The following is a 105,266-nucleotide window of genomic DNA, read 5'->3' as shown; positions in this document are numbered from 1 at the left end:
ATGTGAGAGTAGGTCATCGTCAAGCACCTATACCCAAAACCCCCAGGCCTAACCGCCCGGGGGTTTTGCTTTTGCGGTAGAAAAACTACGTAACACCAAAAAGCCGTTACATGCGTAGTGGCTTTTATTACGTAAAGCGCTATGAGGCCCGTAAGGCGGGCCGAGAGGTAATAGATCCGCCTAGCAGCTTTCTGAGCGTATCGCGCGAGAAGGGAAATGCACTGATAAGCCATTTGGCTTCGACATAAGTGTGACCATTGCTGATCGTAACGGTTTGACCCTGTTTGAGCGCATAGATCGACAGGGCATGTTCATCCCCTGCTACCGCACAGCACACATGTGCCTCGCCGGTGAGCTCATCGATACCAATGGTTCGTATCCATGTCTCCTCTGAACGTTCCGTATAGCTACTGCTAGCATCCAGAGTAAACCACTCCATTCGCTTCTCTGCTGACTGCAACGTTGCCCCTCTCATGTTGACTTGATCAAAAAGATGAATGGCATCTACCTGTATCAGACCGCATAACCAGGCCTTTGTTTTAGCACCGCGGATCTGGAACTGCAATATGAAGGAGTAGCGTAAAGCCAGTACAGTCACGGCAAACAGACCTCTCGCGGCGTTATCCTCATTCATCCTGCTTACGCATTCCGGCAGATCCGGTTATCGTTGGAGGGCAAGCCGTCTGGTCTACTCAGGATAACCTTGGGGTTGAAAGCTATCCTGTCTAGTAAACAACCTATAAGAAGCGAGACGAATGTGAAGCAAAGAATAACCGCATCGCAGATTGCGCAGCTTAATGCTCAGATTGAGCAGCTAACGCTTCGCCGGCAAGAGTTGCTGGACAGTCCCGAATTTCAAAAGGAAAGGGAATTTGCCGAAAGGGTGAAAGGGCTTATGGCCGACTATGGCTATGGGCTTGATGAGCTCAATGATTTTGTTCGGGCGTTGCCGGATACCCCGGTAGCCTCAGCGCAAAAGGATGATGAGAAGCAACCGGCAGCGGCTCGCAAGCGGGGCGATACCACAACGGCTGCGGAGGCTGGGCGGAATACAAAACGTTCGACGCGCAAGGCTGCCGATCAGCCTGTGTCGTCACCCCAAAACCCTAAGGCCAGGGCTAAGGCACAGCCGGTGCGCAAGCCTCGTGCCGCCAACCCAGCAGAACAGGCCAAAGTGGCCTCTGAAGAGGGTAGGGCTGTATCTGCCAGTGAGCCCACCGATGAACAGGATATCAGCTCACCGCTGGAAGACGCGCCATCTCAAGAGAAGACTGCAGCGCAGCCTGAGGCAGTAGCTATCGCTGAATCAGCTGTAAACGAGCAGGCTGATAAGGGGTCGGTTTCCGCCGCCACGGCAGAGAGTGAGACCAATCCGCCAGCCCAACCGGTAAAGCGTACCCGAACGCGAGCCAGCAATAAAACGGGCCAGGCCGCAGATGCGAAGAAAACCAAGGCTTCCCGGGCCCTGGTCAAATACCGAAACCCGCATACCGGTGAGGAGCGAGAGGTTACAACCGCTCGTGCCCGCGAGCTCAAACCCTGGCGGGATGAGTATGGTTCAGACGTTGTTGATCTTTGGCGCGTCTAGCTAGCAACAGGTAGCAGCACAAGGCGGGCTTTGGTCATGTGCCAGTTGTGACCATGTAAGGCACCATACAGATGCCCTATCGCATGATGTCAGGATGCGATAGGGCAATGGATTTTTTCCACTGTAGAGGTGGGTAGTTCTGTGGAAAAGGCCCTACGCTCCTTATATTGAGCGGCCTGTAGCTATTGATCAAAAAACAACCAGGCCGCTTGAACAGGTTGAGCCTCGAGGTGCTTGGGTGCTCCATCCTTCTTTTTAACCAGGCTCCGGTTTATCTAAGCTTCTTACAATTTATCTTCAATGGAGCTAGGTTGCAGCCTTGAGATACAGGCAGATCAAGCCCTTGTCCCAGAAAGGGGTATAGGTCAGATGCCGCGGTAGGTGTCGTGATGGGCGTAGCGAGCGTCGGAACCTAGGATGATGCTATACCAATGGGCCGCCGTACAAGAGTTAGCTCGTACTGGATGCATGTTCTGGAACCCATGCTGTACGTCGTCTCCTATTGAAAGATAGTAGAAGGCAGGAGAACCATCCTGTCCAGGAGAAGCCTTATAAGCAAGGTAGCAGAAAGCCAGACACCAGACTGGTTCAGGAACAGGGGCCAGAGATAGATCTGCATGCAGACAGGGACCTTTGGGGGCGCTTGATAATGCCAGGGTCCGTTCGATCAACCCGGTACAAGACTAATCGAGCCGCTAAGGCAGAGGTAAAGGAAGGAAATCACATTGCGATTCATTGACGCAGTCCTGTTACTGGGACTCATAGCGGAAATCCACGGCACAGACCGGGCGGTAGCCGAGGCGGCTAAACGCTTTTCCAAACAACTACCCAGGCGTTACCGGCAGTACATGTTTGACGTCATGAACAGTCCTTCGCCGCTTCGCCATGTAAGGCTATTCATTACCACCCTGCCAGATGACCTCTTCGACCAGCCAGACCAGACCAACGGAGAGGACTAATGAATCTGGCCCGTTACAAACCTATTGGGAAACAGACTTGTACATTTTTGAATTCGGACAAGGGGGATGAGCACAAGCCAAACATGAAAAGTATGTACTTCCGAATCTGCCCAGGTCGCTCATACGCGCTTGGTAAGGGCTTTGCCTTTGTCGCCCGACAGTAGCGAATCAGTACGGAAAGGTAAGATTTTTCTTTCGCCCTTGTCTTCTATAACTAGATTCTCAAATGCTTGGTGATCTTTCATCTTAAGCGAGGCGAGCTTAACCCATCAGAACATCAGCCAGATGGATCTGTAGGTGCGTATATACGATGAATAAAAGCGAGTGCCTGATGGTGATCCCACAGTGGGTATCTCACGGTCCGCTCGCAAAAGACGCGTCGGTTGTGCGCTATTCCATCCTTAATCGAAACGACCAGCCAGTACGAAGGGTGCTTCCCAGTGAAGATGAATCACGTACAGCGCTTGACCAGGGCGTGCTCTGCTTGAGCAGCGTAAGCCGCTTGATGATGGGAGCAGCGATAGCTGAGTCGAATGGGAAAACGGCTTTTTGATAACCGGGTGGAGTATATAAACCATTTAAGTGATGGTGGTTATGCCATGCTGTTCCGGTCAGTGGCTGGTAACCAGAGCCCATCGTTCTAAACTAGCTAAGCAGGAATACCATGCGTAAGGAAACGCTTTCTGATTATACCGAGGCTGAGTTTCTTCAGCTCTTACACGATATCCATGAAGTAAACGTTTGCAGCGAAGAGGACCATTCTGCCCTGGTAAGGCATTTCGAAATTATATCTGAGCATCCAGACGGCGCTGACCTTATCTATTATCCTGCCTCGGGGCATGGATCACCAGATGAGGTCCTTGAGCAGATCAAGCAATGGCGGGCCGAAAATAAGCTTGCTGGATTCCGGCAGCCTAGATCCAACCAATCATAAGGACCCGCGCAGATAGCCTTGGAATCCATGTGCAGGGAGCAGCGATATGGTAGAACTCAAAACTAGCCTTTCAGACTATACGCAGGATGAATTTCGAGCCCTGCTGGAAGAGATCTGTGCTGCCCAGGGCAGTAATAACTATCAGGACCGGTTGCTGGAGCATTTTGTTCTGGTCACACAACACCCCCTGGGCTCGGATTTGATCTACTACCCTGAGCAGGGCGATGGCTCGCCTGCAGACGTGATCAGGCAGATCATACAATGGCGAGCAGAAAGAGGACTCAGCGCTTTCAAAAACACCTGTTAGATATGTGTATAAAGGTTCTGGGCAAGCGATTCTGTAGCGTCAGCCATTGATTTGTTTTTCCTGACGCCAAGAGAGATATCCGGTTTCAAGAAGCCCCTTGGGTGAGGCTGAGAGACCTGGAAGATCCTTGTAAGACCTCATGGGCTATGTATTCTGGCTTCGTAAGAGCAGCCTTGCCCGGGTCTAGGCTTCTTCGGATGGTGGGGGAGTAAGCATCAAGCCCGCCACCCAGGCCGAAAGCCCCACCGCCAGCACTACGCCAGATAACCAGTACGAACCCAGGCCAACCTCAGCAAGCTGTCTTGCAAACAGGGGACTGATGATACCAATGGAAATCCCGGCTACGCCCACCTTGCGCAGGTCCTGGGAGAGCGTTTTGCGTTTGCTGAGGGAAAGCTTCATTGGCGATGCACCTGTTTAGTGTGAGCGCTAGGTCTGTGATAGCGACGGGGCTGATATCAGTGTTTTTGCTGGTACAGCCGAGCCGCGGTCATTCTGAGCATAGAAAAGCAGGTGGCTGGGTCAAGCCCAACCTGTGAGGAGAGTACCCGCATCGCAAGGCAGCCCAGCTCAAAGGCCTTATCCGGCGTAATCGGCACGATGATGGAGCGCCCTGGCGCCTGCATCCTGAGCAGCAACACACCGCGCTCTGGCTGGTTCTGCAGCAGCAATGACTTGGAGCGATCCTCACCATGGTTTTTGGCCTCGAACTCGGGTACCAGTCCGGTCACAGCACACATGAAAAGCGTGGTTTCCCGAGGCGTTACCTGAAAGGTAAGTTTGCTGCCCCAGTCGTAGCCCTCACCTGACTTGTTAGCGCCATCCACACTGATGACTGGCTCGCCCGATCGATTCGTTGCAAGCTCGAATTTCAGGGCGCCTGAGGAGGCATAGACGTTGAAGCCGGGATAGTGATTAGTCATGGCGTGCAAGCGTTGGGATGATAATACTCAGGCAAATGCACTTGGGTTTTAAAGCTTTTCACTGGACTGTAACGAGCATCTGAAACTTCGGGTTGGGTAAAAACCCTTTCCTTCACTGGGACGTTTTTTTCGCATAACAGTATAGGCTGAAGCCCAGGGGGAATCTCCTGCCGGAAAGCCACGAGCCACCTTTTCAGTACCCTTCTCAGGGCCGGGAGGATTTAATGCAGGTGACTCACTATAGTAATTCTCGCTGTACCAGTCGTTGACCCACTCTGTAGCACTCCCAGCAGCCATATATATCCCTAAAGGGTTGGGCGGATAGCTGTCTACAGGCGTTGGCGTAGCGGAGTGCCCCGGTCGAGCATTCCGGTCAGGGAAGTTCTTTCCAATCTTTAGCGTACCGTCACTGGTTGGGTAAAGAATCCTTTTCCCTCTGTCACGCGCTGCAAATTCCCACTGTGCTTCAGTCGGTAAGTCGACGGGATAGCCGCTGAGCTCGCCAATCCAGTTGCAGTAGTCCTTGGCCTGTTGCCAGTCTTTGGTAGGAGCCGGATTTTTAGGGAGATAATAGGTTTTCAAATCCTCACGCTTACGCAGTGCCTCATCAAAAATACCAAGGCCATGGGACTCTCTGAAGAGATCAAAATCCTTCAACGTCGTCTTCTTGCTAGCCATGTAATAGCTGTCCAGCTTGACTGGATGGAGCGGATTGTCTCTACCAGATGTAATGGGACAGAGGTTTTCTGGTTCCTCTCCACACGGCCAGTCGCATTTCTGAGCGGGGTCAAAATCACAGATCCAGCCAAAGTCCCCCATTTCAAACTCACCGCCCTCAACATAAATCATCTCATCAATAGAGCGAACCGCTAGAGTTAGGATTTCTTGACGCTTTGAGTTAGAGAGGCTGGGATATTTCTCCTCAATGTTCCGAGCAATAGCCTGCACCTGTTCAGGTAACAGAACGCTGCTTTGGGGAAGCGATGCGGAGTCAGAGTCGCAGGCAGCCAGGAAGCCGAGGCTGATAAGTGAAACAGCCAGAGTACGCACGGTCATGTTCATCCCTGAAATGGCAATCAGGTGAAAGGGTAGCATGTACTTCGATGGTCAAACCTGTCCTGATGCAAGAGGAAGATAACCGAACCGGCAGGGCGGATCCTGATGAACGTGCCTGGCTTCAGGGAATTGACCAGGCTCTACCACCGATCACGTGCCAAACAAGGGAAAGAATTATACCACCACTGTATACACGCTATTGCATCTACACCAATCCCTTCCATTGACCCGCTCTATTGAAGGAGAGAAGAAGGAAAAGGGAATTAAGGGTAAGGAAAGCGGTAGGGGAGGGTACTGCTTCAGAGAAGGGGGTTGTTTGGTTGATTTGTACTATGTTAAGAGGTGGTATAACTTTTCATCCATGGATACGTCATGTACGAAGCCATAGTTGAAGCCTACCAGGCACTAAACCGACGGGTTATTGCCTTTAACGAGCTCTGGCCTGAGTTCGTCGTGGATGGGCATGTCTGGACGCTGCCGGTGCTGACCGAACACCGGGCCCCCGATCTCATAGCAGTCGAGCACCTGTCAGGCCGTGAGGCGATCAACATGGCCGTGCGTGCAATCAGCACCTTCAGACTTGATGCCGGTCAGGCCCCAGGTACCGTGACGCGGCTGCCCGGCTACTTTCGCCTGGACCGGTCGGTACTGGATCAGGTACTGCAGATCAATGCCTGCAAGCAGCGCATACAGGAAGCGCTTGAGGCCGAACGACTGGCTCAGGGCCTTGCCCCTATGATGCGCTCCTCGGTCCTGCGCCGCGCCCTGGGCCATGACATCAACGCCTACCAGCTCCTGCGCACCCTGCACGCCTTTGACGGCAGTCCTCGCAGGATCTCGTTCAGCTGGGCAGGGCATACCGGTGGCACCGAGCGGATCACGGTGGGGCGCATCCGTGAGGACCTTGAAGACAGAGCCCAGCGACGCGCAGACCTGCAGCAGGTTCCGCTGGAACAGACACCTGAGCTCATCGAGCTTCGCAGCATCGCGCATCTGGCCGAAAGCGCCGTCCTGGTCCACCACAAGACCGTGACACCGCATCCGCGCTGTACGCTCTGGTTCAAGCCCAGGGGCGAGCGCTGGGATGCCATGATCAAAGGCAACCTGCCGGTGTTTGTGGTATGCGCTGACAAGGCGCTGACGGTAACGCCACTCAAGGACTTCAATCGAACCGTCAGGCGCTCGCGCCGAAGCGACGGCAAGGCGCGACAGGAGGCGCTGGCGGGACGGGACCTGTATCTGCCAGGCAAGACCATACCCCAGCGCCTGGAGGAATCTGCCGCCTCGGTGCCCTCAACCTATCGCCTGGGCGGTATCACCTATCAACTGACCTAACTGCTGGCAAGATCTGCCTCTGGCCGCAGGCCCTTGCCGAGCCTTTGCCTTACCACTTCCCAGGCGTGTCGTGACTGCCCAGCGGCACCTCTACAGGGTGGTTAGGCTGATGCCCTGCACGGGCAGGACCTGAGCTGACGCAGCGGTTACTCGCGAGCCCTTGAATCCGTAGAAGATCACATACAGGTAACAGAACAGGGGCATAATAAACGAGACCTGTAGGCCTATCAGATCCGCCACGATTCCCTGGGCCATCGGCACGATTGCAGCACCAACGATGGCCATTACCAGAAGGCTTGATGCCCTGCCTGTAAGTGGCCCCAGCGTTGCGATCCCGAGGGTAAAGATGGTGGGAAACATGATGGCATTAAAAAAGCCGATACTGACCAGGCTCCACATGGCGACCAGGCCTTCACTGAACAGCGTGACGATGCAAAGCGCCGCGCAGGCGATGGCGTTAAGGCCCAGCAGACGCCCAGGCGGGATGTACCTCAATAGCATGGAACCCAACAGGCGACCCACCATGCCAAGCCCCCAGTAGAAGGAGACATAAAAGGCGGCATTGCGCTCCGATACATTACCGATGTGGCTTTGCGAGATGTAGTTGATCAGAAAGCTGGAAATCGCCACCTCAGCGCCCACGTACAAGAACATGGCAACGACCCCCAGACGCACATGCGGCCAGCGCAGCACCTCGCCTAACCGCCCACCGCTCTGCGTGTTGTCTCCAGCATCCTGAAAATCCGGCAGTTTCAGCCTGTAGACCAGAACCGACAGGGCAAACAAAAGACCTGCCAGCCCCAGATAGGGAAGCTGGACAGCCTGCGCCTGTTCCACCCGATAGGCCAACTGCTGGGCCGGGCTAAGCTTTGCCAGTTCGGCGACTCCCAGTACCGAGCCTGACAGGATCAACAGGCCGCCCAGGGCTGGCGCAACAATACCGCCCAGGGAATTAAAGGCCTGGGTGAAGTTTAGCCGGCTGGACGCCGTGGCCTCACTGCCGAGGCGACTGGCATAGGGGTTGGCGGACACCTGCAGGAGGGTGATCCCCGTAGATAGCACAAACAAGGCAAGCAGAAACAGGGGATAGGACGGCAGCCGTGCGGCCGGATAGAACAGCAGCGCTCCAGAGCCTGCGATGAAAAGACCGGTGCTGATGGTGCGTTTATAGCCAAGGTAGCCAAGCAGTTTTCCTCCAGGAAGCGACATGAGGAAATAGGCACCAAAAAAGGTGAGCTGTACAAGCATTGCCTGGGTATAACTCAGTGAGAAGACTGCCCGTAGATGAGGTATCAGCACATCGTTAAGGCTGTTGATCATGCCCCACATAAAAAAGATCGTTGTGATAACGATCAATGCGCGCCGGTTGGAAATCGCCTGATGATTCATCTGTCGCGTACCTCATGCTGGCGTATCGGGTACGCCGGTCGTTATTGGACGATGTCGAGCAAAAGAGGCAGGAATAAAAGCGGGACGGTCTGCCTTGTTGTTATATGCCGTCATATGACATCTCTAAACTAGGCTCAAGATTTCCTAGGTGTCAATAGCTCTCATCTTATTTTCTTGACAAGGCGTTAGAGAGGGCATAGCTTTGATTTAACTAATGACGTCATATGACGTTATATGAAAGGAGAAACTATGGCACCCTCACGCCCCTTAAAGGTTGATGTACAGCTCGCACTTGATGCGCTGGGTAACCGCCCTATCGATACCGTCTTCTTTGTTGCCTGTGGCGGCTCGCTGGCGGTGATGCATCCCAACAAATTCCTGTTTGATCAACACGCTTCCACGCTTCGCGCCGAGTGCTATAACGCCGACGAATTTGTTATGCGCCATCCCAGATCCCTTGGGCCACGTTCGCTGGTCGTTCTGTGCTCGCAAACCGGTACGACCCGCGAAACCGTCAAGGCCGCCGCCTTTGCCCGGGAGCACGGAGCCTTCACGATAGGCGCCACCGAGGACCGTGAGTCTGCGCTGGCCAGGGCAGTCGATCAGGTGGTCAAGTACGACGCCCACTATACGACGGGGATCCCGATCGATGCGGCCAACAGTAACTATGCGGTGCTCTATCAACTGGGCGCTGCGCTCATCGACCGGTATGAGGGGCTTGAGCTTTTGCCGTCGCTTTTGCACAGCCTGGACTCCCTTCAGGCCGTGATTGATCGAGCCCTGGATGGGTTTGCCCAGACCGCAGCCTGCTTTGCCGAGCGGTACGCCCAGGAACCGGTCATCTACACGTTGTCCAGCGGGGCGGACTATGGGGCTGCCTATTCCTTTTCGATCTGCGTGCTGATGGAAATGCAGTGGATCCACTCGCAGGCCATTCACGCCAACGAGTTCTTTCATGGACCCTTTGAAGTGGTGGATCCCAATACACCGTTCATACTGCTGCTGGGGCTGGATGATACGCGCCCACTGGAGGAACGGGCGCAACAGTTCCTGGAGCGACATGGCTCGAAAGACAAGACCCTGGTCCTTGATGCCCGGGCGTTTGACTTCACTGGAATCGATTCCCAGTGGCAAGGCAACCTTGCGCCACTTGTGTTTTTCGAGCTTCTCTGGTCGTTTGCCTACCAGCTGGCTGAAAGACGTGGACATCCAATGCTGGTCAGCCGGCGCTACATGAAGAAGATTGACTACTGACAGGTAGCCGTATGAGATTGATTGGAATAGGCGATGCGGTCGTGGACATCTACCAGGACCAGCACCGCATGTATCCAGGCGGAAGCGTTGTCAACGTAGCGGTCATGGCCCGACGCTGCGGCGCAGAGCACGCAGCCTGGCTGGGCCTGATTGGTGATGACGCTGCCGGCCAGCACCTGCAGGCCTGCCTGGTGGAGGAAGGCGTTGACATCAGCCGTCACCGCGTCGTCAGAGGGAGCACAGGCGCTGCCTACGTGACGCTCGATGCCCAGGGTGATCGGTGTTTCACAGGCACCAATCATGCGACACGGGTGCAGTCACTGGTTGCGTTGACGCTTAATCAGGACGACCTGACCTATCTGCGTCAGTTTGATGTGGTTCATTCCTGTGTAAGTCTTAACACCAGCCTTGAGCGCGAACTGTCGAAACTTCATGGCCAAACCCTGTCGTTTGATTTCTCCAGTCCTGAATACTGGACATCTGATAACCTGGAGCGCATCTGTCCGCTCCTTGGGTTTGCTTTTTTCTCTGGTAGTGACCTGTCACAGGCCGAAATCAGGACGCTGGTGCGGCGGGTGCATGACCTGGGGGTGGAAGTGGTCGGGGTAACGCGTGCGGAGGCACCTGCCTATTTCTCTTACCGGGGCACGGTAGTGGAGCAACCCGTCTATCCGGCGACAGTAGTGGATACCATGGGCGCTGGAGACTCCTTTATTGCTGCCTTTCTGACCCATTACCTCACCGAGCAGACAGGGCTTGCCCCGGCGCTGGCCTTTGCCGCCCGGTACGCAGCAGAGGTATGTGGATACCATGGGGCCTTTGGCTATGGTAAGCAGCTTGACTAGGCAGGCGCAGCCGGATCACTCGCTGATGGTGTAGGTGATCCGACTGACGGGTGTAATCATGATCGAGAAACCAAGCGGGATGCGATCCGTATCCTGCGTGAGCTTCTCGATCCGGTAGACCGGGTCTGACGCCTGGCAGCGCAGGCGCTCACACTCATCAGGGCTCGCAAACACAACATTGATGACACGTTCAGTGTGCTCAGGCCTGGCGCCGTGAAGCCGCTGTAGCGACTCATAAAACGAGCGGCCCTGTTCTACTGCTTCCCGCACGCCGGGAAATACAGACTTATTGAAATACAGGTGCTCAAGCGTCAGGGGATGACCGTCGACTGAAATCAGACGCTCGATGTGAACCACTTCCTCTGCACGGGCTGCGCCCAGGCGGACCTGCGCTGTCCTGTCGGCTGCAGGACAATGGGTGGCCAGTATCTGATAATCCGTTTTTCGGCCGAGTTGAGCCATGCTCTCGGTAAAACCGGTCAGCGAAACAAGCGTCTGGTTGACCTTTTGGTAGATAACCAGCGTACCCTTGCCTCGTACCTTCTTAAGGTAACCTTCGCGGCACAACTCTTCGACTGCACGCCTGACTGTAATCCGGCTGACATTGTGACGTTCACACAGCTGAGGCTCGGCGGGAAGATAGTGACCAACCGGATACTTACCTGCAGTAATAGCCTGTATCAACGCAAACTTTAGTTGATCGTAGAGGGGCAGAGCATTGGCAAGTGACTTCATGGTGAGCTGACCGGCATAACGTAACGGGAGGGTATCACTTTCCTGTTCATCAAGGACATGTCGTGAATATAAAGACCTGATTCGACTGCTTGTACCCCTTTCTCCTCTACGGTAGCAGCACATCACTTTAAACCTCGGCATGGCTTTGCCATTGATAACGGCTACGGGATGCATGTCGGTAAGGGCTTGAGTCTAAAGTAAGGTATTGAGGACAAAGTCTATTGATCCTAAAAAAGAGTCCGACTTTCCCTACGGAGAACTGGCGCATCATCTGACGTGGGCGGCTGATGTTTATCTTCCTCACAAGGAAAACACCTCTGGCACATGCCATATTACTGATTGCACGCAGGCGTCTCTAATGTGTGCTCCGCCAAGTCCATCAACCCGTTAGCCCATAGGGCTGAACCCACTGGCAGCGGAGCAATAGCGTTCTTTCAAGACTGAGCCGCTGCTCTGGTATCGCGCACATTGCTGCTTAAACCACTGCTTGGCGCCTTTGCGGCATTCGCGATACTCGATCAACCCTTTGCGGTAATTGGAGCATACGCTGCCATAGTCAATGTGGTTATCGCCTACGCTCCAGTCAGCCCTATAGGTTGAATGACCGTCCCAACCTGAAATGAAGTGGGTTTCACTCTCTGTTTGAGCCTCTTGCTTCTCTCGTCGTGAGGTGGCCGCTGTTGTTGCCTTGAAATGAGCCAGATACTCATCAGAAACCATGCCCCTGGCCTTATCCTGCTCTGAACTTGAGCGGGGCAATTCGCCGTAACGACAGCGCAGGACCTCCTCGTTGACCATTGTTCCGCCACGCATGCATTCGTCTAGCGGCCGGGGTAAGGCGAAGGTTTCAGGTTGTGCCGGGGCCGCTTGTAATGGCCCAGGCAGCCATTGCTCACGAGCAGAAGCGCGCGAAGGCTCATGGATTACCTGCGGGGTATTAGTGCCGTTTGGCATGACATGCTGGCGCAGCCAAGGTAAGTTCAGCCATAGCGCAGCAAGTGGCACTAGAAGCCATACAAACAAGAGCGGATTAAGCCCACGTTGGTTGCGGGACCGGGGAGAGATAGCCTCACGTTCAGCTATCAAAGCAGTACGGTAATCCTCAGCGGTTTTACCATGACGATCGCGGGGTGGCATGACGATCCCTGATCCAGATGGCGACTACAGACCGCCTATATTCCTGTGACTTAAGTCACGTTATGAGGGGGCCGGATATTTGTCAATCATCGCTTGGTTGAACTCAAGGTAAGCGACTCCCTACTCAAGCAGTGGCGCGACGTTTTAGCCTGGTGCAAGTACTACCAGAGCAGGTCAGTCTATGTGCGGTTATCTGGCTTGCTATGAGCCAGGACCTACTCCGAGTACTACGGGTTGCGCCGATGTCTGGCGTATCGTCACAATTGTTGTCTGCTACTGGGCAGATAACGGCTCGACTATTATTGAAGACCCAAAATACATGCAGAACCTTGTCAGCGACTGTATTCGTAATTCGAAGCGCTTTATCGGTAACGTGAACAATGCCATATATGATCAGCTTGGAACTGATGCTGCCGAGCTATTTCGGCAAAGTGCAGGCAAACCCATGAGCCATGGCTGCGGCAAAACCCAAACGCTGTTAACGAGTTGTTCGAAGCAATAAGCTACAAAGGCTCTTTAGCGTGCGAGTGGCCTGGAGGGCCTGTCCGCTGGCTCAAAAGAGCAGATGCCACTTTGGCCTGAGTGGCGCATTTGCGATCAAGTTGAGCCAGGGATGCCCTTTCGCTAAGGCCTGTTCCATAGACCTTTAGTGCCTGAGCTAAAACCGAATTCCTCAGCAGTGTATTCGTATCAAGCGTGTTTCAGGTTAGATACGTAGACTGCTGATAAAAGGCATCTGCTGTTGCAGACAAAAGACTTTAATTGCAGCTATGACCGGAGGGTCCGCTACCCAGTATACGGAATTGCTTAGTATGGGTTTCACCGTTTCTGTCTTGATAAGTCACCTTGGAAACACCAACCCCGCAATTATCGGTTGTACGCTCAGTTCGAACAACTTTGATGGTTTCTGCTTCATAGCCTTCGGAATTAGAAGCCAGTCTAGCCCCTGCATCTCCGGCATATATAAACTGGCTGAACGCACCAAATATCATGGCAATACTTAAGTTCTTGACGACAGTCATAATGTGATATCCATTTAAGTTTCAGATACCACATTCCACCATGTATGTTTAGATTCATGAAATTGATACTGTAAATTGTATCTATCATTTATGGTGATAGCCCTAGGATCTTGGCTGCGAATCTATATTAATGGTCTAACTGCTACAATTTAGATATGGCCGAGCCGCATGGTTGATATGTTGCCAATACCTGGAGCAAAGCAGATAAAACCCATGCGGTGGCGTGAGCACAGAGTCGTTTCTGATGATGCCACAACAGTCCAAAAACCGCGTTAATACCCCGTCCAAGATATCGGATCAATCCTGCGTCATCTTCAGCAGGAGTCCGAAGAGCTTGGTAGAAGCATTGAGCTGGCCAGGCAGCTGATCGATCAGACCCTTAGCCGTGAGAAGACTTGCTTAGTCAGCCTGCACGGGCAATATCAGAACCTCTCCCAGCAGAAACTAGGTAACGAGCCCCTCTCGCTGGCTGAGATAAGTCACTGCTACCACCGGGGTGTAGAGAAGTACCTGAACTGGCATGAGAGACAGATAACCTGTCTGGCAGGGCCAAGCGCAATCGAGGGTGGGCGAGTCGCTGCAGAGCGCCAGTGATCGCGTGCGCAACTATCAGGGGCGATATCTGGCGCAGCTTCCGTCAGTTGTAGCGGAGGAAGAACAATCCCTAGGCAGCTTTCTGACCCAATACACCAACTTTGCCGAGCGCAGAGCAAGCGATGCCGCGCAGGACATTTGCACTGGTCTAACGGCAAGGCGGCCATACAGTAAGTTCAGTACTTAGGGGACCATCTGAGAATTCATTTCCATGATGGAAAGGTCGTAATAACAACTGCAGGACATAAATAAAGTATCGTCTTCAACCGTGGTCCCTTGGCTTCCTAGTGTTTCGAGCATAGGCGACCAGGTCTTTAGGGTACACCATATGGCTGATGTGGCTGTCATCCATGTCATAGAGGTAGGCTACAGCACCGGCCTCGAAAGCCCAGTAGCCGAAGTAGATACCACCAGCTTGCCTTATATCAAGATGACTATCATGCCAAGGGCTGCTTTTGAAGGCTCTGTACCAGTTTTTACAGTACTGCCTCAGCAGATTTGCTGCTGTCTGTTTATCCTCAGCATCAATCGCATCCAGTAGAGTTCGATAGGGCTGATCATGATACCATTCTTGTAAATCCGCTCTGCCAGACTGGATCCTTCCAACGATTTCCTCATAGAGCGCGTCTTCTGACCTATAACCAGGGTCTAGAAGATCAACGATCCTTTCGAACAGATCCCATCGATTTATCAGGATTGCGATGCCTATAAGTTGAAGGCTGCGCTCATAATCTTCCAGATTTTCCAGGCCTAGCGGAGATATTAGTGAGTCATTCCGAAGCACTCCCTGCGCTTTCTGGTAGTGCTCGTAGGCTAACACTACTGACTCGAAGTCATCTGAAAGATCCGAAAGTTCTTTCCCAGCCGTGTAGCTTAATACCCAGGATACAAATTTATTTTCTGCGATAAGCATAGTCCTGAGCGAATGAGCCTGTTCAATGGAGTCGGCAGTGAGCTCAGCCTTTTCAAGCTTGATTGTGTCTGCCGCTAGGAACTCATGCAGACGGGCAGAATGAGCTTCAGTTAAAAAGCTTTGTCTGATTTTCACGGTCATGGACCATTGCTCCCTTGATCGTAGTAAATCACATCATGTGTGACCAGTACCGAAGTGCTCCTTCCCATTCCTGGCCAAGGGAAATCAGATCATGATCTCTTCTTGCTTGAAGTACCTCGGTAAATTTTTCTTGGGATGAGAAAGCCCATAGATGGGAAAACTATTTCAGATAACGCCAGGGCACTGCTGGTTTGGGTATTAGAAGGACTGCCGGCACTGCACAGAGAAGAAATCGCAGTCCGGCCAGAATGAAGGGATCAACCGTAGCGAGTCCAAGCTTGATGACCGAGAAGTTGACTCCCCAGGTGGCAGTGATCAGGACGGCAAGCGATAGGTGGCGGGCTTTCATATGGGCAGGTTTCCAGACGCAGCGGAGGAGCGTGAAGAGGGATGGCGCTAATAGCGGGGGCGCGTCAGTTGCCAGAAGAGCAGGGCGCTCAGGCTGACGGCTGCACCCAGTACACAAACGCCATTCCAGCCTGCCCAGCCATACGCTGTAGTAGATGCAAAGGCACCTGCGGCGCTTCCGATCGAGTAGAAAATCATGTAGCCCCCGACCAGTCGGCTTGAGGCGTCTGGTCGAGCGGCCAGGATCAGGCTCTGGTTGGTGACATGTACAGCTTGAACGGCAAAATCGAGAATAATAACGCCCAGGGTCAGCACAGCAATTGAAGCATGCAGGCCGGCTATTAGCGCCCACGACAGCAGAAGCAGCAGCAAAGCTATCCCTGTGGTCTGCTGTCCCTTGCCCGCATCGGCGCGCTGACCAGCACGGGCTGCGGCCAGGGCTCCTGCGACCCCGGCAAGACCAAAGAGGCCAATCTGCGTCTGAGTGAGCCCCATCTCAGGCTCACTTAGCGGCAGCACCAGCGCTGTCCAGAGAATGCTGAAGGCTGCAAAGATAAGCATGGCCAATACCGCTCGTACTCGGAGTACAGGTTCGGACATGAAAAGCCTGGGTACTGAGCAGAGAAGGCTCAGATAGCTGACTGGCCTGGCATCCCGGTTATGTCGGGGCAGCATGAGTGCAAGTGCTCCGGCCAAAACTACTGCAAGCGCTGCGGAGATCATGTAAACGGAGCGCCAGCCGGCAAGGTCAGATATGAGTCCAGAAAACAGGCGCGCTAGCAGAATGCCAAGCACAATACCGCTAGTCACTCTTCCTACGACGCTACCTCTCTCTTCCGGTCGTGCAAGCGTAGCGGCGAAGGCCACCAGCACCTGTACTACCGTGGCCATAAGGCCTACCGCAGCAAGAGATGCCAGAAGCGGAAAGAATCTGTCAGCGAGACTGGCCAGGAGAAGAGAGCAGGCGGACAAGAGGATCTGCCCCAGAATCAGCCGGCGACGATTGATGAGATCACCAAGGGGTACGAGAAAGAACAGTCCCAGGGCATAACCAATCTGCGTAGCCGTCACGACAAGACCGATATGTGCCGCCTCTACGCCAAGATCCTGCGCCATCGCATCCAGTAGGGGCTGCGCCATATAGACATTGGCGACAGAGGCGCCGGCAGTACATGACAGTAGGAGTTCCAGCACTCTGGATAGCTTTTCCTGCCGCGGCCTGGCAGCCGTGCATGTCGAGACGTTTGTATCTGTATTCATTGGTCACTCTTTGTCTGCACAGTTGATAGGGAGGCAGGAAATGCCTCGCCGCGCCTGATAAAAAGGATCAGGCAAAAGCTATGTGTCTGGCAGACCCAGCAATGGATGACCTTGAGCATACAAAACGGTCTTTCGCCGCTCTGAATGGTAGGTTTTCAGGCAATCTGTATGGTCACCTCACACCTTAAAGCCCATATAGTTAAGGAATGAACCTTTATCTCAATCTTGCAGCGCTCCTCGAACAGCGAATCCAACAGGGTTTGTATCTGCCCGGTCAGAGGTTGCCCTCGGTCAGAACCCTAAGTGTGGAGCATGGCGTAAGTCTTTCGACGGTCCAGCAGGCCTACCGGGTGCTGGAGGACCGGGGCCTGGCCGTGCCCAGACCCAAGTCAGGATATTTCGCGGCTTCAGGCAGGCGACAGATGCCATTGCCAGGCACGTGTCGTCCAGCCCAGCGTCCGGTGGAGGTGGGCCAGTGGGATCTGCTGCTCAAGCAGATGAGATCCCCTAGAGCGGATGTACTGCATTTGGGAAGGGGAACGCCCGATATCGGCGCGCCTACACTCAAGCCGCTCTTTACTGCGCTTACCCGTATATCACGTCGTCATGACATGGCCATGCTTCGTTACGACGACATCCAGGGTTTGCCTGAACTGCGCGAGCAGGTTGCACGACTCCTGGTAGATTCGGGCTGTCAGCTCCATCCCGATGAGATTGTAATTACCACAGGCTGCCATGAGGGCCTCTCGGCTGCAGTTCGCACGCTATGCAAACCGGGCGAGATCGTTGCCGTCGAGTCTCCCGGCTTTCACGGCATCATGCAGACCCTCAAGGGGGCAGGGGTGCAGGCTGTCGAGATACCGGTGGATCCGATCACGGGTATCAGTCTGGAGGCCCTGGAACTGGCTCTAGAGCAATGGCCAATCAAGGCCGTACTGGTCACACCCACCTGTAACAATCCGCTGGGCTTCAATATGCCCGAGGAGCGCAAGAAAAAGCTGCTTCGACTGGCGCAGCGGTTTGATGTGGCAGTTATCGAGGACGACATCTATGGCGACCTTGCGTATGGCTATCCAAGGCCGCGTTCGATCAAGTCCATGGACCAGGAGGGACGAGTGCTGCTCTGCAGTTCCTTTTCCAAGACCCTGGCTCCAGGTCTAAGAGTTGGGTGGATTGCTCCGGGCAGATATCTGGAGCAGGTGCTTCATATGAAATATATCGGCACAGGTGCTACTTCAACCCAGCCGCAGATGGCGGTTGCCGAGTTTATTGCAGCAGGACACTACCATCCGCATCTGCGTCGTGTACGCAGCCAGTACAAACGTAACCTTGAGCGTGTCTCAGGCTGGTTGTCAGACCACCTGCCAACGTCAGCAGGTATAAGCCAGCCTCAGGGCGGCTTCATGCTCTGGATCGAGTTGGCCGAAGAGATAGACGCGCTGCGTCTGAATGAGCGTCTGGCGTACCAGGGCTATGAGTTTGCAGTTGGAAATATCTTCTCCGCCGCAGGAAAGTATCGAAACTGTATACGGATCAACTACGCCTTGCTGCAGGGAAACGCACTGGAATCAGCCATAAAGGCGTTGGGACACGAACTGAAAGATGCACCCAAGGTATAAGCGTGTCGTTATGATGCGCCAGCCCTTGAACAGACAGAAGAGGTATTGGCATGGATGATCAGCTGATAACTGACCTGATGAGGCGTGAGCGCAAGCGGCGTGAAGCCCTGTGGCAGCTGTCTAGCCCCCTGAAACAGGAGCAGGCTATTCAGGATTTGATTGAAATCGAGAGGCTGGATATGACATTCCCCCTCGGAGAAGCCGCTGGCTGGACAGTAGAGCAGGTAGGTGATCATGTTCCTGTCGGCCCCAGAGGAGATGACCCCAAGGGGCTCGCTATTGTTGCGGAGTCTTCCATTCCTGAACCGTGGCGATCACGGATGGCGGCTGCGAGTAGGGGATCAACCTGTGTCGCTGAAGGCTATTTTGCTCAGGACTGGCAGAAGTTTCTCAGGATCTGGACAGATGAGTGCAGCCTGGTTGAGATTTTGCTGGGTCGAAATGGTGTAACTCGTAACAGGGGAAACTAAGCTGCTCAGAACACCTAATGGTAGCTGATAGAGCATACATGTCATGGCTGACGCCAAGAGCTCTATGCATGATCAGGTTAAACTTCATGCTATAGAGCTGTCCGAGCATATGCAAAGGACAGGCGAAACCATGGACCAGGCTGAGGCGCGGCTATACAGCCAGCGGTCAGGGTTGAAGACAGTGCATTAAGACGGGCAGCAATGTTTTAGCTATAAAGAACTGAAGGGCAGGCGGAAGTGATATCAATTTAACATAAGCGTGTTATGCGAAGCCTAATAATAAGCCTTCTCATGAGCGAACACTCTAAAAGCAGAGAGAAGCTTTGGCTACAGGCTTAGAGGTACTGCTTTCAAAGGCGTGCGCCTGCTAAACGTCCATCTGGCTCAAGCTCTTTTCCTTTAGCCAAGCTGACCGCCAGAAACTTACGCTCAACACTGGTAATGCCGCCAGCGAGACGACGCGCTTCAGCCTGGAGCTGAGCGGCAAGCAGAGACTTCGCTGTGTCTTTAGATTGCTTCATGAAGCATCCTCGATTACTGGCTTTAGATTTAATGTTATGCCTCGACGATGCTGATGACAAGACGCTGCTCGTCGTCCAGCTCGAAGCCTAGTTCCTTGTACCAGTCTATAGCGCCAGGGTCGGGGTCTTGTATTTCAATTTCGGACAACCCGAGCATTCGCCCGTACCGGGTTACATTGATCAGAGCCAAGCCTGCCACTTGTCCCTTGAGTGGGTGCGTTCCATCTGGCTTGCCTTCCAGCAGCACAATCTTGATCGTCAGGGTGCTTGCCCGAGGGGTAGCGTAGCAAAGACCACAAAGCTCATGGTCGTACCAAAGCGATAGGTCAAAATGCCTAGTGTCACGCTTCTTCCAGCTTGGAACATCCTCCCACGGATATAACAGGGCTTCAGAAATCCATAGATAGCTCTGATTAAGCGCCTCTTGGGTGATCGGCTCAAAACGAATACGAGCGGGATCGATTCCCTTTGCAAGTAGGTCACTAGGATTATCCAAGATGAACTCCTTGGCCATGGTCAAGGCTGTTGAGCGGTACACCTGATACTTGAGGTTGCTACTTCGAGATCCTGACATTGTTTCGTTCTTTCCGGCGCGTTGTACAATGCACGGTGCATCATTTTACGCCTAACTTAAATAACCTGCTTAAAGTCATATCCCCCATAAATATTAAAGTACAGGCGAAGCCATGGGCCGGGCTGAGGCTAGACTGTATAGCCAGCGGTCAAGTTTGAATGCAGTGCTTTAAGGACGAAAAGACATGGATGATGGTGCTGAGGTCGTATGGAAAGGACTCAAGGTTCTCATTAGAGGGATTTGTGAGTTTCCAGACACCGTTATGGATGTATTCGAATGGATAGGCCGTAAGGTTCTTCGACATGTGTTTCGCGTAAAGAAAGAGGTCGGCTACTGGATAGCGATGCCGGCAGGACTGTGCTCTATAATTCTAATCAGTATGGTTGGATTTTTGATTGCTACAGCGTGATAGCTTATAGATCTGCAAGAGATGCTTTCGATTTCTGATTTCTATTTGAAAAAGAGAAGGTTGGTTGAGCCGCATTGTAGCCTTGAGTCATCGGCAGCGCGGTTAAGCGGAAGCCACCTTCTTCAATTGAGGCGGACAACCAAGAAACATTCGCCGTACAAGCTGTATTCCCCACCAATGTTATCGATCGACTATTAATTCCCTAAAGGTTAACCTAGCTATTGTGTATGGCTTCGGGTTCACTCCCCACTCAGAGATGATTTGAGTAGTGATACATGACAGGAGCAAAGCTTTCACCAATGGACTATGGGCGTAGCTGTATGGCTGATTGTAAAACGAGTTACCCGATCAGAACTTTAGCTAGGTATTTATTGCTGAAAGGAATGGCTGACGTCCTGCCAAAAGGCCTCAGCAAATGATGGCAGCGGCGCAACTGGACGGGTCAGGTGTATTTGTAACGGGATATCCCAACTTCTATCCAGTGCTCGAACGAGGTTACCTTCGATTTGCTCTTGCTCGGTTAAGCTGTTTGGTAGCCAGGCGACCCCTTTATTCTCAAGAGCCATAGAGGTCAGGACTGCAGCCAGATGGCTACTAAAGGAAGGTCGCAGATGTAAGTATTCAGCTTTATCTTGTAAGTGATGCTCGAGTATCCGTCCCAGGCCGGACTCCTTTGTATAGGCTAGATAAGGAAGCGTTTGGAGGTCCGCTCCAAAATCTGCTTCTGCTCCCATCAAGGGTACAAGTGTGTCTTGCCCAATGGTTTGGCTAATAAATTGACCAGCGGGTAAGAGGGTAGGTACATCGGGATGACGATGGCTTAAGAGAAACTGGGCTTGCCCATGAACCAGCATGCGCTCGCACTCTGCCATGCTGTCCGAAAGTAAACGAACGGCTTCGATGGGCGCACCTCGCCCTAATTGACGAATCCATTTTGGGAAAAAGGTAAACGAAAGAGAATGAGTCGCGGAAAAACGAAGGCTTTTTGCAGCCGTGCCAGCAATTTCACGTGCCTCATCTCGAATTCGGTACAAGCGTAAGGCTGCATCCTGAACACTGTTTAGTATGTGTTCACCAGCAGGCGTCAGTGTGGCACCTTGGGCCGTTCGCTTGAACAACTCCACGCCCATCCACTCCTCCAGCGCACGTATCCGACGGCTAAACGCAGGTTGGGTCACATGACGTGCCTGAGCCGCGCGAATGAACCCGCCTTGTTCTGCAAGAGCTATGAAGTCTTCTAGCCAGACCAGTTCCATAAACTATGCCGTTTAAGCATGAATGCAAAGGATTTATAGCACGGTACTCCATTAGGAACTAGCTATTCAGTAGGACGCGCGCTAACCGAATGTAACTAGCCGATCTTTCAAGAGGTAATGCCATTTCGGCATTGCTTACTTCAATAACAGCATTAGGCAGGTGAAAAAATGAAGCTTAGTTTAAAGCTTTACAACAAGAGGGCCGCGCCATGCGCATCGTTGAAATTCGTGAAAAAACTGTTTCTATTGCATCCCCAATTGCTAACGCTTACATCGATTTCTCGAAGATGACTTGCTCTGTAGTAGCGGTCATCACTGATGTTATTCGTGACGGCAAGCCGGTTGTTGGTTACGGTTTCAACTCAAATGGGCGCTACGGCCAGGGTGCTCTGATGCGTGATCGGTTCCTGGCACGAATCGCTGAAGCGGACCCAGAATCATTGATTGACCAGGAGAACAATAACCTCGACCCGTTTGCCATCTGGAAGACCCTGATGACCAATGAGAAACCAGGGGGACACGGTGAACGCTCGGTTGCTGTGGGAACAATCGACATGGCTGTATGGGACGCCGTAGCCAAGATAGAAGGCAAGCCCCTGTATCGACTACTGGCTGATCGTTATCGTAACGGTGTAGCGGATGATAAAGTCTGGGTTTATGCCGCAGGCGGCTATTACTATCCGGGCAAGGACCAGACCAAGCTCAAAGCCGAGATGCAGGGATATCTGGATCGCGGATACGATGTTGTAAAAATGAAAATTGGGGCAGTGCCGCTGGATGAGGATATTCGTCGCATCGAAGCGGTACTGGAGGTAGTAGGCGATGGCCGCCGTCTGGCAGTAGATGCCAATGGCCGTTTCGATCTTAAAACCTCAATTGCCTATGCTGAGGCTATAAGCAAGTACAACCTGTTCTGGTACGAAGAGGCAGGTGATCCCTTGGATTACGCGCTGCAGGCAGAGCTTGCCAATCACTATGACCTGCCAATGGCGACAGGTGAAAACCTGTTTTCCCATCAGGATGCACGTAACCTACTGCGCCATGGCGGTATGCGCCCTGATCGTGACTATGTTCAATTTGACTGTGCGCTTTCCTACGGGCTGGTTGAATACATGCGTACCTTGGACGTCATGAAAGAGCTAGGCTGGTCATCTCGCCGGGTTGTTCCTCACGGCGGTCACCAGATGTCTTTGAACATTGCAGCAGGCCTGCATTTAGGCGGCAACGAATCCTATCCTGATGTGTTCCAGCCATTTGGCGGCTTTGCCGATGGCATTCGTGTCGAGAACAGCTATGTCGGTTTACCGGATATCCCAGGCGTTGGGTTTGAAGCCAAATCGGCCCTCTACGCCGTTATGCGTGAACTAGGCGAAAGCTGATCACTGTGCCTTTGCTGCCTCTATCGGGAGGCAGCAAACTCAGGCGCCGCTAAGAGGCCTGACCACACAGCCCATCATAAGAATAAAATGAGGTGCATCCTGTGGAAATCGCGAAGTCTCGCTGGTACAGCCAGCTCTATGTCCAAGTTCTAATTGGTATCATTATTGGTGGCCTGTTCGGCTATGTACAGCCCGAATATGGCGCCAAGCTTCAACCGCTTGCGGATGGTTTTATCAAGCTTATCAAGATGCTCTTGGCACCCATTATTTTTGGTACGGTTGTTGTTGGTATTGCCAAGATGGGCAGCATCAAGGAAGTTGGCCGCATTGGCGGAAAGGCCCTGATCTACTTTGAGGTCCTTTCTACGATTGCGCTGGTCATTGGTTTGGTTGTAGTCAACATCGTCAAGCCGGGTGTTGGGATGAACATCAATACAGCCACCTTGGATGGCAGTGCCATCAATAAATACAGCCAGATTGCCCATGAACAAGGTGGAACGATTGATTTCTTTATGAACATCATTCCGACCACCTTTATTGATGCCTTTGCGAAAGGATCAATGTTGCAAGTGATCCTTCTCTCCGTGTTAATGGGAGTAGCGCTTGTTCAAATGGGGGATGTGAGTAAACCCCTGATTTCAATAATCGATCTCTTTTTGCAGGGATTGTTCAAGATAGTTGCGATGGTAATGCGTCTAGCGCCCATTGGAGCGGGAGCCGGGATGGCATTTACCATTGGTAAATACGGTATTGGTACTCTCCTTTCCTTGGGGCAATTGCTTGTCGCACTCTACTTGACGACTCTGCTCTTCATATTTGTTGTGCTCGGTGCGGTAGCAAGATGGTCTGGCTTACCCTTGATGCAGTTTTTACGTTATTTCAAGGACGAAATTCTCATCACCCTGGGTACTTGTTCCACCGAAGCGGTGCTTCCAAGGATGATGGTTAAGCTTGAAAAGCTTGGGTGTGAAAAGTCTGTTGTGGGCATGGTTCTGCCAACAGGTTATACCTTTAATGCTGACGGTACATGTATCTATCTCACCATGGCTGCTGTGTTTGTTGCACAGGCGACCAACACACACCTAAGCCTGATGGATCAAGCAGTGCTCCTTGGTGTTTTGTTACTGACCTCAAAAGGCTCGGCAGGCGTCGCTGGTGCAGGATTTATTACCTTGGCTGCAACCTTGACCACAATCCACTCGATTCCGTTGGTAGGGCTCGTACTGCTTCTGGGAATTGATCGATTCCTTAACGAAGCACGGGCAGTGACAAACCTTATTGGAAATGGGATCGGAACTATCGCTATTGCCAAATGGGATAATTCATTCGACGTTTCCAAGGCAAAACAAGAGATAGCCGACACAAAGGCAGCCAGACTTGAGGCTAAGCGCTTTGCGATTCAGGAATAGACACGAGTAAGTTCTATTCATGAAAATTCCCGCTCCTAGAGAAGAGCAGGTAAGGCGCGTTGAGCAATTGAAGCGCCGTCTAGAGCGTGATGGAGCCACACCATGACCTTCAAGTCCCCACCATGATCGTACCGGCGTGGAGATTCGTCACCGCGATGATCCGCAGTTACCTGCCTGAAATCTGCCCACCGCAAACATGCTGCGTAAGACCATCTATGGCGTAAAAGACGTCTCGGTACTGGCAGAATCAAACAGGAGTTTGACGGGGACGGCGAAGTCAAGGTATTGCCGGACGGGTCGCTCGAGTTATTCGACGATCTGGGATTCGCTCTTGGTTTCCAGGTAACGGCGAGAAAAACGATCGATCTTCAGGCCGAATCCGTCAATGCCCCCGGTGACGTCCGACGGCCCGCCAGCACTACCGGAGTACCCACGGACATCAGCACCCCGCTGGCAGCAAGTCCTCGTACCCTGTCCCACGTAGTGTTTTTTGTACCGGACGCCGACAAGGCTGAAGCATTCTATACGCAACGGTTGGGCTTCAAACTAACTGACAAGTTTATCGGCATGGGTCTTTCCTGCGCCCGGCCGGTACCTTTGATCACCACACTTTATTCTTTATCCGGACGCTGCCCCATATGCAGGGTTGCGAGCACTTTACCTTCCATATGGGAGGCCCGACTGAGGTGCTGAGCGATGGGTATGCCTTCGTCCAGAAGGGCTACGAGTCATATTGGGGGTCTGGCCGCCATCGCTTTGGCTCCAACTGGTTCTGGTACTTTAACACCCCGATGGGGTGCCATATCGAGTCCGACGCGGACATGGAGCAGCACAACGACGATTGGAATCCGCGTATCGCACCAGGAGTCATGGACAACTCTCAAATCTTCCTCTTCCACTGGTGCGAACAGTAGACGCCGGGTGGCAGTCGTCCCTGAGTATGGAGACACCCGAATGGCCAGGAACCGGGTTTGCCACGTGAACGATGTTCCACCCGGTACTTCGCTGGGATTTCGTTATGCCGCTTTCGGCCATGACGATCTGTTCGTGGTGAATCATTTAGGTAGGCTTTACGGTTATCGCAATTCCTGCCCACATTGGTCTGGCTCGACGCTGCCGCTGAACCAAAGCCACGCCGCTTCCGACGTGGCCAGCCATGAACTTGCTCAGCCGCCATCAGGCGAGCAACGCGGTTCAGGCTGACGATTTCACCCTCGTCCGGCAGATCCTCGTGCATCCGTGGCGCTCCGATTTGTGCTGGTTTGTACTTTGGTAATACACCTTAGTTACACATTTAGCGTCAGGTTTGTCAGTCACTGGCTGAAACAGCACAGCGTTGCTTTCAACGTTCTGGTAGGAATTATATTTCTAGGATTGACTGGCTACATGGCATGGCAAGCGTCAGTGTAGTACTTGGTATGCCTGGTACCGCTGGGTTAGCAGAGAACCATGAAACGCAAGCCCAAGCACATCGAGCGGATGTTCGGCTGGCTGAAGGAGAATCGTAGGATCGCTACTCGCTACGACAAGCTGGCAAGAAGTTTTGCCTCCATGGTTACGCTGGCTTGCACGCTGCGATGCCTACGACAGTACTTTTCGTACAGAACCTAGGTGTTTGGTCCCAGGGAGAAAGGGTTTATGGTATAGACCTCTATCGGAGGAGGATCCATGGCTCAGGTTCTACACAAACGCGCCACGACCACGCACGCCATCCGAGCGGAGTTACAGCGATCGCAGGATTCGATCGCGACGCTAAGTAAGCGTTACAACTTAAACCCCAAGACCGTGATCAAGTGGCGTAAGCGCGACTCAGTTGAAGATCAGCCCATGGGACCTCGGGAGCCGCATTCGACCTCCCTGACTCTGGCTGAAGAGGCCGCTGCGATTGCGTTCCGGCAGAAGACGTTGCTGCCTCTGGACGATTGCCTGCATGCCTTGCAGCGCTTCATACCCAGGCTTTCGCGCTCGGGTCTGCATCGGCTCTACCAGCGACACGGCATCAGCAACCTCCCGCGCTCAGCTGAGCCGGTACGTGAGAAGAAAGCCTTCAAACGCTATCCGCTAGGCTATCTGCATATCGATATCACCGAGGTGCGTACCGCAGAGGGCCGGGCCTATCTCTTTGTGGCGATCGATCGCACGTCGAAGTTTGTGTATGCCGAGTTGCACACGCAGATGAGGCGCAAAGATGCGGTCGACTTTTTGGAGGCCACGCTTAAGATGTTACCCTATAAGGTGCATACGGTACTCACCGACAACGGCATTCAATTTGCCAGGAAGACAGGTACTGAACGCTACCGGGCCCATCCTTTCGATGTGATCTGTTATCGGCACGGTATTGAACATCGGCTAACCAAGCCCTTCCATCCCTGGACCAATGGCCAGGTCGAGCGCATGAACCGGACGATCAAGCAGGCCACCACCAAGGCCTTTCATTATGCCTCGCTTAAACAGCTGCAGGAGCATATAAAAGATTATCTGTGGGCGTATAACAGCGCTCGTCCATTGCGCGCCTTGAAAGGGCAAACACCGGTTGGCTTTATCCTCGGGCAATGGCATAAACAACCACAGCTCTTTTTAACCGACCCAAACCCCTTCTTCCCGGGACCTAACACCTAGTCTGTCTCTTTGAATAGAAATGTGAACTTCACCGACACTACTAATGCACAGTTAGTCGGGAAACAGCTCTTGCCGCTTATCACGTACGTAGTCAACAAAAGCCCTTAATGGCGCTGGCAACAGACGCCGCCCCGGGTAGTAGAGAAAGGGTCCGGAAAAGCTCACCCACCAGGGCTCCAGTACAGGTACCAGTCGTCCATCGTCAAAATACGGCTGCAGCCAATCCTCAAACAGCATGGTGAGGCCGCTTCCGGCAAGAGCCATCTCTACTGCCAAGTCGGTTGCTCCGCCGATACGGACCTCCAACGGCCCTTTAGGCTCAAACTGGATCACCTGCCCGTCACGCTCGAACTCCCATAGCGCAATCGCACCGCTGGCGAAGCGACCACGGATACAGGCATGCTCAAGAAGATCATTCGGATCGCGTGGAAGGCCATGGCGTTCAAGATAAGCTGGCGATGCTGCCACAGCAAACCGCTGTACTCTCGGTCCGATAGGAATCGCAACCATATCCTGCTCCAATCGCTCTTCATAGCGGATACCGGCATCGCAACCACTGGCTAGCACGTCGACAAAGCTATCCTCAGCAATAATCTGAACCTGAATGCGCGGATAGCTGTCGAGAAAGCCAGGCAGAATCCTGGGCAGTACCAAGCGCGCCGCAACAACCGGGACGTTTAACCTCAAGGTCCCAGCTGGATAGTCGCGAAACTGATTGACCACATCGAGTGCAGCGCTCACTTCCAGTAGTGCTGGCGATACTCGCAGGACCAATTGCTGGCCCGCGTCGGTCAATACCACGCTACGGGTGTTTCGGTTAAACAGCCGCACCTCCAGGTGCGCTTCCAGTCGGCGCACGGCATCACTCAAGCGTGACGCGCTAACCCCGCTGCGCCGAGCACCGTCTCGAAAGCCGCCAGCCTTGGCTACTATGAGAAAGGCCTGAAGATCATTAAGATCAATATTCATTGTCCGCCAGCCCGTACAACCCGTACGGACTATAGCAGATTGTCCTGCAGTCTCTGGAGACCTATTGTGATCGCTCACACGCTAAGGAGTACTTCTCATGAGCAGCAAGGTATCTGTCGCTACTTATTCACTGGGCGATCGTAAGGTTAACCGAATCGGCTTTGGTGCCATGCAACTGGCAGGACCAGGCGTATTTGGTCCGCCAAAGGACGGCAACGCCGCACGGGCTGTCTTGCGTGAGGCTATCACGCAAGGGGTTAACCACATTGATACCTCGGATTTCTATGGCCCACATGTTACGAACCAACTGATTCGAGAAGCACTACACCCCTACCCACATGACCTTACCATTGTGACCAAAATTGGTGCTCGCCGAGGGACGGCTGGTGAGTGGTTACCTGCCTTTTCGCCTGCCGAGCTTACCTCTGCCGTTCATGACAATTTGCGCAACCTCGGCGTAGAGCAACTGCATGTCGTAAACCTGCGCAGCATGCACGGTCTGCATGAGCCGGCCGAAGGTTCGCTGGAGGAGGCCATTACTACGCTGGCCGAACTTCGTGATAAGGGCCTGATCCGGCATATAGGGGTCAGTAACGTTACAGCTACACAGATTGCCGAGGCACAACGGATTGTTCCTATCGTCTGTGTACAAAACGCCTACAATATCGTGCATCGTCAGGATGATGCACTGATTGACCGTTTGGCAGCAGAAGGCATCGCGTATGTGCCCTTCTTTCCTCTCGGCGGCTTCAGCCCATTGCAATCGAGCACACTGGAGGAAGTCGCGGCAACACTAGGGGCAACCCCCATGCAAGTCGCCATCGCTTGGTTGCTGCAGCGCTCACCTAACATTCTACTCATTCCGGGAACGTCGAAAGTCGACCACTTGCGACAGAACCTTGCCGCCGCAGATGTCGTTTTATCCGCTGAGGCGGTAGCACAGTTGGATACGTTGGCTTACGGGCGATAAAGCAAAGTCAGCATCTCACGTAACGTTTGCTGCAGCGGTTCGCTAGAGTCAAGGAAAGCTTACTAGGCCATCCTTGCTTCATTCATGCGACGCCGCCGCGCAACTCATCCGCGCACGCCATTACCTTTTGAGCGTAACCCTGGGGATCGGTAACTCGATTGAAAGAATCGATAGAGCCTGGCTGCCAGTTAGGCCCACCGTTATATTTCTTCAATTGCCTCCGGGCATCACCCCCTAGGCTGCTCATAATCATGGCGGCCATTTCAACCTGATCGGATTGGCGGGAGTGGTCGTATTCATGACCTGCCTTCTGGCGGCGTTATCACCGCGTGTAGCGGCCTCAACTTGCATCACGCCGTCGCCATTAGCCATGTTCTGACCCCAGCTGCTCTCCTGCTTGGCTTGCGCAGCGAGCACAAAAGGATCGACTCCATACTTCTCGCCAGCCTTCACGCAGTCTTGCCATCAGTCCTGCGGCATGCCCCGCGGCGAGCTATCTGCATTGACCGAAGTGATGCCGTCGCCAGGCTTCACGTTTTGGCCATTCCTCGCGTCATTTGCACCTTGCGTCCCCTCTTTGCCACCAGGATTTTGTGCAGCTGACGGAACCTCCCTGGGTGGGCTCTCATTGCCGAAAGTGGCCTGGGCGTTGCCTTTCCCTGCGCCACCTTTTTCATTTCCACCGGTATTAGCGTTGGAAGCAGTATGTTGCTGTCCGCCTTGCAGGACAGCTTTCGCACAACCTTTAGAACCTGGGCAGCCGAGACCACGAACTATCCGCGCGAGGTCTGTGGGATGGCGCTGGCGCATACGCTGGGCAGTAAGGTGGAAGCGATCTATAACCAAGGGGATCTACTGGAAAAGAGGAGGGGGCTGATGCAGGAGTGGAGCAGCTTTCTGCATGCATACTGCTGCGCCCTGAGTTTATGCAGCAGTGAGTTAGCTTCTGAGCCTGCCAGCATGGGCGACCGCAACCTGCCACAGACCGTCTGAGACTCGTTTCTAGATGTGCGTGAAGCGGAAATCTACGTCAGCAGGTTGACCGGCATATTTACGACTAATCTGGACCCGTACAGAAACAGCAGCCGTGTCGACTCTGATCAATCGGATTTCTTGCTCTGAAGGTTCCAGCCTGGAAATACTAAGAGCGCCTGATCCATGTGCTGCTAAATCGGCTTCTTTGCCTAGGCATTATCCAGACATTACTCAAATACATGCTGTTCAAGGAGGCATTGCGCTTGGCAATGTTGCTTTGAGCCATATGCGCTTCTGTGATGAGCTATTTGATCTACTCTCGGATTGTGTCAAAGCGAGCTAAAGCGTTGCCTCAGTGCAACTTGATTCGACTGATCAGGTAGCTAATGACCGGCAGGTGTGAGTGCTTCTGGGTGAGGCCATTGATGTTGACCGAGCGGACAAGGGTCTATGATTTCTAACCATATTTTTGAGTATTTGTCAAAACCGCTGGAAAGAAGTATACTGGCGCCTTGATATAATCCATCTAGGAACAAAATACTTGAGATTTTTTGACGCAGCGGTCTGCCTTTCCCTTTCAGCGCAGATCCATGGCACGAACAAAGAAATACGTGAAACCGCTAAACGTTGCCTTCCAACTTTGCAGAAGGCTGACCGCATCCTTATCAACCGGATCGCGAAAAGCAACACGCCGCTCGAAGACGTTAAAACGCTCGTTAAGACGCTTCTGAACGATATCGTAAGTATTAAGCCCAGCACTCTCTCCTTAGCTTAATTCGCTGCACAGAAGGCTGCTGAAACCCTTTGGCTGCTTTCCATAGGTAGAGAACTTATCCTGCTCACTCGTTGCTTCCAACAATCATGAGCAGGACATATACCGTTCCTCCAGTGAGGATAGGTCGTAGACGATAGCAAGGGAAATTCTGCTAGAGATTCTTCGATCAAGTTTCCCATATAATGGTCAACTAATCCCGGACACTAGACTAAGTTTTTCTCGGCAATGGAAGATGGTAACCCGTCATTGAGCTGAGGCGGTCAACTTCTCGCATGCTCATCGGGATCTGCCCACACGCTGTCATGGGGCTGCTCTTGACCTACAGGGGCTTACTGTCGGTCAGTTAGACGCGGCTCTAATCAAGACCTTTCTATTTGGCTAGATCGCGAAATTACTATTTAGCCGCTACAATTGGATTTTGCATAACTATAGTTATGCAAAATTGATATCACTCCTGCCTTGTACTAAGCACTTTGTTTTATAGCTAAAACATGCCTGCCCATCTTAATGTGCTTTCATCAACACTGAACGCTGGCTATACAGTCGCGCCTCGGCTTGGTCCATGCTTTCGCCTGTCCTTTGCATGTGTTCGGACAGATCCTCGGCATCAAATCCAGCCTGATCACGCATGGCATTGTTAACGTCATCCATGACACGCTCTGCATCGAGCGACCACTCACTGGCAAGGTAACGCTTTCCATGGTCAAAAGTCCCAGCGTGAGGTCTACCATTGGCAGCAAGGTCGTTGCATCCGTTAACCTTTTTAGTCGCACCTACCGCTTAGCAGCATAATTAAATGTTTTGCATTGCATGCCGATCAAAGTCTACGTAGTAGACATACCCGAGATTTACCTTATGAACGATGCCCAGAGACAAGAAAGAGAAATCAAAAGGCAAAAAGCCATTCGCGCCGAAAACGCGCTTCTCAACTCAATCACTGCCCGAACCGTAGCCAAAAGCACTCAGCGACTGATATTAGCCAAACGCATAACCCTGGAAGAAGCCAGCCTGCAGATTGGGATTGACCGGAGCATCCTGGATGATCTCTTTGAAAAAAATCGATTAAGCGCGCCCAGCCTTAATAAAATTAAAGCCTGGGCATCCGGTAGGGCCCTTTAAGGCGTTATAGGCGCGACTCATGGTAATGTCGAGCCTAATGAGCTCTAGAACTGCTTCTTTACTCAACATCAACTGAATCTTAAAAGATCAGGGCTTGACGAGCCAAGCTGGTGATACCTATGGCCGACTACCTATGTTGGCCTCTGCGACCATTTAAAAGGTCAACAGGTATAAAGAGCACAGCAACACGCTAAGGGCGGGCTATGTTGGCTGCCCGTGAAACTGATCCTTGATGTTCCGTTTGCCGCCTGCTTTCAGGGCTGTTTCAGCAGCCAAACAGCTTCTCATGCAAAACACATGTCGAAGAATCTTACCGCCTATATGTTCGGTTTGAATCCTTTACGCTCGAATCTAGCGCCATCCTTCATTACTGATCGATGTGTCTGAAACAGTTAGTCACACGTTGGGGCAGTAAGTGGGCTGATTGAGTCTACCGTTAGACTGGCTATGATGACCAAGAAGACCAACGAGTGTTGGGAGGGTACCGCTATGAGCAGGTGGAAATCATTAGGCCTGGCTATCTTATCGTTAATAGCGGCGTCAGGAGCCTATGCACAAGACCAGATCCAGCAATCAATGCAGAACGCCAGCTCTGGTACTCTGCCGCCCTATGAGGAGGCCGGGGCTAGTCTTCAGTCTTCAGTGACTCAAAAGGGTAATCTAAATCAGGCTGTATCGATACAGATCAACAGCGTAGATTCCCGCGTCAAAATTGAGCAGGAGGGCTCGTTAAACATTGGTCTAATCCATCAGGAAAACACACAAGATGTGAATGTCCTGCTCCAGCAGACGGGCAACAACAACGATGGAAGCGTGTATATGGATACCGGCTCATCTGATTCCAATGCTGATATGTTTCAACAAGGTGAAACTAATCAGGCTAGTAGTTGGCACACCGCCTCAAATAATACCTATACCCTGCAGCTACAGAGCGGCGCGGCAAACTTAAGTCTTGCCAACCAGTTGAATTCGTCAGGCTACAGCGTAGGGTTCACCAGGCAACAAGGCGAAAACAATTCTGCTTATCTGTTTCAGTTTCAAAGCGATGGTAGCGCTACTGCACTTACCCAGATAGGAAATTCCAACCTGATTGCCTCAACTCAAACTGGCTCAGGTAACGGTCTGTCTGTTCTGCAGGATGGTGATTACAACGTGGCACTGGCCGCACCGGCTGAGCCTGGCATCCTGTCCAGCCTTCAACAGAGCGGGGAGGCCAACTCGATCGATATGGTCCAGTCCGGTAGTTTGAACGAGTTCTATTACAGGCAGATCGGGCAGTCGAATCTGTTTGAAGGGCATCAGGAAGGAGCTGGACACGTAGCGACTGCGCTGACACAGGGCAGCCAGAATTATCTGTCCATAGGGCAGGCGGGGATTAGTCAAAAAGCGGTGATCAATCAGGCTGGTAGCTCAAACAGTATCTTGTTAAATCAGATGGGCCATAACTAGGTGCTCACACCAGCGATTTGCACAATGGAAACCGTTAAAAGCTACGGCGTGCGTTTGAAAGGCGATGCACCTGTTGCTTCGAGTGCTTGTTAAAATGAATTTTTTGATGGGACGCTCAATTATAGGTGATCTATTTAAAGTGTCGGCTAATCAACGTTTGCCACTGCCACCCTCAGCGTTCTGGACGCAGGCAGCAGGCCTAGTGCTGAAGGATCTTGCTGTCCACCAGGCGACCTGACACGTCGAAATACACATGCAAGTTGTCGTAGTCCATCCCTATCCCACTGCACAGGCCCAGGACATACTGGTATTGCCGCTCAGTTGAATAGCTATCCGGTTCGCCAAGTACCTGGACGACGGCGGCCTGTGTCATTCCCTCGGATAGCACTGTGTGTCGAATGTCCTCAGCCATCTCTCCTCGATAACAGGTGCCGTCCTGTATGTTGCCGGTAGTGGCAAGCCACCGCTGCGCATCAAAAGTGGCATTGTCGAAGGGGTTTGGCCTTTCAACCAAGGTGTAAGCGATGACCGCTAAACACACGGCAACGGCTGCGCCTAGCAAACCAGGACGTTGCATGGACAGGAGAAGACTTCTGGACGTTGTCATATTTGCTCAAGCCCTTTATCACTTTGCGCGGAAAACCCCGTATTAGCTTGTCCTGGAGCGCGGCCAGTTTTTTGCGGTTAGGTTTACTTCGTGCTGATTACCCCCGACGAGGCCTTTGAGCTGGGCTGCCTTGCGATGCGGACCCTTTCATCACAGGTTGGGCTTGATCCGGCCACCGGCTTTTCAATGCTCAGGATGACCGCAGCTCGGTTGTATCAGCACAAAAGCTAATTTCTGATAGCGTCTGCTGGAACGGCGGGCGCTACCGTAAAACGTGGCTGCGCCCGAGCTACCTACTGCTGAACAATGGAGGCCGTGTTGTTCAGGCCGATTTGCGCAATCGTTGCACTGTTACCACCCAGAGTGATATCGCCATTTACCCTGCCGCCCTGGGTAATGCTGGCGATATTGCCGGACACGTTCTGAGTGATCTCGGCGCGATTAGCGCTAGCGGAAACCTGCTGCGTAATCGTGGCATCCAGGTTATCGCCGCTCTGCACGATGTCCGCGGAATTGCCTCCAATGAAATCTTCCTGCTGAATGATGGCCTGATTGGCCAGGCCGGTCTGCTCAATGGAGCCAGAGCCGTTTCGATTGACCGATTGGTTGATCGTGGCCGCGTTACTGTCGCCATTCTGCCTGATCGCTGCAGAGCCGTTCACGTTCTCAAGAGGAAACACTTCAGTTTGGACAATGGTAGCCGCATTGCCAGTGCCTGTTTGTGACACTTCCGCACTGTTGCCAACTCCACTTTGTGAAAGACTCAAAATGTTGCTATCGCCCTGCTGGCTGGCCGTCGCGTTAAGCGATGTCCCATCCTGAGTAACATTCATCACATTGCTATTACCTGTAACAGTACCCGTGAACGAGCCCATCCAAATGCTCTGGTCAACTGTACTAGCATTGCCCGTACCGTCTTGAGTAAGGACCAGAGGTGCCATGTCAGATGCTTGCGTAACCTCTGCCGTATTGCCGCTACCCAGTTGGTTAAGCGTTAGATCAATCTGACCATAGCGGCCTGAGGACTGGTATACCGTGGCAGCATGGTCGTTTCCCTCTTGATAGACCGCCATGTTGCCGCCGGCATAAGACACGTGCTGCTCCAGATCCACCGTGTTTCCGTCACCCCGCTGCTCGGCTCGAGCCGGTCCGCCGCCATTTTGCCGCACTGTAGCGGTATTACTGGTGCCTACGCTCGTTACTTCCAGCTCATTGGCATAGCTTCGCTGCAATATGCTATGGGTATTTCCATCTCCCTCCTGATACAGCCTGGCTACCGATCCGTTGCCTTCCTGCTGATCGAGCGTGACATCGTTGCTATCGCCCCGCTGCGTAACCGTGGCTTCGTGCCCGAACCCCAGATTCTGCTGTGTAATCGTAGCTGTATTTTCATTACCAGACTGTTCGAGCTGTATCACGTTGGCAGAGGAAAATTGCGCCTGTTGATTGGTCTCTGCGGCGTTATTGTTTCCGGCTTGCACAATGGCCGAGCGACTGTATTCGCCGCTCTGAAGCTGCGTAGCAGTACTACCTTCGCCTGTCTGCTCCAAGGTCGCTTCGTTGTAGTTACCGTCTTGCGTTTGGGTGGCGCTGTGGTTGGCTGCCAATACAGTAGTGCCAAAAGAAAAGAGAAGGATTAATGCCAAAGGTTTGAGCGTAAACATGAGTACTTTCCCTGATTAGTTTTTAAGGCCAAGGAGCTGAGCAAAAGGCAAAGCTGTAAAACCGTTAACTACTCATGAAGGCCGCACGAAGGCGTAGCTTGGATGATGACTCCTGTAGCAGTTGATGGGCCGGTTTGATATCCAACATCCTTGCAATGGATCATCCTCCTCAGCTGTAAGAACGAGCCTGTACAAAGTACAACCTGATCTCCCACCTGCGTGTACGAATGCGCAGACTCAAGCAATTTCGGCCTTACGAATATCCATCAAAAGATCTAATACGATAAGTGGTATACATCCGCTTGGTTCTTTCAACCCATATGGCTAAAACCAGTTGGCCGTAATGACTCTACCTAACGGCTTATGGCCAGTTATATACACCGATCATGCTCGACAAGACCCTTGAGCTAGGCTGATTTGAGATGCAAGCAGTCTCTTCACACCGTTGGCTAGACCATGGCTTCTGCTTTTCTATACTCAGAATGCAAGCGGCTCGGCTATACAGGTAAAGAGCTGATAGTAAAGCTATGCCATTGCAAAGCTTGGTTATTTCCAGAACAGGGGCACCGCTGAATGAACCTTTCCATCGCAAGACGCCAAACTCTATCGCAGGATCTGCGCAAAGTAGGCGTAGCGGGCATTTCCATTGGCATCATCAGTCCGTTGTTTGCCAGCCAGCTTGCTGAAGTCGGTCTTGGCTCGTATTGGATATCAGGTTTGGCACTGGTCTTAGGGCTGGTGGCATGGATAGCAGGGTTAGTGCTCACGCCTTCTGCGAAAGAGGTCTAAACAGGACTGTTAAAGCTTCTGGCATACGCGTCGATAACCTTAATATCCACGAGGTCTCGTGCGAATGGTCCAGATGTTTGTTTCGAGAATCTTTGCCCCTTATAGGGGCTTTTTTTGCCTGCCCGTAACGAGCTATTTGTCAGCGTCGCCGTTGGTTTGGGCCATCAGCTCCAGGACATCTTCACAAACAACTTCATATGGCGCAACGGTGAGCGGCTGTTCATGATGTCGAACATATGTTGACGGTGGCGCCGGGGTAGTACTTTCGAAAACCGCTTTGTTGCATCGGCCACCGCTTTATCTGATTTGTGGACTTCAGCGTTTAGCGCGAGCATTCGCGTCCTCGACCTTCCTTGCGTAGTAGTCCAGGAGGATGGATACAATATCGCCACGCTCGATAAAAACGAGACCTTCTTTTTCAAGGGTTGCTGGATCGAAACTGATGCTGCACTTACGACTGCAAGCAGAGGCCAGTCGTAGCTACCGGCCCGACTCCTTTATCTAGGATTTGTAATTATCATCACAGCTACTTTGGCAGAACTCATAGGTACACAGTCAAGCGCGTCGGATGTAATCGCGTGTTGGCAGCCTAAGCCAGTTGAGCGCTGCAGCGAGAAAGCTACTCTGGTTTTGAGTGCGGTGTTCAGGAGTCATGGGCGCACACACTTTGGCGTTTTGCAAACTTATCACCGTTTCGGTACGTAACCAGACCGCTCCTTACTTACGGCTCTGTTCAGACAGCTTCCTAGAGCTCTCCTTTACCCTGACGCTGACTTAGGCCTTAATCTCAAGCGGGAGGCGTCGATCAAGTACACCTATGATCGACGCCTCGCGGTCAGGTATTGTCACGATTAACCGTTACGAAACAAATAGCTATAGGCGCTAAGGGCGGGAACGCCGCCCAGGTGGGCATATAGAACTTTCGAACCCTCTGGGAATTCACCCTTGCGCACTTTGTCGATCATGCCCTGCATCGATTTTCCTTCGTACACCGGATCGGTCAGCATGCCTTCCAGCCGGGCGCATAGACGAATCGCCTCGAGCGTTCCGTCACTAGGGAGACCGTATTCCGGGTAGCCATAGCGCGTATCGAGGATTACGTCTGCTTCGGTGATGGGACGACCCAAATCAACTAACTCTGCCGTATGCCGGGCGATACGGGTGATCTGCTCGTGGGTTCGTTCCGGCTTGGCGGAAGCGTCAATGCCGATGACGCGATCGGCGCGGCCGTCAGCGGCGAAGCCCACTACCATGCCTGCCTGAGTGCTGCCAGTGACGGAACAGACAACAATGTAGTCAAAGGTGAAGCCCAGTTCAGCTTCCTGCTGGCGTACCTCTTCGGCGAAGCGAACAAATCCCAATCCACCGTAGGGATGCTCCGAGCAACCCGCAGGAATCGGAAACGGCTTGCCGCCACGCGTGCGGACGTCTTCCATGGCCTGTTCCCAGCTCGGGCGAATGCCTATGTCAAAGCCGGCAGCATCCAGGCGAACCTCCGCACCCATGATGCGGGATAGCTCGATATTGCCTACACGATCATAGACAGCATCAGCGTAGTTCACCCAGTTTTCTTGAACGAGCATGCAATCCATGCCCAGGTGAGCAGCCACGGCGGCAACCTGGCGTGTCTGGTTGGATTGTACGCCACCGATGGATACCAATGTGTCACAGCCTTGTTCTAGCGCCTCGGGGATCAGGTATTCGAGTTTGCGGGTCTTGTTGCCGCCAAATGCCAGACCGCTGTTACAGTCTTCGCGTTTGGCATAGAGCTCAACCTTGCCGCCCAGGTGTTCGCTAAGGCGTTTCAGCGGATGGATTGGTGTCGGACCGAACGTGAGGGGATACCGCTTGAACTGATCAAGTTTCATGGTGGACTCCTTGCAGCGAAAGGCAAATCCGAAAGGGTTCGGGTAGCGAAACATGCGGAACCAGTATAAAAACTCGATAGTTTTTCAGGGTTGCAAACTAAGAGGTAAAAAAGAACTTAAATATTGTATGTCTACTTTTTTAGCGTGCTAGATTTCATACCATAGCCTTTCATCGAAATAAAGTTAAGGCGCTTGATGGTGTCGCCGTGCTGCCGAGTGAGGGTTGATGCATGTATAAGCCGAATAATGATCAGAAGGAAGGAGAGGCCATCAAGATCGATCTGGATCGAACTGATAAAGCCATCTTGCGAATACTTCAGGTCGATGCGTCCATTTCTAACGTTGCCCTTGCCGAAAGGGTCAATCTCAGCCCGCCAGCCTGTCTGCGTCGAGTCGAACGACTCAAGCAGGCCGGGCTGATTCGTGGCGTAGTGGCGTTGCTCGATGCGGAGTCACTAGACGTAGGTATGGTCATCCTTATTGGTGTCGTGCTGGATCGCTCGACTCCGGAATCTTTTGCCGCTTTTGAAGATGCCGCACAAAAGGTATCGGGCTGTATGGAATGCCACGTGGTAACGGGTGAGTTCGACTATTTCATGCTGATTCGGACGCGGGATAGCAAGAGTTTCAATCGACTACATGCCGAACAGCTACTTTATCTACCCGGCGTTCGACAGATCCGCTCGTTCATGGGGCTCAGGCAGGTTCTTTCTCGTACCCAGATACCGCTGTAAGAACTACGGCAGGAGTGGTATATCTTCAAGTGTCTGGCGCAGCAGACAGGCGACTGCCGCCTGGATTTCGTCGACTTGCCGACTGCTTGACATGCAGGGCACTTCGTCTGGTGTTGCCGTTGGCAAAAACACCCGCAGGGGATGACCATACACCGACCCGATCCAGATCAGGTGTGGATCTGCACTGGCATCGAGCGTAACAAGGTGGCAGCGTCGCGGTAAACCTGCTAAAACCTGTTCGATATGGCTGGGCGATGTCTTCAGGCGCTTTGGTGTAAGGGAAAGGGAGGCTTGCCAGTCCTGTCGCCAGGTCTCGATATCTTCGAGCTTTAGAATCGCAATGTTTATCCATCCCTCCAGCCGAAGCTGCAAGGTTTCCAAAAGATCAGCGGATGGGCCGCTTGTACCAATGATCGTTACCAAGGTATTAGAGCAGGGCGCTACCAGCCATTCGAAACGCATGTTTCCATCGGACATGACCATGAGAAACTTCCTATCGTTTGGATTGATAGCGGGCCCTTCAGTCTTGCATAGGCCAGGTCGACAGCACTTGATGGTTTCCTGACGTATCGGCCAGCGCCAGGATAGTTGCTACAAGCGCCTGGGTCCGAGGCACCAGCGTATCGAGTTCCAGGTATTCCCGGTCAGTATGAACTTTCCCCCCGACCGGCCCCAATCCGCAAAGCGTCGGAATCCCGAGGCTGGCAGTAAAGCCTGAATCAGCGCAACCACCGGTGAACTCGCCTTCTACTTCAAAGCCCAGAAGCTTGGCCTGCTGCTGGTACAGGCCAAGCAAATGCATGCTATGCGGGGCTTCCATAGGTAAAAAGTTTGCGCCAGGTACGAGTCGTGCGGAGGTACCCGGCACGTCATCTTCCGCTACGATGGCCTCAACCGAGGCGAGAATGCTGTCCCAATGCGTCAGCTCCACGAAACGGATATCGAGTTGGGCCGTGGCATTCGGTGCTACGGTATTGCTCGATGTGCCCCCGGATATAAGCCCTACATTAGTGGTGATACCGCAAGAGTAATCGGTTAACGCATGCAGTTTTGTGATCTTGTGGGCAAGGGCACCGATAGCGCTCGCTCCGTCGGCATGATTTACCCCGGAATGCGCGGCTCGTCCGCTTACTTCGATGGTCAATGTAGCGCCACCCTTGCGTGCGCTGACAACATTACCGCTGGCCCGGCCCGGTTCGGTGTTGAATACTGCGCGGGCCGACTGCGCGGCGGCTTCGATATAGGGGCGCGCCGTTCCAGAGCCTATCTCCTCGTCGCCGGTGAACAGGACCTGAACCGGAAAGGGCAGCGGACCCAGACGCTGAAGTGCCTTGAGCGCAAAGCAGTTCAGTACTAAACCACCTTTCATGTCAGCAACACCTGGGCCAAATGAGAGCCGCCCGTCAGTGGTATAGCCACGTGCGCTGACTGTCCCCTTGGGAAAGACGGTGTCCCGATGCCCGAGGAGGAGCACTGGCTTACCTTCTTGCCCCTTCACCTCGGCTTGCAGTATGTCGCCGAAACCGTCGATGGCGATACGCTCTACAGCGATGCCATCCGATTCCAGGGCCTGGCTGAGCAGTTGCCCAACAGCATCGACCCCGGGCTTGTCATAACTGTTGGAGTCGGTATCGACCAGATGCTGCAGCAGTGTTTCCATGGCTTCGCGCTGAGTAGCAAGCCACTCGATAGCCTGTTGTTTGGCGGTCATTGGGAGCGCTCCCCAACCAGCGCCGGACCGGCTTCGCCCAGATCCCAGAACAGCCCGGCCATGATCTGCAGGCTTTCCCGGACGACCGAGCCCAGCAAGTGCTCGTTCGGCGCATGCTGCGAGCATGCCGGATAGGAGTGCGGCACCCAGAGTGTTGGCAGCCCGAGCACATCAGCGAAGACATCGTTTGGCAACGAGCCACCTAGGTTAGGCAATAGCGCAGGCTTCTTGTTAGTGGTGCGGGCCAGCGATTTCAGGGCCCAGCGTACCCAGGGATTGTCTGGATCGAGTCGGGTGGCATGCATGACCTCCATGCGTGTCTGGCATACATCGACGTCCTGAAAGCCATGGGCGTCCAGGTGGTTGCGAATCATCTCGATGAATGTGGTGTAGTCGCTGTCGACGGTAAAACGGATATGGCAATGCGCCTTGGCATGACCGGGAATGGCGTGGGCCGGTGCTTCTGGATTACCTGTCTTGAACGCCAGGACATCCAAGGTGTTCCAGCCAAAGACCCGTTCGGACGGGGTAAGTCCCGGCTCACCCCATTCGGGATCGATGTCCGGATCGCCCGGGCCATTGCCGACTTCGATGTCGGCTAGCGCGCGGCGAACAGGGTCCGGCAGTGTTCGCGGCTTGAGACCGGGCACCTGTATCTGTCCGTTCTGGTCGACGAGACAGGCAATGGCATTAGCCAGTACGATCCCCGGGTTGCGCAGGAGTCCGCCCCAGTTGCCAGAATGATGAGCGCCGTCACGTAGGTTCACGCTCAGCTCGAAATTGAACGCGCCGCGGGACCCAAGAAATAAAGTTGGGCGCGCCGCTGCTAGGCGCGGACCATCCGAGGCAATGAAGACATCTGCGGCCAAGGCCTGTCGCTTTTCCTGGCAAAACTCGCGCAGGCCGGCGGAGCCGTCCTCCTCACACATTTCCAGGAGGAGCTTAACGTTGTAACCGAGCTTGCCTTTCCGTGCCTGAATCACATGCTCCAGCGCAAGCAGATTGATCAGGTGCTGGCCCTTGTTGTCGGCGGTACCGCGACCATACCAGCGATCGTCTTCAACAGTGACGCGCCAGGGCGACAGGCCTTCGCGCCATTGCGCATCATAGCCCCGGATCACATCGCCATGGCCATAACTCAGTACGGTTGGCAAATCCGGATCTTCGATTCGTGTGGCGATCATCAGCGGGCCGCGTCCGTCGACTGGGTTGTCATAAATCGCAACCATGAAACCTAGTTTTTCCACCCGCGGCGTAACGTATTCACGTAAGTAGCGATATAGCTCGAGCAGCTGTCCGGGTTCCTGGCTTTCGGTGCGGTAGGTCACGCTCTCATTGAGAATTGACAAAAAAGCGCCCTGCTCAAAGGCTTGGGAAACGGAATCGATGGCTTGGGAACGGCTCATGAGGCACGCAACTCCATGGGTTGGAAACGGGAATCGTGAAGATGGCAACGGACAGAACCGCCCTGGATCGGGAGGCCCCCAGGCGCAGTGCCGGAGCATGGCTCAAAGCAGTGGGCGCAGCGCGGATGGAAGGTACAGCCGGAGGGGGGACTGATCGGGTTCGGAAAGCTACCGCGCAGGCCTATGTCCGGTATACCCAGGGTCGGATCGGGCGTTAGCACCGAGTCGAGCAGGGCTTGCGTATAGGGATGGGCGGGCTCGGCAAATACCGCCTTGCACGACCGCTGCTCGACAATGCGTCCGAGGTACATCACGGCGACCCGATCCGCCAGGTGTTCTATTACCGCGAGGTTATGGCTGATCAATAGATAGGTCAGACCAAACTCGCGTTTGAGATCAAGCAGCAGATTGAGGATTTGCGCCTGAACCGACACGTCCAGTGCGGAAGTAGGCTCGTCGCAGATCAATATATCTGGCCGCATGACCAAGGCCCGGGCAATCGCTACCCGTTGCCGCTGCCCGCCGGATAGCTGGTTCGGGTAGCTGTCAATGACCCTTTTGGGCAGGCCTACCACGTCGAGCATTTCCAGGGCCCGGCGATCTCGCTCGGCGGGAGTGCCTATGCCATGAACGATCAGAGGTAATGTCACGATCTGTCGTAGCGTTTTGCGTGGATTGAGCGATGAATAAGGATCCTGGAAAATCGGTTGGATGTGTCGCGCCATGTCCTTGCGATCGGTACTGGTCAAATACCTGCCGTTCACTAGCACATCGCCACCGGAAGGCTTCAGCAGCCCGAGCAGTATCTTGGCCAGCGTACTCTTACCCGAGCCGGACTCACCGACCAGGCCCAGTGTTTCTCCACGCATTAACCGTAGGGATACCCCGTCGACGGCCTTAAGTGTGGCCGGTGCCTTCAGCAACCCACGCCGAATAGTAAACTCCCGACGGATGTCGCAAAGCTCGAGCGCGATATCGGTGCTCATGACACTGCTCCTTCCAGGCGGGCCGGATAATGAGTATCGAGTTCGGCGAAACGGCAACGTGCCATATGTGTGCCGTGCTCATGAATCGGTGCCGATTCGACGCAGGCATCGACCGCCTGGGAACAGCGGTTGCGAAACGCGCAGCCATGCTGTACGCCGACGAGGCTTGGTACCAGACCGGGAATCGAGCCCAGCGCCTGACCGGGCCGTGTCCGGCCCGGGATCGGGATGCTGGCGAGAAGACCTCGGGTATAGGGGTGTTGCGGGTTGTTGAACAGTTCCGAGGCGGGAGCTGTTTCGACGATTTGTCCGGCATACATGACCGCAACGCGGTCCGCGATGCGTGCGACCAGCCCCAGATCATGGGTAATGAAAATGACGGCAGCGCCTGACTCACGCTGAATATCATGAATTAGCCGCAGAATCTGTGCCTGGATTGTAACGTCCAGGGCGGTGGTAGGTTCGTCGGCAATGATGAGGTCCGGTTCACACATTAAGGCCATTGCGATCACGATACGCTGGCGCAGGCCGCCAGAGAGCTGATGCGGGTATTGCCGTAGGCGTTCGGTGGCGTTGCTGATTCCAACCTTTTCCAGTATCTCGGCGGCTCGCGCCCAGGCTTGCTTGCGCGAAACTGGTCGGTGTTGCCGAAGCACTTCGCTTAACTGATCACCAATGCTGTAGGCAGGATTCAGCGATGTCATAGGCTCCTGAAAGATCATTGCCAGTCGGTTTCCGCGCAGGTCGCACATCTGGCGCTCATTGCATGCGAGCAGATCGATACCGTCCAACTGCAACCGTGCGGCGCTGCGCTGCGCCTTGCGTGGTAGAAGGTCCATCAGGGCGAGTGAGGTCAGCGATTTGCCGCAGCCGGACTCGCCAACTATGCAAAGCATTTCGCCGCGCTCGACCTGAAAGGTCAGGCCTCGGACGGCATGCAGGCAATCGTCACCCAATGGGATGTCAATACGCAGGTCTTCAACATGGAGCAGAGCCATGGTAAGCCTCCTATTAGTTGCGCCCATCGGGCAGCGTCAGATCGCGGATTCCGTCACCGACCAGATTGATGGCAAGCACCAACAGCATGAGGGCGATACCAGGAATGGCGATGACCCAAGGGGAAAAGAACATGTAGGGTTTGCCCTCGGCGATCATCAGGCCCCACGATGGAATCGGCGGCTGGACTCCCACGCCGAGAAAGGACAGCGCCGACTCGAGCAGAATGGCGTGGGCCATTTCAAGCGTCGCGATGACGATCAGTGCGCCAAGCAGATTTGGCAGGATCTCGCTAATTAGAATACGCAGGGTAGAGCAACCCAGTGCCTGGGCCGAGGCGATGTATTCGGTATTGCGGATTTGCTGTACGGCAGCACGTACCACTACAGCGAAGCGGTCCCAGAGCAGGCAGCCGAGCAGTATGATAACTACCTGTAGCGAGCCGCCGACCAGCGAGGCCGATGCCAAGGCGACCATGACCACCGGCAGCGCCAGGCGTGTGGTGATGATATAGCTGATCACGGCGTCGAGCTTGCCACCGTAGTAGCCGGCCAGAAGCCCCAGGGCGGTTCCTATCACACCGGAAACCACCGCAGCTGCCAGGCCGATGAGCAGGGATATTCGGGCGCCGTACAGCAGACGGGCAAGATAATCGCGGCCCAGCTTGTCCGTCCCGAGAACATGCTCCCAGCTGCCCTTGGCCATCCAGACCGGCGGTTTCATTCGCTGCAACACATCCTGGGTATAGGGATCATGAGGGGTGAGCAAGGGAGCAAGCAGCGCGGCCAGCACGATCAGAGCAAGCATGACTATGCCGATCGAAAAACCACGATGGCCAAGGCTCTTGCGCAGCGTACGGGTAAAGCTGTTTGCTGGCGGCAGGTAATCGTTGATAGCGAGCGTGGCACTCATGTGGATTCTCCTAGCGCACGCGAATGCGCGGATCGAGCAGCGCATTCAACAGGTCGGCGAGCAGAGTAAGCACGATGTAGATCAGGGCGATGAGCAGCACCACCGCCTGGACGACAGGAAAGTCATCCCGGGCGATGGCATCCCAGGCTAATTGTCCGACACCTTGCAATGAGAACACGGTCTCGATGACGACCGAGCCGCCGAGCATAAAGCCGAACTCCACCGCAGCTAGGGCCACAACCGGGATCAGTGCATTGCGCAAGGCATGCTTGAACAGGACCCGTCCGGGCCGCAATCCCTTGGCCCGCGCGGTGCGGATGTAATCCGAGGACAGGACGTCAAGCATGCCGGCGCGGGTCAGACGCATGATTGAAGGGGTTGCGTAGTAGCCCAGGACAATGGCTGGCATCACGAAATGCAGGAGCGTCTCGTTGCCGGAAACCGGTAGCCAATGCAGGGTGACCGAAAAGACGACAATAAGCATCAGTGCGAACCAGAAGCTCGGCATCGCCTGCCCGAGAACGGCAATAGACAAGGCCAGTCGATCAATCCAGGTATCCCGTTTCACCGCTGCCAACACGCCGAGGGGAACGGCGATACACAGGGCGATCCCCAGGGACAGGGCACCCAAGCCCAGCGTGATGGGTAACCGTTCGGCGATCAGGTTGATCACGCTCTCCTGAAAGAAGAACGAATTACCCAGGTCGAGGTGCAACAGGTCGACCAGCCATTCGAAATACTGGGTGACCAGGGGTTTGTTCAGGCCATATTCGAGCCGAATCTGTTCGATCTGCTCGCTGGTAGCCTCGGGACCGCCGATCGCAGTGGCAAGGTCGCCGGAGAGATGCAGCAGCGAAAAGCTGATTACCGAGACCGTTAGGGTTACGCATAGCGCGATGCCCAGGCGGCGAAGGAAAAATCCAAGCATGGAAAGCCCTCGGTTCTGTCTGAAAAGAAACCGGCTCGTCGATGACGCCCGAGCCGGGTGCGCGGCGTCAGTTCCAGCTGGAAAGCGTGAAGCGAGGCAACTCGTCCGGATAGGGCGTGAACTTCAGGTCATTGGAATAGGCGTAGTTCATCGAATAGTTGAACAGCGGAGCCCAATAAGCCTGTTCGCTGATGCGTTTGAGCGCCTTGGCATAGGCCTCCTTACGCACCGCCGGATCAGGAGCGTTGTTGGCGCTCTTGATCCATTCCTGGACTTGCGGATCCTTGATGTTGTCATCGGCGTTGCCACCAAACCAAGTACCCACCGAAGCGGAGGCGTCGAGGATAGAGAACGAGCCCCACGCCTGAAGTGATATCGGCACATGGCCGCCACGCTGCTGATCACGCAGCGCGGCGTATTTCAAGTAGCGCAGGTTAGCTTTGATGCCCACCGCTCGCAGATTGCCGAGAATGGCCTCGGCATAGTCTCGATCGCGATAGGCGAACAGCTCGGTTTCGAAGCCATCCGGATAGCCGGCTTCCTTGAGCAATGCCCTGGCCTTCTCAGGATCGTAGCTATACTTCGTCGCCACCGTTTCGTCGCAGCCGAACTGGCCCCGGTAGCAGGCGGCGTACAGCGGTTTGCTTTCGCCTCCCACCAGTTGTGATGACAAGCCCTCGCGGTTGATCGCGTAGTTGATCGCTTGGCGAACCTTCAGGTTGGCCAGCGGCGAATCCTGCGAGGACGTGCCGCGGGCGTCTAGAATGAGAAAGCCGATACGCATGGTGCCGCTGCTCTTGACCGTTAGGTTGGGCACGGCCTTGAGCTGTTCGGCTTGGTCGGGAGCGATCCGCCAGGCCCAATCGATACCGCCAGTCATGAGTTCGGCGAGACGGGTTTCTGGATCGGGGATGACTCGGAAGCGGATATGGCTGATATGAGGCTGACCTTGAGGGCTGTCCTTGAAATAGTTCGGGTTCCTGTCCATCGTCACACCCTGCCCAGGCGTGATCGAGACGGCCTTGTAGGGTCCGGTTCCGATCGGCTTTTTGGCGAACTCGGCTAGCCCTACCTTTTCGAAATAGGCTTTGGGAAACATTGGCACGACGCTGGACAGATATTCTAACGCGGGCGGGAAAGGCTTCTTCATGTGCAGGCGCACTGAATAGCTGCCGAGTTTTTCGGCGCTTTCGATCCAGTCCACGCTCTGCCGGGTTACGACCTTGGAATCCGGTGAGACGGCCCAGTTGAGAGTGAACACCGCGTCATCGGCCGTGAATTCGTTGCCGTCATGAAATTTCACGCCCTGGTTAAGCTCGAAATCGATCGTCTTGTTGTCGACCTGTTTCCAGCTTTTGGCCAGCATCGGCTTGTATTCGCCTGAGTCGGGATCACGATAAATAAGTGTGTCCCAAATCAGGCGACCAAGAATGACGCCTTCACGAACATCGTTGTGATAAGGGCTGATGTTTTCTGGTTCACTGTCCGAGGCATAGACTAGGGTGTCATCCGCCTTGCTGGCATGAGCGGACGTTTGCAGGAAAAACGAAAGCAGCGCGGTGCTGCAGGCGAAACCTTTGAATCCCATGCCGTCGTCTCCGTTGGCGTTATTGGTGCTATCAAAGGCAGGATCGCAATGCGAAAGAGTGAAACTATTAACGTTTCTAATTTTTGCTCAGCTAACTCTAGACGCGGTTCGTGAAATGCCACAAGAATAATATTTAGAAACTTTCATTGCCGAAATGGCATGGCAGGAGGAGATATGCAGCTCTACGGTATGCAATCCACGGCGCTGCGATATTTCCTTGAGGTAGCACGCTACGGTTCGATTAGTGAGGCGTCTTTACGGCTCAACGTGGCGGCGTCGGCTGTCAGCCGACAGATTGCCAAGCTTGAGCGCGATCTCAACTGTTTGCTTTTTGAGCGTCGTGCCCGTGGTATGGTCTTGAGCGAGGCGGGTCATAGGCTGGCAGTTCACGCACGCAAGGCGCAACTGGACGCCGAACAGGTAGTCTCGGAGATCAAGGAGCTGCATGGCCTTCAACGGGGACAAGTTCGGCTAGTGTCGTCGGAAGGATTCGCCCTAGATTTTCTGCCAGCGGCAATCGCGGCGTTTCGTAAGCGCTATCAAGGCATCCGCTTCACGCTAGAGGTTACGGCGCCAGCAAACGCCACGAGCAAGGTCCGAATCGGTGAGGCGGACTTGGCGCTCACGTTCAGCCTATCCCCCGAGCGCGAGATCAAGGTAGAGCACACCATCACAGGAGCGATTCATGCAGTCGTTTCCAACAGGCATCCGCTGGCGGCGCGTGAGGCGGTCAGCCTGGCCGAACTGCAGGCCTACCCCATTGCCTTGCCGCAGAGTGATACCACTATACGTCAGCTGTTTGATATTGCCTGTGCTGCGCAAGGGTTGTATTTCGAACCAGTGCTCACCTGCTCGGCCATCGGGCCGTTATACCGGTTCGCCATGGAGGAAGGTGGCATCAGCCTGGCAAGCCGCATGACTTTGCACCGTCGAGTATTGGACAATGAACTCAAACTGATACCGATTGTTGATGAGGGTATGCAGGCCCGACGTGTCGAACTGCAGAGTATGGCTGGGCGCCTCCTGCCCGCAGCGGTTAAGGTATTCCGGGATTTCCTGATCGAATCGCTGGTTGAAATGACGTGAATGCCCTTTGTCGGAGAACCCTAACCTGACAAGATATGATCTGTGCTCATCAGGTTCTTTTTCCCAACGATTCAGGCGGCCCGGGTTGTAAAGATGGCAATAGGGTTGCCCATCCCTGGAGGTATGTGAATTAATCGCGGTAGCGATAGAGAAGGAAAGGAGCATCAAACATATTGTAGGAATACCATTGATCCTGCACGCCAAGATATACGAATTTTGGAGTATAGTTCCAAAATATTCCTTTATATAAGTTCATTGGCCAGAGGCGATTTTTCATCTTTAGACATAACTCCTCTGCCAAAAAAGAAAATGATGTTTATAGCCCGTACAGAGTGTTATGGCGTCGATATGCTTACGAGTGCCATCTAGGAGGAAACAGTATTCCCCTCAACGCGCTCCAATAGAGGGTTTTTCCTCCCAATTCTCTGGAAAGTGATATCCCATTGGGACTGTGCGATAGCAACTTGTAGTAGAGCTTGATCCATATTGTAGGACTGAGACCAATAGCCTCAGCCGAGTAACTGCTACCCATGACTAAGATGTCTTGACCTTTAAACTCAAGGGCTTCATAGAAGTCATGGGCATGTAAAATACGGCCGCCGAAGCTCTCAAAGTCAGAGTAATAAGGTACATGTGATGTAGAAAAAAGACTACAAGCGTTAATAACGTAGTCGAACTCAGAGGAGCTAACTACATCAGTGCAATGATCATGTATAGTTACAGTAAAAGTTTCTCGCTCTCAATCATAATTACGTAAAGTGCTACTGTGTTAAAGCGAATAGAATCTAGGGACGTACGCTAGCCTTTTTAACATGACCTTTAATGTAATCCCAGAGCACAGCACGTGGCGGGTAGGAAGGAATCGGTCTGCCAATATGCTCATCAAATGTATAGTCCGCAGACTCCACGCATTCTTTAGGACCGTTTAACCACAAGTAATGATACAGACTGCTATGGACGGGTTCACCATTCTCATCCAAACCAGTCCGCCAAGTGTAGTTCCATTGACCGCCCAGTCTTGCTGCTTTCCGTAGCACACTAACTCAGGAGTTTCAGCACCTTTCATCCTGGCGGATTGAAATGCTCTTAGCTGAGCCAAACCGCACGGACCGGCTCTTATACCTTTTAAAGAGCCATGTCCAATGCTGGTTCAGCGTGCAAAATAAGCCTTGGCTATAGGCAATGCAGGCCTACCATCAAATGTAGTAATGTCGGTTAGCCAGATTTCCAGCCAATCGGGGTTTTTTCTAATCCAGTCGGTAGCCAGCGTGACTGGATCCTGTTTGTCCAAAATTCCGACCATGAGCTCACTTTCCATTTGCGTGTCAAAGCGCATATTGCTGATCAATTTCGCCGCATTTGGACACCGTTTAGCATAATCCGGCGAGGTAATGGTATAGACCTTGGCCGCTCCAAAATCAGGGCCAAAGACTTCATCTCCACCCGTAAGGTATGTCATCTTGAATTCAAGGTTCATCGGATGAGGCGCCCACCCTAGAAACACAATCGGTTGTTTGCGAGCTATCGCGCGGGCGACCTGCATGCGCATGCCTGCCTCACTGGACTCGACCAGCTTAAATCCTTTAAGACCATAGTGATTATCTGCCAACATCGTGCTGATAGTGGTATTCCCGCCGCTGCCGGCTTCTATACCATATATTTTCCCACCCAGCTGGTCCTTGAATTTTGCAATATCTTGGAATGAGCGCAAACCTTGCTCGGCCAAGTAGTCAGGTACGGCCAAGGTATATTTGGCGCCTGTCAGGTTGGGTGGTGTGTGCTTGAGGAGTTTACCTTGCTCTACCAGAGGCATCACAGTCGGATCCAACGACGGTGACCAGTAATCTAGAAACGCGTCGATTTTTCCGTTCTGTATGGATGCCAAGGCGATCGGAACGGCTACCATCATGCGTGACGGGCTATAACCGATGGATTGCGCCAACGCCATGGTAATACCGTTATTGGCGGCATTATCCGCCCAGCCCAAGTCTGCGAGGCGTATGGCTTTGCATTGTTCGTGTTCTGCGGCGAACATCGGCCGTAACGTGGAGAGCATCAGACTCGAAATGATCAACAGCAAGCTCGAAATGCGCATAGGGCGCCTCCGCGGGTTGTTTTAATAAGTAGTTAAAGGCAGAGGGCAACGCGTAAAGTAATACGGTCAAACTTTTATTCTGGGCTACGCAATAAAGGCTACTTGTCGATAAGGCACCCGGCGACTGCATCGGAGCTTATAGGGTTCATGCAAAAAACTTATACTTCCGAGTATTAGTAATTAGACGGTAGAAATGATGCGGCACATAGTATGGTTGGCGTTCGCCAAGCACGCTGGCATACCTATCCAGAGCCCATACCATCGCTCGGGCGCCTCCCGTCTCAACAAGCGACGCTCACAATCAAGCCGTCAGAGGATCGAGCCGATACTCGTTGCCTAGGATCTCCGGCTGGAATGGTTTGCGCGAAAATATCCGGCGAACCATCGGCGCGAAATGCGCCAGGTCAGACGTTGGATAGTTTGGATCAAACGACGCTTGGTCCCATCGTTCACAAAACCGGACACACAGCTCGTAGCACGGATGGTCCTTATAGCGGTCACGTTCATTAGGGTCGCCCCCAAAATGATGTGCATAATAGAAGCGCTGGAAAAGGCCGTGATGGTGAATGACCCACGTGACCTCCCCTCGAACGTAAGGTCGGATAATCGAAGCGGCGTATTGGGAGTGATTGTAAGGGGCAAGTTCGTCCCCTAAATCGTGAATCAGGGCTCCCACGATCATCTCTTCATCAGCCCCATCAACCTCAGCGCGTGTGGCAGCCTGGAGCGAATGCTCCAGGCGGTTAACACGGTAACCACTAAGTGTTGACTCAAGCCCAGCAAGGGCGCTCAAGATCCGCTCCGGTAGGGCTGTATTAAACTCGCTTTCGAGGTGTTCCAGGAAATGGTACTCAGCACAGGTACCTTCTTTCATGCTAACGAAGTTAACCTGTTTCATCACGCCACCTCTCGCGTAATCTTCAAACGCTTGAGTACCTCACTGTAGCGCTCTTGGGGGCCATCAAGATCGATGTAACAACCCTGCAGATGACGGCGGCCTTCGCTCGGGTCGTAGCCAGTGCGCCCGTGCAATATCCGGCTGTTATCAAACAGCATTAGCTCGCCTGCTGCCAAGCGAAAGCGCAACTCGTATTCGGGATGGTTAAAGAGTTCTGCGAGGCGCTGACGGGCACGATGGAACGCCACGGTGTCGTCATGGCTCAGTAACGGTAAGCTATCCAACCGAGGGCTATAGTGAACGCCCAGAGTGTTGCCTTCATGATCGGTACTGATCATAGGACGCCATGTCTTCAGCTCCACGCCCTGGTCCACGAAGCGGAATCGAACCGGGGTTTGCTTCAGCAATTCATAGCCCATAGGGTCTTCGGCCTTTAGCGTCTGGACCACGCTCACGCTGTCTACCAACGTCGACAAACCACCCGACGTCTCGTTGAGCAGGCAGTGGAGCAATTGGATACCGGGTACGGGATCTCTATATGGGTTATCGGTGTGAGGGCCAAGCGCAACGCTGCGATACGCCAGGTCGTTGGCCTCTGGCTTGGAGTAGACCTCAAAGTATCGGCCAAAGTTGGTTTCTTTGATGTAGCCAAATTTGCTGCCAACGGTCAGCACTTGCTCGCGGCTATTAGGCACATTATTCAGGATGATGAATCTATACCGAAGGTAACTGGCCAGCGCAGCACCAAAATGCTTGTCCTGGTCCATTTTCTCCCAATCATGCCGTACCTCCGCCATCTGCAGGTCGCTTTTCCAGCCCACCACCTCCCTGTTAGGTTTCGCATCGCTGGCTTGCGCCCAGATTTCATGGCTACTGTAGAGCGCTTGGTGGCCGTCGCTGAAAGTAATAAGTGCCTGGCCGTCTGCCTTGTACTGAAGACAGGCAAGTGTCACACCCGCATCGATTCGATGGGAGTCGAAGAGGCGCTGTTGAGTGCGCGGGTCTGTGGCCTTGGGATCAGGAGTATGCTCGCGCAGCCAGAGTGCAGAGAGCTCGACGTCACCATCGCTAAGGCTAACCCGGACAGAAGGCGGTGAGACAATAAAGGTCACTGGAAAAATCGACATAAGAGATAGCCCTATGTGATAAAGGTGCCCCTATTGTTTGAGGGAAACGCTGGCTCGAAAACACTCGTTTCCCTTATTGTCCACATGCAAAATACTTATAGGGCTCTAATATCATGAAGAAGGCAGGGAGATAGGTCTGATGGTCGATGATGCGTTACCCTCCATCCGGTCACTTGAGGCCTTCGAGGCAACCGTAAGACTTGGCTCCATGACTGCAGCCGCTCGAGAGCTAGGACGGACACAACCCGCAATCTCTCAGCAGATTCGCTTGCTGGAGGAGACGTTGGGTGGTCCCTTGTTCAATCGCCACACCGGGCCATTGGCCCCAACGCGCGAGGGATTGCTCTTGCACCAAGAGGTTAGCCCCTTGCTGGCATCGCTCACTGCCGCCATTCAACGTACGAGCAGTCGCTTCAATCGGCAGGTTCCTGAAATCACGATCGCAGCGAACTTTGGTTTCACTCACCTCTGGTTGCTCCCGCGGCTACCCCTGCTTCAAGAAACCTTCGCAGATATCCGTTTCTCGCTGGTGCCCGATGACAGCGGCACCCCGACCCTCAGCCGAGAGGCCGATATCGCGATCACCTTTGATCAGCAAGCTCCGTCGGCCCGTGATGAAATCCTGCTCGCAGAAGAAGTAGTCTTCCCTGTTTGCAGTCCAGCCTTCGCGCAAGCGATGGGGCTCGGTGCGCGTTTGACCAAGCAGAACCTGGAGAGCTGCACATTACTTCATATGGATGAGCAAAACCGCCGATGGCTTGATTGGACCAGCTGGGGAATCATGGCAGGATATGGTGCTGTTCACCGGTACAGCGGTTTTGCATTTAATAACTATCCGCTGCTATTAAATGCAGCCTTGGATGGGCAGGGTTTGATGCTTGGTTGGAGTGCGCTCGTCAAAGACCAAGTCGAGCAAGGCGCCTTGCTGGCGTTTGAACCTCAGGTGACCCGGGCAGGATATGGCTATTTGTTAAAAAGCCATAAATCCAAGAATACCTTGGTCAAGCCTGTTATTGATTGGTTAGTAAAGCAATTTATGCCAATGCATTAGGCCAAGAAATATCTGGAAGCTGTCCCGAGAAGTTACACACTGACAAGGCTGCTGTCGGATTCTACCCCGTTAGCATGGACACTTTCGCGTAAGCTCACACCAAGCTGAAGGAGTGTTCACGTCCAAGCGCAAGAAATACAGCCCCGAATTCAAGCGGGAAGCTATCGAGCTGGTTCGTCGTTCACGGTCGAGCTGCCGTCAGGTGGCTCTGGAGATTGGTGTTGCTCCCAACCTGCTCACCCGCTGGGTTAGGGAGGCACAACCAGGCACAGAAAAGCCTTTCCTGGGACGGGAAGCCCGCGAGATGAGGAACTTACTCGCCTCAAACGCAAGCTGGCCCGAGTAACCAAGGAACGTGATTTTTAAGAGATGCGGCAGCGTACTTTGCCAGGGAGTCATCGAGCGGTACGCGGTGATCCAGCGCTGCCGCAACGAGTACCCGGTACAGCTGATGTGCCGTTGCCTGAAGGTTTCTGCTCGCTTGGCAGGATCGATAGCCAAGCCCACGTGCTCAAGAGAATGCGCGTCTGGCGAGGCGTATTCGCAAGATTCACGAGGACAGCCATGGTGTGATCGGAGCGCCACGGATGCGCGAGGATCTGCTCGACGAGGGCGAAACCGTCAGCCTGAACCGCGTTGCTCGCCTGATGGCCGCTGAGCGAATTCAAGGCTGGCCACGCTGGAAGATGCGTGGCTTTGGAAGAGTCGCCAACGGCCGTCCAGCAGGCGTGAAAAACCTGCTGGAGCGCGATTTCACCGCGCAGGAACCGGAGCGCAAGTGGGTCACGGACATCACGGAAATAGCCACACTGGAAGGCAAGCTCTTCCTATGCGTGGTGCTCGACCTGTACAGCAAGCTGGTGATCGGTTGGTCGATGCACTACCGTCAGGATCGGCAGATGGTGATCCGCGCGGTGGAGATGGCAATCTAACAGCGCCAGGGTGACATGTCGGTGATCCTACATTCAGATCGCGGTAGCCAATTCACTAGTGCTGACTACCAGCGCTTTCTGAATCGCAACACACTGGTCTGCAGCATGAGTGCCATCGGGCATTGCAGCGACAACGCTGCCTGTGAAGGCTTCTTCGGTCAGCTCAAACGGGAGCGCGTTGTCCATTAGTCGTATCGAACTCGTGATGAAATCTCTTCGATTACATCGAACGCTTTCATAACCCACGAATGCGTCGTAGAGTTGCCCGACAAGATCTGAAGTTTTCAGCCCTTTTCAAACCGTCCGTAGAAATGGGGTTGCCCTGTTTGATTCTATAGCCGATCTTTTGCCGCGTTTGCAGATTTGACGGTCCATACGAACGAGAAGAGCGACACTACTCCAGAAGCTGCTGCTATGTATTCAGCCGGTCCCCAAGCCTTGATTCTCTCCATAAATGTGATGGAGTTAATATTTCACCCTCGAACCGGCGTAAATAGATCACTGTTATCAGTGGCACCTTGGCAAAGGAATTGGTGCCATAGAGATTTCTAACCGTTTTGGTAAGATCTGCTACCGGGTCCTTAGATCCCTTGGCCAGCATCAAGTGATTGAGGTGAGCATGTTCCGCCAACATCTCTTCCTTGGATACGACGTGAACGCTACGCACCGCCGTGGTACCCATTTTCTCGCGTGTGGTGTTCAACAAGCCTATGGTGTCGCCTCCCTTACACGGTTGAACCATACCCACTAGCCGAAAGGTGTTGAACTGCCCCTAGGGTCTGCCAGGGACTTAAAGGGGATCACAGAGCTGAGTTTGGCTATTCCTCATCAAGCATGTTGGCCCTTTACCGCAGCTGTCACAAAGCCATTCTTCATGTAGTAGGCGCCGTCCTCAAGTCGCTTCAAGAACCGCAGATTCGCGCTAATCATCATTTCCTGCAGAGGCAAAAAGAGCGGGACTATGTCCGCTCCCCTTTGTGTCCATCGGCCAACATGGTGTCGGCTGATTTGTTTAGGTAATGAATAGCTACTTTCGTGAGGTGCTGATTTCTACCAGCTTGCCATCAATGAATCGCAATGTTCGGTACATACCCCCGTCAGGCCCATACTTCCAATTTTCAACCATAACCGCATTCTTAAATGGCCGACCGTTTTGGCCTGTGGCTGGAGTAATCACTTGTTTGCTGGACGGTTGGCCGCATTTGCGCAGAACTTCAGCAGAGGAATCTCCCTCTTCTACAAGAGATGTCCCGCATCTCATTGATGCTAGGGAGCTAGTGCTACTTAAAGCTAGGGCAATTCCTAACATCCAAACATGCTTTTTAGTCAGTAGCATTTGCATTCCTTAGTCACAACTATGGGCCGATATTACGGCCCATAGTTTGTTTCTCTAAAATGTATTAACCAGCGGCCTTCATGGCTTGAAACAGAAGAGACATTCCACAAGCACCGGCTGAGTTCACACTAATGGGGCAGCGGCTTCAACGGCGCGTTGCAGATGATTTCTCGAATCTGGCGTTGCCCCTAACGGAGCACCATTAAGCTCAGCAGAGAACTTTTTAGTCGCTGCCGCTTGAATAGCAGATACTAACAGACTGATATCAGTAGCTTGAGCTGTGTTTACGCCGATTGTGCTATTAGGACCAGCTGCTTGTGCAGCTGTTAGCAGGTTGTTGCCCGTGAGCTGCGCTCCGTTGAATGTAGCGGAGAACTTCTCATTACCTACTACATTGAGAACATCGACCAAGTAGTCAATGCGCGAATGCCTGCGCTGTATAAACGCTGATAGTGGTGTTTGCGCCAGCTGCTTGAATGGCTTTTATCATTGTAACCCCAAAACTTGTTAAAGCCCTTTCCGAACCCGGAAGCTATCAGGATGGCCGGGGCCTTCAGCTTCGCATTTCTGCCCAGCTGCGCAAGAGCTGGATCTTTCGCTACATGATCAATGGCCGGCGGCATGATCTTTCGGTGGGCAGCTATCCAGCAGTCTCTCTGCGTGAGGCGCGCCTGACGGCAGACAAGTACCGTCTTGAAATCTCTCGTGGGATCAACCCGGTCCTTGGGCGCCGGAGAGCGCGTGAGGGCAAATCCTCTGAGAAGCTGGAATCCAAGACCTTTCAGACTGAGGCTGCCCGCTATATTCGTACACACTCGCCCAGCTGGAGCACCAAGCACTCGCAGCAGTGGCAGAACTCACTGGCAAAGCATGTCTTGCCCGTGATTGGCTCAATGCCTCTTGCCGAAGTCGATACCGATGATGTCCTGGAAGTGCTGGAACCTATCTGGAGCGTTATCCCGGTAACGGCCAGTCGCCTGCGCAACCGTATTGAACTGGTCCTCGATGCGGCCAAGGCCAGAAAGCTAAGGGAAGGGGAGAACCCGGCGCGCTGGCGCGGGCACCTGGACAAGCTCCTGCCCAAACAGGGCAGCAGGGTCAAGCCGTTTGGCTCGTTGTCTGCCGAGGATACCGCCCAGCTCATGCATCGGCTCGATAGTCTTGAGAGTGCTGCAGCACGCGCAACAGAGCTCATGATCCTGACCGCAACCCGTAACAGCGAAACCTGTGGCGCACGCTGGTCCGAGCTGGATCTTGAGCACAAGCTCTGGACTATTCCGGGCGAGCGCATGAAGACGGGCAAGACACATCGCATCCCGCTTACCGAGGCCATGATTGAGGTGATCAGCCAGCAGAAGGGCCAGCATCCGGAGTGGGTTTTTCCCAACAGCCGCCGCACGGGCTGCATTCCCGGCAATGCCATTGGCCGCCCATTGGATACCTTAAAGGTTCACATGGCAGTGCCGCATGGCTTTCGCGCAACATTCAGAACCTAGGCGGCGGAAACCACGAATTATCCTCGCGAGGTCTGCGAGATGGCGATGGCGCATACGCTAAGCAGCAAGGTGGAAGCAGCCTATAACCGTGGGGATTTGCTCGAAAAGAGGAGGGGATTGATACAGGAGTGGAGCGGTTTTCTTGATACCCGCCACAGCCGTGTCTACGAGTAGAATTGGGACCATCCCACGATAGAAAGGCTAACAAAATAGAATCCATAGCATACGATTTCACCGATCCGACTTCCTCCCTTGATGCCTAGGTAGGCTCTCTTGAGTGGAAAGTACGAACTCACTAGGGCAAGGATCAAACATATACCAGCAACATCCGTTGGTGTTGGCGTCATGTTGAACGAGGCGTAATCACTCCATGCGAAAAGCAAAAAACTGACGGTGTAACTCCCGTAACAGATCAGCATCACCGATGCCGAGTCCCCCTTTGACACCAAGCAGGGCCTTTTTCAGAGGAAAGTATGTGCTCAGTACTGCAAGCACAAAACATACGCTAGCTATGTTCACTACTGTTGTTTCGTTCAAGCTATGTCCTTCAGTGTCTCAACGTACCGGCAAACGAGCTAGTCATCGCAACCACAGCCAAAACACCTCGCCACCTTAACTATCTTGCCACTCCCGAACATGCCAGGACATGACAATGGCTGGACAACACAGGACTCCGATGGCGAAGTAACGCGTAATATGGTCAGGGTCGCCCGCAGCGGTTGTACCGAGGCAATTCAAATAAACAGCCTCGTAGCGAATGCCGACCCAGATAGCCAGTACCACCCAAAGCACAATAACCGACCACCCGACGAGGAGCTTGAGCAAAAGGCTGGTAGTTTTCACATGTTTGCCCTCTGGTTAGGTTTAGCAGGGCTCGCCCAACTGACGAGCAAGTCTTTCTAGAGTAGAGCCGTCCAGCCTCTTAGTTTTACCGCTGCGTCGTAGAAGCAAATGGACCAGACTTTTTGCCCCTATGTATGTCGCCAAACTATGGAAAGAAATTGATACCCCAAAGATTCACATTATCGTCTGCCTTCCACGCGTGCTAAGGCTACTCCAAGCGCTGCACAGGGGCCTATCCAGAGCGCTAAAACCACAAGCAGCAGCCATTTGACCCTGTCCCCATACCTGTCTTCAAATTCCTGATGGGTAGCAAGAATATGGTTCTGCTTCTTTACTGCTGCGGCATGGTATTTAAAAAAAAGAATCCTCTGTGAGGCTTTTGCTATACGACTGCTCGTAGTGTTCGAGGCTAGGCAACTCAGGCAGGACAGGCATGGGTCGAGTCTGCTCTGGACTCTGAAGACTTTTGCCGCTACCAGCACCGCTGTCCAGCAATCCATCAGGGACGCCCGCGTACCGATCATGATTGGCGGTGACGACAGTCTGCTGTTTCCAGTGGCCAAGGGGGGGGCATGATGCACTGCCGGGCCGCATCGGCATCATACATTTCGATGCACATCTTGATCTGATGGACGAGAGCGAAAACAGGGCCGCTACAGCCAGTCCAGCGGCATGCGTCGTTCACCTGAACTAGACCGTATCGCTGCGCAGGACTGCATCCAAGTCTGTGAGCGGCACTTCAAATTTCTGCTTCAGGCAAATTCAAGCACGATCATAATCTAATACACCTTTCCGCTCGGGAAGTGCTGCGCCTTGGTCCGCAGGCTACGGTCGAACGTATCCTAGAACGTGTTAAAGGCGCCGACCACCTTTTCTTGTCATTCGATATCGATGCCATCGACCCAGCTTATGCACCGGGAGCGGGTGCTCATGAACCAGGCGGTATCAGCTAGGACGAGGCGCTGCAGATGGTCGAATTGCTGGCGCCTCACTGCGCGGCGATGGCCATTACCGATGGTTAACCCTACTAAGGATGTAGGCGACACGAACTCAACGCTGGCGGCTTATCTTGCCGTTTCCTTTGCCGTATACGGCAGCCAGGGTAGCGCTGGTAGTTAACTGACACACTCTGCTCATGCCTCCTGCTGGCAGAGTGTTCCTCCGACAGACGTTTGTGCAATGCCTGCTTGGATGACTGTCTACATACGTTGCAGCGTTTTATGCTAAGGCTTTAGCGCTCCTGCCTACATCGAATCTACAAACGTCACCGTATCAGCAATTTGCCAGGCCATACTGAGCCGACATGTAAGAAAAGGACTTTGAATTTTATGTGCTGGGGTATACGCACATAGGGATCAATGAGATACATACCGCAGAAGGCTAGGTCTGTCTCTTCGTGGCGATCAATCGCACCTCGAAGTTTGTCTATGCCAAGTTGTACGAGTAGATGATGCGCAAGACTGCGGTCAGCTTTCTAGAAGCCACGCTTAAAGCGTTACCTTTTAAGGTGCACGCGGTGCTGTGCCGAGAATGACATCAAGTTTTCCAAAAAGAGCAGTATGGAAAGCTACAGAGCTCATTTTTTCAATATAGTCTGCTACCGCCACGGCATCGAGCGTCGGCTAGCCAAACTGTTTCATGTCTGGACCAGTGGCCAGCTTGCACGTATGAAACGCACGATCAAGCAGGGCATCATCAGGGCATTGCAATACCATATTGTTGGACAGCTGCAGGATCATACGAAGGATTATATTTGCGCCTTTAACAGTGCTTGTCCTGAGAAAGGCAAACACCTATTGGTTTTATCCTCCAGCAATAGCACAAACAGCCGTAGCTCTTTTCAACTGACCTAACCCCCTTTTTTCCGTGACCTAACAATTACTTGGGATTCACCACCCTAGTGCCATTCGCTATTTCGTTTCGGCAGGTGATTCGCGAGAGGTAATGCTATCTACCGCCCTGAATTCTAGCGACTAACCGCATCTTAAGGGGCTTCAAAAAATTTTTACTTTCCAATGAGGTAAATACGTTTTACATCAGAGCAATAAATGAGATCATCTCTCATTTGCATTTATATGGATTAGAGACACGCCTAAAATGAATCTAAACATTAAAGCGGCACAGGGATCTGTACATCTTCCGCGACCATTATGTAGCTCTGGTATGCTTATCATGGTATTGGCCCAACCGTTATATGCCGCGGAAGCTCCTAATGTGGTGGAGGCACTGGACCTAGGTAACAGCACTATTGACGCCACCGGCCCTACTACTTCTGAAAAAAGTCAAGTCAGCTATCAGGCCTCGCGCGCGTCCGTTGCCACCCGTACCGAGACTCCCTTGGTCGAAGTAGCTCAATCAGTCAATGTGGTTACCAACCGTGTCATCGAAGACCGCGCGCCGCAGAGTCTGGATGAGGCCATCAACCCGGTCAGTGGTGTCAAGCAGGGTAATACCTTGGGGGGTACCCAGGACGCGATTCAAAAGCGTGGCTTCGGCACCAATCGCGACAACTCAATCATGCGTGACGGCATGCAATCTGTACAGGCACGCAATTTCACACCTACAACTGAGCGCATTGAAGTCCTTAAAGGACCTGCGTCCATGCTTTATGGAGTGCAAGACCCTGGTGGCGTAATCAATGTGGTAACCAAGAAACCGCAACTGTACTCGGGTCACTCAATCTCTGCATGGGGCACAAGCTTTGGCGGTGGAGGCACTCAAGTCGACAGTACCGGTCCACTAGGTGATTCCGGGTTGGCCTATCGCGTGATTCTTGATGATCAGCATTATGACTACTGGCGAAATTTTGGCGACATCGATCAAACGGTAATTGCTCCATCCATCGCCTGGTACGGTGAAGACACCAATGTACTGGTGGCCTATGAGCATATGGAATATTCGGTGCCCTTCGACCGCGGTACACAGATCAATCCGCTCACAGGGAAAGTACTGGACATCCCACGTACTCGTCGTCTGGACGAGGCATTCAATGTCACCACTGGACGCTCCGACGCCTTGACTGTACGCCTCGAACGACAGCTGGATGAATATTGGAAACTCAATGTCGGTTATGGTTATAGCCGTAATTACTATAACGACTACCAATCGCGCTTCGTGTCAGCTGATTACACCACTGGAGTGGTTACCCGGCGCGGCGACGCAACCCGTGATGCCAAACAATTCGCTCATACGGCGACCATCAATGCGTTGGGTAATGTGGAGTGGGGCGGTTTCAAGCATGAAATCCTGGTCGGCGCAGACTACATGAAAAACGAACGTACACTCGGTGACCTGATTCGAAACGCTAACGATACCAGCTTCAATTACAACAATCCGGTTTATGGACAGGTACCGATTCCAAGCCGTGTAAGCGCAGCGAACAGTGATCAGACCGACAAACTGAATACCTATGCTCTCTTTGTACAGGACTCCATGCACCTGAACGACCACTGGATTCTCCAAGGTGGTCTGCGCTATGACCAGTTCGACGAGCTGACAGGAAAAGGGCGCCCCTTCGTGGTCGGCGCAGACGTGAAGGACAGCAAAGTAGTGCCGCGCCTAGGTCTGGTCTACATGATCCAGCCGGACTGGTCAGTCTACGGCAGCTATACAGAATCCTTCCGCCCTAATACGTCAGTCGCCACTCCTATTGGCGACTTGCCGCCAGAAGAAGGCAAGTCGTACGAAATCGGTACCAAGTTTCAAAATGACCGCATCACCGCAACTCTGGCGGCGTTCAATATCGTTAAGAAAAATGTTCAAACCAGCGAAGCCTGTGGTGATGAGACCTGCACACGTGTGTCTGGCAAGGTGCGCTCACGTGGGATTGAGGTGGATATCACTGGCGAGATCAATGAATACTGGAGCCTGATAGGCAGCTACGCCTTCACTGATACTGAAGTTTTGGAAGACCCGATCCTCGAAGGCCAACCTATTGATGGGGTTTCCAAGCATACCGCTTCGCTTTATCTGACCCGCGACTTTGGTCGTGTTGGTATCGGTGAATTGCGCGCAGGCGCCGGTGCTCGCTACATGAGCCGTTGGGGCGTTAACAATGGTGCCGAGGGAGCAGGCAATGTTGAATATTACCTGCCGTCCGCCAAGGTGACCGATGCCTTCGTGTCTTACAAGATGGCCTTCGATAAGGCAGATCTGACACTGCAGTTCAATCTGAAAAATATTTTTGACGAGCACTACTACGTCTCCAGTAGCGGGCTAGGTTCGCCATCCATCGTTATAGGTGAGCCACGCCAGTTAGTGGGCAAGGCTACGCTGGCTTTCTAATCGACTTAGCCTTTGCATACCACTTTATCAAGGATCTGTATGCACCATTCAATTCTACGAGGCCTCGGCCTAGTATGTGCTCTATCGTTCATGGCTACAGCACAGGCCGCTCCGCTGACCGAGCCGACCCTATCAGTATATGAGCCACATGACGTGGCTATTTCTAGCACTGCACGCTACCTAACCCCCGATGGAACAATCCGCATTGGAGGTGCCGAACATGTAAATTACATCGTTGAGCGCTTCAATAGTGAGCTGCAGAAAAGTCACCCTCACTGGCGTTTTCAGGTCGAATCCAAAGGCACCACCAGTGCGGTACCACTACTAACCCACGGCGTTACGTTGTTTGGTGCCATGGGACGCGCTATCAATCCTCTCGAAACGTCTGCCTACCGTAAGATCGTCGGCGTTGCCCCATTGGAAATACGGATAGCCTACACGAGTGACGACACCTCTCAGCATTTAGCGACGTCATTGGCAGTGTATGTCAACCGCGCCAACCCCTTGGCTAGCCTGTCGGCCGAACAAGTAGCACAGATCCTTAGCGTTGGTAATCCAGAAGGCGATTTTTCACGCTGGGGTCAACTTGGCCTGACCGGCGTCTGGCAAGAGCGGGCTATTCATCCTTACGGCACACCTGAATTCACCGGTTTTGGTACCTACATGCAGGCAACCCACCTGCACGACCGGCCACTTGCGCAAAACTACGAAGCCTACGGTAACACCGAGGAAATCCTAAAGCGGCTGGCAGACGACCCTGCTGGACTTGGAGTAGCGGCTATTGGCCTGGAAAATGAAGAGATCAAACAATTAGCTATCTTCAACCCCAACGATCACAGCTTGGCCACAGGCACCCCTGCCGAAGTTACCGCTGCCCTTTATCCCTACGGACGTTACCTTTACTTCTATCTGCGTCGTGAGCCGGGTCAAACTATCGACCCGCTGGTCAAGGAGTACATGCGCTTTGTCCTATCTCGCCAAGGTCAACAGATTATCGCTAGCCAACCGAAAGGCTATTTTCCTCTTACCGCGAAAGATGCCCAGGCTGAATTAGCTAAACTTGACGAGGTTGCTGCACCATGATTTGTGTACGTTCAATTTTTATTGTGCCTTTTTTACTTGTTGGCTCATTAACAGCCTGTGCTGCACACTTACAACCACCGACTCACGCAAGTTATCTGACGTCCGACGGGGCCATCGCCATCATTGGGAATGATGGCATGGAGGAGCTTATCAATGAACTTAACGCCTTGTTTGTTCGCTATCATCCAGGCTTTAAATTCGCCGTCACGGCTAAAGGATCATCGGTGGGCATGCCAGCCTTGACTGCTGGTGCCACGGCTATCGCCCCGATGTCGAGGGAGCCTTGGGTGGGCGAGGCTAATGGCTACAAGCAGGTCATGGGGCACGAGCCCTTAGATATCCGCATCGGTTACTCAGGCCATGGACCACGCAATAATGGCAAAACGCCCCCTGCTGTATATCTGCATCCCGATAATCCGCTGGCCTCCCTCACGGTACAGCAGCTAGCCAAAATAGTTACGTCAGGCCAACCCGGCGGTGACATCAATACCTGGGGACAACTGGGCATGGACGGTGAATGGAAGGACCGGCGCATTCATATTTATGGTCTACGCGACAATGGTGGCTTTGCTACCAATCAACGCCTCGACAAATTCGGCGGACTGCCTTTCAGCCCACGCTACGAACCGTTGCCTAGCCGTGAATCAATTTTGCGCGCTGTGGCTAATGATCCCTATAGCATCGGTCTCACTGGATGGGTAAAAGCTGCCGACACAGCGCCGCAATTAAGGACTCTACCAATTAGTGCCGTACCAGGTACCCAACCTCGTACGCCCAGCTATGAAGATGTTGCTGGGGGCGCTTATCCGTTGTCTTCATACCTACATCTTTTCGTAACGTTGGAACCAGGCCAGTCTCTTGAGCCCTTTATCAAGGAATACCTCCGACTTGCTCTATCCGAAGAAGGTCAGAAACTGGTTCGTCTGCAGACGTCTACAGTCGAAGGCTATGTTCCCTTGAGCTTAGAGGATCTAGCGCAAGAGCGTCATAAATTAGAAGAGCTATGACGGCATACACTATCTCTTTTCATATAAAATTGGTTTCGATCAACATGGCCAGCATGTTATGTGATCAACCTTGTTAGATGGGCTTTAGGTTTTGATTTGCTAGGCTGTCTTTTCTGTGTGGATACAGGGATAACAGGCCGTTACGAATTGGGTGATCAATCATGGGCGCTGATTAGCGATCTGGTTTCTCACAGGCAGCAGCGGGGACGACGCTGCAAGAATGATAGCCTAATGCCTAACGGCGTCTTTTGGGTACTGTTTTCAGGGGCGAAGTGGCATGATCTACCACGCCACTTTGGCGCCGGGCAAACGGTCTATCACCGTTTTCGTATCTGGCGAAACCGCTTGCTGTTAAGGCTCTGCTCAAACAGCTTTATTTGGATCTGAGGCAGGACGCTCGTATTGATCTGGGTACCTAGATGCTTGACACAACCTCTATCCTGCAACGCGTGCCGCACTCAGGTGCTCCTAAGACCAAACGCAGAGACGCAGTTGTGGCGGCCTGGCAGGCAAGCTTCATCTTAGCTGCGAAACCCATGGCGTACCCTTGAGCTTTGCTAGTTCGCCTGGCCATCATCTCCTACGTCAGATGCATCGCCGCCCCAGCAGGCCTGCCTATCGTAAGCGCAATGTTATCGAGCGGCTCTTTAGCTGGTTTAAGGAGCATCGCCGGATAGCCACCCGTTTCGAGAAGCTCGCCACAGCTTTGAAATCATGATTTCTCTGGCTTGCCTGTAAATTTGCTTGAGAAAGTCTTTTAGAAAGAGTCTAGTAGTTAGGTTAATTAAATCTTTCGCTGTAGGGTATGATACCCAAGCAAACGCCTCGCTTCCTTTAGGGTTTTTCCCTCTGCGATTACTGATCGTATATTTGCTTCAACCTGCTCGATTTCATGGGCACAATTAGCGACTTCCCTTGCTTTGTCTCTTGCTACGACAACCACGCCGTTGGCATCAGCAATCACTATATCTCGGTCTGATACACGTGCCTGACCAATCGAAACTGTTTGATTAACCGCCTCTACTTGAACGCGATCCTTGCCTGTACGCATGAATCTGCCCTTAGTGAAAAGAGGATATCCATCGTTCAAGGCCCTATTGACGTCTCGGCAGACACCATCTATTACCGTTGCTGCTATTTTTTTGGACGCAGCATATTGAGTCATAATATCGCCCCACACTGTACAATCTGTGCGGCCATTATTGTCGATCATTACCACATCGCCATACGCAACATCTTCAATAAAATCACCTACAGTACCAGGTGGAACATTGGCACTTTCGTAACGAACAGTGAATGCTGGACCTACGATAACTTTGGAATAGTTATCAAGGGGTACCACACCAAAACATTGACCTGGTAGGCCAAGCTTGTCCAGAGCATCCGAAACGCTGGGAGTATCAAGTCCTGCAAATAAATCTACCAGCTCTTTATCTTCTGGTCTCATCAATAATCCCCTTGTATTTATATATACATGCCGTAAATAGGTCTTTTCAGCAACAGTATATTTGAAAGTAATTGCTCATTTAATTAACTATGATTTGCGTGAGGGATTGGTTCGGCGATAGTCAGCAAAAGTATAAAACTTGTGAAAGAACCAATTGCAAGGAATATAAAAACATAACTCCAACCGTAACTATCTAACAGAATACCTGTTAGTAGTGGACTAGCCGCAGCACCTAGCTGGCCGACCATATTTACAATTGCATTTGCTATTGGGAAACTAATTTTAGAAACCAATCCCATTGGATAGGACATATACGAGGAAAAGCCCAGGCTCAAAACGATGCCAGTAAGCATCAGTAATAGTCCGTAAGGTAGCGGCTCTGCCGGGGAGTTAATCAGCAGGTACATCATCAAGGAGGTACCGAGTGCAGATGTAAGCATGCCTGGCTTGCGTCGCCCACCAAGAAGTCGGTCGGAGACGTATCCTCCTAACAAATTTCCTATGACGGCACCTACCCATGGAGCGGCAGATACTAGACCCATGTTGATAATGGAGAAGCCTTTTACTGTCATCAGATAAGTAGGAATCCAGGTAAGAAGTACACTGGAAACGCCAAGTTGAAAGCAGTAACTGGATGCGCAACCCCAGATATTCCAAGACTTGAATACCTCATGAGTTGAATTAAGTGGTGTTTCAACACGCCTTTTGATGAATACGTCAAGACGCTGTAACCAGCGCACCGAAGGCGCATTTTTGAAGTTATCGTCCTGCTGAATGAGCGGCTTCTTATCAAGGATGTAATCCAGTTCCGCCTGGTTGACGAACCGACTTTTCGATGGATGGTCTGCGACTAGAAAATACCAGACGGCCGACAGGACAATGCCTGGTATAGCGAAAAAGAAGAATATTTCTCGCCATCCCCATGTTGAGATAATGATAGCGCAGAGAGGTGGGACGATCACTGGACCAAATTTCACGGCAGATAAGAATATGCCAGACGCAATGCCTTTTTCTTTTGCTGGAAACCAGTTATTGATGGTAGACGTCATGCTGATTGGTAATGGCCCTTCGGCAAGACCTAAACCAAACCGATATATTTTAAGCGCTAGCAACGATCCGGCTGTGCCGACAAGACCGGTCAATATAGATGTTAAAATCATTGCACTGGGAAGAATCTTGCTGACACTCATGCGAGCAAATGCGAAGCCAGCCGGGATCTGAGCAAGGGCGTAGGCCAGTAGAAAGAGGCTCATAAGACCACCAGCCTCCGCATTTGTCATTTCAAATTCTTTGCGAATGAATGGCATGGCTACACCGAGGTTAGCCCTGTCTGCGGCAGCGACGGTGTAAATAACAAATATCAGTCCTGCTACTGCCCAGCGATAGCTACTAGGAGTCATCGTCTTGGCAATCTTTGAATAAGCCATCGTGCAACCCTTATTGTTGTTGGTATAAGGGCATAATCTAGTGTGGTTGAAACTCTAGAAAAAGCGACAAATACTCAAGCTTAACGATCGCTTTTGGTAATGTTTTGCTAGGATATTGAGTCAGTGCCATGCAGTTTATCAACCGTTAAACAACACTAAACGTATTACAGTTGGGCTATTCATAGGATCTGGCGTAATGATTTAATAACTATTCTTTCAGTCTGGGTTTTATCATGATTACCTTAAAACAGCTTGAAGCCATCTTTTGGATTGTTGAACTGGGTAGTTTTGAAGCCGCCTCGGTGAAGCTGAATATGTCACAGTCGGCTGTATCCAAACGCGTGCAGGAGCTTGAAGATACCTTTGACGTTCGTTTATTCGATCGCTCTAAACGCACTGCTAAGCTGACTGAAAAAGGTGAAGATCTCTTTGAGTATGCTGTAGAAATGCTGCGTCAGCGAGATTGCCTCTTGGAAAGCATCAGTTCCAAAGCAGCTTTGGTAAAGCGTTACCGCCTGGGCGTGACAGAACTCACAGCATTAACGTGGCTGCCTGCATTAGTCGAAGAAATTCGCCTGGCATACCCCAAAGTGGCTCTTGAGCCATCCATAGAACTTAGCTCGGAATTATTCAAAAAGCTGGAAAATAATCAGATAGATCTGATTATTGTACCTGACATATTTGCCGACCCTCGTTATGTAATTAAACCACTCAAAAGTGTGAAAAATGTATGGATGACCGCGCCCGGTCTATACAAGGGCGAAGAGTTTATGAGTTTGCAATCCTTGGCCTTCTATACGGTGCTGACTCAGGGGGGAAGTTCTGGCACCGGGTTAATATATGAGCGCTGGCTCGCCGAAAACCAAGTTAGATTGAATCGAACCCTTACCAGTAACTATCTGATAGCCCAGGTGGGACTGACCATTTCTGGAGTTGGTATTAGTTACTTGCCGTACGAATGTCTGAAGCCACTAATTAGCCAAGACCGTTTGAAGGTCATAGAAACTCGACCTGCGTTGCCCGAAATTCAATATACCGCTGTGCATCGTGCTGATCGTTTCCAAGGGCTGAGCCTTGCTATTTCAAGGCTTGCAGAGCAATGCTGCGACTTTAGTCGATTGATTCTGGAGCCCTAATCAAAAGTCTAGAATAAATACAAAAAGTGATGATATTTCATAAATAAATATCGCTAAACGTATTTATCTGGCTTCCCTAATATAAGCTCATCTAACTGAGTTCATCTGTTTGGAGGTTGTTATGTCTTTCCTAGGCTCTCGCATCTTTGCCTCCCCATCTCTCGCTCCTGCCGACCTTGTTGAAGCTTTTCGCACTGTCGTGACTCCTCATATCAGTGACAACTTGGGACGTCATATCGGTGCGAGAGGAATAAATCGCTATAACCGCACAGGTAAGCTTGTGGGCACTGCTTTGACCGTCAAGACACGGCCAGGTGACAACCTACTGGTTTACAAAGCGTTAACCTTGCTGCAAGCAGGCCACGTATTGGTAATTGATGCGCAAGGTGATGGTACTAATGCAGTGATTGGTGAGCTAATTAAGCTGTATGCTCAGCAACGAGGCTGTGTAGGTTTTGTTGTCGATGGCGCTATTCGCGATGTGGCAAGTTTCGAAGATACGCCTTGTTACGCGCGTAGCGTTGTTCACTGCGGTCCTTACAAAAGTGGGCCGGGTGAGATCAATGTCCCGGTGTCTATTGGTGGAATGATTGTAAGTCCTGGCGATATCATCGTAGGTGATGAAGATGGTTTGGTTTCATTCGCGCAAGCTGATGCTGAACAGATATTGATAAGGGCACATGCTCACGAAGCCCATGAGCTCAAAGTAAAGGCCGAAATAGCAACCGGTGCGATTGATCAATCCTGGCTAACTACAGTACTCAATAATGCTGGTCTGGCGAGCTAGAAAGGAATGAGTAAACATTAGATATGTAGCCAGCATGTTAGCGTATTGAATCTCCAAAGCCGGCACAATGGTTTCCCGTATCAGGCTGATATTTCCTGGTGATCCCGAGGCTTCAATTGATGCACCAAAAGGCCGCTCAGCAAGGCGCTATCATCCTTGGGATATCAGTAAAGATGCTGTTTTAAACCTAGCAAGACAGCTTAGGGCTTGTCTGAAAAGTCGCGTTTGTTAGCCTGATGTCGTTGGAGCAAGCGGAGGCAGACATGACAGGTCGTTACGAGCTTTCGAATCAGCGCTGGGCATTGATTGAAGACATCGTTTCTCCTCCCCAGACCATGGGCCGTCCTCGCCGGGATGATCGACGGATGCTCAATGGTATCTTCTGGATCCTTTGCTCCGGCGCCAAATGGCGTGATCTACCCGAACGCTACGGCCCTTGGAAAACGATCTATCAGCGTCTTCGCCAATGGCGGGACGACGGCACGTTTGAGCGCGTATTGACTCTTCTGCATCTGCGGCTTCGCCAGGATGGCTTTATCGATCTGGATACCTGGATGGTGGACTCTACCACCATTCGAGCTACCCGTGCCGCGGTAGGAGGCGGAAAAAATGGGGCCCGGACGAACCTGTAGATCATTGCCTGGGACGCAGCCGGGGTGGGTTAGGTACCAAGATTCACCTGCTTTGCGATGCCAATGGTTATCCGCTGAGCTTTACCCTCTCGCCTGGTCAGCAGGCCGATTCGCGCAACTTTATTCCGTTACTGGATCAGGTACGTCTTCCTGGCTCTCAGGGCAGACCACGCAAGCGTTGCCGGACAGTGATCGCAGACAAGGGCTACGATAGTGAAGGGTTGCGTCGCTATTTCGACCGCTTCGGTATGCAGCCGGTGATTGCCCAGCGCACGATGCACCGCAAGCCCCGGCCAGGTCTGCCTCGCCTGTTTGATAGGCCCAAGTATCAACAGCGTAACGTAATCGAACGGCTATTCGGTTGGTTAAAGGAGAAGCGTCGGCGCTGTACTCGCTTTGACAAGCTGGCTAACAGCTTCAAGGCCATGGTAACGCTGGCCTGCATCGAGCGATGCATGCATGCCGACTTTTCAGACAAACCCTAGTGTGATGAATTACAACTACCAAGCATAAGTATCGTCTGGAGAATGAGTACTCAAAACTGACTCGAGGAGGCATGCGATGAGAACAGGCCGTCCTGCTGTACAGATCACACTAACCAAGCAAGAACATGCTTAACCAGGAAGCCGAGGTTGGAGTGAAGTGGGCCTGATAGCGTGGATATGGGGATAGCCAAGCCTTTATCTGCTTGGTCTTGTGTACCGTATAGTTACCCATGATCACGGCGAGTTTCTTGTCGAAACCTTTGCGCAATATTTACTCCACGTGTCTTGAGTGGCATGGAGACGCCCGGATAATCAACGCCAAGCCAAACCGGGCTAAAACGTTGTTAAATAACTCCTATGTACTTCAGATGGCTTTCTTCTCTTGCTCTACTTTTGCTGGGCACGCTTGCAAATGCTGATACTGTCTGGCTCAAGAATGGCGACAAAATGACAGGTACTATCAGGCTACTTGATAGTAAAAAATTGCTTCTTCAAACGGAGTATGGCGGCGATGTGCCTATCGATTGGGATAAGGTCAAGACGTTACAACGCGACACGCCTGTCATGATTACGCGCAGTAAAAATAACCATACCCAAATGGTTCAGGCGCTTAAGGCAGCTGATGATGCCAAAATTACCGTTCAGACAGAGAGCGAGACCCAGACCATACCGTTAGAGAGTATTTCCCAGATCATACCTCCTAAACCCTTTCTTCATGACTTTAGCTGGAAAGGTAATATTGACGTCGGGCTGGATTATATCAATTCATCTTCATCGGATAGCGAGGACTACGATGTCGATTTTAAGACCCAAGCCCGTCATGGAATGTGGCGGCACAACGCGACAGGGAGTTATGACCGCTACGAAAGCAACGGATCTGTCTCAACCGACAACTACTCACTCGAATACGCGCTGGATCGGTTCTTTACCGAGAAGCTCTTCTGGCAAAGCCGCCTAGAGTACAAGCGTGATTGGGTTGAGGATGTAACAAAGCAGCGTGTTATTGGTACCGGTCCAGGCTACCAATTCTGGGATAACGAATTAGGTGCATTTTCGCTAATCGGATTGCTCAACCAGAACCGCTTCGACTTCATAGATGGGGGTTCTAGAGAGTTCTATTCTGCCAACCTCAAATGGAACTACACTCGAAATCTATATGGGCAAACAGTACAGGTATTCACGACAGGGGAGGTTGGCCGTCCCCTAAATGGTATAGCGGATTTTACTTTCGACGGAGAAATGGGGCTTCGCTATAAAGTTACTAATTGGGCGTCATTGAACCTAAAGGCTTCTAGATCTCTGATCAGCGGCGCGCCCGGTGACACTGATCAGACAGAATATACTGTGGGTTTTGGTATCACTTGGTAAAGGAGCGTGTCGCGCAAGTCAATGGTAACTCTGCAGCCAAGCTCAAAGTGTAAAGCCTAATTACGGCCTAATCAGTCTAAAATATCGGGTTATTATCCATAAACTTAAATCTTCCGCGCTAGATGGTAGCGCGGCTAGAGCTAACTTCACGTAGAAAGCTTCAGCTAGCCATGCAAAATGCTCAGAGCCAAGATCATGCCCACCACATAGCTGCTGAGCATTCACTTCACTCACCGACCACGACCTTAGACTCAGCGAGTTTCATGCTTCTACTTCCTGGTTGGGTGAAAGCTCACAAAATAAAGACTGCATCTACTCGGTTTATTCAAGAAGTCTTATTGGCGAATCTTATTAGTAACTCAATTAAGAAAGTCCTTGGTTGACTAAGGTCTCTGCTCTAACGAACCCTCAGGCTTAAGCCAAGAAATTGCGTTATGGTTTAACCATGTTTGAGCAACAGAGGAGCGCTTAACAGTTGCATCTAGGAAGGCCGTCGTGACGGCACGCAGAAAGGCAACCTGTCTTGGGTTAAAACGCGCCTCATCATTCTGGCCATGTCCAAAGCGCGGTGGCTCTCCCATCTCGCCACCGGGGCCCCTTCTGCCACCTCCTGGCCCACCCATGCTGCCTGAAGGGTCGCCCATGCCACCAACTGGTCGTCTTTCTCCTGGAGAGCTTTCTTTATTTTTTCGACTGGCTGTCACGGGAAATACAGAACCGCTGAATCCCGCATGCTCTGCTGTGCTAAGAATCAACTGGTAGCTGCCTGATGTCTGGATATTCTGCCAAAGTTTTAAACGTTGCCCAGCCGTGCGGACCCAATTAAAGGGATCCTCATCTAATGGCCCAGTAGCGGTCAGTACGGGTACTCGTATAGAGGTAAAGCGTATCGGATCAGTGCCATCCTTTACATACGGACTAAGTAGGATTGCAGCCACAGGCTTGAGTTGAAGGACAGGCAGTGGTTGCTCTGAGATATGTTCACCCGCTAGCGCTGCTGCGGTTTGTGCACCTATATCGTAGCCAGCCACGATAACCTGTTCCCAGTTGATGCCTGGCTGTTGCGCTTTTAATCTCTGACGAGCCTCGTTAAAAGCCTGACTGATCAAACTTACTCGGGTCACCAACTCGCTGTCGGCATAGTAACGTTGGGCAAGGCTGCGGAAGCTACCGGCCTGGGCTTCACGACTGGAATAGATCTCACGACCCAAGGTGGTTGGTTGCAGACTTATAACTGCGTAGCCAGCTTGAGCCCAGGCCTCTCGCCATAAACGGCCCGACTCGCTATTTTCGCCCAGACCAGGCAGATAGATAATAACGGGTGCGCCTTGCGCTGAAGCCGGTAACAGCCAGGAGACGTCTATGGATTGCTGATCGATAATCCAGCGCTCATGCCAACCTGATACAGGTTTCAATTCTTCCGGTGAATAGCCGGTTTTCTGTAATAGCTGTACAGACGAAGCCAGGTCTGATTTTCCCTTGGGGCCATGCTCTGATGAACAGGCAGTCAATAGGGTAGTTATGAGCGTAAGCCCAATACAGGATAATGTAAGCCCACGTAATTTTATCATGTTGTCTTTCAGGTGATACCAGTTAGGCAACCATGATGCCAAACGCCGTCCGGCATCGACGTCAGCTAAGCGTAACGTTACAGTAAAGACGGCGTTACAACCCTTAGTGCAAGATCATCCTAAATGGATGCTTGGGCGCTAGTACACTCTGAAAGTAGCTTTATGTAGGAATAGTTTTCCAACCTTTACCGTCTCGTTGGTACATCTTTACCTCCAAACAAGCATACTGGTCGCCGCTGGCAGGCTCCCTCTCTTGCCAGTACTGCTTTTAGCAATGAGCAAGTCTTCATTCCCAATAGCGTCGTCGCTAGCAACTCCAGAAATGATAGTGGCTATTGGGGATGATTTTATTTCACTGACCCATCAGCACCCGTTGTCGGTTTATCAGGTGCTACGACCACCTCTGTTACAGGCTTCCTTTCATATAGTCAGAAGCGTGTTAGCCACAGCCGATAAGACACCTTGATGTATCGTCTGAAATACCTGAGCTTATGGAACAATTGACCTATGTAGCTCGCACAATATGCTCATTGGTACTCACAATGAGGATTGATGCCGACTCAACACGCTTACAAGCCAGCCGCCACTGGTAAAGTCATAAAGGCTTGGACAATGCTTATTTATAGGCGATCCCGAGACACCACATAACTGATATGCATCACTCTACAAATCGATTGTATTAGTCACAGTTTACCGATCGTGTTTGGATCCAAGAGATGCATGACGGTAGCCATCGTTTTCAGGTCAATGCCTAGCTCGGCCGCCAAGAGTGCCAGATACCGATAAATATCATAAATATAAAGGTGACTTATGCGACTTGGCTGGTACTCCCATCTGGACAAACGGGAAAAACGAACCTATTGGGCTTGTTTCGGTGGCTTTACCCTCGACTCGATGGACTCGACTATTTATGCCCTAGTCATGCCTGTTCTACTGACAGTATTGGGCATGAGCAAATCAGACGCAGGAATTCTCAGTTCTGTTGCATTGATAGGTAGCGCATTAGGAGGCTGGTCAGCAGGTGTGTTAGCCGATCGTTATGGCCGCATTAGAGTCATGCAATGGACAGTTGTCTGGGTAGCAACCTTCACCTTTCTAGCGGCTTTTTGCTCAAGCTTTTGGGAGTTTCTCCCTGTACGTTTTCTTCAGGGGGTCGGTTATGGCGGGGAAGCCGTAGTAGGGGCAGTTCTTATAAGTGAGGCGATTAAGCCTGCCCTACGCGGGCGGGTAGCTGCCTCTATCCAAAGCGGCTATGCAATAGGGTATGCCATCTCACTTGGGGCTATGCCAGTAGTCTTTTATCTATTTCCAGAAGACGTCGCTTGGCGCGCCTTCTTTGCCATTGGGTTATTACCTGCATTACTAGTATGGTTTATCCGTCGCTTGGTGCCTGAATCGGATACCTTTAACAAAGCGCGGGCTCGAGATAAAAAAGTCGATATTCGAGTTATTTTTGGAGCTAGGCACCGTCGAGTAACATTTATCAGTACAGTCTTAGCAAGTGGCATCTTTGGCGGGGCCTATATCATGATTACATGGTTACCCACCTACATGCGTACGGTCTTGAATCTACCAATAGCTTCAACTTCTGGGTATTTAGCTGTAAATATTATTGGATCGCTTGTTGGTCCTTTTATTTATGGCCTGATTAGTGACAGAGTCGGTCGCGGCAAAACCTTTATGTTGTTCCTAATATGCCAGGCACTAGTCGTGTCCATTTATATGTTTGCAAACGTGAGCATGACAATTATTCTAGGATTAGGTCTGCTTCTCGGAGCCTTTCAAGGTGGGTTGGCTTCAGGACTCCCTCTTACATTTTCAGAATTATATCCTACGAGTATTCGGGCCAACGGCGCAGGGTTCTGTACCAGCTTCGGACGTGGTTTCGGTTCGATCATGCCTGCCGCTGTCGGTTTTGCAGCAGCGCATATAGGACTGGAAACCGCTATGGGAGCATTTGCCATTGGTTCATATACCGTTGGTTTCATCGCAGCCTTATGTCTCCCAAATGCTACCGGTGTAGATTTGGGCGCAGTTGACGCAGCTCATGAAATCGATACATTGGTAAATAAAGAAATAAACTCGCCTCAGACCAAGCATCAGGCCACTTCGTAAGGCTTAACGAATCGACAGTTGGCATGCCAACAAATGACATCTAATAGCCTGGGTTATTCTAGCCTGGGTTATTCTTGAGCTAGCAACGATCATGCGCATACCATGTTTCCGCTTTAGAGCCGCTAACAAAATCCTCTTGAACTAAGCCTGGCTATGTCCACGATAGAGGTATGAGACATCGCAAAGAGCTTACGGCTGCGCTGTGGAAGCGCATCAAGCCGTTATTACCAGAGCATAGACTCTCACCCAAAGGTGGTCGCCCTCGTCTGGATGACGAGCTCGCCCTTAATGGCATCGTATTTGTCCTGCGTACCGGCCCTCCTTGGGAAGATCTACCCCAGGAGCTTGGCTATGGCAGCGGTATGACCTGCTGGAGGCGTCTTAAGCAATGGCAAGCGTGCGGTGTCTGGCACCGCTTGCATCGTGTCTTGCTCGAAGAGCTGCGCGACGCCGATCGTTTGGATCTGAGCCGGGCCAGTGTGGATGCTGCCAGCGTATCCAGCCCCGGGGGCCTATGCACCGGCCCAAACCCGACAGATCGAGGCAAACTTGGCAGCAAGCGGCACCTGATTACCGACTGCAACGGTGTGCCGCTAGCCTTCAATGTCAGTGGAGCTAATTGACATGACTCGATTATGTTCGAGCCGCTGGTTGATGCCTTACCAACACCTGGAGACAAACCAGGTAGAGCCAGGCGTTGGCCTGAGAAGCTACACGCTGACAAAGCGTATGACATAGAGCGCTACCACAGACATCTGCGCACGCGAGGAATCGCTGATCGAATTGCCCGGAAAGGAGTAGATAGCAAGCAACGACTTGGCCAGCATCGCTGGGTGGTAGAGCGTACCCATGCCTGGTTGGCCGGTATGGGCAAGCTGCGTATCCGTTTTGAGCGCAGGCTTGACACTCACCGAGCCCTGTTATCGCTGGCGTGCAGCATCATCTGTCTGCGGTCATTGGAGAGGTCTTGTTAGGGCTCTTGATACTGTCTTGACCAAATTCCGTATTGGACAATAGGCCGCCGCGTCGATGCTGCAGACAAGCCTAACGAGTCAGCTTAGAGTGCTATCCTTGCTACAGTTGAGTTTGGTTTAAGCTTAGGGTCTATCTGAAAAACACTAGATTGTCATCATGAACATTCTGGATTACTTTTCTAACTTATTGATCTTCCGTACGGCAAGACGCTAAAAAGAATCTATAGGGCGGTAACAAGACTTTTCAGACAGACCCTAGGAGCAATCCATTAAATGTACGGCAGGGTACTCAGCTAAGCTCCAATCCCATCGATTCGTTTGTTTCGTGCCATATACAAGAAATCCAGTCCCAGAAGGAAATGGAAGCCGATGTGCCATCCAGATTGCATGAAGACTATCGAAGAAACGATGAAACGTTCAATGAGCCGGCGCGGCTTTATTGGAACAAGCCTGGCAGCCACCTGTGCCGCAGGGCTTGGCAACATTGCCACGGTTGATTCGCTTGCTGCAGCCGAAACCAATTCAAAGGTCAAAACTAGGCCGCCCGTTTCATTCACACGCGTTGTCGATTTGACGCATCTTCTGTTTGAAGGATTCCCCACCTACGATGGGGCCAAATGGTTCACCAAAGAACCTGTGTTCTCCTATGCGCAAGACAAGATGAATATCAATCGCTGGAGCGTTGTAGAGCATACTGGCACTCATATGGATGCGCCGCTACATTTCTCAGCGGACGGCCTTAGTATTGATGAAATTCCTATTAGTGACCTTGTCGTGCCGCTTGTTGTTATTGATATCTCTGAACGTGCTCAAACGGATCCGGACGCCACAGTTACTCCTGATGATATTCATTTGTGGGAGAAGCAGTATGGAGATTTGCCCATGGGTTGCTGTGTTGTTATGAATTCAGGTTGGCACCGTCTGTCGAAGTCCCCGCGATTCACAGGCAAAGACAGTGAGGGCAAATATCATACGCCAGGATTTGCCTTGGAAACTGCGCAAATGCTAATACATGAGCGGTTCGTAAAAGGGATCGGTGTTGACACGCTGTCGCTCGATACCGGTATTTCCACAGGCACTTTCCCGGTCCATAACCTCTGGTTACCCAGCGGTCGCTGGGGAATCGAAGCTCTGGCGCATCTTGATGAAGTGCCAGCATACGGTGCACATCTCGTAGTTGGAGGGCCGAAAGTGGAGGGCGCAACCGGTGGTCCTAGTAGAATAATGGCATTGGTATAGCGCCACACATGATCGCTATGTAGAGTGGTTACCGCTTTAAGTTTAGCCTATGAAGTGTCGCGCCTAGTTCATTCAGCGTAAAAGCTCGCTAGATCGCCTGCGTAGGCTGAGACTGGGTAGACCTCCTCGCAGTACTCGCTTATCACGTGTAGACATGATCGTAAGCCCGGCCTGTTTCCTCACTGACTTTGCTCCGCCCTTCTAGGCAAACTATCAATACACGTCATGGCATGCGAATAAAGCCTATCGCCCAGCCAGAAACTTGGCCATTACTTTGTAATGACGAAGCTGTCCAGCTGTCCCGATAATCTAGAGGCTTTTATCTACTCGCTCTCGTCATACAGTGTTTTGGAGGGAATTTGTCCTCTGGTCTCCCTAAAGTCTTCTAGACCAATTGTCTTGATTAGCGCAACAAAGTTTTGTTCTTGATAATAGTGACAGAATGTCGCGGGCCTAGCTCTTTTGCTATCATTTATTAACCATCTGGTTAGTTCATAAATCTTATCAGTAAGGAAGAGGTTGGGGCGTAGAGGAACGCCGAGATCTAGAACTCCCTTGAAATTATCTGACAGCCACGATGCATACCGTCCTTCTGGAGCTATGGGAAGTGCCCCTTGAGCTCTTTGTGAATCAATTAGGTTTATCAAAATGAACAGTTCTCAACCTTTGGCACCTGCCCGTAGGTGGCCCGTCTGGTTTGCCGCGTTAGGAGTGCTGATTTTTGGCCTGCCTTTTACTGTCGGCGGTGGATATTTAATTACCCTAGGTGGCAGTTGGTACTTCCTGTTAACCGGTCTAGTCCTACTAGTGTCGGCCGTCTTGCTATTCAGGCAGCGCCTCTTGGGTGCCTGGCTGTTCGGAGCAGTTGTGGTGTTGACTGCAATATGGGCGCTGGCAGATGCTGGACTTACCTTTTGGCCTCTAATGTCTCGCCTATTTGCCTTGGCAGTATTAAGTCTGGTCGTGGCGCTGGCTTATCCAACCTTGCGCCAAATCAATGGCCTGAATGGTGGTCGTAGTGGCTACGTACTGAGCGGTTTGCTTGCACTTAGTATTGTGGCTGGCTTTGGAGGAATGTTTATTCCCCATGCCTCTGTCTCGCCAACGGGAGCAGGGCCAGGTCTGACACAGGTGGATCCTGCTAAGGCTCAGAAAAACTGGGAGCATTATGGCAACGACGTAGGCGGCAGCCGCTTTGCTGCGCTTGATCAGATCAATCGTACTAACGTATCTAAGCTGGTTCCAGCCTGGACGTATCGAACCGGTGACATTGCGCTGAGCGATGGTAACGGTGCAGAAGACCAGATGACCCCGCTACAGGTCGGTAATAAGGTATTTATCTGCACGCCGCACAACAACCTTATCGCATTGGATGCTGACACAGGGAAACCACTGTGGAAAAAAGAGATCAACGCTCAGTCCAAGGTGTGGCAGCGTTGTCGTGGCCTTGCGTATTTGGATTCGACAGCAGCCATTGCTCAGCCTTCTGATGGCAGTGCGCCTGTTCAACCAGTATCGGTACCGACAGGTGCCAACTGTCAGCGTCGCCTGTTGACCAATACCATTGATGCACGATTGATTGCCGTGGACGCTGATACCGGTCAGTTCTGCCAGGGCTTTGGTAACAATGGTCAGGTTGATTTGAAGGCTGGTCTGGGCGATGTGCCCAACTCTTACTATCAACTGTCTTCAGCCCCCCTGATGGCAGGTACTACCGTGGTTGTAGGTGGCCGTGTCGCCGATAACGTTCAGGCCGACATGCCTGGTGGCGTAATCCGGGGCTTTGATGTGATCACTGGCGCCATGCGTTGGGCCTTCGACCCGGGCAATCCTCAGGATAAGCAGGCTCCAGCAGCAGGTAGCACCTATGTGCGCAGCACGCCCAACAGCTGGGCGCCAATGTCCTATGACCCTGCGATGAATACGGTGTTTCTGCCAATGGGTAGCTCATCCACTGACATTTATGGCGTAGAGCGTACCGCACTGGATCATACGTACGGCGCATCCATTCTGGCATTGAACGCTACTACGGGCGAAGAAAAGTGGGTTTACCAAACTGTTCATAATGATTTGTGGGATTTCGATGTCCCTATGCAGCCAAGTCTTATGGACTTCACCAAGCCTGACGGTAGCAAGGTTCCTGCTCTTGTCATCGGAACCAAAGCAGGCCAGATCTTTGTACTGGATCGCGCAACGGGAAAGCCTCTGACTAAAGTTGAAGAAATCCCGGTCAAGGCCTCTGATATACCTAACGAGCCATACTCACCAACCCAACCCCTGTCGGTAGGCATGCCTCAGATTGGCACCCAGCATCTGAGCGAGTCGGACATGTGGGGCGCCACTCCGTTTGATCAAATGCTGTGCAGGATTGCCTTTAAAAAGATGCGGTACGACGGCCTGTATACAGCGCCTGGGACCGATGTCTCCTTAAGCTTTCCAGGCTCTTTAGGCGGCATGAACTGGGGCAGTATTTCAACCGATCCTGTACATGGCTTTATCTTTGTCAATGACATGCGTCTTGGTTTGTGGATTCAGATGATTCCCTCTGCCAATCAGGCCCCCAAGGCTCCTGCTTCGGGTGCCACCGCAGGCGAAGCGCTTAATACAGGTATGGGCGCGGTCCCGCTCAAAGGTACACCTTATGCCGTAAACAAGAACCGATTCCTGTCGCTCGCGGGTATTCCCTGCCAAGCACCTCCTTACGGGACGCTAAGTGCTATCGACATGAACACCCAAAAGGTTGCCTGGCAAGTACCCGTGGGTACTGTCGAGGATACTGGCCCGATGGGAATCAAGATGCACCTGCCGCTTCCGATCGGCATGCCGACCTTGGGTGGAACGCTGTCAACCCAGGGTGGTCTGGTGTTTATTGCTGGGACTCAGGACTACTATCTGCGCGCCTTTAACTCTGCAAACGGTAAGGAGATCTGGAAGGCCCGACTGCCTGTTGGAAGTCAGGGTGGCCCAATGACATTTATTTCACCCAAAACTGGCAGGCAGTACGTGGTTATTACGGCTGGTGGTGCCCGCCAGTCACCCGACCGCGGTGATTACGTGATCGCCTATGCGCTTCCCGAAAAGTAATCCTACATAAGGGCCCGACAAAAGCTAAAAAGCACGGCAGTGGTTTGCCTACTGTCTTTAGAAAGTAATTGAGGCATCCTTAAGTGGCTCTACTGCCTGTAGAGCCACCCTTTAAACGGTTGTTTGCAGATAGTGTAGTGGTCTAATAAAACCGGACACCCATTTAGGCGAGAATGCTCGCCAGATAGAGGTGTCTGATGACCAAACAACGTCGTTCCTTTTCCGCCGAATTCAAACGCGAGGCCGCAGGCCTCGTGCTCGATCAAGGCTATAGCCATGTCGAAGCCAGCCGCTCGCTTGGGGCGGTCGAGTCCACGTTGTGTCGTTGGGTTAGTCAACTTTAGCAGGAGCGCAACGGCGTTACTCCGCAGAGCAAGGCACTGACTCCTGAGCAGCAGAAAACCCAGGAACTGGAAGCTCGAATCGCTCGCCTTTAACGGGAGAAATCCATTTTAAAGGTTACCGCGCTTTTCATAGTGGAAGATCACGAGCGCACGCGCTGATTGATCAGCTGAGCGTCCAAGAGCCGGTCGATTGGCTCTGCACTGTCTTTGACATTACTCGCTCGTGTTACTAGTCTCACCGCCTCAGGCGCTGAACGCCGGACATTGAGCGGCTTCGGTTGCGCAGTCGGGTCAACAAACTGTTTGCGCAAAGTCGAAGCGCCGCCCTTAGCCGCAGCATCATGTCGATGGTGCAGGAGGACGATGAGCAAATTGGGCGGTTCAAGGTGCGAGGCCTGATGCGGGAACTGGAGTTGGTTAGCAAGCAACCTGGATCACGTGCCTATAAACAAGCGACGGTTGAGCGGCCTGACGTTCCGAACATTTTGAATCGAGAGTTTGATATGCCGGCGCCGGATCAGGTCTGGTGTAGCGACATCACCTACATCTGGGTTCAAGGGAAATGGCATTACCTAGCTGTTGTTCTGGATGTTTGCACACGACGAATTGTGGGTTGGGCGCTGTCAAATAAGCCGGATGCTGATCTTGTCATCAAGGCACTGGATATGGTTTACGAACAGCGTGGCAGGCCTCAAGGACTGCTGTTTCACTCGGATCAGGGCTCGCAATATAGGAGTCGCCAGTTTCGCCAACGGCTCTGGCATTACCGCATGTGCCAAAGCATGAGCCGTCTTAGAAACTGCTGGGATAATGCGCCAATGGAGCGTGTATTTTGCAGCTTGAAAACTGAATGGATACCGACTGTGGGCTACATGACAGGTCAAGAAGCGCACCGCGACATCATTCATTACCTGATGCATCGATACAACTGGATTGAACAGCACCAGTTCAACAATGGGCTGGCCCCAGCTCAAGCCGAGAAAAAACTTAACGTCGTGTCCGGGATTAGTTGACCACTACAGGCATCACCTAAGCAGGCTTCATCCAAGAAGCGAGATAAGCAGGGACCTGTTACCAGGATATCTCCTTTATCAGGTGTGATTCCATGTCGCTCCAGCGCCATCAGGCAAAGCATGGCGGTGTATCCGGCAGTACCGATTGCCATGGCCTGGTGTTCGTCGAGCCCGGACGGTAGCGGGATCAGCCAATCACCCTGTACGCTGGCCTTTTGAGCCAGTCCACCCCAATGGCTTTCACCAACGCCCCATCCATTGAGCAGCACTCGGTCTCCGGCCTTGTACCGTGGATGGGTACTTTCCTCAACGATCCCGGCAAAGTCTATTCCAGGCACCATGGGAAATTTGCGCACTACAGGGCTATTCCCTGTCATAGCCAATCCGTCTTTGAAATTCAGCGTGCTATAGGAAACACGCACCGTCACATTCCCTTCAGGAAACTGGTCTTCGCTCATATCAGCCAGCCGAGCGTTGTAGGTTGATGCATTCTTGTCGATGAGAATTGCTTTAGACATCATGCCTCACATTTAGACCGATCGCCTATAACGAGGCAGAAGCAATTACGCTCTAATGCCATTCGAAAACCATCAATAAAAAACCTAGGGGGCTGCAGCGTCTTAGACAGTCGTGCGCCTAGCATAGCTTTTTCCCAGCAAATCCAGAAGTAAGCCGCCAAATCATCATCTCGCATCTAGGCCGCAGCTACCTCACTTTTGCTGCCTCGCAAAGACATTCACAGCCAAACGCCGCTGCCAATCAAGCAGGATCGCTTTTAGCTGAGAGCAAAAACTACTTGGCAAAACGAGCAGATCCTGGCAAAGGTTGCCGACTAGCTCTTTTGTAGGAACTTGTACTTGGCGATGCCAATTTTGGCATCCTCGACACAGTTTTTAGCTGCTTTATAAGATCAACGCTTTCATCTAATAATCAGTGGTCAAGCTTGCGTGTGAAGTAAGCCGCGTAGCTCCTGAGTACTACCTGGCCAAAGGCTTCCTAACGATGATTAGAGGTAATTACCCATGTGTTGTAAAGCTGAGCGTTGTACCAAAGCGTTACTATGGCTACAAACATTCTCTGGCGAGTATGCTCCCGCTCCGCTAATCGCAGGAGCAACTAGAAAGAGTGTTTTTTAGGCGCGGGCCGGTTTGGATGCTTTTACCTTACCAACCCGTGGCCGGAACGGAAGGGTTAGCAGGAAAAAGAGTGTCTTCCAGTCGAGTAACTTTAGTGCCGCCCGCGCTTCTTCCGGACGCAGCCGGGCAGTCATGGGCATTGCACTGAAAATCTTACCCTTGATAACTAGTTCATCACCGTCGCGCTCGATCTGACTGACTGCCATCAGTTCGCTCTTGTCGTTTCCATAAATTTTCATATCAGTTCCTCGTTACGCGATCGAAATCAATGTCTAGGTCGTCAAAAATCTTGATGGCAGTTGCTCGGCCTGCTCCAAAGACCCCACCACCGGGATGCATGAAGGGGCCAACCAGGTACAGGCCTTCTACTCCGGGTACGGAAAGGCGGCCCAGGTCGGGGGTAGGGCGATGAGCAAAGCATTGATAGAAATAAGGAGCCACTCCGTGAACATCACCCTTGACCATGGAATTTGGTGAGCTGCGCTCCAGATCCAGGGGCGAACACAGGGTCCGGGCAATAATATTGTCAGGGGTAAGGTTTTTCACAAACTTGCGATAAGCCGCCAGACTTAGATCACCAAACTCTTCCTTATACTCGTCCCAGCGTGCCGCACCACCCTCCGCCAGACTGTAAGGCGCAAACGTCATACCATGAAACATGCCTTTACCAGGTGGAACCCGAGTAGGGTCGTTGATGCTCTCATCGCCACCTGCAACCAAGCGACGCTGTGACACACGTCCACGCCGCAGTTCGTCAAAGTCGTCCAGCATTTCGCTCAACTTATCCGTACTAAGCATGGTTAGCATGGTGGCACGTCCTACATCGGGGCCTGCATAGAACTCAGCCTGACGATGCAAGTCGTAATGGCTGACAAACAGGCTGAAGGGTGCCAGCGTCGCGCGCTCAGCTCGAGCTACCACACCGGGATCCAGTCCATCCACAAAACGCTTGATTACGTGTGGGTGCAGGGCCCCTATCACAGCATCGCAGGCCTCAATACGCTCGCCATCCGCCAGCTCGACCCCTATGGCGCGCCCTCCGGACATGATCACCTTGCGCACCTCTGCCTCACAGCGAATTTCGCCTCCGTAGTGTGTGATACAGCGTGCAAGCGCTTCGGACAGCTTTCCACTTCCGCCAACGGGCTGGGAAACACCATAGGCGTGCATGATGCCGACAAAAACATAGACACCCATGCCTGTGCCTAACTCGTCAGGCATCTGTAAGTTTTCGGCAATGACCCGCAGCAGGTGAATCTTCACCTTGTCGTTTTCAAAGGCGTTATCGACGATGTCCAGGGTACTGCGTTGCATGGCGTCCAGCAGCTCACGGCCTTCCTGGCTCTGGTCGAGCATGGCGACCATGGCCCCCATGGGAAGAGGCGGAGAATAGAAGCCGGAAAGAAACATTGGGATCAACTCTATTGCCTTGGTAGCTAGCCGGCGATAAGCCTCGGCATCGCGTGGGGACACCTTGGAAATGGATTCACAGGTCTTATCGAGATCACGGTAAGTGATGATAGAGCTGCCATCATCAAAAACTGTTGCATGGGGGATATCGGAGTAGTTGTACTCCAGACCAAAGCGTGACTTCAGCCCCAGCTCGTCTTGGGTGAGCAGGGGGTTTCCCTGAATCATGATATGTACACTGGAGTGCTCGTCGTGCCAGAAGCCGGGTGTGTTGAGCTGGCGAGTAGAAACGCCACCTCCCACATAGCTCTTGCGTTCAAGAACGATGATTTTCTTGCCAGCCTTGGCTAGGTAAGCGGCTGCTACCAAGCCATTATGTCCGCCGCCAATAGCGACGATGTCGTACTGACTCATAGAGATCTTCCATTGTTGTTTTTATAAGAAAAGGTCGGCTAAGGTGCCGTTAGCCTTGCGCCGATTCTAGGCAGGCACGCACAGTTTGCGGAAGACGGTACAATTTTGTCGGCTAGTTACCTAAATGTTCGTAGGTCGGTAGGAAACGCTATGGAGAGGGTTGTGATGGAAAAACATGACGCAACCGGAACGGGCGAGGAAGAGGACCAGCGGGAAAGGCTTGATAAACTACGCCAGCGTGTACTGCGGGGGGGAAACAATCCTCATGGGCCCATTCGGGAAACCTTGGCCCGAATCGGGGATCGCTGGAGCCCCTTACTGCTGCTGGTATTGCGTACCGGCAAGCTGCGCTTTACCGAAATCCAGCGGGAAATTAATTCGATGGCTGATGGTGAATTGTCCCAGCGTATTTTGACGCTCAAGCTGCGTGGTCTCGAACGAGACGGCATGGTGACACGAACCGTCATTCCAACAATTCCGCCTCAGGTCGAATACTGCCTGACCGCCTTGGGCGTAGAGCTTGCTCAGCGGCTGGAGACACTTTTGGGATGGCTGGAAGCCCAGGCGGCAACCATCAGCGCTGCTCGGGCCATCTATGATGAAACCTGATCAGGAGCTAGCAAGAGAGCTGGCCGTGTCGATGAGTAATTGGCGAGCCCACGCCAGGCCCGGGTCCTGTTGCTGATACCTGTTCCATTGCAGCGTAATGGTGAGGGTTGGGGATTCCCAAGGTAAGAGAAGTGTTTTCAAAGGCAGGTAGTTTACCCAAAGTGCTGCCATGCGCTGGTGAACGGTGGCGACGCGTTGGGTACCGACCAAAAAGGCCGGAATGCTACTGAAGGTATGGGTTGTAACGGCGACCCGCCGCTCAAAATCAAAGCGCTTAAACAACCAGTCGTCCAGCATTGGTGCGCGATGATCATCACCCAGGCGCACCAGTACATGATCCAGCTGGCGGTAGGTTTCAAAATCCATAGTATCAAGGGGATGACCCCGGTCGAGTAAACAAACATACCGGTCCTGAAATAAGGGCTGCGAAGGGTGACTGTCCGTTATGTGCTGTTCGGGTAGCAGCAGAAAATCTACCTGGCCTCGCTCGATCTGTTGCTCGGCATGCTCGCTTGGCAGGAACTGCTCGATTCGGCAAAGCGGGGCGACCTGAGACAGGCGCTGACTGAACTCGGACATCAGGACCATACTGACATAATCTGACACCATGAATGTGAAGGTTCGTTCGGCCTCCTCAGGAATGAATCGGCCCTGGTTCTGGAGCGTGGCGCGCATCTGAATGAGCAGGTCCCGAACCGGCTGGGCCAGGCTATCGCCTACCGGGGTACGAACCATGCGGCGGCCTACAGGTATGAGCAAATCGTCGCTGAAGTAGTCACGAAGGCGCGCCAGCGCGGCGCTGGTGGCGGGTTGACTAAGAAATAGTTTTTCCCCGGCGCGCGTAATGTTCTGCTCAGCCAGCAGGGCATCCAGTACAACCAGTAAATTCAGATCGAGCCCATAAAAACGCATAGAAGCCTCCAGATTATTGTTATTGAGGCGAACGCACGCCGTTCTTTCTGCTGTGTTTATAACCTGCCATTAGTCTTGTGTGAAAGAGCTGAACCTTTTTAAGCATCCATGAGATTTATACGTCCCATCCCAACATAGAATTTCCCGAATACATAAGACGCCAGTAAGTTCAAGGCATGTTTTTGGCGGATGTCCTTCACCAGGCCTGAATAGGCCTAGTGAAGGGATAAAAATAACAACAACCGGAGACAGCCTATGTGTCTGCATGTTCTCGCTTCAACTGCACACGGCTTGGTACCTGATACCGGCGAGGTACGCCTATGAGCGCTGTGAGAAAAGTATTGATCGTCGGCGGTGGTATTGGCGGGCTATCGGCAGCTATTGCCTTGCGTCAGAGTGACGTCGAGGTGGATGTTGTGGAGATCTGTAAAGAATGGAAGATCTACCATGTTGGCATTGTAGTTCAAGCCAACTTCATTCGCGCCATGGCCGCCCTTGGTATTGCTGACGCCGCCGTGGCGGCAGGATTCCCCTATAAGGGTCTGCGTATTTGCGACACGCAGGGCAACATAAAGGCCGAACTCTCTGGCGCACCCCTCGCAGGTGAACATTACCCTACCAACCTGGGCTTGACCCGCCCGGCTTTGCATGAAGTCTTGTATGCGGCCGCAACTGAGGCGGGCGCCTGCATCCGGCTAGGTACAACGTTTAGCGAGATCGAGCAGACCGCCGATCAGGTAATCGTACGCTTCACCGATGGCAGCCAGAATACCTATGATCTGGTAGTGGGTGCGGATGGTGTGTATTCCAAGGTCCGTAGCCAGGTATTCGGTGATCAGTACAAGCCTAGGTTTACCGGGCAGGGGGTATGGCGCTATAACCTGCCACGGCCACCCGATCTCATGCATTCGCACATGTATGAAGGCAAGCCGGGCGGCAAGGCTGGTTTTACTCCCTTGACTGCAGACAGCCTTTACGTGCTTTCGGTGTTCGAGGAGCCCGGTAATCCCTTTTTTCCACCGCAGACCCTTGCAGAAGAGTTTCGTAAACGTCTGGAGGGTTATGGTGGCCTGATCCCCCACATGCGGGAGCAGATAACCGATTCCGAAAAAGTTGTTTATCGTCCCCTCGAAGCGCTGCTCATGCCGGCGCCTTGGTATCGCGGGCGAGTCCTCCTGATTGGTGATGCAGCCCATGCCACCACGCCGCACATGGGGCAGGGGGCTGCGCAGGCTGTTGAAGATGCTGTCGTACTCGGAGAGTTATGCGGTCAACCAGAGCTGACACTGACAAAAGTCCTTGAGCAATTCATGGCGCGTCGCTACGAGCGGTGCAAGTTCATCAATCAAGGATCGGTACAAATCGGCGAGTGGGAGCAACGACCTAGCCCTGAGGCCAATTTCGCGGGCTTGATAGCCAAGATGATCGAAGTTACTGCCGAACCTATTTAAGGATATCGCCATGCACCGTAACCCTTTAGAGGGCTGGCAGGTCGATCGTTCGGCGATCGGTTTTGTTGGCCATGATTTACAACGTCCCGAATGCATTATTGCCCAACCGGATGGCGTACTCTGGACAGCTGATGCCCGCGGCGGCGTCATGAGGATCGAGCCTAACGGTCATCAGTACCTGATAGCGCCCGAACAGACAGCCGCTTCGGACAGCGACTTCGAGTCGCGCTATGTGCAGTCGCAAGGTACATCCTTGCCAAATGGCCTGGCGCTGACGCCTGAGGGTGATTTCATTATCTGCAATTGGGGACTGGACCGTATCGAGCGGCTAGACCGCAGCGGAAAGGTCCAGGTCATGCACGATCATTTGGAAAGCAAACCGCTGGGCAAAACCAATTTTCCGCTGCGTGATTCGAAAGGGCGCATCTGGTTTACCGTGACCACTACCATGCAGCCCTGGACCGACTCGATCAACTCGGAGGTATTGGATGGCTATATCGGCGTCATAGATGAAAAGGGCATTCGCATCGTAGCTGAGGGTTTTGGCGGTACCAACGAGATTCGCTTCGATGATAAGGAGGAGTGGCTCTATGTGGTTGAAAGCAACGTACGCCGAATCTCCCGACTACGGCTGAACACCGATGGCAGCCTTAGCGATCGGGAAGTCTATGGGCCAAGCGAGCTAGAGGGTTTTCCTGACGGCTTCGCCTTTGACAGCTTTGGCAATCTTTGGGTGACGCTGGTCATGAGCGACAAGCTGATTGCCCTGACGCCCAAAGGAGACGTACTTACTCTGCTCGATGACGGTAACCCTAAAGCAACGGCTCAGTTGAATCTTCATTACAAGCAGAAAACCCTGACGCCTCAGATCATGCAAGCCGCCCATGGCAGTCTGGCGCCCTGGATGGCCAGTATTACCTTTGGCGGCCCGGATCTGCGCACCGTTTATTTAGGCAGCTTGCAAGGCACGCGAATTCCTTATTTCCGCTCACCCGTGGCGGGGCAGCCGCTGATTCATTGGTGTTGATCTAATACCAGGCAGGGAGCCGCGCAGCCGGTTCTCGATAAAAACGATAAGACAGGAGAGCATTCATGATTCGTCATCTCAAGCAAGGCAAGCCAGTAGCTGCCAAGGCTGAGCTTAACGCCCAGGTACGCGTAACGGTAGAAGAAATCCTGACGGCCATCGAGACGCGTGGCGAGGCCGCCTTGCGGGAATACTCCGAGAAGTTTGATAAGTGGAATCCTGAGAGCTTTCGCCTGACTGAGGAGCAGATTCAGGCCTGTATCGACAGCCTACCGTCTCAGGCCATCGAAGACATCAAATTTGCCCAAGCCCAGATCCGCCGTTTCGCCCAGGTGCAGTTGCTCTCACTGCGTGATGTCGAGGTCGAAACCCTGCCGGGCGTGATCCTGGGACACAAAAACATTCCAGTCAATTCTGTAGGATGTTACATCCCGGGAGGTAAGTATCCGCTGCTGGCCTCCGCGCATATGAGCGTACTCACCGCCAAGGTGGCTGGAGTCAAGCGGGTAATTGCCTGCGCGCCACCGTTCGATGGCAAGCCCTCACCGGAAATTGTGGCAGCAATGGCGCTGGCCGGCGCCGATGAAATCTACGTGATGGGCGGAGTGCAGGGCATCGCCGCGATGGCGTTGGGTACCGAGCACATTGCTCCTGTCGATATGCTGGTTGGGCCGGGTAATGCCTACGTGGCAGAAGCCAAACGGCAACTCTATGGGCGTGTTGGCATAGACCTGTTTGCCGGTCCCACCGAGACGATGGTGATCTGCGACGATACGGTGGATGCTGAACTAGTGGCAGTCGATTTGCTGGGCCAAGCCGAGCATGGGCCAACGTCACCCGCCATCTGTATCACTACCAGTACCCAGATTGCTGAGGAGCTGCCAGCAGCGATTGAACAGGTGCTGGCTCGACTGGACACGGCTCCAGTCGCCAGTGTGGCCTGGCGAGACTATGGTGAGATCATCCTGTGCGATACCGATGAGGAAATGCTCGCCGAATCCGAGCGTATCTGCTCGGAACATGTTCAGGTCATGACCCGTGATCCTGACTGGTTTCTTCAGCGCATGACGTGTTATGGCGGCCTGTTTCTAGGGCATCGCACCAATGTGGCCTATGGCGATAAGGTCATTGGTACCAATCATACATTACCCACACTTGGGGCCGGGCGCTATACCGGGGGACTGTGGGTCGGTAAATTCATTAAAACCCACACCTATCAGCGCGTCCTGACTGATGAAGCCAGCGTAGCTATTGGCGAGGTCTGCTCGCGGCTGTGTGCATTGGAGCATTTTTCCGGCCACAAGGAGCAGGCCGATATTCGCGTGCGTCGCTTGGGCATGACGCCCAAGGTGCAGGCATGAGCCGCCTGGAACTGGAGGGGCGGGTCGCCGTCGTGACCGGTGGTGCCGGCGGCCTTGGCACCCCAATTTGTCGCGCCTTAGCGGCAGCCGGGGCCGCTGTGGTAGTTGGGTATAACAGTTCTTGTGAGGCAGCCGAGCGCTTGGCCGCCAAACTGCCTCGGGTCGAACTGGCTCATGCAGCGCTCGCCGCGCCTGTTACAGATAGCCAGGCATTGGATGAGCTGGCGGCAGAAGTGGAGAGCCGGTATGGCCGCTGTGACGTGTTGGTTAACTGTGCGGGAACGACCCGTTTCGTTGCCCACGCCGATTTGCAAGGGCTGGATGACGAGTTGATCGACCGGATCATGGCTACCAACGTTCGTGGCCCTATTGCCTGCGTACGAGCCTTTCGTTCGCTGCTAGACAGAAATGGCAATGGGCTGGTCGTCAATATCAGCTCGATTGCAGCCCGGACTGCCATGGGCAGCAATATTGCCTACTGTGCCTCGAAGGCAGCCATGGACAACCTCACCCAGTCACTGGCCCGTGCCTTGGCGCCTCGTATCCGCGTAGTGTCGGTAGCACCTGGGCTGGCCGATACCGAATTTGTTAGCGGACTTGATCGTACCTGGCGCGACGAGCAGGCGGCGCGTACACCGCTGGGTCGTCTGGCCGAGCCCGAGGAGGTTGCTAATGCTGTCATTGCGCTGGCTACCACGCTCACCTTTACCACCGGTGCGGTCATTCCGGTGGATGGCGGTCGTCCATTGATATGAGGAGGGCGAGATAATGACTCATGCATCCCCGTTTTCCCTCAAGCCCCACCATGGAGGTATCAGCGTGCCTGATCTCAATGCCGCTATAGCGTGGTACAGCGAGATGCTTGGCTTTACGCTGGAGAATCGCCAATACATACCACAGATTCCCGCAACTGTTGCCTTCATCCGGCAAGGGGATTACCGCATCGAACTGTTCGAGCTGGAAGGAGCCGCGCCACTGCCACCGGATCGTCGTGAACCGCATCTGGACCTACTGACCCATGGGCACAAGCACCTGTGCTTTGCCGTACCGGATGTGACCCAGGCCTTTGACATATTGCGCAGCAAGGGCGCTGACATTGTATTCGAGCGCGTTATCGAAGGAACGCCGATGGGATTTCTGCGTGACAACGCAGGCAACCTGCTGGAACTCATTCAGGATCCTGATCTATGGTCGCGCAAGGAGAAAGGTTATGAAGCTAGCCACGCTTAAAGACGGCAGCCGCGATGGACGGCTGGTTGTAGTTTCCCGTGATCTGTGCAGCGCTGTGGAGCCGCGCGGGATTGCGGCAACAATGCAGTTCGCGCTTGAGCATTGGGCAGAAACCGAGCCGCTTTTACAGGCGCTCTACAAGCAACTAAACGAGGACATGGCCGGTAACGCGTTTGCATTCGAGCCACGCGAGGCCATGGCACCCTTACCACGTGCATACCAATGGGCTGACGCATCAGCCTTTCTTAATCATGGCAGCCTGATGGAGCGTGCGTACAACCTGGATATCAAGAAAGACCCGGGTATTCCCATTATCTATCAGGGCGCTGGCGACGATTTTCTGGGGGCGTGTGATGATTATCCGGTTCCAGGAGAAGAGCATCAAATTGACTTCGAGGGTGAAATAGCCGTCGTACTGGATGATGTACCCATGGGCATTCAGCCGACAGCGGCGGCACGCCACATCAAGCTATTGATGCTCTTGAACGATGTCAGTCTCCGAGCACATCTCTTCAAAGAGGTCAGCATTGGATTCGGACCACTAAGGGCTAAACCCAGTACCGTATTCGCCCCTGTAGCCGTGACGCCCGATGAGCTGGGCGAGGCGTGGGCAAATGGGCGTGTTCATCTTCCGCTGCGGGTGACATTGAACGGCAAGCGCTTTGGTGAACCCAACGGAGGCGAAATGGATTTTAGTTTTCCTGAGCTCGTGATGCATCTGGCACGTACCCGTAACCTGCGTGCCGGAACGGTGTTGGGATCAGGAACCTTTTCCAACCGCAACTACAAGCAGACCGGTTCGGCATGTCTCGCCGAACAACGCGCCATCGAGAAAATCGAGTACGGTGAGCCACATACACCCTTTCTGAGCTTTGGTGATCAGCTTCGGTTTGAAATGTTCGACTCGACAGGGCTGAGTATTTTCGGTGCCATTGATCACCGCTTCGTACCTGCGCCCATTGTCGAGGAGGTGTGACATGCACGTGATTATCACGGGAGCTGGCGGCTTTGTCGGGCAGACACTGGTTCAGCGTTTATTAAAGGATCCGAGCGCCTTACCCTGGACGCGCCTGACCTTACTGGACTTGAATCTGACGGAAGTCACCCAAGCTCCTCGGGTTCGCACTATTCGAGGCAGTATTGCTGATCCTGCTCTACTGGCAGATGCACTAGCCGAACCCGCAGATGTTGTGTTCCACCTGGCAAGTGTTCCAGGCGGCGCGGCTGAACGCGACTATACGCTAGGACGACAGGTGAATCTGGATGCCACCCTGGCACTGCTTGAGCGGCTCAAGAACCAGCCTAAGCCTGCTCGGTTGGTATTTGCCAGTACCATTGCTGTTTACGGTTCTCCCTTGCCTTCGATAGTGGATGACACAACACCCCTGCATCCGCAGCTCAGCTATGGCGCGCAAAAGCTTATTGGGGAAATTCTACTGGATGATTTTGCACGTCGCGGTTGGGTCGATGGCATTGCCTTGCGCTTGCCAGGCATTGTCGCGCGTCCGCCACAACCTTCCGGTCTGTTGTCCGCCTTTATGAGCGATGTGTTCTGGAAATTGCGCGACGGCGAGCCCTTTGTCTGCCCGGTTGGCCCAGATGCGGTTGCCTGGTGGATGTCCGTTGCGCGCTGTGTAGACAATTTGCTGCATGCGGCCCGCTTAACCTCGGAGGAGGTGGGTGAGCGACGGGCGTTCGCCTTGCCGGTATTACGACTGACCATGGCTCAATTGATAGAGGGGCTTGTCTCGCGCTTTGGAAATAATCGCCGCGAACTGGTCCGTTACGCTCCAAATGAGGCGCTGGAGGCCAGCTTTGGCCGTTATCCTCCGTTGTTGAGCCCGGCTGCCGAAGCCCTGGGTTTTCGTCACGATGGAAACCTTTATGACCTGATCGAGCGAACCTTGACTTGCTAACTGCCTTACCTAGCGTGCTTGAACAATAACAACAATGAGGAGTCATCCATGAATGCCCCACGCTTGCTATCGCCGCCCAAAGCGACCATTGCTACCTATCTTTTGTTGTTGATCAATTGCCTGTCGCCCATGGCGGCTATCGTTGTAGCACCCAGCTTGCCTCAGATGCAGGCCCACTTTGCCAACGTACCCAACGTTGAATTTCTAGTGCCTATTTCGTTAACCATCCCTGGTCTGCTTGTGGCCTTGCTCAGTCCGGGGGTTGGTATCCTGGCCGATCGCCTTGGACGCAAACGATTGTTGATCTGCGCCATGGCTGGCTACGGCATTCTGGGAGTGCTTCCTCTGTTTCTCGACTCGCTATACGCCATTATTGCCAGTCGTGTCGGGCTGGGATGCGTCGAGGCAGTAGTAGTTACCATTAGCACTACGCTAATCGGCGATTACTACAGCGGAGCCCTCCGGCAAAAGTATCTGGCCCTGCAGACCACGTTCGCCTCGTGCTCCGCAATCTTATTTTTCATGATTGGCGGTGCGCTGGGTGAGCTTGGCTGGCGCATGCCATATATCGTTTATTTGGTAAGCCTGCTATTAGTCGTACTCGGTCATTACCTGCTGTGGGAACCCCGCCGAGATAACCTGGCACGGGACGAAGAGGAGAGCAGTTCAGGGCCGCGTGTCTTTCGGCCAGGTTTGCTGGCCATGATCTGCATGATTACCTTTATCGGGGCAGTAGCGTTCATGGTATTACAAATTCAGATGGCCTATCTGCTTGACACTGTAGGTGAGAATTCACCCCAGACGGCAGGCATGATTGCTTCGGCTTGCAGTGTAATGATCGTATTAGGCACTTTAAGTGTTCACCTGTTATTCCGTTTAAAGCTGCGTATTCCTCACTGTCTGGCCCTATCTTTTGGCCTGATCGGGTTCAGCTTCTTCATGATCCCATTTGCCCACAATTGGCAGGGTATGCTGGCTGCCTCCTTGGTCAATGGTTTGGGCTGCGGTTTGATGCTGCCCACCTTGGCTATTTGGAACATGCGTGAGTTGCCTTGGCAGCGGCGTGGGATGGGTACGGGTATGTGGTATGGCAGTTACTGTCTAGGAATGTTTTTCAGTCCCATCTTGGTTGTAGCAGTATCCAAGCATACCGGTGGGGTTGTCGCTACGGTCGGTCTTGGGGGCTGGGTTCTGTTGCCCTTGGCGGCAGTTGCACTGGGGTGCGCTCTGGCCAGTCGCCGCTCCCACAAGATGCCTATTGTGACCCGCAATCTGGAGAAAGCCTAAATGAGCGCCTCTTCCGAAGGCCGTCTGGCTGGAAAGGTCGCGCTGGTTACCGGTATTGCCAGCGGCATCGGTCAGGCATGCGCGTTGATGTTCGCACGGCAGGGAGCCAAGGTGGTGGGGTGCGATTTGGATACGATAGGGGCCGAGTGCACAGTAGCCAAGGCTGAGGCTGCAGGACTCCACTTGGACAGTCTGCACCCCTGCGATATTACCGATCCCGGCCAAGCACATGAGTTCGTGGCGTTTTCCGTGGCGCTACATGGCGGATTCGATTGCCTAGTTAACGCTGCTGCCTTTGCAGCATTCGCCTGGATTGAGGATATGGACTACCAGGAGCAGTGGCGAAAGACCCTGACAGCAGAGCTGGATTCTGTCTTTCTGCTCTGTCAGGCCGCCTGGCCCGTACTCCGTGAACGAGGAGGGGGGTCCATTATCAATTTCGCCTCGGCTAATGCCTGGATGGCCTTGGAGGGCTCGCCGGCCCTGGCGCACTGCGCTGGTAAGGGGGGCGTCCTGGCGATGAGTCGTCAGCTGGCGATGGAAGGCGGACCGCATGGTATTCGCGTCAACACGCTTTCCCCTGGGCTGATCGAAACAGGTGCTACCCGTGATCACCTGGCTCGTGATCCTGCATTACGTCAGACAGCCCTGAGCAAGCAGATGTTACGTCAGCGCATCGGCCTGCCTGAAGATGTGGGATGGGCCGCGATCTACCTCGCCTCTGACGAATCGATCTGGGTAACCGGTAGTGATCTCGCTATAGACGCTGGCGCCACCGCAAGTTGATCCAGCTGTGCTCTGCACCTGCGTTAGCACGCGGGTAGGGGCTTTCTGTGCCTTTAAAAACAATAACAAAAGGGATAATGGTATGAACAAAACAGCGATTGCCGTCTGGATAGCCGTATTGTCTGTGATGGGTGTCAAAACCGCACTCGCCGCTGATACGGCGGATCACTCACGTACGGGTAGCAACCTGCCTTCCAGTACCGATCAGAGCGTTCCCAATGAGCGTGTTGGGCCACGAGTACTAATGCCTGAGCCCCGTCAGCCAGCCTCACCCGGTCGCCCCTTCGAAAAGCAGGGGCGTTGGTTGCTAGATCATGGGATCAGTGTGCATCTAGGAGCAACCCAGATCTATTTGCGCAACCCCAGCGTGGGTCTCGATACGGGCAACCATGAATCCCTGACGCTCTTCGACATAGGCGCTGATTTTGATATGCAGAAAATTGCTGGTTTAACAGGAGGCACTCTGCATTTCCAGCAGCTCTATGTACCTTGGACCTCTAATCTTACTTATGGCGGCCAGGTAGGCGATGTCATCGTAGGAAAGCCCGGCCCTTATATTCCTAAGGTTAGCCATCTGACCTTGTTTACCTATGAGCAGAAACTGCTGGAAGACAAGCTGTCCATTGAGGCAGGCAAGAGTAACGCAGGCAACTATTTTGCCTTACCGTTGTGCAACGTGCCGCTCGGTTGCGTAAATGCCATTCTGCAAGACACGGCTGGCATAAATCCGCCACCTTATGCCAATTGGGGCTTGCGCCTTGCCTATGACTTTACGCCAACGCTACGTATGCAGGCCGGGGCTTGGCGCAGTAACAATGCCTATCCGTTTACCAACGGCTGGGAACGTAGTAAAGGCGATAGCGGCGGCACGCTCAGTACGGTTTATCTCGCTAACCTGGCCTATCGCACTGACTTCACCATCGAACCCTATCCTCGCAGTTTTGAAGTGATGGGCTTCTACAACAATGGGGAGCAGACCGATCCTTATTACACCGTTAATGGTACTTCCAAACTACAGGATTCAAGTGCTGCCGCTCGCACCAGCAAAGGCGTATCCGGTGTTTACCTAGGGGCCAAGCAGACCTTTTGGCGTTCAGACGGCGGCCAGCCCGGCGTCCCTAACCCTACCGCGCTTTCAGCCTATACCAGCCTGACCCATACCTTTGACGCTGATACGGCTAACGGTGTAGGCACCCTGGGCAACGCAGGAATCATCCTGTCGGCACCCCCTGGCGGAGTCGTCCTTTAGACAGTTACTCCGTCAACTTCAGTTGGGCTCAGCTCACTCAGCGTGAACAGAACTTCCTTGAGGAAGCATACGCTCTGAGCACTGGCGGTGGAGATTATCGACCTGGGCGCAACGAATACGGAATCAGTCTGGATGCTAATTTCGTACTGACCGACAGCATTATAGTCAGTCCCTTCGTGACCCGGACCTGGGGTGCCAGTAGTTGGCTTAATCCCTATACCGGAGAAACTCCTAACGACGGCTACGCCTTTGGTCTGCTGTTTCATATCCAGATTGACCAGCTACTGGGCCTTAATGGGTTGAAATAAACGTGACGGCCTAGGGCCGTCCTCTGTTAATTATCAAGGAGAACTGATATGTCTCAATTCAAAGAGCGCAATGAGCGTCGCGTTGCCGTAATTACCGGAGCGGCCAGCGGTCTAGGTCAGGCGTTTGCCATTCGGCTGGCTGAAGTTGGCTATTCCATTGCCATTGCAGACCATCAGCCAGCCGACGAAACCGTTGCCATCATCAAAGCCAAGGGAAGTGAGGCCTGGGCTGCACCATGTGATCTCAGCGACCCTGCAGCAATTCGGGATTTTACGGCAGAGGTCAATGATGGCTTTGGCCGATGCGATGTGCTAGTCAACAACGCAGCCTACACCCCTCTATGTGGCCTTGACGATACGGACCTAGATACCTGGCGGCGTGTTATGGCGGTCAACCTGGATGCTGCCTTCTTGCTGGCTCAGGCGTTTGCGCCTGGCATGCGCCAGCGCTCTTGGGGGCGCATCATCAATCTGGCCTCAAGTAACACAGGCCGCCCTCAAAAAGGCTTCTTTGCCTATATTGCCAGCAAGAGCGGGGTAATAGGACTGACTCGCGCGCTGGCGGCTGAGCTGGGAGAAAAAGGCGTTACCGTTAATGCCATCTCTCCAGGCCTGATCAAGCATCCCGGCAGCGCTGCCGCTTTGCCGGAGACGTTATTCAGCCAAGTACGGGATAGTCAGTTGCTTAAACGCACCGGTGAGCCGAACGATTTATGCGGGGTATTGGCCTTTCTTGCCTCGGATGCCTCGGGATACATCACTGGCCAGGTGTTTAACGTCGACGGCGGATTTCTCTTTTAACTGCTCTATGTTCACGAATGCGGGAGAAGAAAGATGAAACTACCTATACGTCAGCTGCTTAAAGAATGGCTGTACCCCGCTGGAAGCTCATTGGCCCGAGGGTGTGCAGAGTTGGGCGCAGCGCTGGATGCTGCTCCGCTGAATACGTTTAGTTCCTTAGATCAGGCCTTACCAGAGCGATCCACAGCACCTAGAGAAAAGGACTAATAGTATTCATGAGATGAATAGGTGGCATGCCAACAAACGATTGGTCTGGCATGGCAAGCTCCCTTTAACCTGCACGGAACGTTATCTCGCACAATTAAAAATCTAATAAAGGACGTTTAGCAATGTTTCGTTATTTTCCTACTAATTACGTCTGGAATCTGTCGGTTGACTTGGCTATCGAATCGGGCGCTCGCATCGGTGAGATCGAAGAGATGTGCGCTCCATTGATTGAGGCCTCTAAGCAGCCCGACGCCGCCGGCACCCAGGCTTTTCGCGAGACATGGGCCAAGATGGCCGACAAGCTCTGCGCCCTGGCTAAGGAAGACGAAGCGCAAGGCCGTTTACTCTCTGCAGGCGAGAAGTACAACCGCGCCGCGACTTATCTCATTACCTGTGAACGTTTGCAGGCGCACGGCACACCGGGGCGGCTGGAACTCTACCAACGGTTTCTTAGTGTTTTTCACCGCGGTATCAGTCTTTCCCGGGAAAACTGCGAGCGCGTCGAAATACCTTATGAGGGCAGGGTGCTTTCCGGTTTATATGTACGAGCTGAAGGGGTAAGCGGGCCTGCACCAATCCTAGTCCAGATCAATGGACTGGATTCTACCAAGGAGATGAAGTACCGCGTGGGGCTGCCTGCTTGGCTGGCCAAACGCGGCGTGGCTTCGCTCATCATCGACCAGCCCGGTACCGGCGAAGCCATCCGCTTGCATGAACTCAAGGCCCGCTACGACAGTGAGCATTGGGCTAGCCGCGTTGTGGACTGGCTGGAAACCCGTGACGATATAGACCCCAAGCGCATCGGTATGGAAGGCGTCTCCCTAGGCGGTTATTACTGTCCACGCGCCGTAGCCTTTGAGCCACGCTTTGCCTGCGGAGTGGTCTGGGGCGCTAACCATGACTGGCGCGATGTGCAAAAACGCCGCTTGGAAAAAGAGGGCAGTTTTCCGGTGCCGCACTACTGGGAGCATGTGCGCTGGGTCTGGGGCGGCAAGGATATCGAAGAGTTCATGCAGATCGCTGAAAACGTCCATCTCGACGGCATCCTTGATCGTATTAAGGTGCCTTTTTTAATCACTCACGGTGAAAAGGACTCCCAGATTCCGCTCAAGTGGGCTCATCGCACCTATGAACAGCTCATCAACAGCCCTAAACGCGAGCTAAAGATTTTTACCGAGCGCGAGGGCGGAGTACAGCACTCCAGCTTTGACAACTCCATCAATGCCGGTCAGTACATCGCTGACTGGGTGGCCGAAACCCTTGGTGGGCGCCTGGCCTGATCCTGACCTCATGAGAGCAATGTGATGAATATTATCGGACCGGATTACCTTGTATTTGGTGTCGACGATCTAGAGGCGTGTACCCAGTATCTTGTGGACTATGGCTTAAAGCCGGTAGATGTGACCAGCCAGGGCGGGCGCTTCGAAGCCCTGGACGGCACTGCTGTTGTGCTGCGTCACAAGGACGACACCAGCCTGCCGCCGGCCATGGAAACGGCCACTATGCTGCGCGAAACCGTATATGGCGTGGCGGATGAAGAAACCCTGCAAGCCATCGAGACGGAGTTAGCCAAGGACCGCGCTGTGGTCTGGGGCAAGGATGGTGTGCTGCGCTGTATGGATAACATGGGGTTTGCGCTGGGCTTTCAGATCAGCCAGCGCCGACCGATTGCGCTGCCGTCCGAACGGGTTAATGCTCCAGGCGATACACCCAGGCGGCCGCCGAACCAGCTGGGGGCGAGTACCGATATGGCAGCGTTGCCACGCAGCCTGTCGCATGTGGTGTACTTTGTGCCGGACTATGCCAAGGCAGAGAGTTTTTACGAGCGCCTGGGCTTTGTTTGTACGGATCGCTTTGCCGACGTGGGACCGTTCCTGCGTCCGGCCGGTACGCTGGATCACCACACGCTGTTTCTAATCCAGACGCCACCGTTCATGAAGGGCATTGAGCATTTCACCTTTCATATGGGCGGGCCGACCGAAATGATGACCGCGGGCAGTCGTTTTGTGGAGAAAGGATATCAATCCTTCTGGGGGCCAGGGCGGCACCAGCTGGGCTCGAACTGGTTCTGGTACTTCAATAGTCCCTTGGGCTGTCATGTGGAGTATGACGCCGATATGGACTTGCACGATAACGACTGGATGCCACGCGAGGTGCCACCGGGTGCGGATACGTCACAGTATTTCCTGTTCGCCTACCGCGAGAAGTGGGCACCGGGTGGACCAGGGCCGGCCCAGCAGCATTAAGTCATGAGTGCTTCGGCCATTTTGTGCCGGTTGACGGAGCTGGCCGAGGGCCAGGCCAAAGGATGTGATCCTGAAGGGGCAGGGCATGACACGATCATTGTGGTCTGCCGAGGTGGGCAGGTTTATGTCTATCGCGATGCCTGTCCTCACCTGAACACCCATATGGCCTGGCGCAAAGATGCCTATCTCAACATGGCGCGCGACAAGATCGTCTGCTTTGCCCATGGCGCCCTGTTCGATATCGAAAGCGGGCTGTGCACGCTGGGCCCCTGTCTGGGGGACCGCCTACAGGCTCTGCCTTTTTATATTGATGAAGAAGGCTTCATACGACTGGATAATAATATGAAGGAAATTTCTTCATAACGATACTTGCACACAAAGTTCTCATTATCGAGGGGCTCTTTTGCCATCTCCGCTGCTATTCTGTTGCGCAAGTGTGTCTATTGAACGTCTATCGCACCTGGCCAACTATATTCAGCGTGCAGCGGACGTAAGATTTCAATCATATTTAGCAATCTTCAGTCAGAAGGGCCAGGCTGGGCTACCGTTAGGCATAGACTTGGTGGAATGAAAGAGGAAGCAGGGTTAGCAGGAAATTAACTAAACACAACCAATATTATGCGAAGCCTATAAAAGTGCGTCAGAGAGTGGAGCGTTTAAAATTCCAGCTATTACTCAGGTCAACAGGCTGTACAGTAGAAACATGCCGCCGACGATGACCCGAATAGCAATCGCAGTCGCTTGTGAAAGCGGAACTAAGCTATTTTTGGTTTTTCTGCATCTGCTGGATGATGCCCTGAACCTTCTGCGGATCTCTTAGGTACGGACTCTTGAAGGCTGTAATGCACTCTCCCTGCACCACGTTTCTTCTATAACACAGTGGTGACTGTTCGCTGGGAGAGGTGCAATGAAACGCATAGCGGTTGATTTGGCCAAGTCCGTTTACCAGGTTGCCGAGAGTGTTCAGGTCGGTCGGGTGGATCGGCGCAAGCGGCTCGACTCCAGGGCATTTGCGCAATATGTACAGGAGCAGCTCGAGCCTGTCGAGTGGGTGATGGAAGCCTGTGGCACCGCTCACCATTGGGGCCGGTTGATGCAGGAGAAAGGACATCGTGTCGTGCTCTTACACCCTCGTTACGTGCGTCCGTATCGGCGACGTAACAAGACAGACCGCAACGACTGTGATGCCATTCCACCTCAGCGCCTGGCTGGGCATGACGCCGAACGAATACAGCAGTGGGGAGCGTCGCAGGCTTGGACGGATCAGTTGCAAAGGCAACGTCTACGTCCGCACTTTGCTGATTCATGGTGCGCGAGCCGCATTATTGGCAGCTAAACGCTGCAAGGCGCGAACACCTGAGCGGCTGACACAACTGCAGCGTTGGGCCTTGGACACCGCTGAACGCATCGGCCATAACAAGGCCGCCGTGGCATTAGCCAACAAGTTGGTAAGGATCTGCTGGGTCGTGTGGTGCCATGAGCGACAGTTCAGCGGTAATTGACACAGCATAAAGCCCCGCCTGACGGCGGAGTTAACAATGAAGTGAGTTTTTAGTGGTTGTGGTGAGAAGCGAGACTGTCGGAACAGGCGAGTCCTGCAGCAGAGCAAGGCCGATAACAATGATGATCTTTGTGATCGCTTGAACGCTTGGCCCCTGCTGCGCGAACTACAGAATGGCCAGGGCAGTGCCCAGTAAAGGCCGGATATACGAATGCAACCGCACTGACGACAGGATCGAAAAAGCTATCCTCACTGCTTGTGGGGAGAGTCCTTAGGCGAAAATGCTAGGCATAGAGAGGTGTCGGATGACCAAACAACGTATTAAAGCGCGAGGCTGGCTAATGCTCGATCAGGGCTATAACTACGTTGAGGCAGCCCATTCCTTGGGTTGATTGAATCGGCCCTTCGATAGGTGAAAAGGAGCGAGACGGTATTCCCCCTACCAGCAAAGCCCTAACACCTCAATAGCAAAAGATTCAGGTATTAAAAGCTCTACTTAGAGCAGCATATTAATCTATTCGGCTCGGTGTTTAAGGTCCCCGATCCTGCTATAACTCGCCCTGCCACAAGCGCCGATCTCCGGACGTTTAGCAGCTGTCGCTGCATGCTTAAGAGAATAAGTTGTTCACCCCAGAGTAGTACAGCCGAACCACCATATTCATGATGCGAGAGGAAGGGAGTGAAATCGTGCGTTTCAAGGTACCCAAGCTGATGAGCGAGACAAAGTTGATAAGCAAGCCACCATGCTCACATTGCCTACAAAAAGGCAACAGTGAAGCACCCAGACCTCCCCCAATGTGCTGATTGGGAATTTACCGCTTTAACTATAGATGAAGTCTAGTGCGGCGACATCATGTAAGTCTGGGCGTAGGGTTGCCTGCATTATGTGGCTGCATTGACCGACTAGTTTGCTTGCCGTGTGTAGATTGGGCATCTTCACCAAGGCCCGGTGATCAAGGACCCCGATAGGCGTATGAGCAGCGTGGGCCTGTAAGACGTGCTTTTTCAATATTGAAACCAGAGCCGCCGCCAGCGTATGTGCCGCTACCGTTTCAAGTAGAGCATAAGCCGGCGCGAGAACTGTCATGACAACGCCCCACTGGCACGCGCGTTTCGTAACCTGAAAGCGGAATGGATACCAACGGGGCTACATGACTGTATCGTTGGCTTAACAAGATAATGAGCAGTTCCTGATGCAACGGTATAACTAGCAAAAGCTGCATTATTTCAATGAAAGGATACCGCCTGATGTCTTGGATCCTTTGACCACTACACTTCGTGCCTGCAGACCGCTGAGGCGAGTCTTTAGTAGGTGTCTCAACAACTTGGGATAGATTAGAAAAATTCGTAAGCAATACTCGCGCGCTTGATCAGCGTGTATAGATAGACACAAAAAAGAAGGGATTGTCTTATCGGGTTGCATTAGAAAAGGAAGGGGCGTTCCGCTGATACGCCTGCAGGCACCAGGTAGATCCATCATTGTGCCAGTAATCCTCAGTTGGGCTTTGCCTTATCATGCGGATACTCTCCTCACAGGTCGGACTTGATCCGACTACCTGCTTTTCCATGCTTAGGATGACAGCGGCTCGGCTGTACCAGCAGAACAGCTGAAGATATCCGCTAGGCTTAATACGACCTTTCTCCACTAGGTGCGTTGCAGATGAACCTTTCCTTCGGTAAACGCAAAAAACTGTCGCAGGATCTACGCAACGTTGGCGTAGCCGGTATCTCTATAGGTATTATCAGGCCGTTGTTTATGACCCAGCTTGCTGAAATCGGCCTTGGCTCGTATTGGATATCGGGCCTGGCGCTGGCATTAGGACTCGTAGCATGGATCGCAGGGTTAGCACTCACGCCCTCTGCTAAAGAGGCCTGAAGAGGATTGCTAAAGCCACAGGCACCTGCGCCGATCTCCTTATCCAAGAGGGTTCGTGTAAATGTCTCGTATGAGTTGTCCGAACGTGTCGTTCAAATATTATTTAGCCCCTTTGCTGGGGCTTTTTTTGCCTGATGATAAAGCGCAACATCCAATTGTCGTCTTTACTAAGCTTGCTCAGACAAAAATGTAGTAACATTTCTACATTTAATATTGGAGGATTATACTATGCCTACTACTGTATCAAGCCGACAGTTCAACCACGACACCAGTGGAGCTAAGAAGGCTGCATTGAGGGGTCCTGTCTTCATCACAGATCGTGGTAAACCTGCCCATGTTTTGTTAAGTATTGAGGAATATCAGCGCCTGACACGCACCCAAATCAGCATCATAGATATACTTGCCATGCCCAACGATGAAGATCTGGAGTTCGAGGCACCCCGGACAGTAATTCGTACGCGGAATGTGGATCTTTCCTGATGTTCTTGCTTGATACTAATGTTGTATCCGAACTTCGCAAGGCCAAGCTGGGTAAAGCAAATGCACAGGTAGTGTCCTGGGCGAAAAGCGTACAAGCCGGGGAACTCTATCTCTCATCTATATCTGTTCTGGAAATTGAACAAGGGATTTTGCAATATGAGCGCAGGGATCCCATTCAAGGAGCTGTCTTGCGGTCATGGTTGGAACAGCATGTTCTTCCCGGCTTTGCAGGACGTATCCTACCTGTAGACACAGCTGTTGCTATACAATGTGCACGACTGCATGTACCCGACCCCAGAAGCGAGCGTGACGCCCTTATTGCTGCCTCAGCGCTAGTACATGGGATGACGGTGGTGACTCGTAACGTAAAGGACTTTGAACCAACAGGCGTTCCAATTCTTGATCCATGGCAGGCTATCTAATCAAACAGCCTTTAAGTCCAGGTCATTAGCCGGCAGTGTGATAATGATCTTGAACATATGCTGACGATGGCGCCGGGGTAGTAGCTTGGCCTAGCGCTTTTCTGCGTCTGCCACCGCCTTGTCTGTCCGGTGAATTTCAGCTATTAGCGCCAGCGCCACGATCGCATCAAAAAATCGCACCTTGTTTAATCCTTTCGTTTACGCCAGCAGTTAAGGTGTTTTATAACTAAAACATCCGTCTAGGCGATAGAACTGGGCAAAGATCTCATCAGTCTTGCGCGAGATACCTCGTACTTCTAGTGCGGGGAGGGATAGCGCGGCGCGCAAAGCGTGCC

98 protein-coding genes and 11 pseudogenes are annotated in these 105,266 nt (G+C 52.8%); 65 read left to right on the top strand and 44 right to left on the bottom strand.

The genetic code is table 11. From position 1 onward, the window contains the following. Positions 1-139: 139 nt before the first annotated feature. The gene (locus tag EAW52_RS25800) at positions 140-634 is read right to left on the bottom strand and encodes a hypothetical protein (protein WP_122044672.1); all 495 of its coding nucleotides are present in this window, start codon (positions 632-634) and stop codon (positions 140-142) included. A 123-nt stretch (positions 635-757) separates the two neighbouring features. Between EAW52_RS25800 and EAW52_RS25795 the strand changes: the two genes are divergently transcribed. The 4 genes from EAW52_RS25795 to EAW52_RS25780 all read left to right on the top strand — a co-directional run bounded on the left by EAW52_RS25795 (position 758) and on the right by EAW52_RS25780 (position 3,788). Beyond that, entirely contained in the window at positions 758-1,588 is an 831-nt protein-coding gene (locus EAW52_RS25795) for a hypothetical protein (protein ID WP_122044671.1), read from the top strand. Between the two features lie 725 nt (positions 1,589-2,313). Next, the gene (locus EAW52_RS25790) at positions 2,314-2,547 is read left to right on the top strand and encodes a hypothetical protein (RefSeq protein ID WP_122044670.1); all 234 of its coding nucleotides are present in this window, start codon (positions 2,314-2,316) and stop codon (positions 2,545-2,547) included. Positions 2,548-3,211: 664 nt separating this feature from the next. Next, the gene (locus tag EAW52_RS25785) at positions 3,212-3,481 is read left to right on the top strand and encodes a bacteriocin immunity protein (RefSeq protein WP_122044669.1); all 270 of its coding nucleotides are present in this window, start codon (positions 3,212-3,214) and stop codon (positions 3,479-3,481) included. Positions 3,482-3,527: 46 nt separating this feature from the next. Next, positions 3,528-3,788, top strand: coding sequence for a bacteriocin immunity protein (locus tag EAW52_RS25780; RefSeq protein ID WP_122044668.1), 261 nt, complete (start codon positions 3,528-3,530; stop codon positions 3,786-3,788). Positions 3,789-3,971: 183 nt separating this feature from the next. Here EAW52_RS25780 and EAW52_RS25775 read toward each other — a convergent pair whose 3' ends face one another. From EAW52_RS25775 to EAW52_RS25765, 3 genes are read right to left on the bottom strand one after another with little or no spacing between them, the layout of a single operon-like run. Beyond that, a complete protein-coding gene (locus EAW52_RS25775) occupies positions 3,972-4,190 on the bottom strand; it encodes a hypothetical protein (protein WP_122044667.1) in 219 nt (72 codons plus the stop codon). Between the two features lie 56 nt (positions 4,191-4,246). Beyond that, on the bottom strand, positions 4,247-4,711 hold the full coding sequence (locus tag EAW52_RS25770) for a hypothetical protein (RefSeq protein ID WP_122044666.1): 465 nt from the start codon (positions 4,709-4,711) through the stop codon (positions 4,247-4,249). A gap of 48 nt (positions 4,712-4,759) precedes the next feature. Beyond that, positions 4,760-5,767: an SUMF1/EgtB/PvdO family nonheme iron enzyme gene (locus EAW52_RS25765; RefSeq protein ID WP_122044921.1), complete on the bottom strand. Its 1,008-nt coding sequence runs from the start codon at positions 5,765-5,767 to the stop codon at positions 4,760-4,762. Positions 5,768-6,139: 372 nt separating this feature from the next. On the opposite strand from EAW52_RS25765, the gene EAW52_RS25760 reads away from it, so the two are divergent. Continuing rightward, positions 6,140-7,102: a DNA replication terminus site-binding protein gene (locus EAW52_RS25760; RefSeq protein WP_122044665.1), complete on the top strand. Its 963-nt coding sequence runs from the start codon at positions 6,140-6,142 to the stop codon at positions 7,100-7,102. Positions 7,103-7,192: 90 nt separating this feature from the next. On the opposite strand, the gene EAW52_RS25755 is transcribed toward EAW52_RS25760, so the two are convergent. Next, positions 7,193-8,491, bottom strand: a complete 1,299-nt coding sequence (locus EAW52_RS25755) for a sugar MFS transporter (RefSeq protein WP_122044664.1) — start codon at positions 8,489-8,491, stop codon at positions 7,193-7,195. A 249-nt stretch (positions 8,492-8,740) separates the two neighbouring features. Between EAW52_RS25755 and EAW52_RS25750 the strand changes: the two genes are divergently transcribed. Both EAW52_RS25750 and EAW52_RS25745 read left to right on the top strand, forming a co-directional pair. After that, positions 8,741-9,745, top strand: a complete 1,005-nt coding sequence (locus tag EAW52_RS25750) for an SIS domain-containing protein (RefSeq protein WP_122044663.1) — start codon at positions 8,741-8,743, stop codon at positions 9,743-9,745. A gap of 11 nt (positions 9,746-9,756) precedes the next feature. Beyond that, entirely contained in the window at positions 9,757-10,590 is an 834-nt protein-coding gene (locus EAW52_RS25745) for a PfkB family carbohydrate kinase (protein ID WP_122044662.1), read from the top strand. Between the two features lie 15 nt (positions 10,591-10,605). Here the strand turns inward: EAW52_RS25745 and EAW52_RS25740 are convergent, their stop codons facing one another. The 6 genes and pseudogenes from EAW52_RS25740 to EAW52_RS25710 form a co-directional block, all read right to left on the bottom strand. After that, the gene (locus tag EAW52_RS25740) at positions 10,606-11,325 is read right to left on the bottom strand and encodes a GntR family transcriptional regulator (RefSeq protein WP_162997748.1); all 720 of its coding nucleotides are present in this window, start codon (positions 11,323-11,325) and stop codon (positions 10,606-10,608) included. 387 nt (positions 11,326-11,712) lie between these two features. After that, on the bottom strand, positions 11,713-12,462 hold the full coding sequence (locus tag EAW52_RS25735) for a hypothetical protein (protein ID WP_122044660.1): 750 nt from the start codon (positions 12,460-12,462) through the stop codon (positions 11,713-11,715). A gap of 758 nt (positions 12,463-13,220) precedes the next feature. Continuing rightward, a complete protein-coding gene (locus EAW52_RS25725) occupies positions 13,221-13,484 on the bottom strand; it encodes a DUF2790 domain-containing protein (protein ID WP_122044658.1) in 264 nt (87 codons plus the stop codon). Positions 13,485-14,340: 856 nt separating this feature from the next. Beyond that, entirely contained in the window at positions 14,341-15,132 is a 792-nt protein-coding gene (locus EAW52_RS25720; RefSeq protein WP_122044657.1) for a PoNe immunity protein domain-containing protein, read from the bottom strand. 166 nt (positions 15,133-15,298) lie between these two features. Continuing rightward, positions 15,299-15,481 (bottom strand): annotated as a pseudogene (locus EAW52_RS25715) (EamA family transporter); the annotation flags it as partial. A 47-nt stretch (positions 15,482-15,528) separates the two neighbouring features. Continuing rightward, the gene (locus EAW52_RS25710) at positions 15,529-16,740 is read right to left on the bottom strand and encodes an MFS transporter (protein ID WP_122044656.1); all 1,212 of its coding nucleotides are present in this window, start codon (positions 16,738-16,740) and stop codon (positions 15,529-15,531) included. A 206-nt stretch (positions 16,741-16,946) separates the two neighbouring features. Here EAW52_RS25710 and EAW52_RS25705 point away from each other — a divergent pair, with 206 nt between their 5' ends. Together EAW52_RS25705 and EAW52_RS25700 are read left to right on the top strand one after the other, a co-directional pair. Further along, a complete protein-coding gene (locus EAW52_RS25705) occupies positions 16,947-18,359 on the top strand; it encodes a PLP-dependent aminotransferase family protein (protein ID WP_122044655.1) in 1,413 nt (470 codons plus the stop codon). 50 nt (positions 18,360-18,409) lie between these two features. Continuing rightward, a complete protein-coding gene (locus tag EAW52_RS25700; RefSeq protein WP_122044654.1) occupies positions 18,410-18,829 on the top strand; it encodes a hypothetical protein in 420 nt (139 codons plus the stop codon). 350 nt (positions 18,830-19,179) lie between these two features. Here EAW52_RS25700 and EAW52_RS26165 read toward each other — a convergent pair whose 3' ends face one another. The 3 genes from EAW52_RS26165 to EAW52_RS25685 all read right to left on the bottom strand — a co-directional run bounded on the left by EAW52_RS26165 (position 19,180) and on the right by EAW52_RS25685 (position 21,589). Beyond that, positions 19,180-19,350 (bottom strand): hypothetical protein, encoded by a 171-nt coding sequence (locus EAW52_RS26165; protein ID WP_162997747.1) that lies wholly within the window; start codon positions 19,348-19,350, stop codon positions 19,180-19,182. Positions 19,351-19,384: 34 nt separating this feature from the next. Next, entirely contained in the window at positions 19,385-19,924 is a 540-nt protein-coding gene (locus tag EAW52_RS25695; protein WP_122044653.1) for an N-acetyltransferase, read from the bottom strand. A gap of 777 nt (positions 19,925-20,701) precedes the next feature. Then, a complete protein-coding gene (locus EAW52_RS25685) occupies positions 20,702-21,589 on the bottom strand; it encodes a LysR family transcriptional regulator (RefSeq protein ID WP_122044651.1) in 888 nt (295 codons plus the stop codon). A gap of 209 nt (positions 21,590-21,798) precedes the next feature. Here EAW52_RS25685 and EAW52_RS25680 point away from each other — a divergent pair, with 209 nt between their 5' ends. From EAW52_RS25680 to EAW52_RS26615, 4 genes are all read left to right on the top strand, one after another. Further along, a complete protein-coding gene (locus EAW52_RS25680; RefSeq protein WP_122044650.1) occupies positions 21,799-22,968 on the top strand; it encodes a mandelate racemase/muconate lactonizing enzyme family protein in 1,170 nt (389 codons plus the stop codon). Between the two features lie 101 nt (positions 22,969-23,069). After that, positions 23,070-24,377 (top strand): C4-dicarboxylate transporter DctA, encoded by a 1,308-nt coding sequence (gene dctA, locus EAW52_RS25675; protein WP_122044649.1) that lies wholly within the window; start codon positions 23,070-23,072, stop codon positions 24,375-24,377. Between the two features lie 483 nt (positions 24,378-24,860). Then, on the top strand, positions 24,861-25,070 hold the full coding sequence (locus EAW52_RS26620; RefSeq protein WP_256680870.1) for a VOC family protein: 210 nt from the start codon (positions 24,861-24,863) through the stop codon (positions 25,068-25,070). Then, positions 25,016-25,291: a hypothetical protein gene (locus EAW52_RS26615; RefSeq protein WP_256680873.1), complete on the top strand. Its 276-nt coding sequence runs from the start codon at positions 25,016-25,018 to the stop codon at positions 25,289-25,291. The genes EAW52_RS26620 and EAW52_RS26615 overlap by 55 nt, the downstream gene beginning before the upstream one ends. A gap of 215 nt (positions 25,292-25,506) precedes the next feature. On the opposite strand, the pseudogene EAW52_RS25660 reads toward EAW52_RS26615, so the two are convergent. Further along, positions 25,507-25,629, bottom strand: a pseudogene (locus EAW52_RS25660) (IS3 family transposase); the annotation flags it as partial. Positions 25,630-25,820: 191 nt separating this feature from the next. On the opposite strand from EAW52_RS25660, the pseudogene EAW52_RS25655 reads away from it, so the two are divergent. Both EAW52_RS25655 and EAW52_RS25650 read left to right on the top strand, forming a co-directional pair. Further along, positions 25,821-25,988: pseudogene (locus EAW52_RS25655) on the top strand (transposase); the annotation flags it as partial. Positions 25,989-26,045: 57 nt separating this feature from the next. After that, complete coding sequence (locus tag EAW52_RS25650; protein WP_122043986.1) at positions 26,046-26,996, top strand: IS481 family transposase; 951 nt, start codon at positions 26,046-26,048, stop codon at positions 26,994-26,996. Between the two features lie 51 nt (positions 26,997-27,047). On the opposite strand, the gene EAW52_RS25645 is transcribed toward EAW52_RS25650, so the two are convergent. Next, positions 27,048-27,965, bottom strand: a complete 918-nt coding sequence (locus EAW52_RS25645) for a LysR family transcriptional regulator (protein WP_122044648.1) — start codon at positions 27,963-27,965, stop codon at positions 27,048-27,050. Between the two features lie 97 nt (positions 27,966-28,062). Here EAW52_RS25645 and EAW52_RS25640 point away from each other — a divergent pair, with 97 nt between their 5' ends. Continuing rightward, a complete protein-coding gene (locus EAW52_RS25640) occupies positions 28,063-28,935 on the top strand; it encodes an aldo/keto reductase family oxidoreductase (protein WP_122044647.1) in 873 nt (290 codons plus the stop codon). Positions 28,936-29,184: 249 nt separating this feature from the next. Here EAW52_RS25640 and EAW52_RS25630 read toward each other — a convergent pair whose 3' ends face one another. Beyond that, positions 29,185-29,388: a transglycosylase SLT domain-containing protein gene (locus tag EAW52_RS25630; protein WP_122044645.1), complete on the bottom strand. Its 204-nt coding sequence runs from the start codon at positions 29,386-29,388 to the stop codon at positions 29,185-29,187. A 279-nt stretch (positions 29,389-29,667) separates the two neighbouring features. On the opposite strand from EAW52_RS25630, the pseudogene EAW52_RS25625 reads away from it, so the two are divergent. Next, positions 29,668-29,928 (top strand): annotated as a pseudogene (locus EAW52_RS25625) (hypothetical protein); the annotation flags it as partial. 9 nt (positions 29,929-29,937) lie between these two features. Here the strand turns inward: EAW52_RS25625 and EAW52_RS25620 are convergent. Then, positions 29,938-30,111: pseudogene (locus EAW52_RS25620) on the bottom strand (nuclear transport factor 2 family protein); the annotation flags it as partial. 1,078 nt (positions 30,112-31,189) lie between these two features. Next, positions 31,190-31,336 (bottom strand): hypothetical protein, encoded by a 147-nt coding sequence (locus EAW52_RS26160; protein ID WP_162997746.1) that lies wholly within the window; start codon positions 31,334-31,336, stop codon positions 31,190-31,192. Positions 31,337-31,540: 204 nt separating this feature from the next. On the opposite strand from EAW52_RS26160, the gene EAW52_RS25610 reads away from it, so the two are divergent. After that, positions 31,541-31,804 carry a hypothetical protein gene (locus tag EAW52_RS25610; protein ID WP_162997745.1) on the top strand — a complete coding sequence of 88 codons (264 nt, stop codon included), beginning with the start codon at positions 31,541-31,543 and terminating at the stop codon, positions 31,802-31,804. A 489-nt stretch (positions 31,805-32,293) separates the two neighbouring features. After that, on the top strand, positions 32,294-33,253 hold the full coding sequence (locus EAW52_RS25605; protein ID WP_162997744.1) for a hypothetical protein: 960 nt from the start codon (positions 32,294-32,296) through the stop codon (positions 33,251-33,253). Positions 33,254-33,452: 199 nt separating this feature from the next. Here the strand turns inward: EAW52_RS25605 and EAW52_RS25600 are convergent, their stop codons facing one another. After that, a complete protein-coding gene (locus tag EAW52_RS25600) occupies positions 33,453-33,860 on the bottom strand; it encodes a hypothetical protein (protein ID WP_122044640.1) in 408 nt (135 codons plus the stop codon). Between the two features lie 293 nt (positions 33,861-34,153). Further along, on the bottom strand, positions 34,154-35,524 hold the full coding sequence (locus EAW52_RS25595; RefSeq protein ID WP_122044639.1) for a hypothetical protein: 1,371 nt from the start codon (positions 35,522-35,524) through the stop codon (positions 34,154-34,156). A 573-nt stretch (positions 35,525-36,097) separates the two neighbouring features. Here EAW52_RS25595 and EAW52_RS25590 point away from each other — a divergent pair. After that, positions 36,098-36,313, top strand: coding sequence for a hypothetical protein (locus EAW52_RS25590; protein ID WP_122044638.1), 216 nt, complete (start codon positions 36,098-36,100; stop codon positions 36,311-36,313). 851 nt (positions 36,314-37,164) lie between these two features. Here EAW52_RS25590 and EAW52_RS25585 read toward each other — a convergent pair. After that, a complete protein-coding gene (locus tag EAW52_RS25585; protein ID WP_122044637.1) occupies positions 37,165-38,181 on the bottom strand; it encodes a 1-aminocyclopropane-1-carboxylate deaminase in 1,017 nt (338 codons plus the stop codon). A gap of 230 nt (positions 38,182-38,411) precedes the next feature. Here EAW52_RS25585 and EAW52_RS25580 point away from each other — a divergent pair, with 230 nt between their 5' ends. After that, a complete protein-coding gene (locus EAW52_RS25580; RefSeq protein WP_122044636.1) occupies positions 38,412-38,915 on the top strand; it encodes an Lrp/AsnC family transcriptional regulator in 504 nt (167 codons plus the stop codon). A 3-nt stretch (positions 38,916-38,918) separates the two neighbouring features. Here EAW52_RS25580 and EAW52_RS25575 read toward each other — a convergent pair whose 3' ends face one another. The 8 genes from EAW52_RS25575 to EAW52_RS25540 form a co-directional block, all read right to left on the bottom strand. Then, positions 38,919-39,398, bottom strand: a complete 480-nt coding sequence (locus EAW52_RS25575) for a hypothetical protein (RefSeq protein WP_122044635.1) — start codon at positions 39,396-39,398, stop codon at positions 38,919-38,921. A gap of 37 nt (positions 39,399-39,435) precedes the next feature. Then, positions 39,436-40,626 (bottom strand): M20 family metallopeptidase, encoded by a 1,191-nt coding sequence (locus EAW52_RS25570; protein ID WP_122044634.1) that lies wholly within the window; start codon positions 40,624-40,626, stop codon positions 39,436-39,438. Continuing rightward, entirely contained in the window at positions 40,623-42,032 is a 1,410-nt protein-coding gene (locus EAW52_RS25565) for a M20 family metallopeptidase (protein ID WP_122044633.1), read from the bottom strand. The genes EAW52_RS25570 and EAW52_RS25565 overlap by 4 nt, the downstream gene beginning before the upstream one ends. Beyond that, on the bottom strand, positions 42,029-43,018 hold the full coding sequence (locus EAW52_RS25560; protein ID WP_122044632.1) for an ABC transporter ATP-binding protein: 990 nt from the start codon (positions 43,016-43,018) through the stop codon (positions 42,029-42,031). Before EAW52_RS25560 ends, EAW52_RS25565 begins: the two co-directional genes overlap by 4 nt. Beyond that, positions 43,015-44,016, bottom strand: coding sequence for an ABC transporter ATP-binding protein (locus EAW52_RS25555; protein ID WP_122044631.1), 1,002 nt, complete (start codon positions 44,014-44,016; stop codon positions 43,015-43,017). The genes EAW52_RS25560 and EAW52_RS25555 overlap by 4 nt, the downstream gene beginning before the upstream one ends. Positions 44,017-44,029: 13 nt before the next feature. Continuing rightward, positions 44,030-44,926: an ABC transporter permease gene (locus EAW52_RS25550; RefSeq protein WP_122044630.1), complete on the bottom strand. Its 897-nt coding sequence runs from the start codon at positions 44,924-44,926 to the stop codon at positions 44,030-44,032. Positions 44,927-44,936: 10 nt separating this feature from the next. Continuing rightward, on the bottom strand, positions 44,937-45,854 hold the full coding sequence (locus EAW52_RS25545; protein WP_122044629.1) for an ABC transporter permease: 918 nt from the start codon (positions 45,852-45,854) through the stop codon (positions 44,937-44,939). A 67-nt stretch (positions 45,855-45,921) separates the two neighbouring features. Next, on the bottom strand, positions 45,922-47,442 hold the full coding sequence (locus EAW52_RS25540; RefSeq protein ID WP_122044628.1) for an ABC transporter substrate-binding protein: 1,521 nt from the start codon (positions 47,440-47,442) through the stop codon (positions 45,922-45,924). A 174-nt stretch (positions 47,443-47,616) separates the two neighbouring features. Here EAW52_RS25540 and EAW52_RS25535 point away from each other — a divergent pair, with 174 nt between their 5' ends. Beyond that, complete coding sequence (locus tag EAW52_RS25535) at positions 47,617-48,528, top strand: LysR substrate-binding domain-containing protein (protein ID WP_122044627.1); 912 nt, start codon at positions 47,617-47,619, stop codon at positions 48,526-48,528. Positions 48,529-48,688: 160 nt separating this feature from the next. Here EAW52_RS25535 and EAW52_RS27095 read toward each other — a convergent pair. From EAW52_RS27095 to EAW52_RS25520, 4 genes and pseudogenes are all read right to left on the bottom strand, one after another. Next, positions 48,689-49,648: pseudogene (locus tag EAW52_RS27095) on the bottom strand (NAD(P)/FAD-dependent oxidoreductase); the annotation flags it as partial. 30 nt (positions 49,649-49,678) lie between these two features. Next, positions 49,679-50,623: a choline ABC transporter substrate-binding protein gene (choX, locus tag EAW52_RS25530; protein WP_122044626.1), complete on the bottom strand. Its 945-nt coding sequence runs from the start codon at positions 50,621-50,623 to the stop codon at positions 49,679-49,681. Positions 50,624-50,924: 301 nt separating this feature from the next. Then, positions 50,925-51,521, bottom strand: a complete 597-nt coding sequence (locus EAW52_RS25525; protein ID WP_122044625.1) for an HD domain-containing protein — start codon at positions 51,519-51,521, stop codon at positions 50,925-50,927. Further along, positions 51,521-52,648, bottom strand: coding sequence for a TauD/TfdA family dioxygenase (locus EAW52_RS25520; RefSeq protein WP_122044624.1), 1,128 nt, complete (start codon positions 52,646-52,648; stop codon positions 51,521-51,523). The genes EAW52_RS25525 and EAW52_RS25520 overlap by 1 nt, the downstream gene beginning before the upstream one ends. Positions 52,649-52,787: 139 nt before the next feature. Here EAW52_RS25520 and EAW52_RS27090 point away from each other — a divergent pair. The 4 genes and pseudogenes from EAW52_RS27090 to EAW52_RS27080 form a co-directional block, all read left to right on the top strand. Further along, positions 52,788-52,976: pseudogene (locus EAW52_RS27090) on the top strand (LysR family transcriptional regulator); the annotation flags it as partial. A 39-nt stretch (positions 52,977-53,015) separates the two neighbouring features. Beyond that, entirely contained in the window at positions 53,016-53,699 is a 684-nt protein-coding gene (locus tag EAW52_RS25515; RefSeq protein WP_256680694.1) for a LysR substrate-binding domain-containing protein, read from the top strand. Positions 53,700-53,811: 112 nt separating this feature from the next. Continuing rightward, positions 53,812-54,045, top strand: a complete 234-nt coding sequence (locus EAW52_RS27085; protein ID WP_372238876.1) for a transposase — start codon at positions 53,812-53,814, stop codon at positions 54,043-54,045. Positions 54,046-54,268: 223 nt separating this feature from the next. After that, entirely contained in the window at positions 54,269-54,631 is a 363-nt protein-coding gene (locus tag EAW52_RS27080; protein ID WP_372238875.1) for a DDE-type integrase/transposase/recombinase, read from the top strand. Between the two features lie 33 nt (positions 54,632-54,664). On the opposite strand, the gene EAW52_RS27075 is transcribed toward EAW52_RS27080, so the two are convergent. Both EAW52_RS27075 and EAW52_RS25500 read right to left on the bottom strand, forming a co-directional pair. Then, complete coding sequence (locus EAW52_RS27075) at positions 54,665-54,817, bottom strand: hypothetical protein (RefSeq protein ID WP_372238874.1); 153 nt, start codon at positions 54,815-54,817, stop codon at positions 54,665-54,667. Positions 54,818-55,658: 841 nt separating this feature from the next. After that, positions 55,659-55,892, bottom strand: a complete 234-nt coding sequence (locus tag EAW52_RS25500; RefSeq protein WP_256680869.1) for a DUF2845 domain-containing protein — start codon at positions 55,890-55,892, stop codon at positions 55,659-55,661. A gap of 551 nt (positions 55,893-56,443) precedes the next feature. Between EAW52_RS25500 and EAW52_RS25495 the strand changes: the two genes are divergently transcribed. Further along, entirely contained in the window at positions 56,444-57,463 is a 1,020-nt protein-coding gene (locus EAW52_RS25495; RefSeq protein WP_256680693.1) for an integrase arm-type DNA-binding domain-containing protein, read from the top strand. Positions 57,464-58,075: 612 nt separating this feature from the next. On the opposite strand, the gene EAW52_RS26155 is transcribed toward EAW52_RS25495, so the two are convergent. After that, complete coding sequence (locus EAW52_RS26155; RefSeq protein ID WP_162997743.1) at positions 58,076-58,306, bottom strand: hypothetical protein; 231 nt, start codon at positions 58,304-58,306, stop codon at positions 58,076-58,078. A 532-nt stretch (positions 58,307-58,838) separates the two neighbouring features. Between EAW52_RS26155 and EAW52_RS27070 the strand changes: the two genes are divergently transcribed. The 8 genes from EAW52_RS27070 to EAW52_RS27055 all read left to right on the top strand — a co-directional run bounded on the left by EAW52_RS27070 (position 58,839) and on the right by EAW52_RS27055 (position 65,398). After that, positions 58,839-59,000, top strand: coding sequence for an arginase family protein (locus tag EAW52_RS27070; RefSeq protein WP_218567914.1), 162 nt, complete (start codon positions 58,839-58,841; stop codon positions 58,998-59,000). 49 nt (positions 59,001-59,049) lie between these two features. Continuing rightward, positions 59,050-59,259 (top strand): arginase family protein, encoded by a 210-nt coding sequence (locus tag EAW52_RS27065; RefSeq protein ID WP_218567957.1) that lies wholly within the window; start codon positions 59,050-59,052, stop codon positions 59,257-59,259. A gap of 606 nt (positions 59,260-59,865) precedes the next feature. Then, entirely contained in the window at positions 59,866-60,159 is a 294-nt protein-coding gene (locus EAW52_RS25480) for a hypothetical protein (protein ID WP_122044619.1), read from the top strand. 310 nt (positions 60,160-60,469) lie between these two features. Then, positions 60,470-62,590, top strand: coding sequence for a TonB-dependent siderophore receptor (locus tag EAW52_RS25475; protein ID WP_122044618.1), 2,121 nt, complete (start codon positions 60,470-60,472; stop codon positions 62,588-62,590). 90 nt (positions 62,591-62,680) lie between these two features. Next, a complete protein-coding gene (locus EAW52_RS25470) occupies positions 62,681-63,673 on the top strand; it encodes a PstS family phosphate ABC transporter substrate-binding protein (RefSeq protein ID WP_256680692.1) in 993 nt (330 codons plus the stop codon). Next, entirely contained in the window at positions 63,670-64,680 is a 1,011-nt protein-coding gene (locus EAW52_RS25465; RefSeq protein ID WP_122044616.1) for a PstS family phosphate ABC transporter substrate-binding protein, read from the top strand. Before EAW52_RS25470 ends, EAW52_RS25465 begins: the two co-directional genes overlap by 4 nt. A 60-nt stretch (positions 64,681-64,740) precedes the next feature. Continuing rightward, positions 64,741-65,067 (top strand): transposase, encoded by a 327-nt coding sequence (locus tag EAW52_RS27060; RefSeq protein WP_372238873.1) that lies wholly within the window; start codon positions 64,741-64,743, stop codon positions 65,065-65,067. 115 nt (positions 65,068-65,182) lie between these two features. Next, the gene (locus EAW52_RS27055) at positions 65,183-65,398 is read left to right on the top strand and encodes a transposase (protein WP_372238940.1); all 216 of its coding nucleotides are present in this window, start codon (positions 65,183-65,185) and stop codon (positions 65,396-65,398) included. A 66-nt stretch (positions 65,399-65,464) separates the two neighbouring features. On the opposite strand, the gene EAW52_RS25455 is transcribed toward EAW52_RS27055, so the two are convergent. Both EAW52_RS25455 and EAW52_RS25450 read right to left on the bottom strand, forming a co-directional pair. After that, entirely contained in the window at positions 65,465-66,127 is a 663-nt protein-coding gene (locus EAW52_RS25455; RefSeq protein WP_122044615.1) for an RraA family protein, read from the bottom strand. 83 nt (positions 66,128-66,210) lie between these two features. Continuing rightward, positions 66,211-67,554 carry an MFS transporter gene (locus EAW52_RS25450; protein WP_256680691.1) on the bottom strand — a complete coding sequence of 448 codons (1,344 nt, stop codon included), beginning with the start codon at positions 67,552-67,554 and terminating at the stop codon, positions 66,211-66,213. A 233-nt stretch (positions 67,555-67,787) separates the two neighbouring features. Between EAW52_RS25450 and EAW52_RS25445 the strand changes: the two genes are divergently transcribed. The 4 genes from EAW52_RS25445 (at position 67,788) to EAW52_RS25425 (ending at position 71,962) form a co-directional block, all read left to right on the top strand. Next, positions 67,788-68,690, top strand: a complete 903-nt coding sequence (locus EAW52_RS25445) for a LysR family transcriptional regulator (RefSeq protein ID WP_122044614.1) — start codon at positions 67,788-67,790, stop codon at positions 68,688-68,690. 121 nt (positions 68,691-68,811) lie between these two features. Further along, positions 68,812-69,477 (top strand): RraA family protein, encoded by a 666-nt coding sequence (locus EAW52_RS25440; RefSeq protein ID WP_122044613.1) that lies wholly within the window; start codon positions 68,812-68,814, stop codon positions 69,475-69,477. Between the two features lie 263 nt (positions 69,478-69,740). Further along, positions 69,741-70,594 (top strand): IS5 family transposase gene (locus tag EAW52_RS25435; RefSeq protein WP_122044612.1). Its coding sequence is split into 2 segments (ribosomal slippage): positions 69,741-70,089 and positions 70,089-70,594, totalling 855 coding nucleotides; the frame shifts between segments, so codons are not numbered across the junction. Positions 70,595-70,951: 357 nt separating this feature from the next. Continuing rightward, complete coding sequence (locus tag EAW52_RS25425; protein ID WP_122044611.1) at positions 70,952-71,962, top strand: DUF481 domain-containing protein; 1,011 nt, start codon at positions 70,952-70,954, stop codon at positions 71,960-71,962. A gap of 383 nt (positions 71,963-72,345) precedes the next feature. Here the strand turns inward: EAW52_RS25425 and EAW52_RS25420 are convergent, their stop codons facing one another. Further along, entirely contained in the window at positions 72,346-73,533 is a 1,188-nt protein-coding gene (locus tag EAW52_RS25420) for an alpha/beta hydrolase (protein WP_162997742.1), read from the bottom strand. 810 nt (positions 73,534-74,343) lie between these two features. Between EAW52_RS25420 and EAW52_RS25415 the strand changes: the two genes are divergently transcribed. The 5 genes and pseudogenes from EAW52_RS25415 (at position 74,344) to EAW52_RS25395 (ending at position 82,302) form a co-directional block, all read left to right on the top strand. Next, positions 74,344-75,648, top strand: coding sequence for an MFS transporter (locus EAW52_RS25415; protein ID WP_122044609.1), 1,305 nt, complete (start codon positions 74,344-74,346; stop codon positions 75,646-75,648). Positions 75,649-75,818: 170 nt separating this feature from the next. Further along, positions 75,819-76,622, top strand: a pseudogene (locus EAW52_RS25410) (IS5 family transposase). Between the two features lie 387 nt (positions 76,623-77,009). Next, complete coding sequence (locus tag EAW52_RS25405) at positions 77,010-77,861, top strand: cyclase family protein (RefSeq protein WP_218567913.1); 852 nt, start codon at positions 77,010-77,012, stop codon at positions 77,859-77,861. Positions 77,862-78,509: 648 nt separating this feature from the next. Beyond that, a complete protein-coding gene (locus tag EAW52_RS25400; RefSeq protein WP_122044607.1) occupies positions 78,510-80,945 on the top strand; it encodes a glucose/quinate/shikimate family membrane-bound PQQ-dependent dehydrogenase in 2,436 nt (811 codons plus the stop codon). 197 nt (positions 80,946-81,142) lie between these two features. Next, positions 81,143-82,302 (top strand): annotated as a pseudogene (locus EAW52_RS25395) (IS3 family transposase). Between the two features lie 53 nt (positions 82,303-82,355). Here EAW52_RS25395 and EAW52_RS25390 read toward each other — a convergent pair. The 3 genes and pseudogenes from EAW52_RS25390 to EAW52_RS25370 form a co-directional block, all read right to left on the bottom strand. Next, positions 82,356-82,820 (bottom strand): annotated as a pseudogene (locus EAW52_RS25390) (alcohol dehydrogenase catalytic domain-containing protein); the annotation flags it as partial. Positions 82,821-83,434: 614 nt separating this feature from the next. Beyond that, positions 83,435-83,677 (bottom strand): hypothetical protein, encoded by a 243-nt coding sequence (locus EAW52_RS25375; RefSeq protein WP_122044604.1) that lies wholly within the window; start codon positions 83,675-83,677, stop codon positions 83,435-83,437. A gap of 1 nt (position 83,678) precedes the next feature. Next, on the bottom strand, positions 83,679-85,262 hold the full coding sequence (locus EAW52_RS25370; protein ID WP_122044603.1) for an NAD(P)/FAD-dependent oxidoreductase: 1,584 nt from the start codon (positions 85,260-85,262) through the stop codon (positions 83,679-83,681). Positions 85,263-85,427: 165 nt separating this feature from the next. On the opposite strand from EAW52_RS25370, the gene EAW52_RS25365 reads away from it, so the two are divergent. After that, positions 85,428-85,871: a helix-turn-helix domain-containing protein gene (locus tag EAW52_RS25365; RefSeq protein ID WP_122044602.1), complete on the top strand. Its 444-nt coding sequence runs from the start codon at positions 85,428-85,430 to the stop codon at positions 85,869-85,871. Here the strand turns inward: EAW52_RS25365 and EAW52_RS25360 are convergent, their stop codons facing one another. Next, positions 85,872-86,783, bottom strand: coding sequence for a LysR family transcriptional regulator (locus EAW52_RS25360; protein ID WP_122044601.1), 912 nt, complete (start codon positions 86,781-86,783; stop codon positions 85,872-85,874). A 320-nt stretch (positions 86,784-87,103) separates the two neighbouring features. Between EAW52_RS25360 and EAW52_RS25355 the strand changes: the two genes are divergently transcribed. The 20 genes and pseudogenes from EAW52_RS25355 (at position 87,104) to EAW52_RS25265 (ending at position 104,931) form a co-directional block, all read left to right on the top strand. Next, positions 87,104-88,234: an FAD-dependent oxidoreductase gene (locus tag EAW52_RS25355; protein WP_122044600.1), complete on the top strand. Its 1,131-nt coding sequence runs from the start codon at positions 87,104-87,106 to the stop codon at positions 88,232-88,234. A gap of 10 nt (positions 88,235-88,244) precedes the next feature. Then, on the top strand, positions 88,245-89,261 hold the full coding sequence (locus tag EAW52_RS25350) for an SMP-30/gluconolactonase/LRE family protein (protein ID WP_122044599.1): 1,017 nt from the start codon (positions 88,245-88,247) through the stop codon (positions 89,259-89,261). Positions 89,262-89,326: 65 nt separating this feature from the next. After that, complete coding sequence (gene hisD, locus EAW52_RS25345; protein ID WP_122044598.1) at positions 89,327-90,622, top strand: histidinol dehydrogenase; 1,296 nt, start codon at positions 89,327-89,329, stop codon at positions 90,620-90,622. Then, the gene (locus EAW52_RS25340; RefSeq protein ID WP_122044597.1) at positions 90,619-91,377 is read left to right on the top strand and encodes an SDR family NAD(P)-dependent oxidoreductase; all 759 of its coding nucleotides are present in this window, start codon (positions 90,619-90,621) and stop codon (positions 91,375-91,377) included. Before hisD ends, EAW52_RS25340 begins: the two co-directional genes overlap by 4 nt. A gap of 13 nt (positions 91,378-91,390) precedes the next feature. Then, the gene (locus EAW52_RS25335; protein ID WP_122044596.1) at positions 91,391-91,852 is read left to right on the top strand and encodes a VOC family protein; all 462 of its coding nucleotides are present in this window, start codon (positions 91,391-91,393) and stop codon (positions 91,850-91,852) included. Continuing rightward, entirely contained in the window at positions 91,833-92,828 is a 996-nt protein-coding gene (locus tag EAW52_RS25330; protein WP_122044595.1) for a fumarylacetoacetate hydrolase family protein, read from the top strand. The genes EAW52_RS25335 and EAW52_RS25330 overlap by 20 nt, the downstream gene beginning before the upstream one ends. Before the next feature lies 1 nt (position 92,829). Next, on the top strand, positions 92,830-93,768 hold the full coding sequence (locus EAW52_RS25325; RefSeq protein WP_122044594.1) for an NAD-dependent epimerase/dehydratase family protein: 939 nt from the start codon (positions 92,830-92,832) through the stop codon (positions 93,766-93,768). Positions 93,769-93,816: 48 nt separating this feature from the next. Further along, the gene (locus tag EAW52_RS25320) at positions 93,817-95,055 is read left to right on the top strand and encodes an MFS transporter (protein ID WP_122044593.1); all 1,239 of its coding nucleotides are present in this window, start codon (positions 93,817-93,819) and stop codon (positions 95,053-95,055) included. After that, on the top strand, positions 95,056-95,841 hold the full coding sequence (locus EAW52_RS25315; protein ID WP_122044592.1) for an SDR family NAD(P)-dependent oxidoreductase: 786 nt from the start codon (positions 95,056-95,058) through the stop codon (positions 95,839-95,841). It begins immediately after the preceding gene. 82 nt (positions 95,842-95,923) lie between these two features. Continuing rightward, complete coding sequence (locus EAW52_RS25310) at positions 95,924-97,090, top strand: carbohydrate porin (RefSeq protein WP_177411923.1); 1,167 nt, start codon at positions 95,924-95,926, stop codon at positions 97,088-97,090. Positions 97,091-97,266: 176 nt separating this feature from the next. Continuing rightward, the gene (locus EAW52_RS26610; protein ID WP_256680688.1) at positions 97,267-97,398 is read left to right on the top strand and encodes a hypothetical protein; all 132 of its coding nucleotides are present in this window, start codon (positions 97,267-97,269) and stop codon (positions 97,396-97,398) included. 48 nt (positions 97,399-97,446) lie between these two features. Beyond that, positions 97,447-98,199, top strand: coding sequence for an SDR family NAD(P)-dependent oxidoreductase (locus tag EAW52_RS25305; RefSeq protein WP_122044591.1), 753 nt, complete (start codon positions 97,447-97,449; stop codon positions 98,197-98,199). Positions 98,200-98,232: 33 nt separating this feature from the next. Next, positions 98,233-98,406 carry a hypothetical protein gene (locus EAW52_RS26145; protein ID WP_162997740.1) on the top strand — a complete coding sequence of 58 codons (174 nt, stop codon included), beginning with the start codon at positions 98,233-98,235 and terminating at the stop codon, positions 98,404-98,406. Positions 98,407-98,528: 122 nt separating this feature from the next. After that, positions 98,529-99,686: a S9 family peptidase gene (locus tag EAW52_RS25300; protein WP_122044590.1), complete on the top strand. Its 1,158-nt coding sequence runs from the start codon at positions 98,529-98,531 to the stop codon at positions 99,684-99,686. Positions 99,687-99,710: 24 nt separating this feature from the next. After that, positions 99,711-100,652: a VOC family protein gene (locus EAW52_RS25295; RefSeq protein WP_122044589.1), complete on the top strand. Its 942-nt coding sequence runs from the start codon at positions 99,711-99,713 to the stop codon at positions 100,650-100,652. Between the two features lie 3 nt (positions 100,653-100,655). Then, complete coding sequence (locus tag EAW52_RS25290; protein WP_122044588.1) at positions 100,656-101,015, top strand: Rieske (2Fe-2S) protein; 360 nt, start codon at positions 100,656-100,658, stop codon at positions 101,013-101,015. Positions 101,016-101,559: 544 nt separating this feature from the next. Next, positions 101,560-102,154 (top strand): annotated as a pseudogene (locus EAW52_RS25285) (transposase). 1,659 nt (positions 102,155-103,813) lie between these two features. Then, positions 103,814-104,029 (top strand): hypothetical protein, encoded by a 216-nt coding sequence (locus EAW52_RS25275; RefSeq protein ID WP_122044586.1) that lies wholly within the window; start codon positions 103,814-103,816, stop codon positions 104,027-104,029. Between the two features lie 228 nt (positions 104,030-104,257). After that, positions 104,258-104,509, top strand: a complete 252-nt coding sequence (locus EAW52_RS25270; RefSeq protein WP_122044585.1) for a type II toxin-antitoxin system Phd/YefM family antitoxin — start codon at positions 104,258-104,260, stop codon at positions 104,507-104,509. Then, positions 104,509-104,931 (top strand): type II toxin-antitoxin system VapC family toxin, encoded by a 423-nt coding sequence (locus EAW52_RS25265; protein ID WP_122044584.1) that lies wholly within the window; start codon positions 104,509-104,511, stop codon positions 104,929-104,931. Before EAW52_RS25270 ends, EAW52_RS25265 begins: the two co-directional genes overlap by 1 nt. The last annotated feature ends 335 nt before the right edge of the window (positions 104,932-105,266 follow it).

Source organism: Pseudomonas sp. LTJR-52 (assembly GCF_003691465.1).
Taxonomy (GTDB): Bacteria; Pseudomonadota; Gammaproteobacteria; order Pseudomonadales; family Pseudomonadaceae; genus Chryseomonas; species Chryseomonas luteola.
Note: the sequence above shows the minus strand (reverse complement) of the source record. Positions and strands in the feature narration are given on the sequence as shown.

Coding starts and splice junctions, on each gene's coding strand:
- EAW52_RS25685 (WP_122044651.1), bottom strand. CDS start 21,589: ATGGAACTGGTCTGGCTAGAAGACTTCATAGCTCTTGCAGAACAAGGC.
- EAW52_RS25315 (WP_122044592.1), top strand. CDS start 95,056: ATGAGCGCCTCTTCCGAAGGCCGTCTGGCTGGAAAGGTCGCGCTGGTT.
- EAW52_RS25320 (WP_122044593.1), top strand. CDS start 93,817: ATGAATGCCCCACGCTTGCTATCGCCGCCCAAAGCGACCATTGCTACC.
- EAW52_RS25770 (WP_122044666.1), bottom strand. CDS start 4,711: ATGACTAATCACTATCCCGGCTTCAACGTCTATGCCTCCTCAGGCGCC.
- EAW52_RS25305 (WP_122044591.1), top strand. CDS start 97,447: ATGTCTCAATTCAAAGAGCGCAATGAGCGTCGCGTTGCCGTAATTACC.
- EAW52_RS25475 (WP_122044618.1), top strand. CDS start 60,470: ATGCTTATCATGGTATTGGCCCAACCGTTATATGCCGCGGAAGCTCCT.
- EAW52_RS25740 (WP_162997748.1), bottom strand. CDS start 11,325: ATGAAGTCACTTGCCAATGCTCTGCCCCTCTACGATCAACTAAAGTTT.
- EAW52_RS26615 (WP_256680873.1), top strand. CDS start 25,016: ATGCAGGGTTGCGAGCACTTTACCTTCCATATGGGAGGCCCGACTGAG.
- EAW52_RS25575 (WP_122044635.1), bottom strand. CDS start 39,398: ATGGTCATGTCCGATGGAAACATGCGTTTCGAATGGCTGGTAGCGCCC.
- EAW52_RS25420 (WP_162997742.1), bottom strand. CDS start 73,533: ATGATAAAATTACGTGGGCTTACATTATCCTGTATTGGGCTTACGCTC.
- EAW52_RS25370 (WP_122044603.1), bottom strand. CDS start 85,262: ATGAGTCAGTACGACATCGTCGCTATTGGCGGCGGACATAATGGCTTG.
- EAW52_RS25745 (WP_122044662.1), top strand. CDS start 9,757: ATGAGATTGATTGGAATAGGCGATGCGGTCGTGGACATCTACCAGGAC.
- EAW52_RS25295 (WP_122044589.1), top strand. CDS start 99,711: ATGAATATTATCGGACCGGATTACCTTGTATTTGGTGTCGACGATCTA.
- EAW52_RS25335 (WP_122044596.1), top strand. CDS start 91,391: ATGACTCATGCATCCCCGTTTTCCCTCAAGCCCCACCATGGAGGTATC.
- EAW52_RS25300 (WP_122044590.1), top strand. CDS start 98,529: ATGTTTCGTTATTTTCCTACTAATTACGTCTGGAATCTGTCGGTTGAC.
- EAW52_RS25540 (WP_122044628.1), bottom strand. CDS start 47,442: ATGGGATTCAAAGGTTTCGCCTGCAGCACCGCGCTGCTTTCGTTTTTC.
- EAW52_RS25555 (WP_122044631.1), bottom strand. CDS start 44,016: ATGGCTCTGCTCCATGTTGAAGACCTGCGTATTGACATCCCATTGGGT.
- EAW52_RS25360 (WP_122044601.1), bottom strand. CDS start 86,783: ATGCGTTTTTATGGGCTCGATCTGAATTTACTGGTTGTACTGGATGCC.
- EAW52_RS25775 (WP_122044667.1), bottom strand. CDS start 4,190: ATGAAGCTTTCCCTCAGCAAACGCAAAACGCTCTCCCAGGACCTGCGC.
- EAW52_RS25365 (WP_122044602.1), top strand. CDS start 85,428: ATGGAAAAACATGACGCAACCGGAACGGGCGAGGAAGAGGACCAGCGG.
- EAW52_RS25735 (WP_122044660.1), bottom strand. CDS start 12,462: ATGCCACCCCGCGATCGTCATGGTAAAACCGCTGAGGATTACCGTACT.
- EAW52_RS25800 (WP_122044672.1), bottom strand. CDS start 634: ATGAATGAGGATAACGCCGCGAGAGGTCTGTTTGCCGTGACTGTACTG.
- EAW52_RS25350 (WP_122044599.1), top strand. CDS start 88,245: ATGCACCGTAACCCTTTAGAGGGCTGGCAGGTCGATCGTTCGGCGATC.
- EAW52_RS25425 (WP_122044611.1), top strand. CDS start 70,952: ATGTACTTCAGATGGCTTTCTTCTCTTGCTCTACTTTTGCTGGGCACG.
- EAW52_RS25765 (WP_122044921.1), bottom strand. CDS start 5,767: ATGACCGTGCGTACTCTGGCTGTTTCACTTATCAGCCTCGGCTTCCTG.
- EAW52_RS25545 (WP_122044629.1), bottom strand. CDS start 45,854: ATGCTTGGATTTTTCCTTCGCCGCCTGGGCATCGCGCTATGCGTAACC.
- EAW52_RS25640 (WP_122044647.1), top strand. CDS start 28,063: ATGAGCAGCAAGGTATCTGTCGCTACTTATTCACTGGGCGATCGTAAG.
- EAW52_RS26165 (WP_162997747.1), bottom strand. CDS start 19,350: ATGAAGCAATCTAAAGACACAGCGAAGTCTCTGCTTGCCGCTCAGCTC.
- EAW52_RS25780 (WP_122044668.1), top strand. CDS start 3,528: ATGGTAGAACTCAAAACTAGCCTTTCAGACTATACGCAGGATGAATTT.
- EAW52_RS25375 (WP_122044604.1), bottom strand. CDS start 83,677: ATGAAAATTTATGGAAACGACAAGAGCGAACTGATGGCAGTCAGTCAG.
- EAW52_RS25750 (WP_122044663.1), top strand. CDS start 8,741: ATGGCACCCTCACGCCCCTTAAAGGTTGATGTACAGCTCGCACTTGAT.
- EAW52_RS25700 (WP_122044654.1), top strand. CDS start 18,410: ATGGATGATCAGCTGATAACTGACCTGATGAGGCGTGAGCGCAAGCGG.
- EAW52_RS25415 (WP_122044609.1), top strand. CDS start 74,344: ATGCGACTTGGCTGGTACTCCCATCTGGACAAACGGGAAAAACGAACC.
- EAW52_RS25440 (WP_122044613.1), top strand. CDS start 68,812: ATGTCTTTCCTAGGCTCTCGCATCTTTGCCTCCCCATCTCTCGCTCCT.
- EAW52_RS25445 (WP_122044614.1), top strand. CDS start 67,788: ATGATTACCTTAAAACAGCTTGAAGCCATCTTTTGGATTGTTGAACTG.
- EAW52_RS25710 (WP_122044656.1), bottom strand. CDS start 16,740: ATGAATACAGATACAAACGTCTCGACATGCACGGCTGCCAGGCCGCGG.
- EAW52_RS25535 (WP_122044627.1), top strand. CDS start 47,617: ATGCAGCTCTACGGTATGCAATCCACGGCGCTGCGATATTTCCTTGAG.
- EAW52_RS25355 (WP_122044600.1), top strand. CDS start 87,104: ATGAGCGCTGTGAGAAAAGTATTGATCGTCGGCGGTGGTATTGGCGGG.
- EAW52_RS25275 (WP_122044586.1), top strand. CDS start 103,814: ATGAACCTTTCCTTCGGTAAACGCAAAAAACTGTCGCAGGATCTACGC.
- EAW52_RS25720 (WP_122044657.1), bottom strand. CDS start 15,132: ATGACCGTGAAAATCAGACAAAGCTTTTTAACTGAAGCTCATTCTGCC.
- EAW52_RS25550 (WP_122044630.1), bottom strand. CDS start 44,926: ATGAGTGCCACGCTCGCTATCAACGATTACCTGCCGCCAGCAAACAGC.
- EAW52_RS25595 (WP_122044639.1), bottom strand. CDS start 35,524: ATGTTTACGCTCAAACCTTTGGCATTAATCCTTCTCTTTTCTTTTGGC.
- EAW52_RS26145 (WP_162997740.1), top strand. CDS start 98,233: ATGAAACTACCTATACGTCAGCTGCTTAAAGAATGGCTGTACCCCGCT.
- EAW52_RS25570 (WP_122044634.1), bottom strand. CDS start 40,626: ATGACCGCCAAACAACAGGCTATCGAGTGGCTTGCTACTCAGCGCGAA.
- EAW52_RS25400 (WP_122044607.1), top strand. CDS start 78,510: ATGAACAGTTCTCAACCTTTGGCACCTGCCCGTAGGTGGCCCGTCTGG.
- EAW52_RS25725 (WP_122044658.1), bottom strand. CDS start 13,484: ATGACTGTCGTCAAGAACTTAAGTATTGCCATGATATTTGGTGCGTTC.
- EAW52_RS25605 (WP_162997744.1), top strand. CDS start 32,294: ATGAGCAGGTGGAAATCATTAGGCCTGGCTATCTTATCGTTAATAGCG.
- EAW52_RS25495 (WP_256680693.1), top strand. CDS start 56,444: ATGGCTTTTATCATTGTAACCCCAAAACTTGTTAAAGCCCTTTCCGAA.
- EAW52_RS25520 (WP_122044624.1), bottom strand. CDS start 52,648: ATGTCGATTTTTCCAGTGACCTTTATTGTCTCACCGCCTTCTGTCCGG.
- EAW52_RS25470 (WP_256680692.1), top strand. CDS start 62,681: ATGGCTACAGCACAGGCCGCTCCGCTGACCGAGCCGACCCTATCAGTA.
- EAW52_RS25500 (WP_256680869.1), bottom strand. CDS start 55,892: ATGAGATGCGGGACATCTCTTGTAGAAGAGGGAGATTCCTCTGCTGAA.
- EAW52_RS25580 (WP_122044636.1), top strand. CDS start 38,412: ATGTATAAGCCGAATAATGATCAGAAGGAAGGAGAGGCCATCAAGATC.
- EAW52_RS25330 (WP_122044595.1), top strand. CDS start 91,833: ATGAAGCTAGCCACGCTTAAAGACGGCAGCCGCGATGGACGGCTGGTT.
- EAW52_RS25600 (WP_122044640.1), bottom strand. CDS start 33,860: ATGACAACGTCCAGAAGTCTTCTCCTGTCCATGCAACGTCCTGGTTTG.
- EAW52_RS25560 (WP_122044632.1), bottom strand. CDS start 43,018: ATGAGCACCGATATCGCGCTCGAGCTTTGCGACATCCGTCGGGAGTTT.
- EAW52_RS25585 (WP_122044637.1), bottom strand. CDS start 38,181: ATGAAACTTGATCAGTTCAAGCGGTATCCCCTCACGTTCGGTCCGACA.
- EAW52_RS25325 (WP_122044594.1), top strand. CDS start 92,830: ATGCACGTGATTATCACGGGAGCTGGCGGCTTTGTCGGGCAGACACTG.
- EAW52_RS25760 (WP_122044665.1), top strand. CDS start 6,140: ATGTACGAAGCCATAGTTGAAGCCTACCAGGCACTAAACCGACGGGTT.
- EAW52_RS25465 (WP_122044616.1), top strand. CDS start 63,670: ATGATTTGTGTACGTTCAATTTTTATTGTGCCTTTTTTACTTGTTGGC.
- EAW52_RS25480 (WP_122044619.1), top strand. CDS start 59,866: ATGGAAAGCTACAGAGCTCATTTTTTCAATATAGTCTGCTACCGCCAC.
- EAW52_RS27075 (WP_372238874.1), bottom strand. CDS start 54,817: ATGGACAACGCGCTCCCGTTTGAGCTGACCGAAGAAGCCTTCACAGGC.
- EAW52_RS25695 (WP_122044653.1), bottom strand. CDS start 19,924: ATGTCAGGATCTCGAAGTAGCAACCTCAAGTATCAGGTGTACCGCTCA.
- EAW52_RS25265 (WP_122044584.1), top strand. CDS start 104,509: ATGTTCTTGCTTGATACTAATGTTGTATCCGAACTTCGCAAGGCCAAG.
- EAW52_RS25405 (WP_218567913.1), top strand. CDS start 77,010: ATGAAGACTATCGAAGAAACGATGAAACGTTCAATGAGCCGGCGCGGC.
- EAW52_RS25705 (WP_122044655.1), top strand. CDS start 16,947: ATGAACCTTTATCTCAATCTTGCAGCGCTCCTCGAACAGCGAATCCAA.
- EAW52_RS25455 (WP_122044615.1), bottom strand. CDS start 66,127: ATGAGACCAGAAGATAAAGAGCTGGTAGATTTATTTGCAGGACTTGAT.
- EAW52_RS25650 (WP_122043986.1), top strand. CDS start 26,046: ATGGCTCAGGTTCTACACAAACGCGCCACGACCACGCACGCCATCCGA.
- EAW52_RS25270 (WP_122044585.1), top strand. CDS start 104,258: ATGCCTACTACTGTATCAAGCCGACAGTTCAACCACGACACCAGTGGA.
- hisD (WP_122044598.1), top strand. CDS start 89,327: ATGATTCGTCATCTCAAGCAAGGCAAGCCAGTAGCTGCCAAGGCTGAG.
- EAW52_RS25340 (WP_122044597.1), top strand. CDS start 90,619: ATGAGCCGCCTGGAACTGGAGGGGCGGGTCGCCGTCGTGACCGGTGGT.
- EAW52_RS25755 (WP_122044664.1), bottom strand. CDS start 8,491: ATGAATCATCAGGCGATTTCCAACCGGCGCGCATTGATCGTTATCACA.
- EAW52_RS25525 (WP_122044625.1), bottom strand. CDS start 51,521: ATGAAACAGGTTAACTTCGTTAGCATGAAAGAAGGTACCTGTGCTGAG.
- EAW52_RS25645 (WP_122044648.1), bottom strand. CDS start 27,965: ATGAATATTGATCTTAATGATCTTCAGGCCTTTCTCATAGTAGCCAAG.
- EAW52_RS25680 (WP_122044650.1), top strand. CDS start 21,799: ATGCGCATCGTTGAAATTCGTGAAAAAACTGTTTCTATTGCATCCCCA.
- EAW52_RS25785 (WP_122044669.1), top strand. CDS start 3,212: ATGCGTAAGGAAACGCTTTCTGATTATACCGAGGCTGAGTTTCTTCAG.
- EAW52_RS25450 (WP_256680691.1), bottom strand. CDS start 67,554: ATGGCTTATTCAAAGATTGCCAAGACGATGACTCCTAGTAGCTATCGC.
- EAW52_RS25565 (WP_122044633.1), bottom strand. CDS start 42,032: ATGAGCCGTTCCCAAGCCATCGATTCCGTTTCCCAAGCCTTTGAGCAG.
- EAW52_RS25590 (WP_122044638.1), top strand. CDS start 36,098: ATGAACCTTTCCATCGCAAGACGCCAAACTCTATCGCAGGATCTGCGC.
- choX (WP_122044626.1), bottom strand. CDS start 50,623: ATGCGCATTTCGAGCTTGCTGTTGATCATTTCGAGTCTGATGCTCTCC.
- EAW52_RS25310 (WP_177411923.1), top strand. CDS start 95,924: ATGAACAAAACAGCGATTGCCGTCTGGATAGCCGTATTGTCTGTGATG.
- EAW52_RS25290 (WP_122044588.1), top strand. CDS start 100,656: ATGAGTGCTTCGGCCATTTTGTGCCGGTTGACGGAGCTGGCCGAGGGC.
- EAW52_RS26160 (WP_162997746.1), bottom strand. CDS start 31,336: ATGGATGACGTTAACAATGCCATGCGTGATCAGGCTGGATTTGATGCC.
- EAW52_RS25610 (WP_162997745.1), top strand. CDS start 31,541: ATGAACGATGCCCAGAGACAAGAAAGAGAAATCAAAAGGCAAAAAGCC.